At 39.7% G+C, this 115,060-nt stretch carries 121 protein-coding genes, 2 pseudogenes and 3 riboswitches (1 of these 126 cut by a window edge); of the genes and pseudogenes, 18 read left to right on the top strand and 105 right to left on the bottom strand.

The window, feature by feature from the left end; translation table 11 throughout:
* Positions 1-11: the beginning of a tRNA (guanosine(37)-N1)-methyltransferase TrmD gene (gene trmD / locus HT728_RS03315; protein ID WP_138029520.1), read on the bottom strand. Its footprint begins 709 nt before the window's first position; 11 of the gene's 720 nt are visible here — the first part of the coding sequence; its start codon is at positions 9-11; its stop codon lies off the left edge, out of view.
* Complete coding sequence (gene rimM, locus HT728_RS03310; RefSeq protein WP_001105892.1) at positions 1-519, bottom strand: ribosome maturation factor RimM; 519 nt, start codon at positions 517-519, stop codon at positions 1-3. Before rimM ends, trmD begins: the two co-directional genes overlap by 11 nt.
* Positions 520-761: 242 nt before the next feature.
* Positions 762-1,157: a hypothetical protein gene (locus tag HT728_RS03305; protein WP_240147165.1), complete on the bottom strand. Its 396-nt coding sequence runs from the start codon at positions 1,155-1,157 to the stop codon at positions 762-764.
* Between the two features lie 109 nt (positions 1,158-1,266).
* On the bottom strand, positions 1,267-1,506 hold the full coding sequence (gene kphA / locus HT728_RS03300; protein WP_000379617.1) for an RNA-binding protein KphA: 240 nt from the start codon (positions 1,504-1,506) through the stop codon (positions 1,267-1,269).
* A 19-nt stretch (positions 1,507-1,525) separates the two neighbouring features.
* Positions 1,526-1,798, bottom strand: coding sequence for a 30S ribosomal protein S16 (gene rpsP / locus HT728_RS03295; protein ID WP_000268760.1), 273 nt, complete (start codon positions 1,796-1,798; stop codon positions 1,526-1,528).
* Positions 1,799-2,598: 800 nt separating this feature from the next.
* On the opposite strand from rpsP, the gene HT728_RS03290 reads away from it, so the two are divergent.
* From HT728_RS03290 to HT728_RS03280, 3 genes are all read left to right on the top strand, one after another.
* The gene (locus HT728_RS03290) at positions 2,599-3,177 is read left to right on the top strand and encodes a DUF3796 domain-containing protein (protein WP_173217636.1); all 579 of its coding nucleotides are present in this window, start codon (positions 2,599-2,601) and stop codon (positions 3,175-3,177) included.
* 2 nt (positions 3,178-3,179) lie between these two features.
* Entirely contained in the window at positions 3,180-3,404 is a 225-nt protein-coding gene (locus HT728_RS03285; RefSeq protein ID WP_173217638.1) for a helix-turn-helix transcriptional regulator, read from the top strand.
* Positions 3,405-3,580: 176 nt separating this feature from the next.
* Positions 3,581-4,384 carry a peptidylprolyl isomerase gene (locus tag HT728_RS03280; protein WP_164226926.1) on the top strand — a complete coding sequence of 268 codons (804 nt, stop codon included), beginning with the start codon at positions 3,581-3,583 and terminating at the stop codon, positions 4,382-4,384.
* Positions 4,385-4,438: 54 nt separating this feature from the next.
* On the opposite strand, the gene HT728_RS03275 is transcribed toward HT728_RS03280, so the two are convergent.
* The 19 genes from HT728_RS03275 to HT728_RS03180 form a co-directional block, all read right to left on the bottom strand.
* Positions 4,439-5,980 carry an ABC-F family ATP-binding cassette domain-containing protein gene (locus HT728_RS03275; RefSeq protein WP_000025378.1) on the bottom strand — a complete coding sequence of 514 codons (1,542 nt, stop codon included), beginning with the start codon at positions 5,978-5,980 and terminating at the stop codon, positions 4,439-4,441.
* A gap of 115 nt (positions 5,981-6,095) precedes the next feature.
* Positions 6,096-6,569 (bottom strand): VanZ family protein, encoded by a 474-nt coding sequence (locus HT728_RS03270; RefSeq protein ID WP_173233762.1) that lies wholly within the window; start codon positions 6,567-6,569, stop codon positions 6,096-6,098.
* Positions 6,569-7,654 carry a 23S rRNA (adenine(2503)-C(2))-methyltransferase RlmN gene (gene rlmN / locus HT728_RS03265; protein WP_173233760.1) on the bottom strand — a complete coding sequence of 362 codons (1,086 nt, stop codon included), beginning with the start codon at positions 7,652-7,654 and terminating at the stop codon, positions 6,569-6,571. Before rlmN ends, HT728_RS03270 begins: the two co-directional genes overlap by 1 nt.
* Positions 7,655-7,674: 20 nt before the next feature.
* Positions 7,675-8,205 (bottom strand): YutD family protein, encoded by a 531-nt coding sequence (locus HT728_RS03260; RefSeq protein WP_173233757.1) that lies wholly within the window; start codon positions 8,203-8,205, stop codon positions 7,675-7,677.
* Positions 8,206-8,553: 348 nt separating this feature from the next.
* Positions 8,554-8,946 (bottom strand): transcriptional regulator, encoded by a 393-nt coding sequence (locus HT728_RS03255; protein WP_173233755.1) that lies wholly within the window; start codon positions 8,944-8,946, stop codon positions 8,554-8,556.
* 72 nt (positions 8,947-9,018) lie between these two features.
* The gene (locus HT728_RS03250; protein WP_173233753.1) at positions 9,019-9,525 is read right to left on the bottom strand and encodes a terminase small subunit; all 507 of its coding nucleotides are present in this window, start codon (positions 9,523-9,525) and stop codon (positions 9,019-9,021) included.
* 48 nt (positions 9,526-9,573) lie between these two features.
* Complete coding sequence (locus tag HT728_RS03245) at positions 9,574-9,774, bottom strand: hypothetical protein (RefSeq protein ID WP_023947511.1); 201 nt, start codon at positions 9,772-9,774, stop codon at positions 9,574-9,576.
* A gap of 3 nt (positions 9,775-9,777) precedes the next feature.
* On the bottom strand, positions 9,778-10,443 hold the full coding sequence (locus HT728_RS03240) for a hypothetical protein (RefSeq protein ID WP_173233751.1): 666 nt from the start codon (positions 10,441-10,443) through the stop codon (positions 9,778-9,780).
* Positions 10,444-10,545: 102 nt separating this feature from the next.
* Complete coding sequence (locus HT728_RS03235) at positions 10,546-10,815, bottom strand: hypothetical protein (protein ID WP_049512058.1); 270 nt, start codon at positions 10,813-10,815, stop codon at positions 10,546-10,548.
* A gap of 406 nt (positions 10,816-11,221) precedes the next feature.
* Complete coding sequence (locus HT728_RS03230; protein ID WP_173233748.1) at positions 11,222-12,676, bottom strand: virulence-associated E family protein; 1,455 nt, start codon at positions 12,674-12,676, stop codon at positions 11,222-11,224.
* A complete protein-coding gene (locus HT728_RS03225; RefSeq protein WP_173233746.1) occupies positions 12,669-13,184 on the bottom strand; it encodes a hypothetical protein in 516 nt (171 codons plus the stop codon). The genes HT728_RS03230 and HT728_RS03225 overlap by 8 nt, the downstream gene beginning before the upstream one ends.
* A complete protein-coding gene (locus HT728_RS03220; RefSeq protein ID WP_173233744.1) occupies positions 13,181-13,453 on the bottom strand; it encodes a hypothetical protein in 273 nt (90 codons plus the stop codon). The genes HT728_RS03225 and HT728_RS03220 overlap by 4 nt, the downstream gene beginning before the upstream one ends.
* A complete protein-coding gene (locus HT728_RS03215) occupies positions 13,446-13,787 on the bottom strand; it encodes a hypothetical protein (protein WP_000058832.1) in 342 nt (113 codons plus the stop codon). Before HT728_RS03215 ends, HT728_RS03220 begins: the two co-directional genes overlap by 8 nt.
* Entirely contained in the window at positions 13,768-14,061 is a 294-nt protein-coding gene (locus HT728_RS03210; protein ID WP_173233742.1) for a hypothetical protein, read from the bottom strand. Before HT728_RS03210 ends, HT728_RS03215 begins: the two co-directional genes overlap by 20 nt.
* Positions 14,062-14,371: 310 nt before the next feature.
* Positions 14,372-14,665: a hypothetical protein gene (locus HT728_RS03200; protein ID WP_173234113.1), complete on the bottom strand. Its 294-nt coding sequence runs from the start codon at positions 14,663-14,665 to the stop codon at positions 14,372-14,374.
* A gap of 183 nt (positions 14,666-14,848) precedes the next feature.
* Complete coding sequence (locus HT728_RS03195) at positions 14,849-14,998, bottom strand: hypothetical protein (RefSeq protein ID WP_173233740.1); 150 nt, start codon at positions 14,996-14,998, stop codon at positions 14,849-14,851.
* 3 nt (positions 14,999-15,001) lie between these two features.
* A complete protein-coding gene (locus tag HT728_RS03190) occupies positions 15,002-15,430 on the bottom strand; it encodes a hypothetical protein (protein WP_173233738.1) in 429 nt (142 codons plus the stop codon).
* 118 nt (positions 15,431-15,548) lie between these two features.
* The gene (locus HT728_RS03185; RefSeq protein ID WP_173233736.1) at positions 15,549-15,734 is read right to left on the bottom strand and encodes a hypothetical protein; all 186 of its coding nucleotides are present in this window, start codon (positions 15,732-15,734) and stop codon (positions 15,549-15,551) included.
* Between the two features lie 95 nt (positions 15,735-15,829).
* Positions 15,830-16,027, bottom strand: coding sequence for a helix-turn-helix transcriptional regulator (locus tag HT728_RS03180; RefSeq protein ID WP_049512034.1), 198 nt, complete (start codon positions 16,025-16,027; stop codon positions 15,830-15,832).
* Positions 16,028-16,248: 221 nt separating this feature from the next.
* Here HT728_RS03180 and HT728_RS10585 point away from each other — a divergent pair, with 221 nt between their 5' ends.
* The 5 genes from HT728_RS10585 to HT728_RS03160 all read left to right on the top strand — a co-directional run bounded on the left by HT728_RS10585 (position 16,249) and on the right by HT728_RS03160 (position 19,991).
* On the top strand, positions 16,249-16,887 hold the full coding sequence (locus tag HT728_RS10585; RefSeq protein WP_240148999.1) for a helix-turn-helix transcriptional regulator: 639 nt from the start codon (positions 16,249-16,251) through the stop codon (positions 16,885-16,887).
* Between the two features lie 56 nt (positions 16,888-16,943).
* The gene (locus HT728_RS03170; protein ID WP_173233635.1) at positions 16,944-17,150 is read left to right on the top strand and encodes a hypothetical protein; all 207 of its coding nucleotides are present in this window, start codon (positions 16,944-16,946) and stop codon (positions 17,148-17,150) included.
* 105 nt (positions 17,151-17,255) lie between these two features.
* The gene (locus HT728_RS10730; RefSeq protein WP_275690476.1) at positions 17,256-17,390 is read left to right on the top strand and encodes a hypothetical protein; all 135 of its coding nucleotides are present in this window, start codon (positions 17,256-17,258) and stop codon (positions 17,388-17,390) included.
* Positions 17,391-17,526: 136 nt separating this feature from the next.
* Entirely contained in the window at positions 17,527-18,420 is an 894-nt protein-coding gene (locus tag HT728_RS03165) for a type II toxin-antitoxin system PemK/MazF family toxin (RefSeq protein WP_045762569.1), read from the top strand.
* 404 nt (positions 18,421-18,824) lie between these two features.
* Positions 18,825-19,991 (top strand): site-specific integrase, encoded by a 1,167-nt coding sequence (locus tag HT728_RS03160; RefSeq protein WP_173233734.1) that lies wholly within the window; start codon positions 18,825-18,827, stop codon positions 19,989-19,991.
* Between the two features lie 184 nt (positions 19,992-20,175).
* On the opposite strand, the gene sodA is transcribed toward HT728_RS03160, so the two are convergent.
* From sodA to HT728_RS03055, 21 genes are all read right to left on the bottom strand, one after another.
* Positions 20,176-20,781: a superoxide dismutase SodA gene (gene sodA / locus HT728_RS03155; protein WP_173233732.1), complete on the bottom strand. Its 606-nt coding sequence runs from the start codon at positions 20,779-20,781 to the stop codon at positions 20,176-20,178.
* A gap of 369 nt (positions 20,782-21,150) precedes the next feature.
* Positions 21,151-22,188, bottom strand: a complete 1,038-nt coding sequence (gene holA / locus HT728_RS03150) for a DNA polymerase III subunit delta (RefSeq protein WP_173233730.1) — start codon at positions 22,186-22,188, stop codon at positions 21,151-21,153.
* Between the two features lie 33 nt (positions 22,189-22,221).
* Positions 22,222-23,157 (bottom strand): dihydroorotate oxidase, encoded by a 936-nt coding sequence (locus HT728_RS03145; RefSeq protein ID WP_173217648.1) that lies wholly within the window; start codon positions 23,155-23,157, stop codon positions 22,222-22,224.
* Between the two features lie 447 nt (positions 23,158-23,604).
* On the bottom strand, positions 23,605-24,795 hold the full coding sequence (gene metK, locus HT728_RS03140; RefSeq protein ID WP_173217650.1) for a methionine adenosyltransferase: 1,191 nt from the start codon (positions 24,793-24,795) through the stop codon (positions 23,605-23,607).
* 366 nt (positions 24,796-25,161) lie between these two features.
* Positions 25,162-26,505 carry a DEAD/DEAH box helicase gene (locus HT728_RS03135; protein WP_173233728.1) on the bottom strand — a complete coding sequence of 448 codons (1,344 nt, stop codon included), beginning with the start codon at positions 26,503-26,505 and terminating at the stop codon, positions 25,162-25,164.
* Between the two features lie 352 nt (positions 26,506-26,857).
* Positions 26,858-27,673 carry an endonuclease/exonuclease/phosphatase family protein gene (locus HT728_RS03130; RefSeq protein WP_173233726.1) on the bottom strand — a complete coding sequence of 272 codons (816 nt, stop codon included), beginning with the start codon at positions 27,671-27,673 and terminating at the stop codon, positions 26,858-26,860.
* A 51-nt stretch (positions 27,674-27,724) separates the two neighbouring features.
* Positions 27,725-29,905: a PTS transporter subunit IIBC gene (locus HT728_RS03125; protein ID WP_173233724.1), complete on the bottom strand. Its 2,181-nt coding sequence runs from the start codon at positions 29,903-29,905 to the stop codon at positions 27,725-27,727.
* A 419-nt stretch (positions 29,906-30,324) separates the two neighbouring features.
* Positions 30,325-31,251 (bottom strand): permease-like cell division protein FtsX, encoded by a 927-nt coding sequence (ftsX, locus tag HT728_RS03120; RefSeq protein ID WP_000625541.1) that lies wholly within the window; start codon positions 31,249-31,251, stop codon positions 30,325-30,327.
* On the bottom strand, positions 31,244-31,936 hold the full coding sequence (ftsE, locus tag HT728_RS03115; protein ID WP_000022265.1) for a cell division ATP-binding protein FtsE: 693 nt from the start codon (positions 31,934-31,936) through the stop codon (positions 31,244-31,246). Before ftsE ends, ftsX begins: the two co-directional genes overlap by 8 nt.
* A 17-nt stretch (positions 31,937-31,953) precedes the next feature.
* A protein-coding gene (gene prfB, locus HT728_RS03110) for a peptide chain release factor 2 (protein WP_112443476.1) occupies positions 31,954-33,049 on the bottom strand; the annotation gives its coding sequence in 2 pieces (ribosomal slippage) (positions 31,954-32,976 and positions 32,978-33,049; 1,095 coding nt in all).
* Between the two features lie 122 nt (positions 33,050-33,171).
* Positions 33,172-33,828 (bottom strand): CBS domain-containing protein, encoded by a 657-nt coding sequence (locus HT728_RS03105; protein WP_000268665.1) that lies wholly within the window; start codon positions 33,826-33,828, stop codon positions 33,172-33,174.
* A gap of 303 nt (positions 33,829-34,131) precedes the next feature.
* Positions 34,132-34,842, bottom strand: a complete 711-nt coding sequence (locus tag HT728_RS03100; protein ID WP_173233721.1) for an ABC transporter ATP-binding protein — start codon at positions 34,840-34,842, stop codon at positions 34,132-34,134.
* Positions 34,842-35,606, bottom strand: a complete 765-nt coding sequence (locus HT728_RS03095; protein ID WP_001185997.1) for an ABC transporter ATP-binding protein — start codon at positions 35,604-35,606, stop codon at positions 34,842-34,844. The genes HT728_RS03100 and HT728_RS03095 overlap by 1 nt, the downstream gene beginning before the upstream one ends.
* Positions 35,606-36,562: a branched-chain amino acid ABC transporter permease gene (locus HT728_RS03090; protein ID WP_000662286.1), complete on the bottom strand. Its 957-nt coding sequence runs from the start codon at positions 36,560-36,562 to the stop codon at positions 35,606-35,608. The genes HT728_RS03095 and HT728_RS03090 overlap by 1 nt, the downstream gene beginning before the upstream one ends.
* A gap of 3 nt (positions 36,563-36,565) precedes the next feature.
* The gene (locus HT728_RS03085) at positions 36,566-37,435 is read right to left on the bottom strand and encodes a branched-chain amino acid ABC transporter permease (protein WP_050142784.1); all 870 of its coding nucleotides are present in this window, start codon (positions 37,433-37,435) and stop codon (positions 36,566-36,568) included.
* A 116-nt stretch (positions 37,436-37,551) separates the two neighbouring features.
* Complete coding sequence (locus tag HT728_RS03080) at positions 37,552-38,712, bottom strand: ABC transporter substrate-binding protein (protein WP_173233719.1); 1,161 nt, start codon at positions 38,710-38,712, stop codon at positions 37,552-37,554.
* Between the two features lie 83 nt (positions 38,713-38,795).
* Complete coding sequence (locus HT728_RS03075) at positions 38,796-39,062, bottom strand: YlbG family protein (protein ID WP_050223575.1); 267 nt, start codon at positions 39,060-39,062, stop codon at positions 38,796-38,798.
* Between the two features lie 78 nt (positions 39,063-39,140).
* Positions 39,141-39,731: an ATP-dependent Clp protease proteolytic subunit ClpP gene (clpP, locus tag HT728_RS03070; protein WP_173233717.1), complete on the bottom strand. Its 591-nt coding sequence runs from the start codon at positions 39,729-39,731 to the stop codon at positions 39,141-39,143.
* Between the two features lie 173 nt (positions 39,732-39,904).
* Positions 39,905-40,534 (bottom strand): uracil phosphoribosyltransferase, encoded by a 630-nt coding sequence (upp, locus tag HT728_RS03065; RefSeq protein WP_173233715.1) that lies wholly within the window; start codon positions 40,532-40,534, stop codon positions 39,905-39,907.
* 88 nt (positions 40,535-40,622) lie between these two features.
* Complete coding sequence (locus HT728_RS03060) at positions 40,623-41,090, bottom strand: cytidine/deoxycytidylate deaminase family protein (RefSeq protein ID WP_000136976.1); 468 nt, start codon at positions 41,088-41,090, stop codon at positions 40,623-40,625.
* Positions 41,091-41,108: 18 nt separating this feature from the next.
* A complete protein-coding gene (locus tag HT728_RS03055; RefSeq protein WP_173233713.1) occupies positions 41,109-41,666 on the bottom strand; it encodes a TetR/AcrR family transcriptional regulator in 558 nt (185 codons plus the stop codon).
* Positions 41,667-41,790: 124 nt separating this feature from the next.
* Between HT728_RS03055 and HT728_RS03050 the strand changes: the two genes are divergently transcribed.
* Genes HT728_RS03050 through HT728_RS03040 form a run of 3 tightly spaced genes read left to right on the top strand, consistent with a single transcriptional unit; the run spans position 41,791 to position 44,436 of the window.
* A complete protein-coding gene (locus HT728_RS03050; RefSeq protein WP_173233711.1) occupies positions 41,791-42,636 on the top strand; it encodes a DegV family protein in 846 nt (281 codons plus the stop codon).
* A 57-nt stretch (positions 42,637-42,693) separates the two neighbouring features.
* Positions 42,694-43,866, top strand: a complete 1,173-nt coding sequence (locus tag HT728_RS03045) for an NAD(P)/FAD-dependent oxidoreductase (protein ID WP_173233709.1) — start codon at positions 42,694-42,696, stop codon at positions 43,864-43,866.
* Between the two features lie 48 nt (positions 43,867-43,914).
* Complete coding sequence (locus HT728_RS03040; RefSeq protein WP_173233707.1) at positions 43,915-44,436, top strand: DUF1697 domain-containing protein; 522 nt, start codon at positions 43,915-43,917, stop codon at positions 44,434-44,436.
* 41 nt (positions 44,437-44,477) lie between these two features.
* Here the strand turns inward: HT728_RS03040 and HT728_RS03035 are convergent, their stop codons facing one another.
* Complete coding sequence (locus HT728_RS03035; RefSeq protein ID WP_173233705.1) at positions 44,478-45,218, bottom strand: MerR family transcriptional regulator; 741 nt, start codon at positions 45,216-45,218, stop codon at positions 44,478-44,480.
* Positions 45,219-45,452: 234 nt separating this feature from the next.
* Between HT728_RS03035 and HT728_RS03030 the strand changes: the two genes are divergently transcribed.
* Positions 45,453-46,793 carry a sodium-dependent transporter gene (locus tag HT728_RS03030; RefSeq protein WP_173233703.1) on the top strand — a complete coding sequence of 447 codons (1,341 nt, stop codon included), beginning with the start codon at positions 45,453-45,455 and terminating at the stop codon, positions 46,791-46,793.
* A gap of 40 nt (positions 46,794-46,833) precedes the next feature.
* Here HT728_RS03030 and manA read toward each other — a convergent pair whose 3' ends face one another.
* The 8 genes from manA to HT728_RS02990 all read right to left on the bottom strand — a co-directional run bounded on the left by manA (position 46,834) and on the right by HT728_RS02990 (position 54,528).
* Positions 46,834-47,778 (bottom strand): mannose-6-phosphate isomerase, class I, encoded by a 945-nt coding sequence (gene manA, locus HT728_RS03025; protein ID WP_173233701.1) that lies wholly within the window; start codon positions 47,776-47,778, stop codon positions 46,834-46,836.
* Between the two features lie 258 nt (positions 47,779-48,036).
* On the bottom strand, positions 48,037-48,297 hold the full coding sequence (locus HT728_RS03020; protein ID WP_004261618.1) for a SemiSWEET family transporter: 261 nt from the start codon (positions 48,295-48,297) through the stop codon (positions 48,037-48,039).
* Positions 48,298-48,475: 178 nt separating this feature from the next.
* Positions 48,476-48,631, bottom strand: a complete 156-nt coding sequence (locus tag HT728_RS03015; protein WP_173233699.1) for a hypothetical protein — start codon at positions 48,629-48,631, stop codon at positions 48,476-48,478.
* Between the two features lie 282 nt (positions 48,632-48,913).
* Entirely contained in the window at positions 48,914-49,261 is a 348-nt protein-coding gene (locus tag HT728_RS03010) for a VOC family protein (RefSeq protein ID WP_173233697.1), read from the bottom strand.
* Positions 49,262-49,515: 254 nt separating this feature from the next.
* Complete coding sequence (gene spxB, locus HT728_RS03005; RefSeq protein WP_050390073.1) at positions 49,516-51,291, bottom strand: pyruvate oxidase; 1,776 nt, start codon at positions 51,289-51,291, stop codon at positions 49,516-49,518.
* Positions 51,292-51,497: 206 nt separating this feature from the next.
* Positions 51,498-53,741 (bottom strand): heavy metal translocating P-type ATPase, encoded by a 2,244-nt coding sequence (locus HT728_RS03000; protein WP_173233695.1) that lies wholly within the window; start codon positions 53,739-53,741, stop codon positions 51,498-51,500.
* Between the two features lie 9 nt (positions 53,742-53,750).
* The gene (locus HT728_RS02995) at positions 53,751-54,122 is read right to left on the bottom strand and encodes a cupredoxin domain-containing protein (RefSeq protein WP_000935061.1); all 372 of its coding nucleotides are present in this window, start codon (positions 54,120-54,122) and stop codon (positions 53,751-53,753) included.
* A gap of 10 nt (positions 54,123-54,132) precedes the next feature.
* A complete protein-coding gene (locus tag HT728_RS02990; RefSeq protein WP_001167204.1) occupies positions 54,133-54,528 on the bottom strand; it encodes a CopY/TcrY family copper transport repressor in 396 nt (131 codons plus the stop codon).
* Between the two features lie 184 nt (positions 54,529-54,712).
* Positions 54,713-54,811: riboswitch (TPP riboswitch) on the top strand.
* Between the two features lie 83 nt (positions 54,812-54,894).
* Here HT728_RS02990 and thiD point away from each other — a divergent pair.
* Positions 54,895-55,686: a bifunctional hydroxymethylpyrimidine kinase/phosphomethylpyrimidine kinase gene (thiD, locus tag HT728_RS02985; protein ID WP_112443463.1), complete on the top strand. Its 792-nt coding sequence runs from the start codon at positions 54,895-54,897 to the stop codon at positions 55,684-55,686.
* Between the two features lie 200 nt (positions 55,687-55,886).
* Here thiD and thiE (HT728_RS02980) read toward each other — a convergent pair whose 3' ends face one another.
* The 14 genes from thiE (HT728_RS02980) to pyrF form a co-directional block, all read right to left on the bottom strand.
* Complete coding sequence (gene thiE / locus HT728_RS02980; protein ID WP_173233693.1) at positions 55,887-56,519, bottom strand: thiamine phosphate synthase; 633 nt, start codon at positions 56,517-56,519, stop codon at positions 55,887-55,889.
* Entirely contained in the window at positions 56,512-57,315 is an 804-nt protein-coding gene (locus HT728_RS02975; RefSeq protein ID WP_173233691.1) for a hydroxyethylthiazole kinase, read from the bottom strand. Before HT728_RS02975 ends, thiE (HT728_RS02980) begins: the two co-directional genes overlap by 8 nt.
* Positions 57,315-57,839 (bottom strand): energy coupling factor transporter S component ThiW, encoded by a 525-nt coding sequence (thiW, locus tag HT728_RS02970; protein WP_033685230.1) that lies wholly within the window; start codon positions 57,837-57,839, stop codon positions 57,315-57,317. Before thiW ends, HT728_RS02975 begins: the two co-directional genes overlap by 1 nt.
* Positions 57,840-57,843: 4 nt before the next feature.
* Positions 57,844-58,536 (bottom strand): thiaminase II, encoded by a 693-nt coding sequence (tenA, locus tag HT728_RS02965; protein WP_173233689.1) that lies wholly within the window; start codon positions 58,534-58,536, stop codon positions 57,844-57,846.
* Positions 58,537-58,546: 10 nt separating this feature from the next.
* Positions 58,547-59,197: an energy-coupling factor transporter transmembrane component T gene (locus tag HT728_RS02960; protein WP_164226382.1), complete on the bottom strand. Its 651-nt coding sequence runs from the start codon at positions 59,195-59,197 to the stop codon at positions 58,547-58,549.
* Position 59,198: 1 nt separating this feature from the next.
* The gene (locus HT728_RS02955) at positions 59,199-60,584 is read right to left on the bottom strand and encodes an ABC transporter ATP-binding protein (RefSeq protein ID WP_173233687.1); all 1,386 of its coding nucleotides are present in this window, start codon (positions 60,582-60,584) and stop codon (positions 59,199-59,201) included.
* Entirely contained in the window at positions 60,585-61,145 is a 561-nt protein-coding gene (locus tag HT728_RS02950) for an ECF transporter S component (RefSeq protein WP_173233684.1), read from the bottom strand. It abuts the gene before it with no gap.
* Positions 61,146-61,407: 262 nt separating this feature from the next.
* A riboswitch (TPP riboswitch) is annotated at positions 61,408-61,496 on the bottom strand.
* A 209-nt stretch (positions 61,497-61,705) separates the two neighbouring features.
* Positions 61,706-62,335, bottom strand: a complete 630-nt coding sequence (gene thiE, locus HT728_RS02945) for a thiamine phosphate synthase (RefSeq protein WP_173233682.1) — start codon at positions 62,333-62,335, stop codon at positions 61,706-61,708.
* Between the two features lies 1 nt (position 62,336).
* Positions 62,337-63,119 carry a hydroxyethylthiazole kinase gene (thiM, locus tag HT728_RS02940; protein ID WP_171043530.1) on the bottom strand — a complete coding sequence of 261 codons (783 nt, stop codon included), beginning with the start codon at positions 63,117-63,119 and terminating at the stop codon, positions 62,337-62,339.
* Between the two features lie 129 nt (positions 63,120-63,248).
* A complete protein-coding gene (locus HT728_RS02935; protein WP_173233680.1) occupies positions 63,249-63,917 on the bottom strand; it encodes a TenA family protein in 669 nt (222 codons plus the stop codon).
* A gap of 216 nt (positions 63,918-64,133) precedes the next feature.
* Positions 64,134-64,222: riboswitch (TPP riboswitch) on the bottom strand.
* Positions 64,223-64,370: 148 nt separating this feature from the next.
* Entirely contained in the window at positions 64,371-65,507 is a 1,137-nt protein-coding gene (gene lctO / locus HT728_RS02930) for an L-lactate oxidase (protein ID WP_049531486.1), read from the bottom strand.
* A 622-nt stretch (positions 65,508-66,129) separates the two neighbouring features.
* A complete protein-coding gene (lysS, locus tag HT728_RS02925) occupies positions 66,130-67,620 on the bottom strand; it encodes a lysine--tRNA ligase (protein ID WP_050207953.1) in 1,491 nt (496 codons plus the stop codon).
* Between the two features lie 385 nt (positions 67,621-68,005).
* Positions 68,006-68,638 carry an orotate phosphoribosyltransferase gene (gene pyrE, locus HT728_RS02920; protein WP_023935748.1) on the bottom strand — a complete coding sequence of 211 codons (633 nt, stop codon included), beginning with the start codon at positions 68,636-68,638 and terminating at the stop codon, positions 68,006-68,008.
* 33 nt (positions 68,639-68,671) lie between these two features.
* On the bottom strand, positions 68,672-69,373 hold the full coding sequence (pyrF, locus tag HT728_RS02915) for an orotidine-5'-phosphate decarboxylase (protein ID WP_001206717.1): 702 nt from the start codon (positions 69,371-69,373) through the stop codon (positions 68,672-68,674).
* Between the two features lie 318 nt (positions 69,374-69,691).
* Here pyrF and HT728_RS10770 point away from each other — a divergent pair.
* Positions 69,692-69,916, top strand: a pseudogene (locus HT728_RS10770) (IS30 family transposase); the annotation flags it as partial.
* Positions 69,917-70,118: 202 nt separating this feature from the next.
* Here HT728_RS10770 and HT728_RS02905 read toward each other — a convergent pair.
* From HT728_RS02905 to typA, 12 genes are all read right to left on the bottom strand, one after another.
* Positions 70,119-70,832: an ABC transporter permease gene (locus HT728_RS02905; RefSeq protein WP_000919275.1), complete on the bottom strand. Its 714-nt coding sequence runs from the start codon at positions 70,830-70,832 to the stop codon at positions 70,119-70,121.
* The gene (locus HT728_RS02900; RefSeq protein WP_078836279.1) at positions 70,825-71,658 is read right to left on the bottom strand and encodes an ABC transporter ATP-binding protein; all 834 of its coding nucleotides are present in this window, start codon (positions 71,656-71,658) and stop codon (positions 70,825-70,827) included. Before HT728_RS02900 ends, HT728_RS02905 begins: the two co-directional genes overlap by 8 nt.
* Before the next feature lie 209 nt (positions 71,659-71,867).
* Complete coding sequence (locus HT728_RS02895) at positions 71,868-73,241, bottom strand: ThiF family adenylyltransferase (protein WP_188110183.1); 1,374 nt, start codon at positions 73,239-73,241, stop codon at positions 71,868-71,870.
* The gene (locus HT728_RS02885; RefSeq protein ID WP_001815388.1) at positions 73,225-74,022 is read right to left on the bottom strand and encodes a hypothetical protein; all 798 of its coding nucleotides are present in this window, start codon (positions 74,020-74,022) and stop codon (positions 73,225-73,227) included. The genes HT728_RS02895 and HT728_RS02885 overlap by 17 nt, the downstream gene beginning before the upstream one ends.
* Before the next feature lie 391 nt (positions 74,023-74,413).
* Complete coding sequence (locus HT728_RS10725; protein WP_001153671.1) at positions 74,414-74,536, bottom strand: hypothetical protein; 123 nt, start codon at positions 74,534-74,536, stop codon at positions 74,414-74,416.
* Positions 74,537-74,810: 274 nt separating this feature from the next.
* Positions 74,811-76,022: a cell division protein FtsQ/DivIB gene (locus tag HT728_RS02880; RefSeq protein WP_101514393.1), complete on the bottom strand. Its 1,212-nt coding sequence runs from the start codon at positions 76,020-76,022 to the stop codon at positions 74,811-74,813.
* Between the two features lie 9 nt (positions 76,023-76,031).
* Positions 76,032-77,090: a UDP-N-acetylglucosamine--N-acetylmuramyl-(pentapeptide) pyrophosphoryl-undecaprenol N-acetylglucosamine transferase gene (locus tag HT728_RS02875; RefSeq protein ID WP_101514392.1), complete on the bottom strand. Its 1,059-nt coding sequence runs from the start codon at positions 77,088-77,090 to the stop codon at positions 76,032-76,034.
* 1 nt (position 77,091) lies between these two features.
* Positions 77,092-78,444, bottom strand: a complete 1,353-nt coding sequence (gene murD / locus HT728_RS02870; protein ID WP_173233678.1) for a UDP-N-acetylmuramoyl-L-alanine--D-glutamate ligase — start codon at positions 78,442-78,444, stop codon at positions 77,092-77,094.
* Between the two features lie 209 nt (positions 78,445-78,653).
* Complete coding sequence (locus HT728_RS02865) at positions 78,654-79,295, bottom strand: ABC transporter ATP-binding protein (RefSeq protein WP_000571287.1); 642 nt, start codon at positions 79,293-79,295, stop codon at positions 78,654-78,656.
* 1 nt (position 79,296) lies between these two features.
* A complete protein-coding gene (locus tag HT728_RS02860) occupies positions 79,297-81,318 on the bottom strand; it encodes a bacteriocin-associated integral membrane family protein (protein WP_173233676.1) in 2,022 nt (673 codons plus the stop codon).
* Between the two features lie 490 nt (positions 81,319-81,808).
* On the bottom strand, positions 81,809-82,063 hold the full coding sequence (locus HT728_RS02855) for a DUF3165 family protein (protein WP_000262803.1): 255 nt from the start codon (positions 82,061-82,063) through the stop codon (positions 81,809-81,811).
* A 19-nt stretch (positions 82,064-82,082) separates the two neighbouring features.
* Complete coding sequence (typA, locus tag HT728_RS02850; protein ID WP_000164108.1) at positions 82,083-83,924, bottom strand: translational GTPase TypA; 1,842 nt, start codon at positions 83,922-83,924, stop codon at positions 82,083-82,085.
* A gap of 161 nt (positions 83,925-84,085) precedes the next feature.
* Here typA and HT728_RS02845 point away from each other — a divergent pair, with 161 nt between their 5' ends.
* Positions 84,086-84,811, top strand: a complete 726-nt coding sequence (locus tag HT728_RS02845; RefSeq protein WP_173233674.1) for a 16S rRNA pseudouridine(516) synthase — start codon at positions 84,086-84,088, stop codon at positions 84,809-84,811.
* 41 nt (positions 84,812-84,852) lie between these two features.
* On the opposite strand, the gene HT728_RS02840 is transcribed toward HT728_RS02845, so the two are convergent.
* The 3 genes from HT728_RS02840 to HT728_RS02830 form a co-directional block, all read right to left on the bottom strand.
* Positions 84,853-85,086, bottom strand: coding sequence for a hypothetical protein (locus tag HT728_RS02840; protein ID WP_001088017.1), 234 nt, complete (start codon positions 85,084-85,086; stop codon positions 84,853-84,855).
* A gap of 86 nt (positions 85,087-85,172) precedes the next feature.
* The gene (locus tag HT728_RS02835) at positions 85,173-85,553 is read right to left on the bottom strand and encodes a rhodanese-like domain-containing protein (RefSeq protein ID WP_000259256.1); all 381 of its coding nucleotides are present in this window, start codon (positions 85,551-85,553) and stop codon (positions 85,173-85,175) included.
* Positions 85,553-85,822 carry a YqgQ family protein gene (locus HT728_RS02830; RefSeq protein ID WP_033689072.1) on the bottom strand — a complete coding sequence of 90 codons (270 nt, stop codon included), beginning with the start codon at positions 85,820-85,822 and terminating at the stop codon, positions 85,553-85,555. Before HT728_RS02830 ends, HT728_RS02835 begins: the two co-directional genes overlap by 1 nt.
* 62 nt (positions 85,823-85,884) lie before the next feature.
* Between HT728_RS02830 and HT728_RS02825 the strand changes: the two genes are divergently transcribed.
* Positions 85,885-86,793, top strand: coding sequence for a LysR family transcriptional regulator (locus HT728_RS02825; protein WP_173233672.1), 909 nt, complete (start codon positions 85,885-85,887; stop codon positions 86,791-86,793).
* Positions 86,794-86,846: 53 nt separating this feature from the next.
* Here the strand turns inward: HT728_RS02825 and HT728_RS02820 are convergent, their stop codons facing one another.
* The 5 genes from HT728_RS02820 to miaA are packed head-to-tail and all read right to left on the bottom strand — an operon-like array spanning position 86,847 to position 91,298.
* Positions 86,847-87,602: an SDR family oxidoreductase gene (locus tag HT728_RS02820; RefSeq protein ID WP_173233670.1), complete on the bottom strand. Its 756-nt coding sequence runs from the start codon at positions 87,600-87,602 to the stop codon at positions 86,847-86,849.
* 20 nt (positions 87,603-87,622) lie between these two features.
* The gene (gene rnz, locus HT728_RS02815) at positions 87,623-88,552 is read right to left on the bottom strand and encodes a ribonuclease Z (protein WP_138700711.1); all 930 of its coding nucleotides are present in this window, start codon (positions 88,550-88,552) and stop codon (positions 87,623-87,625) included.
* A 14-nt stretch (positions 88,553-88,566) separates the two neighbouring features.
* A complete protein-coding gene (locus HT728_RS02810) occupies positions 88,567-89,190 on the bottom strand; it encodes a cystathionine beta-lyase (RefSeq protein WP_173233668.1) in 624 nt (207 codons plus the stop codon).
* Positions 89,183-90,421 (bottom strand): GTPase HflX, encoded by a 1,239-nt coding sequence (hflX, locus tag HT728_RS02805; RefSeq protein ID WP_173233666.1) that lies wholly within the window; start codon positions 90,419-90,421, stop codon positions 89,183-89,185. The genes HT728_RS02810 and hflX overlap by 8 nt, the downstream gene beginning before the upstream one ends.
* Positions 90,414-91,298 carry a tRNA (adenosine(37)-N6)-dimethylallyltransferase MiaA gene (gene miaA, locus HT728_RS02800; protein WP_173233664.1) on the bottom strand — a complete coding sequence of 295 codons (885 nt, stop codon included), beginning with the start codon at positions 91,296-91,298 and terminating at the stop codon, positions 90,414-90,416. The genes hflX and miaA overlap by 8 nt, the downstream gene beginning before the upstream one ends.
* Positions 91,299-91,418: 120 nt before the next feature.
* Between miaA and HT728_RS02795 the strand changes: the two genes are divergently transcribed.
* On the top strand, positions 91,419-91,589 hold the full coding sequence (locus tag HT728_RS02795) for a DUF3042 family protein (protein ID WP_001051780.1): 171 nt from the start codon (positions 91,419-91,421) through the stop codon (positions 91,587-91,589).
* Between the two features lie 155 nt (positions 91,590-91,744).
* On the opposite strand, the gene HT728_RS02790 is transcribed toward HT728_RS02795, so the two are convergent.
* The 17 genes and pseudogenes from HT728_RS02790 to HT728_RS02710 all read right to left on the bottom strand — a co-directional run bounded on the left by HT728_RS02790 (position 91,745) and on the right by HT728_RS02710 (position 114,458).
* Positions 91,745-92,584 carry a thymidylate synthase gene (locus HT728_RS02790; RefSeq protein ID WP_173233662.1) on the bottom strand — a complete coding sequence of 280 codons (840 nt, stop codon included), beginning with the start codon at positions 92,582-92,584 and terminating at the stop codon, positions 91,745-91,747.
* A gap of 97 nt (positions 92,585-92,681) precedes the next feature.
* A complete protein-coding gene (locus tag HT728_RS02785) occupies positions 92,682-93,641 on the bottom strand; it encodes an ROK family glucokinase (protein ID WP_173233660.1) in 960 nt (319 codons plus the stop codon).
* A gap of 116 nt (positions 93,642-93,757) precedes the next feature.
* Positions 93,758-94,444, bottom strand: a pseudogene (locus HT728_RS02780) (excalibur calcium-binding domain-containing protein); the annotation flags it as partial.
* Between the two features lie 49 nt (positions 94,445-94,493).
* On the bottom strand, positions 94,494-95,111 hold the full coding sequence (locus HT728_RS02775) for an alpha/beta hydrolase (protein WP_173233656.1): 618 nt from the start codon (positions 95,109-95,111) through the stop codon (positions 94,494-94,496).
* Positions 95,112-96,833 (bottom strand): aminodeoxychorismate synthase component I, encoded by a 1,722-nt coding sequence (gene pabB / locus HT728_RS02770; protein WP_173233654.1) that lies wholly within the window; start codon positions 96,831-96,833, stop codon positions 95,112-95,114.
* A 69-nt stretch (positions 96,834-96,902) separates the two neighbouring features.
* A complete protein-coding gene (locus HT728_RS02765; RefSeq protein WP_173213826.1) occupies positions 96,903-103,781 on the bottom strand; it encodes a ZmpA/ZmpB/ZmpC family metallo-endopeptidase in 6,879 nt (2,292 codons plus the stop codon).
* A 21-nt stretch (positions 103,782-103,802) separates the two neighbouring features.
* Complete coding sequence (locus HT728_RS02760) at positions 103,803-104,366, bottom strand: TIGR01440 family protein (protein WP_173233652.1); 564 nt, start codon at positions 104,364-104,366, stop codon at positions 103,803-103,805.
* Between the two features lie 115 nt (positions 104,367-104,481).
* Positions 104,482-106,173, bottom strand: coding sequence for a sensor histidine kinase (locus tag HT728_RS02755; protein WP_173213828.1), 1,692 nt, complete (start codon positions 106,171-106,173; stop codon positions 104,482-104,484).
* On the bottom strand, positions 106,170-106,907 hold the full coding sequence (locus HT728_RS02750) for a response regulator transcription factor (RefSeq protein ID WP_173213831.1): 738 nt from the start codon (positions 106,905-106,907) through the stop codon (positions 106,170-106,172). The genes HT728_RS02755 and HT728_RS02750 overlap by 4 nt, the downstream gene beginning before the upstream one ends.
* Before the next feature lie 70 nt (positions 106,908-106,977).
* Positions 106,978-108,090 (bottom strand): peptide-methionine (R)-S-oxide reductase MsrB, encoded by a 1,113-nt coding sequence (gene msrB, locus HT728_RS02745; RefSeq protein ID WP_173233650.1) that lies wholly within the window; start codon positions 108,088-108,090, stop codon positions 106,978-106,980.
* Between the two features lie 10 nt (positions 108,091-108,100).
* Positions 108,101-108,667: a redoxin family protein gene (locus tag HT728_RS02740; RefSeq protein WP_173233648.1), complete on the bottom strand. Its 567-nt coding sequence runs from the start codon at positions 108,665-108,667 to the stop codon at positions 108,101-108,103.
* A 20-nt stretch (positions 108,668-108,687) separates the two neighbouring features.
* Positions 108,688-109,398 (bottom strand): thiol-disulfide oxidoreductase-associated membrane protein CcdA2, encoded by a 711-nt coding sequence (ccdA2, locus tag HT728_RS02735; RefSeq protein ID WP_173217733.1) that lies wholly within the window; start codon positions 109,396-109,398, stop codon positions 108,688-108,690.
* Between the two features lie 209 nt (positions 109,399-109,607).
* The gene (locus HT728_RS02730; protein WP_173233645.1) at positions 109,608-110,468 is read right to left on the bottom strand and encodes a YihY/virulence factor BrkB family protein; all 861 of its coding nucleotides are present in this window, start codon (positions 110,466-110,468) and stop codon (positions 109,608-109,610) included.
* 179 nt (positions 110,469-110,647) lie between these two features.
* Entirely contained in the window at positions 110,648-112,702 is a 2,055-nt protein-coding gene (locus HT728_RS02725; protein WP_173233643.1) for a sodium:proton antiporter, read from the bottom strand.
* An 11-nt stretch (positions 112,703-112,713) separates the two neighbouring features.
* On the bottom strand, positions 112,714-112,968 hold the full coding sequence (locus HT728_RS02720) for a hypothetical protein (protein ID WP_000361085.1): 255 nt from the start codon (positions 112,966-112,968) through the stop codon (positions 112,714-112,716).
* Positions 112,961-113,518 carry a class I SAM-dependent methyltransferase gene (locus HT728_RS02715; RefSeq protein ID WP_173233641.1) on the bottom strand — a complete coding sequence of 186 codons (558 nt, stop codon included), beginning with the start codon at positions 113,516-113,518 and terminating at the stop codon, positions 112,961-112,963. Before HT728_RS02715 ends, HT728_RS02720 begins: the two co-directional genes overlap by 8 nt.
* The gene (locus tag HT728_RS02710; RefSeq protein ID WP_173233639.1) at positions 113,502-114,458 is read right to left on the bottom strand and encodes a TIGR01212 family radical SAM protein; all 957 of its coding nucleotides are present in this window, start codon (positions 114,456-114,458) and stop codon (positions 113,502-113,504) included. Before HT728_RS02710 ends, HT728_RS02715 begins: the two co-directional genes overlap by 17 nt.
* A 91-nt stretch (positions 114,459-114,549) precedes the next feature.
* Here HT728_RS02710 and HT728_RS02705 point away from each other — a divergent pair, with 91 nt between their 5' ends.
* The gene (locus tag HT728_RS02705) at positions 114,550-114,909 is read left to right on the top strand and encodes a DUF3397 domain-containing protein (RefSeq protein WP_173213848.1); all 360 of its coding nucleotides are present in this window, start codon (positions 114,550-114,552) and stop codon (positions 114,907-114,909) included.
* The last annotated feature ends 151 nt before the right edge of the window (positions 114,910-115,060 follow it).

Genomic DNA, 115,060 nt, shown 5'->3' with positions numbered 1-115,060 from the left:
TCAATCTTCATCGTCTAACCCTTCTAAGATTTCCACATCGACGCGGTTATTTGGAATATCAACATTGAGAACTACTGGTGGGATATAAGGCAAGAGCAAGTCACGTTTACCTTTTCGCTTGACCACCCAGACATCGTTGGCACCTGGTTGCAGGATTTCCTTGATGGTTCCAATCAAGTTATCACCCTCATAGACTTCCAAACCGATAATCTCGTGATAATAGAATTCACCATCATCTAAGTCATTCAAATCTTCCTCAGCGACCTTGAGACTGTATCCCTTGTACTTTTCAATCGCATTGATATGGTACATATCTTTGAATTTAATAATGTCAAAGTTCTTCTGTTTACGGTGGCTAGCAATGGTCACTGTTTGAACAAACTGATCTTTTTCATCAAACAAGGCCAGCTCAGCTCCTTTTTTAAACCGTTCTTCTGCAAAATCCGTCACAGACAAGACTCGCATCTCACCCTGCAACCCTTGAGTATTGACGATTTTCCCAACATTAAAGTAGTTCATCTTGTCTCCTGTACTCTATTTCTATCCTTTATTCTATCACGTTCCAAAGATTTTCTCAAGTTGGAGGAAGATACATAGAGGGGTCGCTATAGTCCAAAAAGTGCTAATAGTTTCCTCTTTAATATTAATTTATATTTGAAAGATGAGATATTCACATTCCCATTATACATATTACTATAAAATGTATACTCGCCAATTTCACCCTGACTTGTTTTCCATTTCATTCTTAAACTAGGCATATTCTATGGTAAATTTGTATGAATCAATAAGCATGTATAATTCTTTAAATTTTTAACTGTATGTAGTTTATCATTATCAACTAAACGATTACTTTTTGAATCATAGTTTAAAGAATAAAATTCTACTATTTCAATATCAATTTCTTTGGGATAAAAAATCAAATGGTTATAATGTTTATCATTTTCATCATGTTTAAACTCATATATATGATGAAATCTCGTATGTAAGGAATCAAATTCGATTGGTTTAATTACCTGAATTTCGATATTATTGATATAGGCCTTATTCTGAAAACTAATTTTTAAAATTACACCTATAAAAGTCGAAATCTGTAAAATTCGCAATAACCAATCAATGTACATTTCCCAATCTATGTTTAAAATACAATCAATGTTCATTCTTTTCCAGTCCCCCTTTAAAAAGCCTTCCAAATCACGTTAATGTTGGTACTTAATGGCTGCAATTTTACACTTCTCGCAAAAAAGCGAGACATTCGTCCCGCCCTTCTTATTTTTCGTCAATAACGATTCTTACTTTTTTGTCTTCAGTTGGGACAGAGTAGACAATCGTTCTTATCGCAGAAATAGTGCGACCCTTACGACCGATTACACGACCCACATCACTTTGATCAAGATCCAAATGATATTCCAAAAACTCTGGTGTATCTTCAATCTTGATAGTTAAGGCATCTGGTTGTGAAATCAAGGGTTTCACAATCGCAATAATGAGATTTTCAATCGTATCCATCTGTCAACCTACTTTAAACTTATTTTGAGAATTTAGAATCGTGGAATTTTTTCAATACACCTTCTTTTGAAAGGATGTTGCGAACTGTATCTGAAGGTTGAGCTCCATCAGCCAACCATGCAAGAACGCGGTCTTCTTTCAAAGTTACTTGGTTTTCAGCAACAAGTGGGTTGTAAGTTCCAACTGTTTCGATGAAACGTCCGTCACGTGGTGAACGTGAATCTGCTACGTTGATACGGTAGAAAGGTTTTTTCTTAGAACCCATACGAGTCAAACGGATTTTAACTGCCATTTTTAAAGTCTCTTTTCTTATTTTTTATTTCGGTGAAATAGCTGAGCTATTTAGCACATGTTCTATTATAGCAGATTTCTGGCAGGTGTCAAGAAAAAAACTTGACAGACTATAAAATTCTTAAACCATTTAGAAATTTGTTAGAAGTAGGAAATAAATGTTTGAAAGAAGCTAGCCGTGAATACTATTTTATACTCAATGAAAATCAAAGAGCAAACTAGGAAGCTAGCCGCAGGCTGTACTTAAGTACGGCAAGGCAAAGCTGACGTAGTTTGAATTTGATTTTCGAAGAGTATTAGAAATATTTTATAAAGACCATCAACTCAAACCCTTCATCTCACCTGAACGAGATTTGGATACTTGGCTCCTAAATCCCAATCCCGTTCCCAAAAGAAATATCAAGAATTTTAAGAATGATATCTATTAATTTAGAAAATATGAATTAATAGATTCTAAATAGGGGAATAATTTAGTTCTGTAAAAATTAACTTCTACACCTACAAAGCTTATTTTGACAGACTTTATAACAGTCTAAGAAAAAAATAGAGATTCATACAGTATCTAGATTTTCCAAAAATTCTTTATCATCAAATATTATTAACGAAACTATCCAAACCAAATCCGATGCATTGCTTCAAAGAATTCTTTAGTTGTTTGACTATCGAGGGCTTTTATTAAAAAATTTTTTCAAATAATTGCCACCTTGGCACATAAATTCTTGCTTTCTAAATTTAAATGTGATATATTTATAACATAAAATTTAAGTGTTATATATTTATAACATAAAAAAGGAGTCTATCATGAAAAAAAGTCAAAAAATGCGTGGCCTCATTGCAATGATTGCCGTAGCTCTCTTTATTGATTTTATTGTTTTATTTGGTTCTAATCTTAGTTGGGAACCCAAGTTAGTTATTACTGGTATTTCAGTGTTAGGTCAAATTATAGCTATTTGGAGCTGGCTACATAAGAGTCAGAAAGGTAAGGGAAAGATTATTTTTGACTTGTCTGCTAAGCTTTACACGATACTTGTGTTTGCAGCAAGCATTTTTTATACAGTAGGGATTTGGGTTGCGACCCCAAGCGTAAGTTCTGGTATTAAAGAATGGATTTTGGGAATTGGCCTCGTTATTGAAGTGATTGTATTTGTTTTTTTCTCTTTAAAAAATGTCAAGGAAACTCCGGACGAACGCTTTTATGCTAATTTAGCCAAGGCAGCTAGCTTGATGTTTGTTTTTATACTAGGCGCACTGATGATCCTAGCAGTTATCATTGGGTATATGGGGTCTCTCACTCTTTACATGGGACAGATATTTATTAGCATAGCTGCCTTGATTTGCATCTTTTCGGTTGTCTATCTTATCTTGGAACGTAGAGGATAAGCATGGCCAAAGAAAGCAATATTATTACTAATCTCAAATCTGTCCGTGAGTCCACAGGCATGACCCAGCAGGAGTTAGCCGACCGCATCGGCATACGACGCGAGACAATTCTGCACTTGGAAAATAACCGTTACAATCCTTCGCTGGAAATGGCTCTTAAAATTGCTCAAGTTTTTAATCTGAAAGTAGAAGAGCTCTTTGAACTCAGACAGAAAGAGGAAGCATAATTCTTTTCGAGACCTAGTATTAAGTTCATTGATTAATTAGGAATTGAAGCCAAAAGAAAAATCTCTAAGCAAGCGATTTTTCTTTTGGCTTTCTCTAAAACTACCTTGTCACTAATATTTGAAATCCCCTTCCTTTTAGGGTACAATGGTAGAAATGAATTTTTGAAAGGATCAGAATGAAAAAACTAGCAACCCTTCTTTTACTATCCACTGTAGCTCTAGCTGGATGTAGCAACATCCAACGTAGTTTGCGTGGTGATGACTATGTAGATTCTAGCTTGGCCGCTGAGGAAAGCTCCAAAGCAGCAGCCCAATCTACCAAGGAGTTAAACGATGCTTTAACAAACGAAAACGCCAATTTCCCACAACTATCTAAAGAAGTTGCTGAAGATGAAGCCGAAGTGATTCTCCACACAAGCCAAGGTGATATCCGCATTAAGCTCTTCCCTAAACTCGCTCCTCTAGCGGTTGAAAACTTCCTCACTCATGCCAAAGAAGGCTACTATAACGGTATTACCTTCCACCGTGTCATCGATGGCTTTATGGTCCAAACCGGAGATCCAAAAGGGGACGGTACAGGTGGTCAGTCCATCTGGCATGACAAGGATAAGACTAAAGATAAGGGAACTGGTTTCAAGAACGAGATTACTCCTTATCTCTATAACATCCGTGGTGCTCTTGCTATGGCTAATACTGGTCAACCAAACACCAATGGTAGCCAATTCTTCATCAACCAAAACTCTACTGATACCTCTGCTAAACTCCCTACAAGCAAGTATCCCAAGAAAATCATCGAAGCCTACAAAGAAGGTGGAAACCCTAGTTTAGATGGCAAACACCCAGTTTTTGGTCAAGTGATTGACGGTATGGATGTTGTGGATAAAATTGCTAAAGCCGAAAAAGATGAAAAAGACAAGCCAACGACTGCTATTACTATCGATAGTATCGAAGTAGTGAAAGACTACGATTTTAAATCATAAAAACCAAAAAATACAGTATCCATATTCGGTACTGTATTTCTTTTACTCTCATTCTTAAGTTAAATTATTAAAATCCCAGATTTGGTCCATCCAGCCTTCATAAAAGTCTGGTTCGTGGCAGACCATAAGAATAGATCCCTTATATTCTTTGAGAGCGCGTTTGAGTTCATCCTTGGCATCCACATCCAAGTGGTTGGTTGGCTCGTCCAGCACTAAAACGTTGTTTTCACGATTCATCAAGAGACAGAAACGAACCTTGGCTTGTTCCCCACCTGACAAGACCTGAATTTGACTTTCAATATGCTTGGTTGTCAAACCACAACGAGCAAGGGCTGCACGAACTTCTGCTTGGTTGAGAGCTGGAAAGGCATTCCAGACAGCTTCAAGAGGAGTTTGGCGATTACCGCCTTCTACTTCCTGTTCAAAGTAGCCAAGTTCTAGGTAGTCTCCACGTTCAACTTCTCCAGCGATTGGCGGGATAATTCCCAAGAGAGACTTCAAGAGAGTTGTTTTTCCGATACCATTTGCCCCGATAATAGCAACCTTTTGATTACGTTCAAAGGTAAGATTTAAAGGCTTGGTCAGAGGACGATCATAACCAATTTGCAAATCCTTAGCTTGGAAAATAAAGCGACCTGGTGTACGAGCTGGTTTAAAATCAAAGGATGGCTTTGGTTTCTCACTTTGCAGTTCGATAATATCCATCTTATCCAATTTCTTCTGACGAGACATGGCCATGTTTCGTGTTGCAACACGCGCTTTGTTTCGAGCCACGAAGTCCTTGAGATCCGCAATTTCTTTTTGCTGACGTTCGTAGGCAGCCTCTAGCTGAGATTTCTTCATAGCATAGACTTCTTGGAACTGGTAGTAGTCACCAGAATAACGCGTCAGCTGTTGATTTTCCACATGATAGACAATATTGATAACGTCATTTAGGAATGGAATGTCGTGTGAAATGAGGACAAAGGCATTCTCATAGTTTTGGAGATAGCGCTTAAGCCAGTCAATATGCTCAGCATCCAAATAGTTGGTCGGCTCATCCAAAAGTAATATATCAGGCTTTTCAAGGAGAAGTTTTGCCAAAAGCACCTTGGTTCTTTGCCCACCTGACAAAGAAGTTACATCTGTATCCATGCCAAAGTCCATGACACCAAGGGCACGCGCTACTTCGTCAATCTTAGCATCCAAGGTATAGAAATCACGACTCTCTAAACGGTCTTGAAGTTCTCCCACTTCTTCCATGAGAGCATCAACATCCGCTCCGTCTTCAGCCATTTCCATATAGAGGTCATTGATACGGGCTTCCGCTTTGAAAAGCTCATCAAAGGCTGTACGGAGAACATCACGTACCGACTGCCCTTCAGCAAGGACGGAGTGCTGATCCAAGTAACCAGCAGTCACATATTTGGACCACTCAACCTTCCCTTCATCTGGCAGCATTTTACCAGTCACGATACTCATAAAGGTTGATTTTCCTTCACCATTGGCACCGACCAGGCCGATATGTTCTCCTTTGAGAAGACGGAAGGACACATCTTCAAAAATTGCACGGTCACCAAAACCGTGACTCAGATTTTTAACTTCTAAAATACTCATTTTAATTCCTTATCTTGTTTTTATACTCTTCGAAAATCTCTTCAAACCACGTCAGCTTCACCTTGCCGTACTCAAGTACAGCCTGCGGCTAGCTTCCTAGTTTGCTCTTTGATTTTCATTGAGTATTATGTAATTGTTTATAGAGGAGCCAAGCCAGATAGCCACCCAAGATATTGGTCCACAAATCATCAACCTCAAAGACTCGATTAAAATCAAAGAAAAAATCCAAGACTAACTGCGTACACTCAATTCCAAAACTCACTAGAAAGCTAAAAAGAAGGATCTTTTTTGTTTTCCGCAAGTTTGGAAGGAGATAAAGGAGTTGGAAAACAAGAGGAAAAAGCAAGAAGACATTTAAAATGTTCTGCAAAAAAATCCAAATGACTTGTCCCAAACTAGTCACTTCACCCAGTTTCCAGAGAGAATTGAAAGGAGTCAAAAGAAAAACCAGGCGTCCAAGATGCTGAATACCTGGAGTTTCCACCCCCACGGGAGATTGTTCTTGAGGAGTAAAGCAAAAATAGACAATGCAAATGCTATAGAAAATGACTCCCCAGACCAAAATATGATTGTAACTCTTCTTCATCATTAAGGATTGACTGCTGCGACTGCTTTCTGGCGGTCACGTTTCATTGTATTGGAACGCAATTGTCCACAAGCTGCATCAATATCAGTACCATGCTCTTGACGAACCACACAGTTAACCCCTTTTTTCTTAAGCGTATCATAGAAGGCCAGGACGCGCTCTTTAGGACTACGGCTATATTGGTCATGCTCACTAACTGGGTTATAAGGAATCAAGTTTACATAAGACAATTTCTTGATATTCTTGAGCAATTCAGCCAATTCCAAGGCTTGTTCTACACCGTCATTGACTTCATTGAGCATGATATACTCAAAAGTCACACGACGATTAGTTGTCTCAATGTAATACTCAATGGCTGCGAAAAGTTTTTCAATCGGAAAGGCACGGTTAATCTTCATGATGCTTGAGCGCAATTCATTGTTCGGTGCATGAAGGGAAACGGCAAGATTGACCTGAACTCCTTCATTAGCAAAGTCACGAATTTTATGGGTCAAACCTGAGGTTGAAACCGTAATGTGACGAGCACCGATGGCCATTCCCTTGTCATCATTGATAGTACGAACGAAATTTAAGACATTGTTGTAGTTATCAAAAGGCTCACCGATACCCATGACAACGATATGGCTGACGCGTTCGTCCTGACCACGTTCATCAAAGTATTTCTGAACCAGCATGATTTGCGCTACGATTTCCCCATTATTAAGGTCACGTTGTTTCTTAATCAAACCAGAGGCACAGAAGGTACAACCAATATTACAGCCGACCTGAGTGGTCACACAGACAGATAAACCGTAGTGTTGACGCATAAGTACCGTCTCAATCAACATACCATCTGGCAATTCAAAAAGATATTTAACTGTCCCATCAGCAGACTCTTGCACAATACGTTGTTTCAAGGGATTGACCACAAACTGATCATTAAGCTTAGCAATCAAATCTTTTGACAGGTTGGTCATCTCTTCAAATGACTGGACACGTTTACGGTAGAGCCATTCCCAGATTTGATCTGCACGGAATTTCTTTTCTCCCTGCTCCAAAACCCATTCCTGCATGGTTTGACGTGTTAAACTATAAATTGACGGTTTCATTTCTACTCCTTATTCTCTACTCACTTCTGACGAATAACAAAATGACGTTGCCCCTTGTCCTCTTTCTGAGAATACTGGTCTTTCTGACGACGTCTATTTTTCTTATCTGCATTCGGCTTTCGTTTGGTTTGAGACGGCTTCTTTCCTTTTCTAGAAGGTGGTTCTTCTTCCTTCTTACGCATTTTCTTGTCAAATGATGCGCGCTTAGGTGCTTCATTTTCTAGAACAAAATAGGCACAACCATAACTACAATACTCTAAAAGATAGTCTTGTAAACGACTGATTTTTTCAAGATTTTCCTCTGTTCGGTCATCCTTGTAAAAACCTCGTAGGCGAAGCTGTTCGTTGCTCCAGTCTCCCACGATATAATCAAACTTGGTTAAGACTTCTGAAAAACGCTGATTAAAAGTCGTCACATCAAAGGCTTCCTTGATATTTTCCACCAAGGAAAAAGCGATCCCTTCCGTTTCGACCTTGTCCCCGTGTAAATGAAACTCAGGACCAGGAAACTTGTTATAGTTGTATAATTCAGGTGCAATTTCTTTTCGCATAGATATCCTTTTTCCACGATTACTTAATACTTTATTCTACCATAATTTCTAGCAGTTAGCACGTTTCTCATAAGAATAGAAACGATAAACTTTTAGTCTTCATTAAAATACCTAAAGCGTTTATACTATTAAATCTTAAAAAATAGCAGGTCTTTAGGACTTTTTAAAAGACTATAAAAGTTCTTAAAAAGTCCACAAAAAAGCCCTCAAAAAGGGCAATAAATGACGAGTTCAGCAGGCAAGAAACTAGCACGGTCAAACGTGCTTTTTTTATTGCTGATTGCTGATAGGTATATTATAACACGATAAAGACGATAGGGCAAAATATCCCATCAAGATGATATACACTTACCTATATACTTCCAGCTCTCCGTTCTGGTGGATTCTCGCAAAGTTTAAAACAGCTATCTGTTTATATCGGTGGTAGCTAGTGTATTTTGTCCCAGCAATTTCTAAACATTCGCTTACTGTTTTCTTTCTCATATAGCAATAATGGATAATGAAGTATTTTCTGGCTCGTTTGTTCTCTATACTGTTGATGTCGTGGGCGAATATTTCCAACCCCTCACGGATTGCCTTTTCATGCTCACCGCTCAAACTCCACTGATCAGGTAAGACAAGCTTCCAAGACTCTTCATCTATCCTAACTTGGTTTTCACTTCCTGCCATCCTCTGAAATCTCAGAAAGTAAGTCATCCGCTTTCTGACGTTCATCATCGTTTTAAACTTATCCAGCTCCATTAGTTCGCTCCCTTGTGATATAATATTATTGAGATTATAGCTGAGGCGGAGCGCCTTGGCTTTTTTCGTATTCTAAGGCTTTTCCTTTTGAATCTCATCTTCCCAGACTGATTCAACCATTGCGCTCATGGCCTCTATAAATTTATCATCCTTAACTGGAGTTTCTTGATGGATGTTACTCTTAATCACACTGATTTCTGCTCGCAACTTCTCGTCCAGCAACTCCAAATCACGAAAAGCGCTATTATTCATCCCATGCAAAGCAGAAAGAAAGGCATTAAAATTACTAGATCTCAATCCACTTTCGATAATTTCAGATTTAGCTTTATTTTTTAGCCATTCATACTCATTAAAAGCCTGTTCTCTTGACCATAAAGCACGGTTTGAAAACTCTTTTAATAACTCTCTGTACCTTGTATTAACCTTATACTCTTTCAGCAACTTACTAGCCCTTGAATCTATCGTACTATCAGTCATCTTTTGGGCGTTATAAGCCCCTTTATATGCTTTTCTTTGAGATAGTCCAGCCACTAGTCCTTGGACAAATTTTTCTTGTCTCTGCGTTAACTTATCTGTCACATTAGTTCACCTCCTTAAGCGACAAAAAGGGGAAAACTCCCCCTTGTCTTAAGCGTTATCTTGCTCAGCTTGTAATACTGATTCTTCTACGTTGTAGTCAATGATTGCACCAATAGCATCACCATCTTCAATGTATTTAAAATTATAACGCTCGTACTCTGGATGTGCTTGCTGGTGCTCCTCCATTAGTTTAAAGAGTTCTACAATCGTCGGTACTGGTTCAATTTTGTGTCTGATTTGTCTCTTCATCTTTTAAAAATGCCCTTTCGCGTCATTATAAGTACGACCAAAAACTTGTTTATAATTTTCTTCTAAGAATGGTTTTACTGGATATGTTGGTACATAATCAATCAGTCCACCAACTGGAGAAATTCTAGCCCCCCCTGTACTGAAAGTAAATTCTCTCTTACCTTTCCCCACTTTGTAAGCCATAGCATGGTAAAGAGTTCGGAGTTTATCTGAATCAGCAATAATTTCATTATCAATCTGATCAATCTCTTTCATCAAATCCACGGCTTTATCATAAAGCGCCTTATGTTTTTTGTCAACCGTTGAATCTAGTTCATCGATTTTTGCCTTAAAATCTTCAAGGTTCATCAATGCTTCATTGTGTAAGTCTTCCAGCTTTTTAGCGTTCTTTTTTAATTTACTTTCAGCAATCCATAAATTATCCTTGGCATTGCGTAGCTTGTCTTTATCTACTTCATCAACCGCCTCATCGTGTTCACGTCGGGCGGTCGCTTGGTCTTGGAGCAACTGTGTTTTTTCTCGTTCAGCCTCAGCAATCGCATTTTCGTTTTGCGTGATCAATGCGTTTACTTCCTTAGTGATTTTATCTAGTGCTTTATCCATTTTTTGGGCTAGTTCTTGGCGCTTTTGCGCTTGTTCAATGTTGTTTGTGTTTTGTGTTTCTGTCATCTTATTCTTTCCTTTTCTGTTGTTTTTATTAATTTTAGAGTGCCATATCCAATCCAGTCACGGGGTCTCTATTGTAGTTCATCTACTTACATCCTCTCTACTCTATTCCTCAACTTCTTCATCTATTGGATTTTCGCTATTCTTGAAAACCTCACAAATGCGTTTAAAGTTGATATCTAGATTGTTATCCTCCAAATACTCAGCGATAAGCGTTCCGTTTTCCTTATATCTTAGTTTAATAGCTGGCACTAGATAAGTACCTCTCATATATCCAAATAAAGCTAGCCCTGCTATTTGTGCGTCTTCTAGGTTTCCAAATTCATAAGTAAATGTATGTTTTGGTGCGGTTTCTGAAAATACTTTTAATGTCATGTTGTTTTTCCTCTTTCTGTTTTAAGGGTGTCACTAGTAATTACACCGTCGCAAGGGGGTCGGTACTATCTACCCCATTTTATTTTAGGTTTTGGGCAAAGTGTAGCCGTTTTTGAATATCTATTGGCTACGCATTCCGCCTTACAGCCCCAAGGGTTTTCGCCTTGTGTAGCCGTGTAGCCGTTTCATCTCAGAAAAAAATAATATATAACGCATTAGGTATTTAATTAACTATACTTTTATAAAATATATATTTTGGCTACATTTATATTAAAAAGTCAGTAATATCAAGGGTTTAGGGGTGTAGCCATTTTTTTCGTCTTGTCTACACCTCTTTGAAACCCTTACAGTATCAAAGGTTTTCAGTGTAGCCGTTTTTTTATCTTTTGGCTACACTGTCTACACTTTATTTTTTTATTTTAGCAAATCCGCGCTTGACGCTTTTACCAAACCTTAAAGATTCTCTATATTCCCAGCCTTCTTTGTTTTGCATGATTTTCTTTACCTTATTTTTATCTTTGGGATTAGGGGAATTGTTCAAATAAACCTCAGAAAAGAATAAATTAACTACCACCTTATCCCTTTCCACCAGTTCCCCATACTTTTCAGTATCAAGATGAATCTCTACGCCATTAGTGCCCATATGGTAGCCGTGGTTCATCATGTCATGAATATAGTAGTGTCTTGTACTGTCTGTTGTTGGGAATTGATACATATTTTTAGGGTAGGGAGTTTCTAAATAACGCTCAACATCCTCAAGGATTTCATCTACAAACTTGTAACGGCTTCTAACCTCGTTTACTAGCTTTTCTTGGTCGTCTGTCAAGGTCAAAGATTTATTAGACTTCCAAGCTACCACCATAGCACCCCAAAAGGCTCTACGGTCTTTTTCCGTCCACTTCCTGCCCTTATAAGCGGTGTCCTTGTAGACTTCTGCAACCAGAAAGCGCCTTTCTCCTGTCAGGTCATTTAAATAATCATGGTCATTGGTTGCCCTCACGATAATAAAACTCTTAGGCAATCGTCTGTCACTTGAAGCGTAAGGCGGTCTAAACTCTAGCTTGGTTTCTGTGATGAATTTCTTCAATTCTGAAAAACTAGCCTTTTTGCTGGCCACCATCTCATCATCAAATACACACCAGTTTCTTACCATTCTAGCCTTGTCATCTTTGTCTGTGAAGGTCTCAACGGTTGTAAAATACTTGTGAGTGAAAAGCCCCTCAAAAAATTGGGTCTTTCCTACTCCCTGCCTTCCAGTCAAGTCCAGCACAAAGTCAAACTTGATGGTAGGGTCAAACACCTTGGCAACCGCTCCACGGAAAAACAAGTCCATGATAATACGGTTATATCCATCATCCTTAATATTGAGATAATGCCTTAAAATATCAAAGGGATCACGCTGATTCACTAACTCTTTATACTCGCTTTCACAAGATTCCAGATAGTCTTTTAAGGGATTGTAGCTGTGTTCTCCAGCTACCACTTCCAAAATATCCGCTATGTCAGGCTTTTTATAGTCCATCTTGTACTTGGTAGCAATATAAGCCCTAATCTCTCTGATAATCAGGTCATCGATTGCACCGCTCAGGATTCTACCGTTTAGCTTCATTGGTCTAGTCACGTCAATTTCATAAGTAAAGACGTTGTATTGTATAGCCCCTTTTAGCTTGCTATCTCCATTCAAAATCTTCTTGAGATTGTCCAAGTTGACTGCAAAGCCATCGCCTCTTGCTTTCTTTGCCAAGTTCAGGCTATTATGTTCCTCATCGGTCTCCCTTGCTTGGGTCAAGTCCACCACTTCAGGCGGTACTTTCTGCTTATCTTCTTCAATGATTTTATCTACAATGTCATTGCTATTCAAAAGCCACCTCCTTATAGAATTTTGTCGCTACTTCTAGAAAGTAGCTTGCTAAGTCTTTCCGTTTAACGATTGCTGAAAACAAGTCCACTAATTGGCCAAAACTGTAACCATTCACAAATAGCAAGCGGACAAAAAGTGAAGTCTCATACCTGGTATAAATGCCATTACAAATCAGGTCAAAAACCCAGCCTTTTAACTCCACTCCAAGCCCCTGCCGTTGCTCTGTCAATTTGTTTACCTCTAAATCTTTCAGGATCGTCAGCAAGTCAGGACTGGCCAAACCTATTTCTAAATCTCTGGTTAGTTCCCAGCCCTCTACTTCCTCACTCTCGTCTTTAACTACCACATACAAGCCTTTGTAGTGAAAAGCCGTCAGCGCCTCGCCTATTGGCTCAAAGTAGATAAATTTGTAGTAATTCCCATTCTTCCAAACTTGGGTTGGGGTAGACTTGAGAAAGCCAAACAAAGGCAATTTGTCAGCGGATAAAATTAACTCCAGCACCCTCATTTATCCACCCCCAGAAACTTCCAGATGTCAGTCACTAAATAGTAAATCATTCTAGAACCATCGTCAGGAGGTTGATAGCGTCTTAAACCCTGCCTTTCCCACTTATTTAGCGTGCTGTCACTAATTTTCAATTCCTCTTTGAGTTCAACTCTATTTATAAGCTTGGTCAGTCTCTGCGGTGCTTTCTCATGCGCTTCAAGGTATCTTTCCACTACCTCCAGAATGCCATGAGTTAGGTCATGCTCACTTTCTCGGCTTAGGCTAAACATATCCGCCCACCTCCTTCAAGGTTTCTTTGTAGCTCTCTAAATCAGCATTTAAAAGGACAGTTAGGCGTTTCTGTTCTTCCTGTACTTGGTTATAGAATGCTTTTGCTCCGTCCAGTAACTCCTCTTTGTTAGCAGGGATAAAATATCCTCTAAATGTCCCGTGTCGAACCCCAACAATAGGAACGCTATGGCGCGTGATTAGACGGCTGATAATATCTTGCACGGTTCTTTCTGCTAGCTTAGTGATCAGGCTGATTTCTGCCCCTGTTATGGAGTTCTCAGCCCCTACCTTGATTAATCTTAATACTCGTTTGTCATTCTCTGATAGACTCATTCAGTTCCTCCTCTCCTTTGCTTTTATTCAAAAAGGTTATTTGTCCGCTCGCTACCCCTCGCAAAATATCTTTTTGAGTTTCTATGATGGTATCAAGGGTTTTCAAAATAGCTGTCTTAGTCTCTAAATCCAACGTTTGTTTTGTCAACAAGCCCATAGTTACAGCTAACTTTGTTGCATTGTCCATACACGTAGCTAGAAAAATATCTTTTGTAAAATAAGGTTCATCTGGTATTTTTTCACTATCAAGGTATATCTTCACTATGTAACTCATTTCATTCCTCCGTAAACTCTTACCCCTGCAAGCTGGATATATCTCCCATAATCAGGGTTTAAATCCTCGCTAGGTGTTTCTATCGTCTGTTGGTTTTCTCGCTCAAATTGGGCGCTTTTTTTGCGGTCTAGGTGGTTTATATAAAGCAGTCAGCCAATCAATACCACCATAGAGATTACCGCCTGTGTATTGGTCAAATCTAATTCATTCATGTCATGCCCTCGCTTTGTAATTCTTGATAAATTTCGCTTGTTTAGGTTGTTCCATATTCAGCAAGTCGTCTTCGGCTTGTGCCATTTCTTTAATATATTTAGTCATGGTATGCCTCCAGCTCTTTAGCGTCGTCATTGTTCAAAAGCAAAAAGGCTATTTCATTTAGACGATCGTATAGCTTTTCATTCTGGGCGTATGCTGTATCAGTGTATTTTTTAGCAAGCCATAAGAACGTGGTTGTATCTTTCTGTAGTGCAAACTCAAGCCCTTCAAGAGCTAGGTTATTCATTTCTAAAACATTCATGATGTCGGTTAATTCGTTCCCTAATTCTGATAGTTTCTTAGCCGATAATAGAACTTGTTGGCTTGATGTTGCTTTTTTTGTTGTCATGTTTTTTACCTCTTTTTCTATCTTTTTATACTTGCCACGATGGCTTTTTAATGCTTTTTTTCCTGTCACATGCCCCACGCTCAGAGTCGCCAAATTGAAAGCGTGAGAAAGTACCAGTTTAAAGAGTTGGCGCTCTATGCTTTTCAAAACCTTTTCTAATTGCTTGCCTGCACTTCGGTTTTCTTAGTTTTTCTTCATTTCGTTTACGGCTTTATCTGCTAGCCGTTGCCATTGTTTTCTAAAATCTTGTTCATCTATCCGCCCATGCAGAAAGTCGCTCAGGGCGTAAGTTGCACGGCTGTAAAATTGCCTTGCTCGTTCGTATGCTGTCATCTGTTAGCCCTCCATCATGTCATAAAGTAGGGCGTAGTGCTTATCTGGGATTCTGTCCAAGGCTTTCAAGCCATCGTGTTCTGCTTTTTGTCTTGTTTCCGCCTTGACTGTGCTATCAAAGGCGATAGAAAAAGCGTTTAGCATTGCCTTGTATCGGTCTACACTCTTCAAATAGCGCCCACGGCCTGACAATTCCTTGTCTTCAAGCTCCTCTTTTATCGAATTGTCCAAAAGTTCAAACTTGGTATAAACCCCTTTTTCTACTTTGAAGTCTATCCGTTTGCTTTGTCTCAAACTGTAAAGATTAGTTCTGCAACTCTCTAAATTGCGGTAGCCCAATATTCCAGCGATTTCTTCTAGGTTTTTGCCCTCTAATTCAGGTAATTTTTCAGCAATATCCTTGAATTTTACTACTTGATGTTTCTTTCCCATTGTTTACCTTGTCTTTCTATGCTATAATCAAGGTATAGAAAAAATATCTATATTCTTGATCCAGTCGCTTGCTTCTGTCGCCAAACGTTCAGCAAGTGACTTTTTTTTGTTGTCGTTTTTAATCTTCATGTCTAGGTTTTTTATAAATCAGTTGACGGCTTTCCACTAACTCAGCGATAAAAGCTAGGTTATTGGCTATATTTTCTATCAAGTCGTCAAGTACCTCTTTATTTTCAGGTAATGCCATAGCTTCCGCCACACTCACGGCATCATCTAGCCATGTTTTAAATTCTTTAAAGTTCATTTCTTTGCTCCTTTTTTGTTGTCAATTCCCAGTGGTAAAGCACCACATGAGAAATCTGTAAATGTATTGTAGTATTGCGATTGGGTCGCTCCTTTCTATTCTTTCGTATCTAGAAATTCATCCAGCGTAACTCCCAAGTAACTAGATACTTTTTTCAATGTATCAAGACTTGGATTCTTTGCACGTTCATAGTACAAAGCCGTTAAAGTGCTTTTTGATAGTCCTGTTTCTCTTGCAACATCTGCCACCTTCAAGCGCTTCTTTGCTAAAATAACACGCATATTATTTTTCAAATACCTTACCCCTTTCCATTATCTTTAAAATCGACCTCCAGTAGAATAGATTGAAAAGTGTTGCTCTGGAGATTGGTGTAATTTTTGTTCAACTCTAGTTGACAAACTCATTATATTGCAATCATTGTGCAATGTCAAGAGAATTATTAAAAATAATTGCACTTTTTTTGCACCCTTTGAAATTAATCGTGATATAATACATTTGAAAGGGGTTTATATAAATGAATAGATTGAAAGAACTAAGACAAGAAAAAAAGCTAACTCAGCAAGAGTTAGCGAATGAAATAGGGGTCACAAAACGAACTTATATATATTGGGAAAAAGGTGAGCGCCAAATAAAAACAGACAAAGCGAAACAACTAGCTGATTTTTTTGGCGTACCTGTTGGATACCTGCTAGGCTATAGTTCTATTCCTCCGCTCTTAGAAAACCAATTGTCCGAGGAGGAAAAAGAAGAGTTAAGAAAAAACCCGCAATTGGCAAATGAATTATCAGACTTGGCTTGGCAAAAGTATACAGTAAAAATGAACGCCATCGAAAATAAGAAACACAAACCTGCTAGTATTGCAGAAATACAGAACCGACTTAATAGCCGATACGGAACGAACGTTCATGGAGATTCTGCATTTCTCGCATTTTCAGTTGGTGCTGGGGATCACGATTATGAATTTCTACGTTGGTTTGATGGATTACTTGATATTGATTCGATTGACGGAACTAATACCGCTGATCTGCTTTATAAATACATTATCTTAGATGATGATAGCAAACGGATAATAACCGAACTTATTGAAAAATTACCACAAATAAAAGCTGATTCTATTCTAGTAACAAATCACAACGATGATGAAACAAATTAAACTAAAATTTTAATCTATTTGAGAAATTATCAGTATATATAAAAAGGAGATTATCCATGAAAAAACTACTAACCACATCAGCAATCCTGTTTACTACTACTCTTCTAGTAGCTTGCTCTAACAATCAATCTGCTACCAAAGATAGCTCGGAGCAACCAAAAATGGAGCAAACTAAAGCAAAGGACAAACCTGCTTCTAAAAAGGCTACTAGCTTAGACGATTTTAAAAAAGCACTAGAAAGCAATGGCTTCACTATCAAATAAGAAATCTCAAAAGAAGCTAGTCTTATTCAAGCCGAATCAGGAAAAGGATTCATCTTAGAAGATGATACTGCTGTAGAGGTTTACGAATATTACGATAAGAACCCAATGTTTGAAGAAGCTAAGAAAGAAAAAGAGTTGATTGGACACCCTGCTTATATCTACGGGAATTATGTTGTTTTAGTGCTTAATGCTACAGACTCAAAAGATAAAATTTTAGAGAGTTTCAAAGGATTTGAATAAACAAAAAAATCCCCACGCTCTCAAGTTTGGCCAGTCTGAGCGTGTATAGAGGGAAATAAAAAAAGCATCGTTAATGTGACAATGGTTAACGAAGATTTTTATAAATTAACTGGTAGTTAATGAGGAAGGAAAAACTATGGGAAGTAATAGAACAAACGAAGAAATAGCTGTTTACACTGCCACGATAATACAAGAACTAGAGGATTATCTTCATCTCCTCCAGAGAATGGACGATGAAGGGAATAAACGATCTGATAAAATAGCGCAGTGGATAGAAAATTGGGTAAAATACTTAAAGATAGAACAAGTTTTTAATCCGCGAAGTATTCAGGCTTTAAAAAGAGGAAGTATCGTTTATGCTGATTTTGGTTTCAATGTTGGTAGAGAATATGGAGGTCTTCATTATGCAATAGTTCTGAATAAAATAGATGCACGTTCAAACCATCTTCTTCATGTATTGCCTTTGACCTCTGTAAAAGAAACAACTGATATATCTAATTTGAAATATTTTCAACTTCCAATTGGCAACGAAGTGTTTCAATTACTATCAAATAAAGCTTTGAAAAAAGTTAGAGAGTTATCTGAATTGTATGATCGTTTTTCAAAAAAAGATGGTGAATTGCGCGAAAAAGTTGTAATGGTTGAATCGTTAATCGAAGATAATAAAAAAACTTTGGAAATACTTAAAAACTTATCGAGTTCTGATATAGACGATTCTTCTATTAAGCAAATACTAACCATCAATAAAAATATAGACTTCGCAAGTGATCAGGCGGAGAAAATACGACAGGAGGCAAAAGAAAATGCAATTTTACTTGCAGAACTTAATGAGAAACTGGAGTATGCTAATAAATTTATCCTAAAAACACAAAATATGAACAAAGATAGTATTGTTCTATTGAATCAGGTTACAACAATTAGTAAAATGAGACTCCGTGATCCAAAAAATAATAATTCAATTTTGAATGGTATTGTACTTTCCGATGATACTATGGACAAAATAGATGAGGCACTGAAAAATATTTTTTAAAATCCGAGTATTTTTATTGACTTTTCTTAAAATTAGGGTTAGAATAGAATCATAAGGTCGCTTGACGACAAAATATATGATACTGTCCCAGGAGGACAATTCTAGCCCTGCTCTTATGAGTAGGGCTTTTAGTTTATTAAAAATCCCTGGAACCTCATCCCTAATATTTTTCTTTTAGGGTAGCCGAAAAGTCCGATTATACCAACAAAGGCGCGTGGATTCTCGAGCTTCGTTCGAGCTTCAAGCCTATATAAGCCCCATATCCGCCTTGTTTCCAACTCTGGTATTTATTTACCGTCTGACTACTTAAAAACGAAAATAAGGGGGTTCTCGTAGCCCCTCACATGGTATAACTTCAAAATCTTTTCTAATTGCTTGCCTGCTGATGGAAAAGGAGTAAAACCATGAAAATTACAGAATACAAAAAGAAAGATGGATCAGTAGTTTATCGTTCCAGCATTTATCTGGGCATCGATACCGTAACGAGTAAGAAAGTCAAGACGACTATATCAGGGCGAACTAAAAGGGAACTCAATAGCAAGGCTATCCAAGCCAAATTAGAGTTTGAAAAAGGAGGCTCAACAGTATATAAGGCGGTTCAAATCAATACCTATGCCGAACTGGTGGAGAATTGGCTAGAAACGTACTGCCATACAGTCAAAAAGTCAACACTTACAATAACTAAGGTAAGAATTAATAACTATCTACTTCCTGCCTTTGGAGACTACAAACTGGACAAGCTAACGCCCCCAGTTATTCAAAAGCAAGTCAATCAATGGGCAAAAGATTACAATCAACTAGGCAAAGGCTACCAAGAATATACGCAACTTAACTCGCTAAATAAACGCATACTTAAATACGCCGTATCGTTGCAAGTTATCTCCTTTAATCCTGCCCGTGATATTATCGTCCCACGGCGTAAAGCAAAAGAAGGGCAAAAACTGAAATATCTTGATGATGAGAATTTGAAAAAGTTCTTAGCTTATCTGGAGCAGTTACCAAACACTTACAAAAATTTCTACGATACAGTGCTATATAAGACGCTTTTAGCTACTGGTTTGCGTATTCGTGAGTGTTTAGCCTTGAAATGGTCTGATATTGACTTACAAAACGGTACACTAGACGTAAATAAGACTCTAAACTGTGAAAAGGAAGTCACCACCCCTAAAACAAAATCAAGCGTAAGAGTGATTGACTTAGATACCAAAACGGTACTCATGCTTCGGCTTTACAAAAATAGACAATCGCAAGTGGGTAGAGAAATAGGCTTGACTTATGAAAAAGTATTCCCTAATTATTTCGATGAATATAGAGACGCTAGGACGCTTAGACATAGACTTGAGAAACATTTAAAACTTTCTAACTGCCCTCGTTTAACTTTCCACGCCTTCCGTCACACTCACGCTAGTATCTTACTCAACGCTGGCCTGCCTTACAAAGAAATACAAACAAGACTTGGTCATTCTCAAATTTCAATAACCATGGATACTTATAGCCACTTGTCCAAAGACAACAAGAAAAACGCTACTTCATTTTATGAAAAAGCCATTGAAAAATTAAAAAGTTCCTAAAAAGTCCACAAAAAGTTTAAAAACTCACTAGCTCAATTGTGAAATGTAGCTATATCAAAGGCTTTACACATCCTAATTGAAATTTAGCACGTTTCTCATAAAAATGAAAAAAGTCTGACGATTTTGTCAGACCAAAATAATATAACCTTAAAAAGAGAAGAACAATTCTTCCCTCCAACTATCATTATTTAGCTGCTACGTACAATTCATCTACTTTGTTCCAGTTGATCACTGAGAAGAAAGCTTTAATGTAGTCAGGACGCACGTTGCGGTATTTCACGTAGTAAGCATGTTCCCAAACGTCCAAGCCCAAGATTGGTTTTTTGCCTTCTGAGATTGGTGTGTCTTGGTTTGCTGTTGAAGTCACTTCAAGCTTCCCTTCTTTGTTGACAACCAACCATGCCCAGCCAGAACCAAAACGAGTTGTTGCTGCTGCAGTGAAGGCTGCTTGGAATTCTTCAAATGAACCAAATGTTGCATCGATTGCTGCTGCAAGTTCTACTGATGGAGCTGTTTTTTCAGGAGTCATCAATTCCCAGAAAAGAGCGTGGTTCAAGTGTCCACCACCATTGTTGATAAGCGCTTGACGGATATCAGCTGGGATAGATTCTACATCAGCAAGTAAAGCTTCAAGGTCTTCACCGATTTCAGGGTGTTTTTCAAGAGCTGCATTGGCATTGTTGACATAAGTTTGATGGTGTTTGTCATGGTGCAAGTGCATTGTTTCCGCATCAATGTATGGTTCCAAAGCGTCGTATGCATATGGAAGATCTGGTAAGATAATAGCCATCTGTAATACCTCTTTTTCTTTCTATATGAAAATGATAACGCAAACATTCACTTTTTTCAAGTTTTTTGCTTATAGATGAAGAAATCACTGAAATACTTTCTAATAATACTCTTCGAAAATCTCTTCAAACCGCGTCAACGTCGCCTTGCCGTAGATATGGTTACTGACTTCGTCAGTTTCATCCGCAACCTCAAAAACATGTTTTGAGCTGACTTCGTCAATCTTATCTACAACCTCAAAGCAGTGCTTTAAGCAACCTGCGGCTAGTTTCCTAGTTTGCTCTTTGATTTTCATTGAGTATAAAACAAGCAAATCAGCAAGAAACCCACGACAAGATAATGTTGACGCGGGTTATAGTTTCAAAAAATATCAATTGACCTGACTAGCAATCTGTAGGAGTACCTTTTCAAAAAGGAAACTCTTTTCATAAAGACCTGTCTTAATCTGATAGTCTGTCTCAATCAAATAAGAAATAGCTTGCTTCAAAAAGCTCAAGGAAAGTCCTCGCGCATCTCTCAACGCAAACTTGATTTGATAGGGATTAGGATTACGTCCGAGATAACTACCTAAACCACTTGCAATCTGCGATTCTGCTTGCCCAGACTCCGCCAAAATCTTCACCTGAGTAAAAGTCCGAAATTGTCCTAGCATAACGGCAATCAACTTAATTTCATCTTCCCCTTGCAAGGTCAAATCTCTAACCAAGTCACGCGCCTGGTCCATCTTTTTAGTCAGAATAAACTGAGTTAAATCAAAAATATTGTCCTGCAAGGTCTTGGGAATTGCGTTAACAATATCCTCTTCCTCGATAACAGAGTCTTCTTTATAGGACTGTAAAAAGAGGAGATTTTTCTGAATTTCACTAAATTGAAAACCCGACTTGATGAGGAGATTTTCAAAAGAATGATTGGTAAACTGCAGACCTTGTTTCTGACTCCACTTTTGGAAATACTGACGCAATTCTTGTTCTTTGGCTTCTACTGCATCAAAGACCTTGGCATCACGCTTCAGTAATTTAACCAACCGTCTTTTGCTATCCAGCTTTCCTTCCGCAAAGATTACCAACTTGGTTGTTGGCGAAGGATTGTCAAGGTATTCCTCAAACGACTTAAGTTCATCATCTGTTAAAAAGCGTTTCTTGCCTGTTGTCATATCGACAAAATGGTCTAATATCACGATTTTTTCATCGGCAAAGAAAGGAAGGCTGACCAACTCCAGTTCAACATCCTTGTAAACCACTTCTTTCATATCAAAGTAGGCAAAGTTGAGGTCAGCAGAATCATAGCCAATCTGTTTCAATACTTGACTCTTCATCACTTCAAACTGACCCTGGTCTATGCCTGTAAACAGGCTCAGGCTCGGTAAATTTGATAAAGTCAACTTCTGGCTTTCTTCAATGGCTAGCATCTTCTCTCCTTTCTTCTGATTTTTAGATTTAATTTAATCAATATAGCGCAATTTCCCACGGAAATCTTCTAGGCTCTCGTACCCTTTTTCCACCATGATAGCTTTTAGTTCATTGGTAATGCGGTCAAAAGCACCAACTCCTTCTTTGTGAAGGGTGGTTCCCACCTGCACCATACTGGCTCCACAGAGGATATGTTCAAAGGCATCTCGACCAGTCAGAACGCCACCTGTTCCGATAATTTGGATTTGAGGATTTAAGCGTTGGTAGAAAGCATGAACATTGGCTAGAGCAGTCGGTTTGATGTACTCTCCCCCAATCCCACCGAAACCATTTTTAGGACGAATAACGACAGACTCATCTTCTATATAAAGGCCGTTTCCGATAGAGTTGACGCAGTTGACAAACTTGAGAGGATACTTGTTGAAAATAGCTGCCGCTTGGTCAAAGTGAACAATATCAAAATATGGTGGCAATTTAATTCCAAGAGGTTTGGTGAAGTAGGCAAACACCTCTGCCAAAATCCGGTCTGTTGTCTCAAAATCATAGGCAATCTGAGGTTTACCTGGAACATTTGGGCAGGAGAGATTTAGCTCAGTCAGACCACGAAACTCACTCTCTTGGACTTTTTTCAAGATAGTATGGGTTTCCTCTGGAGACATGCCAACTAGAGATAAAAAGAAAGTTCTGTTTGACTCTTTTTCCTGCAAGTCCAAAAGATAGTCCAAATAATAGTCTAAGCCCTTATTCGGCAAGCCCATAGAGTTGATAGAACCAAGTGGGACATCTTGATAGCGTGGCTCAGGATTTCCCTGACGAAATTCCAAGGTCGCTGTCTTAGTGACAAAGGTTCCTGCCGCTGAGTTTTTAACTCCTTCTAACTCCTCTATCGTCATACAAGCCACACCTGCTGCATTCATCAAGCAATTGTCAAACTCAAAACCAGCAATTTGTGATTTTGTTGATACCATGATTCTAATCCTCCAGATTCCTTTTATTGCTAATATTATACCACAGTTTTAATTCTAGGTTTACTAGATTCTATGGTTCTATCTATTTATTCGGAAAAGAAAGTCTAGTGCAGAAGTCATGCTATGGAAACAGCTAGTGTATTGGAAGTTTGAACAAGGCTTGGGTAACAGACTTTTGAATGAAGTCCAAGCAACAAGGAGAAATCTCAACCATGAGTCCATTCCATGACTCTGTTGCTATAGAAAACCTTGCAATAGTCAAGTGATAACGAATAAAACTTTGGATTGAAATATCCCCATGATTATCTATTACAAGGAGAAATCTCAACCTTTATCATTTTTAAAGAAATACATGTAAATCTCTACTTTCGCAAAATGGATTTTCAGAACAGTATCCCAGTATAGTTAAAAACTATAAAAAAGAGAGGAAGTTCCCCTCTTAAGATTTTATTTGACTGCTTCTTTTAAAGCATCTACCTTGTCCAAACGTTCCCATGGAAGATCAATATCTGTACGTCCCATGTGTCCATAAGCTGCTGTTTGACGGTAAATTGGACGCTTAAGTTCCAGCATTTGGATAATTCCTGCAGGGCGAAGGTCAAAGATTTGACGCGCTGCTTTTTCAAGCTTGCTTTCAGCTACTGTTCCTGTACCGAAGGTATCGATACGAACAGAAACAGGCTGGGCAACACCGATAGCATAGGCCAATTGCACTTCTGCCTTCTTAGCAAGACCTGCTGCAACGATATTCTTGGCAATATAACGAGCCGCATAAGAAGCTGAACGGTCCACCTTAGTCGCATCTTTACCAGAGAAGGCACCACCACCGTGACGAGAGTAGCCACCATAGGTATCCACGATAATCTTACGACCAGTCAAGCCTGAGTCTCCTTGAGGTCCACCGATTACAAAGCGACCAGTTGGGTTGATGAAGAATTTGGTTTGCTCATCCAAGTAAGAGGCTGGAATAACCTCTTTGATAACCTTGTTAATGACATCATTGTGAATTTGTTCGTTGCTGACTTCTGGATCGTGCTGAGTTGAAATAACAACTGTGTCCACACGTACTGGACGGTCATTTTCATCATACTCAACTGTAACTTGTGATTTAGCATCTGGGCGAAGATAGCTAATTTCCCCATACTTACGAAGTTCTGCCAGACGACGAACCAACTTATGACTGAGTGAAATTGGCAATGGCATGAGCTCTTCTGTTTCATCCACTGCAAATCCAAACATAAGCCCTTGGTCTCCAGCACCAATCAAATCAAGTGGATCTTGGTCTGCATTTCCACGAACCTCCAAGGCTTCGTTAACACCTTGAGCAATATCAGGTGATTGCTCAACAAGTGACGGATGGACTCCCACTGTCTCAGCAGAAAAACCATATTCTGTATTGGTGTAGCCAATCTCTGCAATGGTATCACGAACCACACGGTTAATATCCACATAGGCATTTGTAGAAATTTCACCAAAAACGTGGACGGAACCAGTATATACAGCTGTCTCAGCAGCAACGTGCGCTTCTGGATCCTCTGCTAAAATAGCATCCAAAATCGCATCTGAAATTTGGTCTGCAATCTTATCTGGATGCCCCTCAGATACAGACTCAGACGTGAATAATTTACGTTCTGACATAAAAATGTCCCCCCTTAAAAATAGTGTTATAGAGTTACAAAGTACTGATAGAAATCCCTATCATCCACGAGTTGCGACTCGAAAGAAATAAAAACGACACTTTTTTATTTCTGAAGCTAGTAAGGCGCATAGGGTGACCACCCTATAGCGACAACCGTAGAATGACGAACGACTTTGGAGCCGTCATTCTTTGCGAGTTGCGACTCGAAAGAAAAAATAGAAATTTCTACCATCTTATCGGGACTATATAACTTTACCATTATACCATTTTTAAACGCAATTTGCAGTCTATAATGTAGTGTTTCTGTATAGATAGTTCGTTCTCATAAAGCAAAAAGTTGGAGCTCAGTACTCCAACAATTGCTATTAAAATGTTTGACGTTTTGCTTTACGCTCTGCACGACCGCGAGCGCGATTTTCAGCGCGCTTGTTTTTCCGACGTTTTTCATCAACCGCCCATTGAATCTTCTTCTTATAACCTGGTTTGACTTTTTTCTTTTTCTTTTTAACCAAACCAATCATTTCAATATCAAGTTTATCTTGTTTTTTCTCACGGTTGGCACGACGGTCACGGTCATAAGTATCTTGAAATTCTCCGTCTTTGACCATCTTAGGAGTAAACTTGATTCCCAATTTCTCCAACTCACGGATATCCGAGTCATCACTTGGCTGGTAAAGGGTAATAGCTGTACCTGGTAGGCCATTGCGTCCGGTACGACCAACACGGTGGACAAAGAAGGACAAATCTTGCGGAATGGCATCATTGATAACATGGCTGACACCTTCAATATCAATTCCACGCGCCGCCAAATCTGTTGCGACAATGTACTCAAAATCCAAATTTTTAACCTGGTTCATGATACGTTTACGCTCACGAGGGGCAATATCCCCATGGATTTTCGCAACCTTCAAGCCTTGAGCAGTCAAATATGAATGCAATTCATCAGCACGTGTCTTAGTGTTAACAAAAATCATTGCCAAATACGGTTGCATCAACTGAGTTAACTGGTAAATTTGAGCATTCTTATCTCGGCCCTTGGTCGAAATCAACCAATTATCAATAGTGTCAGAAATGACCGTTTTGGTCTTGATTTTCTCCATAACTGGATTTGACAAGTATTTTTTCAAGAATGGTTGCAATTTTTGTGGAATAGTCGCTGAGAAGACCATGAATTGCAGGTCTTTTGGAAGGTTTCCAGCAATTTTATCAACAGTTTCTAAGAATCCCATATCCAAGGTCATATCTGCCTCATCGACCACAAAGGTCTTAGCCTTGTGAATAGCTAGGTTACCAGACTTAACTAAGTCATAAATACGGCCAGGCGTTCCGATAACAATATGAGGCTGATTACTTGCCAATTTGTCAATTTGGCGAGCCTTATCTGTCCCTCCTACATAATTAACCACACGAACTTCCACTTCTGAGTGGGCTGCAATCTGACGAGCTGCTTGGTAAATTTGAGTAGCTAATTCACGGCTCGGTGCAGTAATGACTGCTTGAACACTATCGCTGATTTCATCTAATTGCTGGAAAATCGGCAATAGGAAAGTGTGAGTCTTACCCGAACCTGTTTTTGATTCTCCTACTAGGTCACGACCTGCCAAAACAATGGGAATCAACTTATCTTGCACCTCTGTTGGAGTTGTAAATTTTAACTCCTCCAAGGCTTCTCTAATATAATTTTTAAATTGAAATTTCGTAAATGACATACTATCCTCGATTCTATCTATCTTATCAATTATACCACATTTTATTCCATTTCAGTAGTCTCACTTATTTATACTCAATGAAAATCAAAGAGCAAACTAGGAAGCTAGCCGCAGGCTGTACTTGAGTACGGCAAGGTGAAGCTGACGTGGTTTGAATTTGATTTTCGAAGAGTATTAGGCTATTTCCAGTAGCTTTTCTAATCAGAAAAAGGCTGGAATTTTATAATCCCAACCTCTTTTCATACTCAATGAAAATCAAAGAGCAAACTAGGAAACTAGCCTCAGGCTGTACTTGAGTACGGCAAGGCGACGTTGACGTGGTTTGAATTTGATTTTCGAAGAGTATCAGTTATTATTTCCAGTTTAAAATAGCACTCAAGCCATAGTGATCACTGACTTGCGGACTATTGTTACCATCAAATACAACATGTAAATTTTCTACCTCTAACTCTTTGGTAGTAAAAACATAGTCGATTCGAAGGGGTTCAGTGTTCCCTTTCCATCCATCTATTTCTGGTGGAACAGTATAGCTACCACTTTTCTCTTGACTAACTTCAAAAGCGTCTTGTAAGCCCAATGGACTAGCTAAAATAGCTTGGTAGCCTTCCTTACCGGCTGGGTTGTTGAAATCTCCAGCTAGCAAAAGTGGCTTATTCAATTCTTTCAAGACAGCTTCAAATCGTGCCCATTCTTCTTGGAAACCTTTATCCCACCAAGAAAGGTGGACACTTGCAACTGCAAGCTCCTTACCATCGACTACAGTTTCAGCCAAGGCAACACGGCGAGTATGATAGTCTGTTGGATCATCCACATCTGAAACCAAAATTTCTCTGGCTTCAATAGGTGTTTTAGACAAGATAGCCACACCTTCATGGTAGCGGTCATAACCGATATGATTATAAGCCCAAGTCCAGTAGTAATTTTTCCCTTGCTCAGACAACTTTTCAACCAAGAGTCTAACATAGTGATCTTGATGAATTGGCTCAGCTGCTGGCAAAGCTTGATAAAAATTATTGACTTCCACCTCTGGAGATGTGATCTCCTGATTGATTTCTTGGAAACAAATCAAATCATAGTCTTTTTCAAGAATATCCTCAAGCAAAATCTGGAATTTTTCCTCTGCTTCTTTCTCCATCCAACTGTGAGTATTGAGTGTTAAAAATTTCATGCTTTTCTCCCAAAATAAGAGGTTGGAATACAGCTTCCAACCTCAAGTATATTACAATTCTACTTTAGCAACTGCTGTTTTAGCTGCAAGAGAACCTGTTTTTTCTAATTTAACTGATTTAATTGCATCACCATTTGTGAAGACAACTACTGTTGAAGTTTCACGTCCTGCTGCACGGATAGCATCCAAGTCAGCTGTGACAAGGAGATCACCTGCTGCAACTTTTTGTCCTTCAGCAACATGAACTGTAAATGGTTTACCTTCAAGACTTACTGTGTCCAAACCAATGTGAACCAATACTTCAAGACCTGCTTCCGTCACAATACCAAGAGCATGTTTTGTTGGGAAGATGCTTGATACAGTACCTGAAACTGGAGATACAATGTTTCCATTTGCAGGTTCTACTGCAAATCCATCACCCATCATTTTTTGAGCAAATACTGGATCTTTTACTTGTTCCAAAGCAACAACTTGACCGTCTGCTACTGAGTAAACTTCCTCAGTAAGACCTTTAAAGTGAACAGTGTTTTGTTGTGCTTCAGTCATTTGGCTTGGAAGAGTTTCAGGAATAATTTCACCTGAATCAAGGATATCTTGGATATCAGATTTCAATACGTCAGCTTTTGGTCCGTAGATAGCTTGAACCCCTTGCCCTTTCATGACAAGACCCATAGCTCCTTCTGCTTTCCATTGCTCTGCATTTCCTACTTTATCTGCATCTTTAACAGTTACACGAAGACGAGTCATACATGCGTCAACATCAACGATGTTTGCACGTCCACCAAGAAGGTTGATAATGTTTACAGCTTGAGAGCCTGCTGCAACTTTCACTTCGCTGCTAGATTCTTCTGAACCTTCAGCAGTTTCGTAGTTTCCGTTACGCCCTGGAGTTGCGTAGTTGAATTTTTGAATCATAAAGTTTGCGATAAAGTACATGATTACGGCAAAGAGAACAGTTACCCAAACGAAGTTAATGATATCCATACCGATACCAGCACTGATTGCAATAGGTGTACGAGTCAAGAACTCGATTGAACCGAATGAGTGCATACGTAGGTTTACAACGTCAGCCATAGCGAAGGCAGCACCTTGAACAAGTGAGTAAACAAGATACATAGGTGTTGCGACGAACATGAACATGTATTCGATTGGTTCAGTAACCCCTGTCAAGAATGTTGCAAGAGCTGTCGCAATCATCATACCTTTATATTGATGTTTCTTATCAGCATCGACATTACGGTAAATAGCCACGATCACACCCATCAAGATACCGAATGAACCGATCATTTGTCCAACTTTGAAACGAGCTGGGTGAACAGTATCTAACAATTGTTGGTAGTGACTTGCATCTGTACCTTTAAGGTTAACAAGGTCTGTTACCCATGCAAGCCACAGTGGATCTTGACCAAATACTTGGCTACCTTTTGCTGCACCAGTTAAGACTTCATAAGTACCACCAAGAGCTGTGTAGTTCATTGGGATAGTCAACATGTGGTGAAGACCAAATGGCAAGAGCAAACGTTCCAATGTACCATACAAGAATGGTGCAAGGATTGGAGCAGTTTCTTGTGAGTTGGCAATCCAGATACCAAAGCTATTGATACCAGTTTGCACAAGTGGCCAGAAAGCAGCAAGTACAATTGCAGCAATTATTGAACGAAGAATAACTACAAATGGTACAAAACGTTTTCCGTTAAAGAATGAAAGTGCATCAGGAAGCTTACGGAAGTTATAGTATTTATTGTAAGCAGTTGCCCCAATAAAACCAGAAATAATCCCTACGAAGACACCCATGTTAAGTGCTGGGGCTTCCATTACACTAATGAAGTAATCAGCAACTTTGATTGATCCACCAAAGAGTGTTGTTACCATAGCTTCTGGATTTTTCAACATATCGCCTGATACACCAAAGATTGTACCAGTGATACGATTGATTAGGATAAAGGCAAGACCTGCCGCAAACGCACCACCAGCACGTTCCTTAGCCCAGCTTCCTCCAATAGCGAGGGCGAACAAGATATGAAGGTTAACGATAACTCCCCAACCGATTTGCTCTAGTACACCACCAGTAATAACGAGTGGTGCAAAGGTTGGGTTAATCATCACGATAGACTTACCGATTGAAATCATCAAACCAGCAGCCGGCATAACCGCGATAACCACCATCAAAGCCTTACCGAATTTTTGCCAAAATTCGAAAGACAAGACATTTTTGAATGTATCTTTCATCATTCAAATCTCCTTTATTTTTATTTAGGCAAACGTTTTACGAAAACGTTTGCACCTTTTATGATTTAATTATACCACTTTAATTTTTTTTGTAAAGGCTTTTACAAAAAAAATTACACTTTTTTCAAAAAAATTTCTAGTGCCAAATTTCAAGTTCAAATTAGCCATCAAAAAGTCTTCTCTGGGGAACTTCTTTATACTCTTCGAAAATCTCTTCAAACCACGTCAGCGTCGTCTTACCGTATATATGTGACTGACTTCGTCAGTCTTATCTACAAACCTCAAAACAGTATTTTGAGCATCCTGTGGCGAGCTACCTAGTTTGCTCTTTGATTTTCATTGAGTATTAGAAGTCCCTTTTCTAAAATTTTTGTAGCAAAAAAGGAGATTTTACAACCTCCTCATAAAAGTAATTATTTTACCTAAATCTTCAAAAATCTGCGCATGGAAATTCCTGAGCCCAGTGAACCAATGAAAATTCCAATCACAAATAGTAGGGCAATCATCAAAGGACTAAATAAATCTGGACTAATCATGGATAGATTTTGCCCTACCAACGATTTGTTGACAGATTGGTAAACCATTTGATAAACAATAAAGACCAAAACAGATGGTGCGATAGCTCCCAATAAACCGATAAAGGCTCCTTCTAACAAGAACGGTCCACGGATATAACTGTTTTTAGCTCCGACCAAGCGCATGATTTGAATTTCGCGACTGCGGGAAATAATGGTAATACGAATGGTATTTGAAATCAAGAAAACTGCGACAAAAATTAACAAGGCAGCAATCCCTAGTCCCCAAACACGGATAAATGAAGCTAACTTGAAGAGTCTTTCTGTATTGGCACCGCCATCTTGAACCTCAGAGACACCTTCAATTTTTTTAGCATCTTCGGCTATAGTTTTTACATCATTTGGAGTGTTTGCCTCTACAATATAGGCATCATAGAGAGGATTGGCATCTCCTTCAAAGATTTTCCAGTTATCTCCCATTGTCTCGGTTAATTTTTCATATTGTTCTTCTTTACTTGAAAAGGTAACACTCTTAACAGTAGACATGTTCTTCAAAGAATCATATACCTTGTGGTAGTCATTATTTGTAACAGTTTGACCTTCTTTTTCAATTGTCTGACTGTTATCTTCCACATCCTTTCGGATATAAACTACTACACGGACATTATTTTCAATATCTGTAGCTAGTTTCGCTGTATTGAAAATAACAGAAGCAAATATTGCCACCAAGGTCAAAGTAATCATGACTGAACTGACAGCAGCTACTGTCATCCAACCATTTCGTTTCAAACTTTTTAAGGCTTCAAATAAATGGCGAAAAAATCTACTAATCATCGTATCCATACTCTCCTTTTGATTCGTCACGAACGACACGGCCATTTTCAATGGCAATGACACGGTGGCGCAAGGTATTTACAATCTGGCTATTATGAGTCGCCATCAAAATAGTTGTCCCTTGTAGGTTAATCCGTTCCAAGAGATTCATAATTTCCCATGAATTATCCGGGTCCAGGTTTCCTGTTGGTTCATCGGCTATCAATACTTTGGGATTATTTACAATGGCACGTGCAATCGCAATCCGCTGTTGCTCTCCACCTGAGAGCTCATTTGGGAAAGAACGAACCTTATGCTTCAACCCAACCAAGTCTAAAACTTCCATCACTCGTTTTTTGATATTACGGCGATTTTCCCCAATTACTTCCATAGCGTAAGCAATATTTTCATAGACCGTTTTCTTTGGCAAGAGTTTATAATCCTGGAAGACAACCCCAACACTACGACGTAGAAGCGGGACGTCTTTCTTTTTGATCTTAACCAGATTAAAACCAGCAACTGATAGGCTTCCTTTATCGATTTTTACTTCACGATATAGAGAACGAATGAAGGTTGACTTCCCTGCTCCTGAAGGTCCTACAATGTAAGCAAATTCTCCCGGTTGAACGCTGACCGAAACACCGCGTAGGGCAGTCGTTCCGTTGTCGTATTTTTTGACGACATCTCTCATTTCAATAATTGACATGTGAGTTCCTTTCTATCTTAACTAATTCGCCACTTGAGATAGGCATCGATAAAACCATCTAGGTCCCCATCCATAACCTTATCTACCTGAGCAACCTCAAAGCTAGTTCGGTGATCTTTTACCATAGTATAAGGTGTGAAGACATAAGAACGGATTTGGCTTCCCCATGTGATCTCCTTTTTCTCACCCTTGAGAGAATCTACCTCCGCAGCCTTCTTCTCTTGCTCCATTTGATAGAGCTTAGCCTGCAACATCTTCATGGCACGATCTCTATTTCCATACTGGGTCCGATCCACTGTTGACTGGACAACAATTCCAGTTGGAATGTGGGTCAGACGCACACCTGTTGAAACCTTGTTGACGTTTTGTCCACCGGCACCACCTGAACGGAAGGTATCCATCTTGATATCATCTTCACGGATTTCCACTTCAATAGTATCATCCAATTCTGGCATCACTTCTACAGATGTGAAAGAGGTATGGCGACGTTTAGCAGAGTCAAACGGCGAAATTCGCACCAAACGGTGAACTCCCATTTCTGACTTGAGAAGACCATAGGCATTAGGCCCTTCAAATGATAAGGTCACCGACTTAATACCAGCCTCATCACCTGCTTGATAATCCAATACTTCTACTTTAAAACCTTTAGCATTACCATAACGAGTATACATACGCAGCAACATATCGCCCCAGTCCTGCGCCTCAGTACCACCAGATCCTGGATGAATTTCCAAGATGGCATTGTTGTGGTCATAAGGTTCTGACAAGAGAAGCGTCATCTCGTAGCTGGTCATCATCTTATCAAGTTCTGATAACTGTTCGACCAGTTCATCATGCACTGAATCGTCTTCTGCTAAAAAGTCCAATAAAATTTCGACTTCATCCTGCAACTCTTCCATTTTGTGGAAAGTGTTATAGGTGTTTTTTAATTCATTTAATTCTTGCGACGTTTTTTGGGCCGCGATATTATCGTTCCAAAAATCAGGTTCTGTCATCTTGTTTTCCAAGATGGCAATCTCTTCCTCTAGACCTTCTAGGTCAAAGAGACCCCCTGAAAGAAGCTAATTTTTCACGATTTGCGTCAATTTTCTGACGGATTACTGAAATGTCCATAAATACTCCTTTTTTACATCATTTCATTATAGCATATTTTATCATTTCTTTCCATCTTTTGCTATAATCCCTTTTTTATGAAAAAAGAACCTATGAAAAAAGAAGCCTTTGGGCTTCCCTTCTTACAAGACTTTTGCTGAAGTGCGAGTGATTTCTTCCACTTGAATACCATTTGCTTCAAATTTTTCTTTCAAGGCTGGTAAATCAATTGATCCATCGATTTGCACTTCGATAATGACCTTACCATCCTTACGCGGAATATTGACTGTATGGGAGATATTCAAATTTTCTTCAACGATTAGAGAAACAATCTTACCAAGGACACCGACTTCATCTTCTGTAACAAAGCGCACACGAATTCCTTCTTCACCATAACCAGCAATTTCAAGAAAGGCTTGGAAAACGTCACGGTCCGTAATAACTCCGTATACTTGATGATTATCTACGACAGGAAGAATACCAATCTTGTTTTTCAACATCAAATAAGTTGCATCCTCTAGACTCGCATAGCCTGAAACAGTGACAACATCGCGAATCATGACATCTTTTACTTTTGTCTTATTTAGAAGATAATTCATCTCATAGATAGAAAGACTGGTTGCTTTTGATGGACTAGCTTGCGCAATGGTTCCCTCAGTTACCAAACCAACCAATTGATCATTTTCGATAACAGGCAAGCGGTGCAACCCTTGCTCTCTCATCAAATCTGCTGCATGAGATACTGTTGTATCTGGACTAATATACACTACCTTGCGGGTCATAAAATCTTTAACTGCCATGAGACTTCTCCTTTTCTATTCTTATCCCTATTATACAATCTTTTTGTAAATCTATCAAACGCTTACATTTCTTTTTCAAAATTCAGAAAAGTATGAATAAGCTAGCAAAAAGAGCTCTGAAAGCGAGCTCTGTGAATGAAGGTAAGAAACGTTTCATTCCATTTTTTCAATTATTAGAAATTCATCTTTCAAAGTAGATGCAGATTTGTTTGCAATCTAAATATGCCGACTAAAACAATCCACTGGATAAGATAATTGCTTCGCAATCTTCATCCACCGACTAAAAAGGTCCCCCAGACCTTTTTAGCCACCCAGATATGCTTTTCTGACTTCTTCTGATGAGGCGAGTTCTTTTCCTGTTCCTGATAGGACAATTTTTCCTGTTTCCAATACATATCCTCGGTCAGAGATTGCGAGTGCTTTATTGGCATTTTGTTCAATCAAGAGGACAGTTGTTCCTTGTTTCTGGATATCTTGAATGATATCAAAAATCTCTTGGATAAAGATTGGGGCAAGTCCCATTGATGGTTCATCTAAAAGAAGAAGTTTTGGCGTTGACATAAGAGCGCGTCCCATGGCAAGCATTTGTTGTTCTCCTCCTGAAAGAGTGGCTGCGTCCTGGTTCTTGCGTTCTTCAAGACGTGGGAAACGTGAGAAAACCTTCTTCAAGTTAGCTTGATTTTCTTCACGGTTTTTCTTTAAGAAAGCTCCCATTTCAAGATTTTCCATAACAGTCAAGCCAGGAAAGACGTGGCGTCCTTCTGGTACTTGTGAAAGACCACCTGCCACGATTTTTTGAGCTGGCATTTTTTGGATTTCTTGACCTAAAAATTCAATCCTTCCTGAACTTGGTCGAACCAAACCAGACAAGGTACGGAGAATGGTTGTTTTACCAGCACCATTGGCACCGATAAGGGAAACAACCTCTCCTTCATTCACTTCAAAGCTTACATCACGGACTGCTTGGATCATGCCGTAATGCACAGAAAGATTATCAACTTTTAACATAGACATTAGGCTTCACCTCCTAGATAAGCTTCGATAACGCGTTTATTGGTCTTAATTTCGTCAGGAGTTCCTTGTGCAATCAAACGGCCATATTCAAGTACGTAGATACGTTCTGTTACTTCCATGACCAGATTCATATCGTGTTCAATCAGCATGATTGTAATCTTAAATTCATCTTTGATGCGACGAATTAACTCAGTCAATTCCGCTGTTTCCTGTGGATTCATACCTGCTGCTGGTTCATCTAAGAAGAGAATTTTAGGTTCCGTAGCGAGGGCACGAACAATTTCCAAACGACGTTGTTGTCCGTAGGCAAGGTTTTTAGCGAGAGTTTCTGCATCACCATCTAAATCAAAGATTTTAAGCAATTCCAAGGCTTTAGCCTTTAATTCTTTTTCACTCTTGTAAAAAGCTGGTAAGCGCAAGAAACTAGCAAAAACATGTTGTTTGTGATGGTTGCCAAAAGCAATCAAAACATTATCTAAAACTGTTAAATCTTTAAAGAGACGGATATTTTGGAAAGTACGTCCAAGTCCCAAAGAGGCAATCTTATAAGGTGATTTCCCATTCAAAAGGTGACCATCTAGGGTTACTGTTCCCTCGCTTGGTTCATAAACACCCGTCAAGAGGTTGAAAAGGGTGGTTTTCCCAGCTCCATTTGGACCGATTAGTCCAACCAGTTCCCCTTCGTTCAATTCAAGAGTCACATCTCCAACAGCTGTTAAACCGCCAAAATGTTTGGTTAACTGTTTTACTTCAAGTAATGCCATTAGTTTTGTTCCTCCTTTTTAGATTTTTTAAAGAAACGTGATAGGCTCAATTCCCATGTTCCAAGAAGTCCACCTGGTCTGAAAATCATTACCAATACCAAGGCCAAAGCGTAGATAATCATACGCACGCTAGCAACATCTTGGAGAAGCATATTCAAAATTCCCAGAACAATAGCTGAAACAATGGCACCTGTAATGGAACCAAGTCCACCAAAGACAACAATGATCAAAACGTTGATTGAGTTGATGAAAGTGTAATCTTTCGGTACAACAGATCCAATAAATCCTGCCTGAAGTGACCCTGCAATACTTGCAGTAATAGCACCAAAGACAAAGGCGATGATTTTAATTTTAGTCGTATTAACCCCAACTGACTCAGCAGCGATTTCATCCTCACGAACAGAGAGGGTTGAACGACCAATTGGACTACGCAAAAAGTTCAAGGTTGCAATGGTTGTAATCACGACAAAGAAGTAAACCATTTGCCAAGTTGTAAAGTTTGGAATTCCCAAGATACCTGCTGCACCATTTGTAAGGCTTCCACCATTGATGATAAAGATACGGATAATTTCAGAAACACCAAGAGTCGCTACCGCAAGATAGTCCCCCTTCAAGCGTAAGGTTGGAATTCCGACAAGCAAGGCAACTGCCCCAGAAAGCAAAGCACCTATCAGCATAGCTCCAAAGAAGGCACCGTAGGTTGGTGATTTAGAACCAATAATAGCTGCTGCATAGGCACCAATCGCCATGAAACCAGCATGCCCAAGTGAAAATTGTCCTGAAAAACCAACGATTAAGTTGAGACCAACAGCCAGAATAATATTAATTCCGATTTGTTGTAAAATCTGTACATAGAATAGATTGAGTACTCCGACTGAAACCAGTACACTAATCAAGCCATAGCCAGCTAACAAAAGGAGTAACCATAGAATATTAACTTTTAAATTTTCTTTCATCGCTTACACCTTCTCTTTCACATTTTTACCAAGGATACCAGCTGGTCGGACAATCAAAATCAACAACAAGATTCCATAAACAATGGCATCACGGAAGTCTGACATCCCAAAGGCTGTCGCAAAGGTTTCCAATAGACCAATCACAAAACCACCAAGAGCCGCACCAGGAATGATTCCGATACCACCAAGTACTGCGGCAACGAAAGACTTAAGACCTGGAGTAACTCCCATCAAAGGCTCAAGAGAGTTATAATAGAGTGCAATCAGAACACCAGCCGCACCCGCAAGAGCAGAACCCAAAGCAAAGGTAAAGCTGATAGTACGGTTTACATTGATCCCCATCAATTGCGCCGCATCGCTATCTACGGATACTGCACGCATGGCTTTCCCCATCTTAGTCTTTTGGACAATGACTTGTAACAAAATCATCAAAATCAAGGAAATGGCCAAAATCATTAACTGCACATTTGTTAAGCTAATTGGTCCCAAATCATAGCGAACTGTTTGAATTGCTTGAGGGAAGGCACGAGTATTGGCACCAACCAGATAGACCATGCCATACTCCAATAGGAAAGAAACCCCAATAGCTGTAATCAAAACAGCAATACGAGTAGAGTGACGCAAAGGTCGGTAAGCAAGAAACTCAATCACGACACCAAGCATGGCTGTCGCTAGCATAGCTACAATAAGCGCTACAAAGAAATTCATTTGGAAAGAATTGATCAAGAAATAACCGATAAAGGCTCCCATCATATAAATATCACCATGGGCGAAGTTGATGAGCTTGATAATTCCGTAAACCATGGTATATCCTAGGGCTAACAGCGCGTAAACACTACCTAGAATCAAACCATTTACTAGTTGTTGGAGCATAAGATTCACTCTTTCTATTTATAATTTCGAGGGTTTTCCCTCACCTTTTGATAGGTTCTTAAACATCGAAACAGGGAGTGAGTCCGAGGCTCATTCCCTATTTCAACATTTTTCTATTATGGTTTTACAACTTCTGCTGCTTCAACCTTACCATTGTTCATGGTCATCATGTAAGCAGTTTTGACTGTGTTGTGGTCTGCATCGAAGCTTGTTTGACCAGTTACACCTTCAAAATCTTTTGTTTTAGCAAGATTATCCTTGATTTCACCTGAGTTTTTAGCACCTTTTGCTGCGTTTGCTACAAGGTGAACTGAGTCATAAGCCAAGGCTGCAAATGTTGAAGGCTCTTCATTGTACTTAGCACGGTATGCGTCAAGGAAGGCTTTTGCTTTAGCTGAAACTTCTACAGTAGTTGAGAAGCCTGAGATAAAGTAAATGTTTGATGCTTTTTCAGCAGTTGCTTGTTGTACAAACTCTTCACCGTTGAATCCATCACCACCAACGATTGGTTTGTCAATTCCTATACCACGCGCTTGGTTTACAATTTTACCAGCTTCAGTGTAGTAACCAGGAACGATGATAGCATCAAAATCTTTCCCTTTCATTTTTGTAAGGGCTGCTTGGAAGTCTGTGTCACCTGCTACGAAAGTTTCATCTGCAACAATTTCACCTTTGTAAGATTCGCGGAAAGATTTAGCAATCCCTTTAGCATAGTCGCTGGCATTGTCAGTGTAAAGAACGACTTTCTTAGCTTGCAATTTATCAGTAACATAGTTTGCAATAATTTTTCCTTGGAAGCTATCTTGGAATGTTCCGATAAAGAGGTAATCTTGACCTTTAGTCAATCCATCTTGAGTCGCACTTGGTGAGATCAATGGAACACCTGCTTTTGTAGCGTTCGCTACCGCAGCTGCAGTTGCACCAGATGTCGCAGGTCCTACGATTGCTGATACTTTAGATTGGGTTACAAGGTTAGTTGTAACTGAAGCCGCCTCAGCTGTTTCAGACTTGTTATCTTTATCAACTACTTCGATTTGTTTTCCATCGATACCACCTGCAGCATTGATTTCATCAACAGCGAGTTGGGCACCTTTTTGTTCAGATGTTCCGTAGGCTGCTACGGCACCAGTTTCCTCGAAGTTAAATCCGATTTTGATTGTCTTTTCCTCTACTGAGTTACCAGCAGTGTTGACTGCTCCAGACTTCACTTCTCCACAGGCTGCAAGAAGTGCTACACTTGCAAGCGCCACAAAGGATAGGGCAAATTTTTTCTTCATCTTTTTTGTCTCCTTATTTCTTAAATAGTCTGTTAAGAATATACCGAATTATCAGAAAATTGTCAACACTTTTCTTTAAATTTTTATCTGATAACGTTTTCTTCTCGGTAAAGGTTGCCCACAAAGGGTGTTTCCAGTTCTTGGATATGACAAACTCTGACTTTTTTGATAAACTTTTCCTTGCTCAAGCGCCCGACCAATTGCTCCACTTCTTGAGTTGGAACATAAAGCTGTAAGTAACGATGTTTCTTGGAATGATAGGTAATATCTCCATAATCCTGCAGTTTTTTGGCATCACGATTATAGTAAAGATAGATAATCAAGCCAGATCGATTGACTTTTTCAAACATGATAAATCCTCTTTCTAAGAAATCTCTCCCTATTATACCAAAAAAAGCAAACCCAGTCGAGTTTGCCTTCTATCAACATTAGTTCAATGAATTGTTGGCCATGATTTCATCAATAAAGCCATATTCAAGTGTTTCTTGAGCACTCATCCAGTTATCGCGTTCTGCATCTGCGTGGACTTTCTCGATTGACTGACTTGAATTTTCAGCCAAGATTTTTTCCAAGGTGTTACGAGTTTTAAGCAAGTGTTCTGCAGCAATCGCCATATCGGTTTGTTGAGTACCACCACCTGTACCACCCATTGGTTGGTGAATCATGTATTCAGCATTTGGAAGCATGAAACGCTTGCCTTTTGCCCCACTTGATGCAATGACCGTCCCCATAGATGCAGCCATTCCCATAACGATGGTTTGGACATCTGCCTTGATAAAGTTCATGGTATCAACGATTGCCAAACCAGCTGATACAGAACCACCAGGTGTATTGACATAAAGGTAAATATCTTTTGTACTATCTTGGGCATCTAAGAAAAGCAATTGGGCAATAACAGAGTTGGCCATGTTGTCTTCAACTGGACCTGTCAGCATAATGATGCGGTCTTTGAGAAGACGTGAGTAAATATCGTAGGAACGTTCTCCACGACTTGTTTGTTCAATAACGACAGGAATCATTCATTTCTCCTTTTGAGTTTTATTTTTGTTGGTCAAATGACTGAAGATAAGACTATTATAATATATTGGTCAAAAAAGGTCAAATTTTTGCTCTGTTTTCATTAGACAGAAACAAAAATCCAACCCCCTTTCATGACAGGAAATTCTTTTCCAAGTCAGTCTTCTTTTCGATCTTATTTCGTACCGAACAAGCGGTCCCCAGCATCTCCAAGACCTGGAACGATATAACCGTGTTCGTTCAAGCGTTCATCCAAGGCTGCTGTAAAGATTTCTACATCTGGATGAACTTCTTGAAGGGCTTTTACACCTTCTGGAGCAGATACAAGGCAGACAAATTTGATATTTGATGCGCCACGTTTTTTAAGTGAGTCAACGGCCAAGATTGCTGAACCACCTGTTGCCAACATTGGGTCTACGACAAAAATTTGACGTTGGTCAATGTCCTCAGGCAATTTCACCAAGTATTCAACTGGTTGAAGTGTTTCTTCATCACGGTACATACCGATGTGGCCAACTTTAGCAGCTGGAACCAAGCTCAAGAGACCATCAACCATCCCGATACCTGCACGCAAGATTGGAACAATGGCCAATTTCTTACCTGCCAATTGTTTTTGAACTGTTTTTGTAATTGGTGTTTCGATTTCTACATCTTCTAGTGGAAGATCACGAAGTACTTCATACCCCATCAACATTGCAATCTCATCTACTAGCTCACGAAAAGCTTTTGTAGAAGTATCTGTACGACGCAAGATTGACAATTTGTGTTGAATCAGCGGGTGATTAATAACTTCAATTTTTCCCATTTTTGGAATTCCTTCTTTCAATTTATTCTTCTCATTATACCAAAAAACGGTTTAAAAATCTTTCTAAACCATTTATTTTTGATAATTTTTACATTAAATCTGCCTCTTTAAGAGCTGTCTGTACTGTCTCAAGTGGTAAATGAGTCAATTCTGTTCCCTTTTCTTGATAAAGGTATTGGGCATAGTCGTCCATTCGGTACTGGTTGATATAAACCACGCGCTTGCAACCAACCTGCAATAATTGTTTGGTACAGTTGAGACAAGGAAAATGGGTCACATAGGCTGTAAAGCCTTTGGGAACACCACGCTCAGCACCTTGAAGGATAGCATTGACCTCAGCGTGAAGGGTGCGAACACAGTGGCCTTCGATGACCAGACATTCGTGGTCAATACAATGCTCAGTCCCTGACACCGAGCCATTGTAACCAGTGGAAATAACCTTATTATCTTTTACCAGAATCGCGCCCACTTTGGCACGTTTACAAGTGGAACGATTGGCAATTAGTAGGGCTTGGGCTGCAAAATACTCATCCCAGGCCAGTCTTTTTTCAGTCATCTCTTTTCTCCTATTTCTCTATTTTTTAAAAAATGGTAAACCTAAATCTGCAATCTTTTCAGCTGGTACCTTCATGCCATCCTTGATCCATTTTAAAAGGACTGAGACGATGGCTGAGCTCCAGAAGGAATGAAGATAAGAGCTGACACCTTTTGATTTCCCATGGTATTTTTCTAGAAATTCCTGCATGGCTTGGACAAAGATTTTTTCTAGATGGTAATCCAAGGCCAATTGAATCACTCTAACTTCCTTTCTGGCCTCCCGGAAAAGGTGAACCCAAACCAAATAAAGGTCTGTCTTTAAATCATAATGATGCAACTGTTCCATAATATTATGGACAGTTCGTTTAAAGACGCTTTCTAAAATCTCCTCTTTGGAATCATAATTGCGATAAAAGGCCGCACGCGAAACGCCTGCACGTTTGACCAATTCAGAAATACTAATCTTGGTCAAGTCCTTTTTTTCCAAGAGCTGTAAGAGGGCTGTTTCGATGGCTTCTCTAGTTAATAAATTGGATTCTTGATTTGATTTTCTGAGATTTTCAAGAGACTTTTCAGAGATTCTACGTTCAGACATAACATTTTCTTTCTACTTGTCACAACAGACGGATGAGGCTTTTGTTTCAAGGGTTTTCATGATATAATTGTAAAAAAAGACAGAACCTTTGTCAATGTATAACTGACAAAGATGGAGAATTTCTATGACTTGGAAGATTATTGCTGACTCTGGTTGTGATTATCGTCAACTGGAAACACCAGCTATTGACACGACCTTTGTGAGTGTTCCCTTAACCATTCAAGTAGCTGATCAGGTCTTTGTTGATGATGCCAGTCTTGACATTGACCAAATGATGGAAACCATGTATGCAACTGCAGAAGCTTCAAAATCAGCTTGTCCAAGCCCAGATGATTATTTGCGAGCATTTGAAGGAGCCAAAAACATTTTCCTAGTAACCATCACAGGTACTCTTTCTGGTAGTCACAATAGTGCTCAACTGGCTAAGAATATTTATCTGGAAGACCATCCTGACACTAAGATTCATGTGATTGATAGTTTGTCTGCTGGTGGGGAAGTTGACTTGCTCGTAGAAAAATTAAATGACTTGATTGACCAGGGACTATCTTTTGAAGAAGTGGTTGAAGCTATCACTGCCTATCAAGAAAGAACCAAGTTGCTCTTTGTCCTAGCCAAAGTCGATAACTTAGTGAAGAACGGCCGTTTGAGCAAGCTTATCGGTACGGTCGTTGGCCTTCTAAATATCCGTATGGTCGGAGAAGCTAGTGAAACTGGAACCCTTGAATTGCTACAAAAAGCAAGAGGAGCAAAGAAAGCGATTCAGGCAGCCTATGAAGAGTTAGTAAAAGCAGGATATACTGGTGGCCGTATCGTCATGGCCCAACGTAATAACGAGAAATGTTGTCAACAGCTCTCAGAGCGAATTCGCGAAACCTTCCCACAGGCGGATATTAAAATTCTCCCGACATCTGGTCTCTGCAGTTTCTATGCAGAAGATGGCGGTTTGTTGATGGGATATGAAATCAACTAAGATCATTAGCAACAAGAGATGTCGAGCATCTCTTGTTTTTTGTGGTACAATAGATCTATGAAACATTTTGATACTATTGTCATCGGTGGAGGGCCTGCGGGCATGATGGCTACCATTTCCAGTAGCTTTTATGGTCAGAAAACTCTTCTCATCGAAAAAAATCGGAAACTCGGAAAAAAATTAGCTGGTACTGGTGGTGGTCGTTGCAATGTAACCAACAATGGTAGTTTGGATGACCTGCTAGCTGGAATTCCTGGAAATGGACGCTTTTTATACAGTGTCTTCTCCCAGTTTGATAACCATGATATCATTAACTTTTTTACGGAAAATGGGGTTAAACTTAAAGTCGAGGACCACGGACGCGTCTTTCCTGCTAGTGACAAATCTCGAACCATTATCGAGGCCTTAGAAAAGAAAATCACTGAGCTAGGTGGTCAAGTTGCTACTCAAACAGAAATTGTTTCGGTTAAAAAAATCGGCGACCAGTTTGTCCTTAAGTCAGCTAACCAAGTCTTCACTTGTGAGAAACTCATTGTCACAACAGGTGGTAAATCCTATCCTTCTACTGGTTCAACTGGTTTTGGTCACGAGATTGCCCGCCATTTCAAACATACCATTACCGAACTTGAAGCCGCTGAAAGTCCTTTGTTGACAGATTTTCCACACAAGGCCTTGCAGGGAATTTCATTGGATGATGTGACCCTAAATTATGGCAAGCATGTTATCACTCACGATCTGCTCTTTACCCACTTTGGTTTGTCTGGCCCTGCTGCTCTGCGTATGTCCAGTTTTGTCAAGGGTGGGGAGGTTCTCTCGCTAGATGTTTTGCCTCAACTTTCTGAAAAGGACTTGGCGGTATTCCTAGAAGAAAATCGAGAAAAAGCTCTAAAAAATGCCTTAAAAACTTTGCTTCCAGAACGCTTGGCAGAATTTTTTGTACAAGGCTATCCAGAAAAAGTCAAACAGCTTACTGAAAAGGAACGAGAGCAACTTGTCCAGTCCATTAAAGGACTTAAAATTCCTGTAACTGGTAAAATGTCCCTCGCCAAGTCCTTTGTCACCAAAGGTGGCGTCAGTCTTAAGGAAATCAACCCTAAAACTCTGGAAAGTAAGCTGGTACCTGGCCTCCACTTTGCTGGCGAGGTCATGGATATCAACGCCCACACAGGTGGCTTTAACATCACTTCTGCCCTCTGTACTGGCTGGGTTGCGGGATCAAATCTAATCTAAATATACATTACTCAATGGAACAATCTACCCCAAAAGAAAGGAAGCCCTTTGGAACATATTATCTTGTTAAGGGGAGTTACTCCTAATGGAAAAAATGCTATCCCTAAAATGTCTTATCTAGTAGATATCTTGACAGAAGCTGGTTTTCAACAAGTTCGAACCTATATTCAAAGTGGAAATATTATTCTTGAAAGTAACTTAGCTCTCGAAGAAATACGAGAACAGGTTCATACTCTAATAAAGGAAAAGATTGGAGCCAATCTCAAAATAATCATTAAGAATAAGGATGATTTTGAAAACATTGTCCAAGAAAACCCGTTTGAAGAACACTATCTTTATGACCGTATACACGTGATTTTTTATCAAGAATCTATTCAAAGTCTCCCTTTGGAAAAATTGAAAATTGATTACGGTGAAGAAGAAATTTGTATCGGTAACCATTGTCTTTACCTCTATCTCCCTAGAACTGCAAAACAAAAGAAACTCCATACCAACTATCTTGAAAAGCTTTTTAATGTAGATTTGACCATGCGAAAACTAAATGTAGTAGAAAAATTATTAAGCAAGTAGTGCTTGAATTTAGTAAAAATCGGAAGATCACTCCTCCGATTTTATTTTGTCTGAGTTTGGACATAGTGAGCAATGACATCTGATGTGTACTGGGCTGTTCCAGGTCCAAATTTGTCAATGTTTTCCTTAAATTCTGGGTTATAGACGTAGCCTTTTCCAATATAACCAAAGACCTCGATAGAGCAGTCAAATCCATAAGTACGGATGGCTTGCAAGAGTTTGTCTGCTTCTTCTTGGTTTTCAGACGCTGTTATCGGTAGACCAGCTTGAAGATTTTGTGCCAAGGCTTGAAAAACTTGGTTGAAGGCAGTAGTAGCCTCGTCTTCGTGACCTTTCTGGCGCTCCAGCGCTTGATCCATGACTTCTTGTCCATATTTCTCTACCGCCTCTTGGTGGTATTTTTGATGGTCTTGGTAGTTAAATCCAGTGAATTTTTCCTCAATGCTCATTTCTCTTTCTCCTTTTTGTTCTTGAATGGTTTTCTGCAAGGTTGAAATCAAGGTATCCAGATGTTCCCTTTCTTGAGTCAAATAGTCCAACTGCCTAGTCAAATGAGGCAATAAATCTGTCCTTTCTTCCTTTAATAGCTCTGCTATTTTTTCTAAAGAAAAGCCTAGATATTTGTAGTAAAGAATGACCTGAAGTCGCTCCAAATCCTCCTGACTGTAGGTTCGATAGCCGTTTCCCGACTTTAAAGGAACTAAGAGTCCTATCTTATCGTAGTGGTGCAGGGTCTTGACAGAGACTCCCGAAAGCTGCGCAGCTTCTTTTATATGGTACATGATTTCCTCCTTACAATGATAGTATAACCCCTCCCCTTAGGTCAGAGTCAAGCGTTTTTGCGAATTTTTTTACTTTATCATAACATGAAAATGGTTTTCTTGACAGACCTTAGAAAACATGATAGGATAGTCAAGTCTATCAATCAAAAGAAACGCTCATTTTGAGTACTTATGAGGCTAGTTGCCAAGGGCAGTAGCTTTTTCTTTTGTAACACTAATTTTAGGAGTTTAACTATGTCTGAAAAATCGCAATGGGGTTCTAAATTGGGCTTTATCCTAGCATCTGCTGGTTCAGCCATCGGACTTGGTGCCGTTTGGAAATTCCCCTATATGACTGCTGCTAATGGCGGAGGAGGCTTTTTACTGGTCTTTCTCATCTCCACTATTCTAATAGGTTTCCCCCTTTTGCTTGCAGAATTTGCCCTCGGCCGAAGCGCTGGTGTCTCAGCAATCAAAACCTTTGGAAAACTAGGCAAGAATAGCAAGTACAACTTCATCGGTTGGATTGGTGCCTTTGCCCTCTTTATCCTCTTATCGTTTTACAGTGTTATTGGGGGATGGATTCTGGTTTATCTAGGCATTGAGTTTGGAAAATTGTTCCAACTTGGTGGAACGGGTGATTATGCTCAGTTATTTACTTCAATCATTTCAAATCCAGCCATTGCCCTAGGAGCTCAAGCAGCCTTTATCCTGTTGAATATCTTTATTGTATCACGTGGTGTTCAGAAAGGGATTGAAAGAGCATCCAAGATTATGATGCCCCTGCTCTTTATCATCTTTGTTATCATCATCGGGCGCTCTCTCAGTTTGCCAAATGCCATGGAAGGCGTTCTTTACTTCCTCAAACCAGACTTTTCAAAACTGACTAGTGCTGGTCTCCTCTATGCTCTGGGACAATCGTTCTTCGCCCTCTCACTAGGGGTTACAGCCATGCTGACCTACGCTTCCTACTTGGACAAGAAAACCAATCTTGTCCAATCAGGGATTTCCATTGTAGCCATGAATATCTCAGTATCCATCATGGCAGGTCTAGCCATTTTCCCAGCCATGTCAGCCTTCAATATCCAGTCTGAAGGGGGACCAAGCTTGCTCTTTATCGTCCTGCCTCAACTCTTTGACAAGATGCCTTTTGGAACCATTTTCTACATCCTCTTCCTCTTGCTCTTCCTCTTTGCGACAGTCACTTCTTCTGTCGTTATGCTGGAAATCAATGTGGGTAATATCACCAATCAGGACAACAGCAAGCGTGCCAAATGGAGTGTGATTTTGGGAATCTTGACCTTTGTCTTTGGAATTCCTTCGGCCCTATCCTATGGAGTTATGGCGGATGTTCACATCTTTGGGAAGACCTTCTTTGACGCTATGGACTTCTTGGTTTCCAATCTCCTTATGCCATTTGGAGCTCTCTGCCTTTCACTCTTTACTGGCTACATCTTTAAGAAGACACTTGCTATGGAGGAACTCCATCTCGATGAAAGAGCATGGAAACAGGGACTGTTCCAAGTATGGCTCTTCCTTCTTCGTTTCGTCATTCCAATTATCATCATCGTGGTTTTTATCGCCCAATTTATGTAATCAAAAAGGACTTGAGTAGTGAACTCAGGCCCTTTCTTTTTTATGGATGGCTAACAATCAATTCCAGACCTTGCCCTTCTAAGGTCCAAACTTCAACATCACTTGGTAGGATAAAGTGGCTGCCTTTTTGGATTGGATAGTTTTTTCCGTCAACAGTCAGTTGACCTTGACCAGCTAAGACACTCAATAAGCTGTAGTCAGCTGTCTTTTCGAAGTCAACTTCTCCAGTAATTTCCCACTTGTAAACTGCAAAGAAATCATTGGATACAAGGAGAGTGGAACGCAAATCATCAGCTTTGACAGTCACAGGACGGCTATTTGCTGGCTCACCAATGTTCAAGACATCAATGGATTTTTCAAGGTGAAGTTCACGCAAGTTGCCCTTGTCGTCCTTGCGGTCAAAGTCATAGACGCGATAGGTGGTGTCACTAGATTGTTGGGTTTCAAGAATCAAGATACCTGCACCGATAGCATGCATGGTCCCACTTGGCACATAGAAGAAATCTCCAGCCTTAACAGGGACTTTTGTTAATAGACCATCCCAGTTTTTAGCTTCGATTTGCTGACGGAGTTCTTCTTTTGACTTGGCATTGTGACCGTAGATAATCTCTGAACCTTCATCCGCAGCGATGATGTACCAGCATTCTGTTTTCCCGAGTTCGCCCTCATGCTCGAGTCCGTAAGCATTGTCTGGGTGAACTTGGACACTGAGCCAGTCGTTGGCATCGAGAATTTTGGTCAACAGTGGAAATACAGGTTCTGGACGGTTGCCAAACAATTCACGGTGTTCCGCATACAAAGTAGCCAGGTTTGTGCCCTCGAAACGACCATTGGCAACTTTAGAGACGCCATTTGGATGGGCTGAGATAGCCCAGTATTCTCCGATTTTTTCACTTGGAATGTCGTAGCCAAACTCATCACGTAGCTTGGTACCACCCCAGATTTTTTCTTGCATAACTGATTGTAAAAATAATGGTTCTGACATCTTGGTCTCCTGTCTGATTTTTCTCCCCTCATTATAGCAAAAAAAGAGTTCGAATTGAACTCTTTTTAACATCTTATAAAGTAGGGAGAAGATTTTATAAAAATAGTAACGATATACTTTCTTCTTTGATAGAGACGAACATAAAAAACTCTCGTAAAGCTAGCTGTAACTGGACTTTTTCCCTCAACTCTCATTCAAAAATTACTTTAATGAAACATTTATTTTCATAAAAGAAAAAATCTGAAAGCAGTCTTCTTTTTAAATCAAAGCTGTGATAGCCGTTACTAAACCAAAAACGATACCTGGTGCATTAGCAGCTGCAAGTGGAATATCTCTTTCCTTCTTGAAAAGACCATAGTAAACCCAGAGACTACAGTTGATAGCTGCGACTAGGGGTTGAATGAAGTTGCCTTTTTGACCGGCAAGATTATTCATGATTTGTGGGAAATATGACACATACATCATAACAGACATAAATGTCGCTGCCCAGCCCAACACTTTCATTTGTTTTTCAGACATTTTCAAAACCTCTTTTATTCTTTTATACTTTCTATTTTATAATTTAATACAAAAACAAGCAAGAATTTAAGACTTTTATTATAAAAATGTAAACTATCACAGTCTTGTAATAAGAAACAGACCGGATTGCTCCGATCTGTTTGATCCATAAAATGTAAAAATGAATAGCTATTGTCAATCAATGGATGGACTGATTGATTGTCAGTAAGCCGTGGTTAATGATTGCTGCAATATCTTCAAGACCATGCAAAATAAAACTTCCTATAATCAGTCCTATAATAACTGAACAGATAATCATGGTCACACAGATTAGATAAATATCCTTTTTTTGCATCTCTTTCCTCCTACTATCTATTCATGGAGATATTTCAATCCCAAGTTCCAATGAAATAAGAAAATCCACTTACTACTGCTGTTTAATCATATTTCTCCTTTCCATATCAGTTTCATTTTCTACTGTTATATTTTTATTATAAGATTTTAGGAAAGCGCTGTCAACTATTTATATGCAATTTCTTTATATTAAAAAGACCGGATTGCTCCGATCTTTCAATAGTTCATATTCTCACATTCTGTTTTAAGAATAATTAAGGTTATCTTCAAATAACTAAGCCCCTTATTTCATACGATAAAAATCAATCACTAGACCAGCAGGACCTTTAACTAATAAGGACTCTGTTCCCCAATCGGTTACAGTTGGACCGTTTAAAACCTGGATACCAAGCTCGTTCAACCGTTTGTAGTTCTGGTCTACATCCTCAACCTCGATATGAAGAATGATTCCTGACTGAAAATCTTCCAAAGGAATCAAATGATTTTGTGACAACATCAGACAGTGACTGCCAATCGTAAACTGAGCAAAACCATCATCAGCATAATCGGACTTTTTATCCAAAATACGCTCCAAGTCAGCACAAACTTGAGGAACATCTGAAACGATAATATCTAATTGATTTAAATTCATTTACTATCCTCCATAAAAAGACCGGATTTCTCCGATCTTTTCAAGTTCTGCTCTATGAAAATCAAAGAATAAACAAGGTGAAACCAAGTTTGATGGCAAATATTTGCTCATCAAACTACGAAAAATCCTTTGGGACTTTTTCTAGGCTCCACACTAGATTCCATCATTGAAATTTATGGTTTCAATGATGGAATCGTCGGCAGTAAGCTAATAAAGAAGTCTATAAATTTATCTTTGATTTTCGACGAGAGGAATTATTTAATTGCGCGTGATTGCAATCCTTCTTCTTCCAAGAAGAGACGGAATGGTACGAGTTCTTCTGCTTCGTATTTTTCCTTGAAGGCTTTGATAGCTTCTTCTGAGTGAAGTTTTGGATCCAATTCAAGTACTTCTACTGGAAGTGGACGGTGTGGAGTGATGCGAGCATCGATCACAACAGTTTTACCTTCTTTGTTCAATTTAACAGCTTCTGCGACAACTGCATCGATGTCTTCGATACGGTCAACTGTAAATCCTACAGCACCTTGCGCTTCAGCGATTTTCGCATAGTCAGCATTAGAGAAGTCACAACCAAACAAGTGTTTGTTTGTGTCTTCGTATTTGTCCTTGATGAAGGCATATTTACCATTTGAGAAGACAACGTTGATAACTGGAAGGTCGTATTGAACGTTTGTGATAACGTCTGGGTAGCACATGTTGAATGCACCGTCACCCATGATGTTCCATACTTGGCGATCTGGATTGTCTTTCTTAGCAGCGATACCACCAGGAAGGGCAATACCCATTGTCGCAAAGAGTGGAGATGTACGCCACATGTTCTTAGGTGTCATGTGAAGGTGACGAGTAGATGTTTGAGTAGTGTCACCTACGTCGATTGAGTAGATAGCGTCTTGATCAGCATGTTTGTTGATTGCATTGTAAACTTGATACAATTGCAATTCACCCTCAGTTTTACCTTCGAGTTTGTTCATGTAATCACGCCAGTTTTGGTTGTTCTTAACGTTTGCACGCCACCATGGAGTAGATTCAACTGGGTTCACTTTGTCAAGGATAGCTTTGGCTGCTTGGCCTGCATCACCAAGGATTGAAGCGTCAAGGGCGTGACGTTTACCAAGTTTGTAAGGGTCAATATCGACTTGGATGAATTTTTCAGTGTTCTTGAATGCTTCGTAAACTTCAGCAAATGGGAAGTTTGAACCAAGGAAAAGAACTGTGTCTGCTTCAAAGACCACTTCGTTGGCTGGTTTCCAACCAACACGGTAAGCAGAACCTGTCAAACCTTCATAGTTCCATTCGAAAGCTTCAAAGTTTTTACCAGTTGTGATGATTGGTGCTTTGATTTTACGTGACAATTCAGTAATCACTTCACCAGCTTTAACACCACCGTAACCAGCATAGATAACTGGACGTTCAGCATTGTTCAAGATTTCAACAGCTTTGTCGATTTCAACTTCGTTCAAAGCAGGAGCGATAAATGAACGCTCGTATGAACCTGATCCATAGTATGAGTTTTCGTCGATTTCTTGGAAACCGAAGTTTACTGGGATTTCAACAACAGCTGGACCTTTTTTAGAAACTGCAGCACGGCAAGCTTCGTCGATTACTTTTGGCAATTGCTCAGCGTAAGCTACACGTTTGTTGTAAACAGCGATACCGTTGTACATTGGGTTTTGGTTCAATTCTTGGAAAGCATCCATGTTGAGTTCGTTAACTGGACGTGATCCAAGGATTGCTAGGAATGGAGTGTTATCCATAGCTGCATCGTAAACACCGTTAATCAAGTGAGTCGCACCTGGACCACCTGAACCAACTGCAACCCCGATTGAGCCACCGAATTTAGCTTGCATAACCGCTGCAAGAGCACCTGTTTCTTCGTGGCGAACTTGCAAGAAGCGGATATCTTTTTCTTCAGCCAAAGCGTCCATCAATGAGCTGAGTGTTCCTGATGGGATACCGTAGATTGTGTCTACGCCCCATGTTTTCAATACGTTAAGCATTGCTGCAGATGCAGTAATTTTCCCTTGAGTCATAGTGATAACTCTCCTTCAATTTTTTTAGACTTGGAGAATACGATTACATAGAATTGGAAACGTTCTCCAAACTTTTACTATTCCACTGTATCATATTTATGCTGACTTTTCTAAAAATCTGCTCAAAACTCTCTATTCTCTATTCTAATACAGTTTTGAAAATGCTGCCATTCCTGTTTTATAACAAAGAAATCTAGTCATTACTTTTAGTCTATTTTACTAAAGTTTAAGAGAAGGGAACTGGTCAGAACGGATACAGAACTAAAGGCCATGGCTAGACCTGCCAATTCTGGATTGAGAGCCAGTCCAACACCTGAAAAGATTCCTGCTGCAATCGGAATTCCGACAACATTGTAGATAAAAGCCCAGAAAAGATTGAGCAGAATTCGATGAAAGGTTTTCTTACTCATGTCAAAGGCACGAACCACTCCTAAGAGGTTATTGGTTGTCAACACCAAATCCGCTGACTCGATGGCGATATCTGTTCCAGCTCCCATGGCAATCCCCACATCCGCTACACTGAGGGCAGGAGCGTCATTGATACCGTCACCAACAAAGGCTACTTTTCCAGTCGCTTGTAGTTTATGGATTTCATGGGCTTTTTCTTCTGGTAATACACCTGCAATGACCTCTTCGATTCCGATCTGATCCGCAATAGCACGCGCCACACCTGCATTGTCTCCTGTCAGCATGACTGTTTTAAGACCACGTTTTTTCAACTGACTGATGGCTAGCTTGGCATTTTCCTTGGGAATATCTTGCAGAGCAAGCAAGCCTTTGATTTCATTGTCCACAGCCAAGAACACAACTGTCTTAGCTTCTTTTTCCAGTTCTTCTAGTTTTTCCTGATAAGTGCTTGAAATGTTCAGACCATCCAGCATTTTAGCATTTCCAAGCAGAACTTGTTTTCCATTGATTTGCCCTGAGACACCTTTTCCGTGCAAGGCTTGGAAATTTTCCACAGTATGAAGCTCAAGTCCAATTTCAGTCGCTCGCTGGACAATGGCCTCAGCCAGTGGGTGTTGAGAAGCTTCTTCCAAGGAAGCTGCCAATCCAAGCACTTCTACTTCGTCGCCGATGATATCTGTTACCACAGGCTTCCCTTCCGTCAAAGTCCCAGTCTTATCAAAGACAATCGTTTGAACTTTCTGGATTTCCTGTAGAACCATTCCATTTTTGAGAAGAACTCCCATCTTGGCACTGCGTCCTGTCCCTACCATAAGGGCTGTCGGTGTTGCCAGTCCCAAGGCACAAGGACAGGCGATAATCAAAACCGCCACCCCATAGAGAAGAGAAGACACAAAACTCGCTCCAAGCACGACTACACTATCCCTGAGCAAGACGAACCAAACCCAAAAGGTCACGATTCCTAAAATGACAACTGCTGGGACAAAAATGCCTGAAATTTTATCCGTCAAGTCCTGAATCGGCGCACGACTTGTCTGAGCTTTCTTCACAAAATCGACAATCTGAGCCAAAACAGTTTCTGAACCAACTTTTTCTGCTCTAAAAACAAGTGTTCCGCTATTATTGATGGTTGAGCCAATGACAGTATCTCCAACTGTCTTGTCCACAGGCAGACTCTCACCTGTCACCATAGACTCATCAATACTGGACACACCTTCGACTACAACCCCATCAACCGCAATCTTTTCACCGGGACGCACTCGAATCAGGTCACCTACCTTGACTTGTTCCAAAGGAACTTGAACATAGTGATCCTCACGCAAGACTTCTGCAGTTTTAGCCTGCAAGTCCAGTAATTTCTCCACAGCTTGGGACGTATTTTTCCGCATTTTCTCCTCAAAAACGGCTCCCATAAGAACGAAGAAGAAGATAAAGGCAGCACTTTCAAAGTAAACGGGGAGACCAGCGAAGAGGGCAACTAAGCTATAGAAATAGGCCACTAGGGTTCCAAGAGCAACCAAGGTATCCATGTTGGCATTGTGCTTTTTAAAACTAGCCCAAGCACTTTGGATATAAGGACCACCTGCTACTAGCATAATCGGTGTTGTCGCTAAAAAGCTTCCCCAACGCATGACTTGATGACTAATTCCTCCTGTCGACATCCCAATCATGAGAATCACAAGAGGCACAGTAAAGATACTAGTAATCCAAAAACGCTGTAAAAGTGATAGAGATTTTCGAGTCTTCTCAACCACGGTATAACTCCCCTTTTGCATCTTCATGCCACAAGAAAATTCATGTTGACCTATTTCTTGAGGGGTAAAACGAATTGTTTTCTCTTCGTCTACGCCGATTGGTTCCAAGATGTCTTCTTCTTCAAACAGAATTTCCTTATAACAGTTTGAAGGTGTCACACGGTGAAAGGTGATCTCAGCAGGAACTCCTTTTTGCAGTTGAATGTGGGCTGGATGGTAGCCTTTGTCTGCCGTGATACGGATTTTTTGAACACCATTTTCAAGACTTGCTTTTACAATTTCAGTCATATCATTCTCCTATTCTACAATCATCTTACCGTGCATCATATTCATGCCACAAGAGAAACCATACTCTCCAGCCTGCTCAGGCGTGATTTCCACTACATACTCTTCCCCCATAGGCAGGTCCGCATGTACACCAAAATCTGGAAAAACAATTTGGTCCAGACAGGGTGAAGGGTCCTTACGGTCAAAGACAATGCGGGCTGGCACTGATTTCTTGAGGATAATCAACTCAGGCGTATAGCCCCCCATGACCTCCACTCGAATCTCTTGGTAGCCGTTTTTTTGCTGGGCCTTTTGTCCAGATTTTTCAGGCTTTTTGAAAAACCAAAACAAGATAAACGCGATAAGGGCAATACAAATAATGGTTACAATACTATTTAACATGACGTCTCCTTTACATACAATTACATTTTACTTCTGTTACAGCGCTTGATTTCTTCTCTGAAATCACAGCTTCCAAGTCTTCTAAGTCAGCCTGAGTAAAATCACATTCAGCAATCAAATCAGCCAACAAGTTCTTAATCCTACGGGAACAAACTTTATCTTTAATATCTTGGACAAGCAAGTCTCGACTTTGGTCCAAAGTTAAAAGGGCTGAATAGACAAAGGACTTGCCTTCTTTTTTCCGAGTCAGGCACTCTTTCTCAACCAAACGAGCCAAAAGAGTTTGAATGGTTGACTTGGACCAGTCGAACCGCTCCGCCAGAACCCTGATCAAATCCGTACTGGTCTGCTCTCCTTGCATCCAAATAATCTTCATGACCTGCCATTCTGCATCTGAAATCTGCATAATCACACCTCCTAAATCTACATTTGTCGATTACAGTTATTAGTATACTCTCAAAATCTACATTTGTCAATTATAAAATCAATCTTTTCTTTGAAAAATAGAATTTTAATCATTTGAAAAACGATTTGCAGTCAAATATTACTATATAAACAATAAAAATATGCTATACTAAAGAAAAAAAGAAAACAACCACTAGGGGTGCGTAAAGCTGAGATTAACGACTGTTAGATCCCTTTGACTCAATCTAGGTAATGCTAGCTGATGGAAGTGGAAATGATAATGGGGACTAGCAGTCTTCTATTGCCTTCCTGAAACAGATTAGCTTGTTCTTAAGAATACAAACTTCAGTTGGTTGGGAGGTTTTAGATGACTTATTTACCCGTTGCTCTGACCATTGCAGGGACTGACCCTAGTGGTGGTGCTGGCATTATGGCTGATTTAAAGTCGTTCCAAGCGAGAGATGTCTATGGAATGGCCGTTGTGACTAGCCTTGTTGCTCAAAATACCAGAGGCGTTCAATTGATTGAGCACGTTTCTCCTCAAATGTTGAAAGCCCAATTGGACAGTGTCTTTTCGGATATTCCACCTCAGGCTGTAAAAACTGGAATGTTGGCAACTACTGAAATCATGGAAATCATCCAACCCTATCTTAAAAAACTGGATTGTCCCTATGTCCTTGATCCTGTTATGGTTGCTACAAGTGGAGATGCCTTGATCGACTCAGTTGCTAGAGACTATCTCAAAACAAACTTACTACCTCTAGCAACGATTATTACGCCAAATCTTCCTGAGGCAGAAGAGATTGTTGGTTTTTCAATCCATGATCCTGAAGACATGCAGCGTGCTGGTCGCCTGATTTTAAAAGAATTTGGTCCTCAGTCTGTAGTCATCAAAGGTGGTCATCTCGAAGGCGGTGCCAAAGACTTCCTCTTTACCAAGGATGAGCAATTTGTCTGGGAAAGTCCAAGAATTCAAACCTGTCACACCCATGGTACTGGATGTACCTTTGCTGCAGTGATTACGGCTGAACTAGCCAAGGGAAAAAGCCTTTATCAGGCAGTTGATAAGGCCAAGGCCTTTATCACAAAAGCTATTCAAGACGCTCCTCAACTTGGTCATGGTTCTGGCCCAGTCAACCATACAACTTTTAAAGATTAAGAAAAAAACTCTCTAGTTCCCACTTTAAGGGAATTAGAGAGTTTTTATACTCTTCGAAAATCTCTTCAAACTACGTCAGCTTCCATCTGCAACCTCAAAATACTGTTTTGAGCTGACTTCGTCAGTCTTATCTAAAACCTCAAGGCAGGGCTTTGAGCAACCTGAGGCTAACTTCCTCTTTGATTTTCATTGAGTATTAGTTAGGAAATAATGTCATGCAACTTTGTTAAAAAGGCTTGCGTTTTTGCCTCAATATCTTCTGCCTGCATCAAATCACGCACTACAGCTACTCCAACTATGCCAGTGCCCATAAGCTGGTCAATGTTCTCTGAAGTCAAGCCGCCAATAGCAACTACTGGAATGGCAACCGTTTGGCAAATTGTTTTCAAGGTCGATATCAGAGTGATGGGCGCATTTTCCTTGGTGGTGGTTGGGAAAATGGCTCCTGTCCCCAAGTAATCTGCACCTGATTTCTCCGCTTCCAGAGCTCTTTTTATTGTTTTAGCGGTGACACCAAGGATTTTTTCAGGACCCAAGACTTGTCGGGCAACCGAAACGGGTAATTCATCGTCTCCGATATGCAGACCTGCTGCATCAACCGCAAGACAAACATCCAACCGATCATCGATTATCAAGGGTACCTGATAGCCATCTGTTATTTCCTTGACTTGTTTTGCCAGTTGATAATATTGTTTGGTTGTGAGATTTTTTTCTCGCAATTGGACTATGGTAACCCCTGAACGGCAAGCCGTCTCAACCTTTTCAAGAAAGCTTTCCACAGAATCTTGGTAGCGATTGGTTACCAGATATAGTCTAAGTGCTTCTCTATTCATAAATATCTCCTTTGATGGCATCTAGCCAGTTTTCATCTCTTCTTAGAAGCGAAAGCTGATTGAGTACTTGGTAACGAAATTCTTCCAATCCCATTCCTTGAACAACTATTCTCTCAGCAGCAATATTGAGATAAGAGACTGCTAGGCAAGAAGCTTCAAAACCAGTCTTTCCTTGGCTGAGAAAAACGGCTGTTAAGGCTCCAACCAAATCTCCTGTCCCTGTTATCCAGTCTAATTCTGCACAGCCATTCTCCAATACAGCAACTTGATTCTTCGAAACGATGAGATCCTTGGGGCCAGTAACTAAGAATGACATACCAGGATAAAGCTGACACCAGTCTTTCAAGACTTGAAGTAAATCCTCAGTTTCTTGGTCTTTAGCACTCGCATCGACCCCAACGCCGTGGTGTTTTAAGCCAACAAGACTTCGAATTTCTGACATATTTCCTTTAAGGACCGTAGGGCTATTGTCTAAAAGGTCTTTAACTAAGCTCTTACGAATGACTGAAGCTGTTACGCCAACCGCATCTACTACCATTGGGAGACAAACTTGAGCTGCATAAGAAGCTGCCATACGGATTGCTTTTTCCTTCTCAGCTGACAAATGCCCCAAATTGATGAAGAGTGCCTGGCTTTGCTTAGTAAAATCAAGAACCTCACGGGAATCATCTGCCATAACTGGTTTACATCCCAAAGCCAAAATCCCATTTGCTAGCATCTCACAAGAAATCTCATTGGTAATACAGTGAATTAGGGAAGTCGTTTCCAGAGGAAAAGGATTTGTCAATGCCTGCATCAGTCTATCCTTTCACCAAAGAAATATCCTTGCACTTTTTTAAAGAATTCCTGCTTGATTAAAAATCGAAAGGCAATAAAGGAAATCGCTGTACCAATCAAGGTTGCTCCGAAAAATCGAGGAGTATAGATAAACCAGCTAAGCTTTGCAGCTGATCCTGTAAAGAGTACCATAACAGGATAGGAAACAATAGAACCAATAATACCTGTTCCCAAAATTTCTCCCAAGGCAGAAAAATAAAATTTTCGACCATACTTATAAAAGAGACCTGCAAGGAGGGCTCCAAAAGTCGCTCCTGTGAGAGCTAAAGGAGGAATCCCTTGAGTCGTCATACGGATAAAGGCTGTGACTGTAGCCATGGCCAAGGCATAAACAGGTCCCATCATGATTCCTGCTAGAATATTGACTACACTGGACATCGGTGCCATTCCCTCAATCCGAAAGATAGGCGTAAGGACTACATCAAGGGCAATCATCATGGATAAAATGGTTAATTTGTGAACTTGTAATTGGTGCTTTCTCATGTTTCTATTCTTCTCCTGTTTCTAAAGACTGTAAATCGCTCTTCCATGTCTGGTGTTGGTAAGCCATTTCCCAAAACTTAGCTTCCATGTGAACACTGATGTGGAAGGCATCTAACATTTTTTGCTTGTCTGTATCATCACTTTCGCGATAGAGCTGATTGACCAATGCTCCCTCCTCTCTGATCTGCTGCTCTAACTCATCCGTAATATAAGTTTCAATCCATTGTTGGTAGAGAGGATTTGGTGATGGTTTAAGATTAAGTGATTTGCCTATATCATGATATAGCCAAGGACAAGGCAGCAAGCTCGCAAAAGCAATGCCCAAGTTTGGCTCTGCAAATTGCCGATAAATATGAGAAATGTAATGATAACAGGTTGGAGCGATTGGATGTTGCTCCATTTCCTGATCGCTGATTTCCAATTCCTTGAAAAATTGTTGGCGGATAAATAACTCACCCTCCACTAGACTCTGAGCATTTTGTTTCAAGAGTCTTTTCATCTCTTGGTTTGAAGTCTTATCAGCCAAGAGGTGATAGGCTTCTGAGAAGGCCTTCAGATAGTAGGCATCCTGAATCAGGTAATAGCGGAAAATGGCAGGGTCTAAATTTCCCTCTTGTAACTGTAATACAAAGGGGTGATGAAAGGAAGCCTGCCAAGCTTCCTTTGATAATTCCATCGCAATATCTGTAAATTCCATAATAACTCCTTTATAAAAATAGACTGGTTTGAAGCAATAAAAAGAACAGCAGGTAGATGAATAGTGTCCTTTGAGGAATATAAAAAGTCCGATAGCGATCCTCCACCTGTGCATGTTCGTCATATCCATGCGCCGACAGGGCTCTCAGGTAAAGATGGCGCCACCTAAAGACTGTCATCAGAACCTTGCTGTAAATCAAGGGCGACCAAAAATGCAGTTCTTGACCACGTAATAGGCAAGCTTCTTTTAGGGACTTGATTTCTTGCTGAATGAGGGGGAAGGAATTGAATACCACAATCAAGGCATAAGCCCAAGACCGTGATAGCCCCTTTTGAGCCAAGTATAAAAGAAGCTCTTTTAGGGAAATAGAGGAAACAAAGACAAGACCAATACAAACGGTAACAAAGGCCCTCGTTCCAAGTATGACTGCCTGCGAAGCATCTCCATGTAACTGAACTGCCCAGTAGTTGGCAAAGGATGGCAAAATGGCAAGCAGAATCATCCAAGCCAATACTTTAAATCTACGGTAATAGAGCATAAAGAGAATACAAAATGCAACTACCGAGAGATTAAGAGCAATCGAAGGAATGAAAGATGTTTCCAAGGATAAAATCAGCAAAAAGAGACTGATAATCGGTGTCTGGGTTGCTACTTTGACCATACTATCTCACCTCCCCTTGGGTATTGCTACTCTGAGATGTGAGTGGTTTGGTAATTGTCACTGCTTTCACATGACTGAGACCCTGACTAGTCATCTCAATCCAATAATCAACCACAGAGATCAAGGGATCCAAACGATGGCTAATGATCAGAAAACTTCTTCCTTGATTTCTCTCCTCCACAATCCACTGACAAAAATAATGACAAGCTCTATCATCCAAACCTGCAAAAGGTTCATCTAGTAAAATCACAGAAGCCTTGCTGGTCAAGATGGTCAAGAGCTGAAGAATCTTTTGCTGACCACCACTTAATTGATAGGGACTCTTATCAAGTTCCTTCTCCAGATCAAAATATCGTAAGGCTTGAAGAATACGCTGATTTCTTTCAGAATCAGGTCCATCTAATTGAAGTTCCTCTCGCAGACTGGATCGAATAAACTGCTTCTCAGCTTCCTGAACCACACCCGTCAGGTCATGATACAAACTCTTTTTCTTTTTCAGAACTGTCCCCTTCCAGGTAATGCGCCCCTTATACTTTTGAAATTGAAGAATGGAGCGAAAGAGGGTTGATTTCCCGACACCATTATCACCCAAGATACAGGAAATTCCTTGGTAGAATGTGAAATCTGCAATCGAAAAGAGGGGGCGATTATTCAGCTCACAAGTTGTTTTGTCCATATGGAATAGTTCTGGGCTAGAAGCAACCTCCTTTGAAGCAACCTGTGTCATTTCAGAGGTAGGGATTTGAAACACTTCCCTTAGTTGACCATCTCTTAGCTCCACCATATGGTCAATATAGGCTTCATAGTCCGTTAAATCATGGTCGCACAAAATAACTGTCTTCCCATCAGAGACCAACTCTTTTAGAATCTCCAATATCTCTATCCTACTCTTGCGGTCAATGGAAGCGAAAGGCTCATCCAAGAGATAGACCCTAGGATTCATAGCAAAGAGAACAGCCAAGGCAGCCTTTTGCTTTTCTCCACCTGATAAGTGATGGATGGGACGGTGCAAGATCTTCTCACAGCGACATTGTCGAACCACCTCTGCTATTTTTGAATCAATTTCCTGAAGGTGATAGCCGATATTCTCCAAGGTAAAAATCAGCTCCTCAAACAAGCTCTCCATGGTAAATTGATGATTAGGATTTTGAAAGAGAATACCAACCGTCTGGACACGTTCGATGATAGAAAGCTGACTGACCTCGCTCCCATTTATCAGTACTTGACCGCTATAGGGAAGAGAACTAACTTGGGCAATCATTTGAAAGAGACTCGATTTTCCAGAACCACTGCTCCCAACCAACAAGGTAAAAGCTTGCTCATGAAAAGTAAAATCAATCGGTTCCGAAAAAATTGGGGACTGAATCTCCCGTAATTCCAGACCCATCTATGCTTTTCCTCCAGCTGCAAACTGATGATAAAGTTTGACAATGGCACGAACCAAGATGGTACAGAAAAAAAAGACGGAAATAAAACGTACCACTAGCAAGGAAAGTACAAAAGGCACTGAAAAGGCGTAGTAACCTAACTTAATGTATTCATAGACAAAGCTAACAAGCGTAATCCCAATACTATTGGCAGTTAGAGAGAGCCAACTTTCATAGCGATTCTTGGTTACGATAAAACCAAGTTCACTTCCCAAACCTTGAACCAAGCCAGACAAAAGGGCACCTAGCCCGAATTGGCTACCATAAAGGACTTCAGCAAGCGCAGCTAGCACTTCTCCAATCGTTGCACTTCCGACTCTCGGAACAAAGATGGCAGCAATGGGCGCAGCCATACACCAGAGTCCAAAAAGGATTTCATTGGCAAAAGCCTGTAAACCAAGAGGTGTTAAGAGTAGGCTGAGAATATTATACACATATCCTGAACCAACGAAAACCCCACCAAAAAAGATAGACAAGAAAGCAAGCAAAATAACATCTTTTAACTGCCATTTTTTCAACATAAAAAACTCCTTTTTAAAGAAAAGTGGGGTGCTCAAGGTGAGCTGCCAAAAGGCTTATACTCTTCGAAAATCAAATTCAAACCACGTCAACGTCGCCTTGCCGTACTCAAGTACAGCCTGCGGCCAGTTTCCTAGTTTGCTCTTTGATTTTCATTGAGTATTAACGTCCAGACTATCCTCTTTTAATAAACAAAAAAACTCCAATTACAAACGAGAATTAGAGTTCAGCTTACAAGATTAGACCGTTCTTTTCGACATACGAAAAAAACTTTTCACATTTCCCTTCGCCAGTATTAACTGTATCAGGTTCAATGGGTATCATCTCAGCCTAAAGCACCCCAAATGTCTTTATTATTTAATTATATAACTATTATAACAAATGATTTATTACAATTCAAGAAATTGAACTGGAAATACATCCTTGCACTCACAAAGATAGCAGATCTTTCTTTTGTAAAAAACAAATGACTTGTTTGATGGATTAGCCATTTGAGCTGAATTTGGACATAGCTTTTTAGAAAAGGGAAACTTCCACTTACTTAGAATCCAAGGATAGATACCTATTGTTCACTCATTTCTCGAACAGTTTTTTCTATATTTTTTGCATACGATATTGCTGAAATGATTGAAACACCGTCAACATTGGTCTTCATAATGTCTTTAATATGTTGCGTCTGTATCCCACCAATTGCAACTAAGGGCATTTGTGGCAATAGTTTTCTCATCAATTTAAGACCTTCATAACCTATAGCGCCACCAGCATCATCTTTTGACTGGGTATCAAATACAGGACCAACACCAACATAATCTACATATTCAACTTTTGACTGTTGAAATTCTTTCTCGTTCTTTATAGAAAGACCAATTATTTTATCTGGCATCAATTTTCTAATTTCATCAACACCAATATCATCTTGACCTACATGTACGCCATCAGCGTCAATTTTCATTGCCAAATCGATATCATCATTAACGATAAATGGAACATTATATTTTTTACAAAGATCCTGTAGTTTAATTGCTAATTCGACTTTTTCTTTACCTTCCAGGGCTCCCTCCCCTTTTTCACGAAATTGAAATAAGGTTATACCACCTTTTAAGGCTTCCTCAACAACTCTATATAGATCTTTACCTTGGCAAGTAGTCGTTCCACAAATAAAATATAGTTTTAATAATTCTTTATGAAACATTTTACTTCACTCTTTTGAATTCCTTTACATCTTCATCTGTAATCTCATATAAGGCATTTATAAATTCAACTTTAAATGTCCCAGGAAGATGCCCATTGGGGCGTTTTTCTGCCATTTCTCCAGCGATATTGTAAACCAACATTGCTGTTTCTAATGATTTCAATTCTTGACCTTTTTCAAGTCCGATAAAGCTTGCTATTACAGCACCTAATAAGCATCCTGTCCCAATAACTTTTGGCATCATGGCACTACCATTATGAATCGTTACCACTTCTCCATTAACAGCAATCGCATCAACTTCTCCAGTCACTACTATTGGAATATGAAACTTAGCGTTGGCTGCTAGAGCAATCTCATCAATATTATCCACACCAGCACTATCTACTCCTTTAGATGCCACATTTATACCTACTAAAGAAGCAATCTCTCCAGCATTCCCCCTAATCGCAGCTAGTTTGTAATTGTTGATTAAATCATCTGCTACTTTTTTTCTATATTCTCCTGCTCCACAGGCTACAGGATCTAAAACTGCTGGGACATTATATTTCTCGGCAATTTTCAGAGCAGCTTGGTATAATTTCCAATTATCATCCGTTAAAGTCCCAATGTTAATCAATAATCCTCCAGCATATTTTAATAGATCTTCTAAGTCTGCTGGGTACTCGCTCATAGCTGGTGAGGCACCCAGTGCTACTAATCCATTTGCTGTGAAATTTTTTACTACATCATTGGTTATGCAAATGACCAAAGGTGCTTTTTCTTTTAATAATTTTAAACTTGTCATATTGAAATCCTTCCTTTTCACTTTATACGATATACTGATTTCGATTTATCTCTATCTTTTGTTAAGAAATTTTTTTCATTTACATTGAATGATTTACCTCATCAAATTTGTAAATATCCTAAACTTTCTCTAGGCGTCATAACCAATATCAAAAAAGGCTAATTCTAAAGCGACCGCTTGATTCCAGCGTTGCTGAAGTTCTGTCAAATCTTCTCGACCTTTTCCGACACGATTGAGTTCGTCAACCAGAAATTGAACCCACTCTGCAAAGAAAGGAGCTCTGTGGAGATTGATCCATTCCGAATGAATATAGGCTTCAGGTAGAGCCAAATCTTTAGAACCCCAGTCTAAATAGAGACCTTCTGCAATGACCAGCATGACCAAAAGATGAGCATAGTCTGATGAAGTCACTGCCGAATACATCAGATCCTGAAAGGCTTTTGTTACAGGGTGCAAAGTCACTTCCAGATAATCATTCTCAGATACTTTTAACTCTTTGAAAGCCTTTTGGAAATAACCGTCTTCATCTGCTTCAAGAAAGCCTAGTTGCTTGGCAAAACGAAGCTTGGATTCAATCTGGTCTGCGTGGGCTACGCAGGCACCCAGCATGGATAAGAAGGCATCAAAGAAGTGATAATCTTGAATTAGGTAGTCTTTTAAGACCTTATTCTTAATTGTCCCTGCAAAAAGTTCCTTGACAAAACGATGATTGATTGCAGCCTGCCAATCCTTCTGACTATTTTTTAATAATTCTCCAACAGTCAAACCTGGCTCAAATGCATAAACCTGTGTTTCCATATTTATTTTTTCCTCTCTTTACTCCTTAGTAATCAATAAAACACCAAGAGATACCAAGTAAAATCCTAATTCCACTTGATCCTTTTAAAGAACATTGAGGGCATTTGCAGAGAGCTACCTAAACAAACCTATCCAGTTTATATAAACAAAAAAACTCCAATTACAATCAAGAATTAGAGTTGACTTACAAGATTAGATCGTTCATTTCGCCATACGAAAAAACGTTTCACATTTCCCTTCGCCAGTCTTAACTGTATCAGGTTCAATGGGTATCATCTCAGCTTAAAGCACCCCAAATGTCTCTATTATTTAATTACTGCACCAGTATAGCAAAAAATGAAAGCTCTAGCAAGATATTTGACCGAAAAATATCTTTATATAGTTTTTGATAGCGATTTATTCTTCCAATACACGAAGAAAAACCTCCACATTCAGTGGAGGCAATCTCTTTTATCAATACAATTTTAAGTCACGAGGGTCAACTGGGAAAGTTGGGTTGTATGGGTTGTGACGGAGTTTGAAGTGTTTAACATCTTCAATGGTCTGAGTTCCAGACAACTGCATAACTGTCTTCAATTCCGCATTCAAGTGTTCAAAGACTTGACGCACACCAACACTACCGCCTAGAGCCAAGCCATAGATAACCGGGCGACCAATAGCTACCAAGTCTGCTCCTGAAGCCAAGGCTTTAAAGACATGTTGACCACGACGAACACCAGAGTCAAAGACAATTGGCACACGTTTATCAACTGCTTCTGCTACTTCTTGAAGTGAGTCAAAGGCAGCTGGTCCACCGTCGATTTGGCGTCCACCGTGGTTGGTTACCCAGATACCAGATGCTCCCGCAGCAAGCGAACGTTCAACGTCCTCACGGCATTGTGGTCCCTTGACATACACAGGAAGTCCTGAGTATTCAGCGATAAATTCTACATCGCGTGGAGACAAGCGTTGTTTAGCTGATTTGTAAACAAAGTCCATTGATTTACCAGCACCTTCTGGCAGGTATTCTTCAACAATCGGCATGCCAACTGGGAAGACAAAGCCATTACGCTTATCCACCTCACGATTGCCCCCTACAGTAGCATCTGCTGTCAAGACAATCGCTTTATAACCTTCAGCCTTCACACGATCCATGATGTGGCGGTTAATGCCATCATCTTTACTAAAGTAAAATTGGAACCAATGAGGTGTCCCTTGAAGGGCTTCAGAAATCTCTGGAAGGTCAACAGTAGAGTAAGAACTGGTTGTATAAAGAGAACCGAACTCATGCACACCACGCGCAGTCGCCACTTCACCCTGTTCATTCGCTAATTTATGAGCCGCAACAGGCGCCATAATGATTGGTGAAGACAATTTTTCGCCTGCAAACTCAATCTCTGTACTTGGATTTTCTACATTGCAAAGTGTATGAGGAACGATGAGTTTGTGGTTAAAGGCGCGGATATTCTCTCTTAAAGTGAAAGTATCTTCCGCCCCACTAGCGATATAACCAAAGGCTGCTTTAGGGATCACTTGTTGCGCCATTGGCTCCAAATCATAGGTATTGATGAAATCTACATGACCTTCTGCATTGCTTGTTTTGTATGACATAAACTGTCCTCCTTGATTAAGTAAGCGTTTGCTTTTTGCTATACATCTATAATAACTCTTTTTTCAATCATTTTCAAGAGTTTTGCTTAAAAACCATCTTATTTTTTCATACAATATACTATCCTTACTTTCCTTAAACTCTAAACTTTAGTCGATATTAAGTGAATCGTTGAGATCTTTTGCTACCAGGCATTTGAACTACTTTTTTATTTGCTGATTCTATCTACTAATGCTATAAAAAACAAGTGAATAAGACACCAGAACATCCTCTAATAGGGCCTAGGGACTTATATCAATCCCATATATACTGTTTAAGCAAGATACTATCCTAGTTGACGCTAACTTCCTATCCTACTTATTAATTTTTATTTATAGTGAATCTGAACAAATCAATTGGAGAATCCAAGTCAATTTCTAGTACTTTTTGAAAAGTTTCAGCATACTATCGTAAAATGAAATAAAACATGCGCAAATTGATTAGGGAATTTAAACCAATTTCTAACAATGTCTTAGAAGTCAAAGTGTACTATTTCAACTTCAATACACTATACTTCATTTTCTCCTTAAATTCAGTCTCTTTTTTCATCAAAAAATCCCCTGGCAAGTACCAGAGGATAAGAGCTTATTTCATTGTTGGGAAGAGCAATACATCACGGATAGTAGTTGTATCCGTGAGGAGCATGCAGAGACGGTCGATACCGATTCCCAAACCACCTGTTGGTGGCATACCATATTCAAGGGCTTCGATGTAGTCGTAGTCGATACCTGTCGCTTCATCGTCACCAAGTTCTTTAGCTTTAGCTTGGGCTTCAAAACGGCTAAGCTGATCGATTGGGTCGTTGAGCTCAGTAAAGGCATTACCGTACTCCTTAGTCATGATGAAGAGCTCGAAACGGTCAGTAAAGCGTTGGTCTTCAGGATTTTTCTTAGCCAGTGGAGATACAGCTACTGGATGTCCATAGACAAAGGTTGGTTGGATTAAAGTTTCTTCAACAAACTCTTCAAAAAAGGCATTGATGATGTGACCAACCTCAGTATAGTGTTTCTCAACAGGAACTTTTTTCTCAGCAGCGATAGCTTTAGCTTCTTCCAAAGTCATGTCTTGCCAGAAATCGACACCAGTAATTTCTTTGATAGCATCCACCATGTGAACACGTTTAAATGGTTCGTTGATTTTTATTTCAGTTCCTTGGTAGTTGACTGGACCGTCGCCCTTAACTGATTTAGCAGCATGTTGGATAATGCCTTCCGTCAAATCCATGATATCTTGGAAGTCAGCATAAGCTTGGTAGACTTCGATAGAAGTAAACTCAGGGTTGTGAGTAGCATCCATTCCTTCGTTACGGAAGATACGGCCAATTTCATAGACGCGTTCCATACCACCCACGATAAGGCGTTTCAAGTGAAGCTCAGTCGCGATACGAAGCACCATGTCAATGTTTTGGGCATTGTGGTGGGTGATAAATGGACGGGCAGAGGCACCACCAGCTTCGTTGTGAAGAACAGGTGTTTCCACTTCAAGGAAACCTTTTTGGTCAAGGTAACGACGGATTTCAGAGATGATTTTTGAACGAGTGACAAAGCGTTCAAAGCTTTCACGGTTAGAAATCAAGTCAAGGTAACGTTTACGGTAAATTGTTTCAACGTCTGTCAAACCATGGAATTTCTCTGGTAGAGGACGAAGAGCCTTAGACAAGTGTGTGATGTGAGTAGCCTTGATAGAGAGTTCTCCCATATCTGTACGCATCACTTCGCCTTCGACACCAAGGAAGTCACCAAGGTCTGCTTTTTTGAAGATTTCGTAGTTTTCTTCACCGACAGCATCCTTACGAACGTAGATCTGGATTTGGCCTTCGCGGTCTTGAAGGTGGGCAAAACCTACTTTACCTTTACCACGTTTGGTTACCAAGCGTCCTGCGATAGTAGCTGTTTCGTTTTTATCATGTAATTGTTCTTTATCAAGGTCAGCAAATTTATCTTTTAATTCTTGTGAATTTGCAGTGCGTTCAAAGCGTTTTCCAAAGGGATCGATTCCTTGTTCACGGAGCGCAGCCATTTTTTCACGGCGAACGATCTGCTGGTCATTTAGTTCTTCCATATGTTCTGTTGACATGGGATCCTCCTAGATTTACTCAAAATTGAATACGATGAGTCATTTTTTGCGATACTCCCATTTTATCATAAATAAGCAAGAAATTCACGGATAATCTTTCAAAACTAAAAAGAACTTGACGCTAAGATTACTGAGCCAAATCACTGAAAAGACTGGGATAAGCAAGAAATTCCAAAATATCAGAAAAGGGATCTGACAATATTTATGGATTATACTTTAACCCTTGTAACTTTCATGACGTGTGCTACTTTTTATATAAGAGCAAGCCAAGCAAATCTAAAACTGAAACAATTGACGTAAAAAACATTAACAACTTGAATCTTGTCATTCATACACCTGATATGACAGAATAGTATAATTTTTAACCTTTTAGTCTTTTGATTTTTTACACCTCTTGCCAATTCTCTTGGTCTTCCTTAAAGCGTTTTAGAAGGTCGAGTCCTTCTGGCGTGATATAGCCTTCTTCTTGGGCTAGGTGGATGAGTTCACTGTAGTTAGAAAGCGTCACCAATTTCACACCAGCATCTGCAAAGTTCTTATCTGCTTTTGGCAATTGGTAACTAAAAATCGCTACAACTCCAAGTACATCTGCTCCTTCGCGTTTAGCTGCTACTACGGCTTCAAGAACAGAACCACCCGTTGAAATAAGGTCTTCAACCACTACCATTTTTTGACCTTGAGCTACGCGACCTTCGATTTGGTTACCAGCTCCGTGGTCTTTTGGTTTGCTACGGATGTAGGCAAATGGCAGGTTCATCTTGTCAGCAATGATGGCTCCGTGAGGAATCCCTGCTGTTGCAGTTCCTGCAATGACTTCTACCTCAGGAAAGGCTTCTTTGATAGCTTCCACAAAGCCATTTTCAATTAGGGTACGAGTTTCTGGATAGGATAGTGTCACACGATTATCAGTGTAAATCGGTGACTTGATACCAGATGCCCAAGTGAAGGGTTCCTCTGGTTTGAGGTAAACGGCTTGGATTTTCAAGAGGTGGCTAGCGATATCTTTGGCAAGTGTCATGGTCTTCTCCTTTTATTTTTCTAAGCTAGTTCTTTAATTCCAGTCCTGTGTCCATTCATCCTTGATGGCATGATAAGCTGCAACAGGATCCTCAGCTTGGGTAATGGGACGTCCCACTACGATATAGTCACTGCCGATTTGATAGGCATCAGCAGGTGTCATGACTCGTTTTTGATCTCCAACTGCAACACCAGCTGGACGAATCCCTGGTGTCAGACAGATAAAATCTGGATTGGTAGCCTGCTTGATGACTTGTACTTCCTGAGCCGAGCAAACAACACCATCCAAGCCAGCTTCAGCTGTCTTCTTGGCATAGTGAATCACAGACTCTTGCAGACTGGTTTGGATATTTTGAAACTCCTGCATCTGAGCTTCTGACGTTGATGTGAGCTGAGTTACAGCGATCAATTTGGCTTGACTCCCAAGACCTTCACGCGCCGCCTTCATCATCTCTACACCACCAGCCGCATGGACATTAGTCATATCGACACCAAGCTGAGACAAGACCTTCATGGCTGACTTGACTGTATTGGGAATGTCATGAAGTTTGAGATCCAAAAAGACACTATGACCCAAACCTTTTAAGTAGGACACAATCTCAGGCCCCGCTGCGTAATAAAGCTCCATCCCTACCTTGAGATAAAGGCTTTCTTCTGCTGGGAAAAGAGCTAAAAATTCCTTGACCGCCTCAAAACTAGGAAAATCAAGAGCAATGATTGGACGATGTTCTCGCATAGGTTTCTCCTTTTACCTTTACTAGTGAGAGAGTCTGGCCAACAGAAGCCACGAAAAAAGGAACCTGCCAACAGCAAGGTTCCACGAAAAATGGGTAGTCTCCACCCTTTCACCGTCTAACCTTAGCTGCCTCTCTGGACTGCTTTAAAGGTTTTTTACTATTCTATTATTTCTACTAGCACTTGTCAAGTAAAAACAGCTAAATCCATGTTGACTGCTATTGAACACCTCACAAGACTCTTTCCAAAAGAATAGTTAAAGACTTTCACTTCGGACAGAGAAAAAGAGTTTGCTTGTTACCCTTTAATTGAACAAATGGGAATTCTGTTTTATTTTGCGGATGCCTATTCATCTTGGCAAAGGGGAAGTAATGAGAATGCGAATGGACTTCTTCGTGAGTATTTTCTTAAACCGATTTGGCAACAATTACCGAAAAAATCCTTAATGATGCTTTGCTAGCTTATTAATCACCGTCCCCAAAAATACTTGGATTACAAGACAGGTTTTGAAGCACTTTTTGAAGCACTTATAGAGGAGATTTAAAAATGTTGCATTTTTTATTGCAATTTATCAGTTATCTTATCACCCAAAACTTCTGCAATTAGTATGAGCACTATTGTTATTTTTCTTTTTTCGTACACTCAAATCAAAATATAGCAATAAGACTATTCTGTAGAATTGCTGTCAAAAAGATCAGTTCATTTTTTCCTTCCCACTTGTGTTTATAATCATTAAAATAACTCAATTAAGAAATTTTCTTTTTCCTAATAGTTATCGTAATTAAAGTTAATAGAAGAACAATCCAAATAAGTAGTGTTAGATTAGGAATTAGAGTTTTATTCCATGAAAATTCCTCCCATTTTGTGAAAAACTTAGTAAATAGTCCCATAAAACTATAATCTGTTATCTTCGCAACTGTCTTATCCAAACCAGATAGCATCGGTAAGAAAGCAACTAAAATCATAGCAGGAAGACTGATAACCTGAGCTACTACTTGGCTCTTCGCGGTTAAACCTATCAATAAATAGAATAAAATGATGGATAAAGAGGTTAGAAGAACGATTGTAATATAATTAAAAGTATGTACAATTGTAACTCCTAAAATAAGAGGAGTAGTTCCCATAATCACAAAAGTTAGCAAAAAAGGAAGAAACATAGTTGATAAAATGTATTCGGAGCCTTTAACACCACTCAACAGAAGAGTTTGTAAATTGTACTTTTCTTTTTCTTCAGACAAGATAATAGTTATAGGACTTCCAACAGCCAAAGCCAAAGAAAAAGGTAAACACATCATCAAAAGAACTAATGCCTGTTGATCGTTGACCTTCCCCTGTGTTTCCATAAGATATTTATAAAAATATGTGAAAGCAAAAGGCACTAAAACTTGCAATAAAATACTCTTATTGGAAAGGATGATTTGACAACGCAACCATACCAAAGCCAGAAACCGTTTAAGCATTTAGCTTTCCTCCTGTTAATGTGATAAAAATATCTTCTAAAGTAGGCTCACATGAATGAATTGAAAAAATATTTTCCAGATCAGCCTGAGATACCTGTTCTAGTGATGTAAAATCAAAAGTTATCTGATTCCCATTATAATCTGTAACCTTAATCTTTTTATCTTTATTATATCTTTGAATGAGTTCAGAAGGAGCTCCTTGCTCAACTAATTTCCCTTTATTTAATAAGGCAACATAATCACATAAAAGAGTTGCTTCATTCATATCATGAGTCGTTAGAAAAATCGTTGTCCCTGCTGTTTTCAATTCTAAAATTAACTCATGAATTGTTCGAGAAGTTGTGGGATCTAGACCTGAGGTCGGTTCATCCAGAAAGAGTACAGCGGGTTTGTTGATAAGAGCTCGTGCTAAAAGCATTCGTTGCCTCATTCCAGTGGATAATTTTCCTGCTACCATCTTGCGACTATCATATAATCCTACTCGCTTTAACAAATTATCAACACGTGATTTACTAATATTATAAAATTTACTATAAAAAAGAAGATTGTTATACAGAGACATTTTCTCATAAAATCCACTTGTATCGCTAACCAATCCAATTCTCTTTAATTCACCGCTTGTTAAATTTTGAGATTTTTGTCCCAAAATAATAGATTGTCCTTTATCGGCAAGGAGCTGCCCAGTCAGAATATTAATCGTTGTGGTCTTTCCAGAACCAGATGGTCCTAAAAATCCAAAAATCTGACCTTCTTTAACAGTGAAACTTATATCATTTAAAGCTATTTTATCACCAAAACTTCTTGATAAATGGCTAACTTCAATCATACTCATTGCCCCTCCTTTATATTCTACATTTTTACTTAACATCTATTTACTTAGCTTTATCAAATAAACGTCTTAAAAAAAACAATAACATTAAGCATATAACCGTTAGCAAGATTGTTTCAATATTATTGATAATATGATACATTCTCAAGCAGTATAAAATAATTATATATATGCAAATGCTCATTATACCTATTTTTTTAAACATACTAAGCCTCCTTGCTAAATAATAAAGTTATATAATAACTAAGACACACTATACCTAACATAATAAATATCCACAGCATTAAAAATATTATCATACTAATAAAAATATCCACTGGTAACTGAATAAATGTTCTAAAATTAACAAGCAAAAATAAAATCTCAAACGATGAAAAAAGCCATACTATATTTTCCAATGATGTTTGAATATTTTTATTGTAGTAAGCATAATATATAGCAAAAATAATACCCAAGAACAATACTATTAATTGTGTTTCTATAACAGTGAACTGCCCAATAACAGATAAAAAAGCTACTCCTCCTGATAATAAGCAAAAACAAACTGAACGAATAAATGTTTTCGCTCTAATATTGTTATCTTTCACTTTATTATTTTTTTTACAAATTGGACATTCTCCGTTTTCCAGAACATATTTTTCTTGACTTAGAGCATGATTTCTCATATTATAAACGTAAGCGTTATCTATTAGGATTTCATTATAACATCCCAGAAATATTTTAATTATTAAATTAGTCATTATCCCTCCCAAAATAGCAGGCATCTCTGGTGTAGTCGGCCACTTTGTCTTATCAGATAAAGTGTACTTATTTATATCTTTGTTTATATTCCGACAAGCAAAGCAAGAACCGATGGTAGGGATATATATATTATCAATAATAAGATAGCATCCATTAAACCCTCCTGATATGTAGGATATCTTATGCGATACAGCAAATTGATTGACAATTTTTATAATATCAATGGGCGTATCAATTGCTTTAACGATAAAATCTATACTCCCATATTCCGCAACAATGTTTTCTAATTCTTCTACTGAAGAAACTTTAATAGAAATAGGTACTACCTGAACATCTGAATTATACTTGTGTATTTTTTGAGAAAGAACATTAATCTTCTCCTTACCAACATCCGACTCTGTATAAAGAATTTGCCTATTTAAATTTGATGGTTCTATTATATCGTAATCAGCGACAATAAGTTTCCTCACTCCATACATACTTAGACTTAGAGATATATAACATCCTAAGGCTCCGGCTCCTAATACTAATACTGTTTTATTCTGTATTTTATTATACTCTTCATTATAAAATAACGAATAGTAACCTTTAGTTCTAGAATATCTACTATCAATATCTATCTCATCCGAAATTAAAATTTGTTCATTTAATAGTTCAAATGTTAGTTTACTACCTAATACTTCTTCTATCTCTAATAGTTCCTTACAACTATTAAATAGATCGTTGATAAATTCTTGCGAAATTTGAGGTTCTATAGCTATTTCCCGCATACTCCGACCACGCAAATACATTATACCTTCTTTTTTATAAGCAAAAACATAACTATTTACGTAGAACATATTTCGTCCTTCCTCTCATATATAATATAGAAAGCAGTATAGAAACAACTACCCCTCCTATACTACGAACAATAATATTAGGTGTCAAAAATTGTAATAGTTGACTCAAAGGGAAATAAATAATAACAAATGCTATTAAAAGTTGAACTATATATTGAAAATTCAAGTTATTATTGTTAGAATTCAAGTATCTTAAAATAATACCACTATCATACTGAAAAAAAGGAATTGAATTAATAAAAATCATACCTAAGTTAATGATAAAAAATAAGAGTCCAAGCAATTTATACGATGTGAACAATAAAACAAGTAAACCTGTAAGTGATAAAATCGAATTTGAAGCAATTCCTGCTAACATAATTTTCAAAAATTGTTTTTTATTTTTTAGGAATTGCACCCCACTTAAATCTACAAAAAAAGCCAAATTAAACAAAAGTAGCATTATTCCACAATTTGGGATCTCAATTTGATAATTATTAGCAATTATTGCATGACTAAATTCATGTATCGTTGCAGATATAATAACAACAAGCAACCAAAATAAAAGAATGTTTAGCGTTATTGGAAAGTTTTGGAAATTAGTCAAAATATCCGCCCTATAAATATACATAATAAAACATTGCAAAATAAGAGCCAATGGGAAAATACCAAATAGGATTTTTTCAAAATTCTTATTAAATCTTTTATAGTTTAATTTTTCAGATAATGTTATATTAAAGTCCCAAGATATTTTAAAAATATTTATCTTTTTTCGTGATTTCATAGAATCTATAAGTCCCATTTTACTAAGAACAATATAAAATCTTAAATAATATTTCTTCCCTACTAACACTAATAAGTCCGATATGGTAAATTCTTGACCTATTAGTTGCTCTAACCATTTTTTTCCTGTTTCCCAACTAATACATGTTTCTTACTGGATGGTATATATAGATGATACTGTCCCTCATAAGGAGTAGGTAATATCTTAATCTTATCAACAATTCTCATAACAAACCTAACCTTTAATAAATAAAAGAGGGGCTAAGTAAAACATACTCTAGTCCCTCAGTCCGCAATCAATAAAATAATGACTAATTCTATTAATCTCTTGCTGCAAGACTAATACGGAAAATTCAAATGACTGTCTAAAATGAAATTGAAAAAGCTTGATATTAGTAAGTGAACAAACTTCAACAACCAGCAAGAGCAAGGATTGCTAAACCAAATCCGATACCTGTTGCAAGTCCAGCTGAAAAATCACTAACTGGTACTGAAATTTCTTCAATTTCCTCAAATAAAAAGTTATCTTGCATGATTATCACTCCCTATCTTTTTAACAACAGGCTACTCCAATTAAGAGAACTACCCCAGTTCCAAGTAAAACTCCCCCCAAAATTCACCATCTGTAGGGGCTACGATTTCTTCAATTTCTTCAAATAAGAATACTTCATCTGACATATGTGTTACCTTCTTCATAAAATTTTTTTGTAATCGATTACATTGTAAATATAACATAAAGAAAAACAGATGTCAAATATTAAACGTAAAAACATGGCAACTAAAGAGCTATAGGAGAAAAGGTAAAACCTAGCGACGCGATGAGCGCTGGGTCGTTTGGTTTCGATTGCTCTCTTCCTCTTGTTTTTTCTGTTCTTCTTCTAAACGTTTACGTTCCTCTTCCTGCCTTTTCTCAGCTTCTTCGGCCTCTTTTTTAGCTTTTTCTTCTGCTTCCATAATCAATTTATCCGCTACAGTGTAGCTGTAGACTCCAGCTTCCATATCGACCATACTTGGTTCTGACAATTGAGGCTTAATCTTACTGTAATAAGGCAGTTTCTTACTCATTTCAGATAGAGGAACCAAGACTTCGTCCGAATCATTCATGGTCAATCGAATTAAATCGGAAGTGACCTTGCTGGGAGCTAGTTCCACCTTTTGGATAGCCGCCTTGAGTTCTGGGCTAATTTGAGCAAGTTCTGACGTAAAGGTTTTGATTTGTTCACTATCATTAAAGAGAACTGATATATAAGTTTCTGGTAGACTGACCAAACTCACAGCACTGGTCTCAAGCTGACCACTGGAAAGAATAGGATAATGATTTTCACCAGAAATATAGTAGGCAACAATATCATATTCCTTAACCTTGATAGTAAACTTGGTTGGAAATTGATAAACAAGCTGAGCTGATTCAACCCAATAGTTAGACTTAATCTGCTCTTCATATTTTGCCCTGTCTAGCAGAAGGTTAATCGTATAATCCGAATCCTGAATGCCTGAAGCCTGTCGGATATCATCAGCCGTAGTGTGCATCGTTCCCTCAACACGGATATCCTTCATGGTCGCATAAGGACTGAGTAGGTAGGCAGAGATAATCAATAAAAGCAGACTTGGAAATAAAATCGTTAGAGCTCGCAAGATATGGAGGCCAGGAATCTTTACTTTGGTTGGTTTTTCCTTTTTAGCAAGATTTTTATCCTGTTCCTCCTTCTCTTTAGACCCTGATTCTTCTATCTCTTCTTCCTCTTTATCAGTCTCTAAGGATTCTACTTTTTCTTCAGACTCTTCCTTAGCTGATTCTGGGTCCTTTGCATTAGATTCACTCTTCTGGTTCTCAGTTTCATCTGACTCTTCGGATTTTGAAGCCATTCGAGCTTGTCTTTCCTTTTCCTTCTCCTCAGCTAGGACCGCCTCTTCCTCAGCCTTCTTTTTTAGATATTCTTGGTTTCGTTTCTGCCATTCTGATAACTCTTTCAATTCTTCGAGGATTTCTTTGCCCTCATTTTTCTTATCTTTTGACATTTACTTTCCTTATGATAAATCTTTTTTCAACAATTGATAAAAATCTGCTAGAGATTTCAATTCCTTAGAAGCTTTCATCTTGACTTGGTAATCTTCCTTGTGGCTTAGTAAGTGAGAAAGCTTCTCTTCCAAACTATCCAAGGTCAAATCGCTTTCTTGAAGCTCTTCTGCATAGCCTTTTTTTACAAAGTAAGCTGCATTTTCAATCTGGTCGCCACGACTTGCTTCACGACCAAGTGGCACAATAACATGTAATTTTGCCATGGCCAAGAGCTCAAAAATCGTATTGGCGCCACCTCGTGTCACAACAATATCAGCCAATTCCATCAAGGGTTGATAGAGATCAGTCACATAGTCAACACGAAAAAGATTTTGGCTCAATTCGTTCAGGCTAGAATCTCCAGTTAGGTTGATAATATTGTAGCGTTCTGTCAGTTCTTTCTTATGGTCTGTCACCAATTGGTTAAAGACACGAGCGCCTGCAGAACCACCGACAAACAATACAGTTGGCAATTGGGGATTAAAGTGGGTTTGGATATCCACCAATTCATCGGGTTCTGGATTTTTTTGATCTGAAACCTTTGTCACCGCTCCCACATGCTCAACCTTAGACAAACTCGAAGCTTGCTCAAAGGTTGAATACATCTTAGTCGCAAATTTATAAGCGATTTTATTGGCCAAGCCCATAGACAGGTCAGATTCGTGAATAAAGACAGGAACTCCTGAAACACGCGCTGCGATAACTGGCGGCACAGAGACAAATCCTCCCTTTGAAAAAAGGGCCTGTGGACGAAGTCGCAACATGATAAAGAGCGATTGGACAATTCCCCAGCCAACTTTAAAGACGTCCATCATATTTTGCCAAGAGAAATAGCGACGCAATTTTCCAGTCGCAATGGAATGGAAGGTAACATCCAAACCGGACTTGAGGATTTCTTGGTGTTCGATACCACGCTTGTCTCCGATATAGTGGACTTCCCATCCATCTTCGATGAACTTGGGCATTAACAAAAGGTTGAGGGTAACGTGTCCAACCGTCCCCCCACCTGTAAAGACAATTTTTTTCATATTATTCCTTTAACTCCGCTACTGTGTCGATAAAGAGGTCGCCACGTACTTCAAAGTTAGCATACATATCCCAGCTGGCATTGGCAGGACTGAGAAGGACTACATCTCCTTGAGTTGCAAGTTCATAGGCCTTGCGGGTCGCATCTGCAATATCAGTCGCATCCACATATTCCACACCAGCCTTGTCTGCTGCCCGTTTGACACGTTCTGCAGACTGACCCAGGATGACCATCTTCTTGAGTCCAGTAATATCTGGAACCAGTTCGTCAAACTCATTGCCACGGTCCAAACCACCTGCAATCAAGATGACCTTGCTGTTGTCAAATCCTGACAAGGCTTTTTGAGTAGCCAAGATATTGGTTGACTTGCTATCATTATAGAATTTGACACCCTTGATTTCATCCACAAATTGGAGACGGTGTTTGACACCACCAAAGGCTGAAAGAGTTTCTTTGATGGTTTGGTTATCCACACCACGAAGCTTGGCTACAGCAATGGTCGCAAGGGCATTTTCTACATTGTGGCTACCTGGAACTCCGATTTCATTCGCTGCCATGACCACTTCTCCACGGAAGTAGAGCTGACCATCTTCCAAATAAGCTCCATCAACCTTTTCCAGTGTTGAAAATGGTACAACAGTAGCCTGTGTTTTGCTAGCCAATTCTTTTGTCAAGTCTTGGTTAAAGTTCAAGACAAGGAAATCAGCCGCTGTCATCTTGTTCTGGATATTCCACTTGGCTGCTACATATTCCTCAAAAGAACCGTGGTAGTCGATATGAGTTGGCATGAGGTTGGTAATAACCGCAATCTCAGGATGGAATTTTTGAACGCCCATGAGTTGGAAAGAAGAAAGTTCCATAACAAGAGTGTCCTTATTTGTCGCAGTTTGAGCCACTTGACTGGCTGGATAGCCGATATTTCCTGATAAAAGACCATGTTGCCCAGCAGCAGTCAAAACTTCCCCAATCATAGTCGTTGTGGTTGTTTTACCATTTGAACCAGTAATACCAACAATCGGTGCTTCTGAAATCAAGTAAGCCAATTCCACCTCAGTCAAGACTGGAATTCCCTTGGTCAATGCCTTTTCAATCATGGGATTGCTGTAGGGGATACCTGGATTTTTCACCATAAGGGCAAACTCTTCATCCAAAAGTTCCAAAGGATGGCCACCTGTAATGACCTTGATCCCTTCTTCCAGCAAACTTTGGGCAGCTGGATTGTCCTCGAAAGGCTTCCCATCATTTACTGTCACAATGGCACCTAGCTTGTCCAATAAACGAGCTGCCGATTCACCAGACTTGGCCAAACCTAAAACAAGGACTTTCTTATTTTTAAATTGATCTATTACTTTCATGTCTCAAACTCCATTTCTACTCTTACTATTTTACCATTTTTATGGAAATAAAAAAGCCACAAAGTGTGTTTGTGACTCTTTCTTCTAACTGATACTCTTCGAAAATCAAATTCAAACCACGTCAGCTTCGCCTTGCCGTACTCAAGTACAGCCTGCGGCTAGCTTCCTAGTTTGCTTTTTGATTTTCATTGAGTATGAATCTTACCATATCATCTATGTGATAAATCGGTAACTCGAATGACTTGGTCCACTTGCTCCCAAATCAGAGGATTGTGGGTCGCAATAATAATGGTTCGATTCGGATTTTTTAAAGATTCTAGGATAGAAAGTAATTCCTCAGAGTTTTTGGGGTCTAGTGAAGCGGTTGGTTCATCTGCGAGAATCAAAGGTGGATCCTTTAAAATTATCTTCGCTAGTGCAACACGTTGTGCTTCTCCTCCTGATAATTCAAAGATAGGTTGCTTTAAATCTAAATAAGAGAGGTTAACACGGTTTAGAGCTTGTTTCATCAAAGACATTTTCTCTTTTTCTTTCAACTTTTTACCAACTAAACCCAGATTGAGATTCTCTTTGACGGTTTGGCTTTCAATTAAGCCAAAATCTTGAAATAAGTATCCCAAGTAATCTCTAAAGAAAACAGAAGGCTTGATGTCCTTAAGAGAAGTACCATCATAGATGATTTGCCCTTTGTCATATGGCTCTAATCGTCCAATCATATTCAAGAGTGTTGTCTTACCACAGCCACTTGTACCAATTAAGGCATAAATTTTCCCACCTTCAAAATGAAGATTCGTATCTGAAAATAGCTGACGGCTTCCAAATTTTTTAGATATATTCTTTAGTTCAATCATCCTATTTTCCTTTCATAATTGTCATAGAAACACGAGATTCTTTATGAGCTTGACGGTAAAGCGTCAAAACTGCACTAGCTAGAAAGACTAATAAAGTGAGCAAGCCAATCACCAAGTCTCGACTGCTTAAAATAAAGAAACTAGCACCAAATACAAAACTGGCAAATTGGCTAACCATATACTGAGCATGTGTTTCAAAAAATCGTAAACCTGAAATTCGTTTAATCAAGATATCTCGACGGAATTGCTCGAAATATAGAAGATTGACAGAATAAAAGAGTAACAAGGAACTAGCTATCCCCACAATAGCTCCTAAGATTAAAGTTGCTGTTTCAGTTTGAACTTCATTATAACGAGTTAGATAAACACTTCTTCCTTCTTTAAGATAGGATACTTGCTCATAAATTCCAGCTTTCTTCAAGAGTTCTAGCCCACTCTCATATCCTTTGATAAAGAGTTGTTTTCCAGCATTGATAGACCAAACAGATTTTGAAATGAAACTATCACCTGTAGATGTTGGAGTAAATACAACTAAAATCGGGTCGGTTAAGTACTGGATGGATACTGGACTTTCACCGTTATTATAAATAAATCGCTTTTCTCCAGTTGGAAGATAGCTAACAATCGCTCTCATTTCATACTCTAAAGGAGCACTTGCCTCCTCACTTGATTGCCCGTAATAGTTCAAACTTTCTTCAAAAGCTTTCTTAAGTTCTGCTTCCTGTGAACGAAGAGATTCTGGTAGTAAGAGTCCAAATTCTCCTTTTTGAAGATGGACTAACTTCTGTTTGGTCTCAGCATCTACCACGACCTTTTCCTTGTCCAAATAACTTGGGCTGACATAGAGAACATTAGCATCTGGACTATAGGTATCCAGTGTCTCTCCCTGTTCATTTTTTCCTTGAGGATTTGCAAAATGAATGAGATTATCTTTTACAAATAGAGCCTGTTCTTCTTCGATTGCTTCCTTGGCAAAGGCATACCACTTATTCTGATTTTCTGTATCTTTTACTCTATCACCTAAGCCAAAGAAAATCTGGTAATAGTCTGCTCTGTCCTGCCATGCTTGTTTTGAAATTTCAAGTTCTTTCAATCGTTGGTAAGACGTCAAACCTGTCTTAACAGCGTATCCCACTGTAAAGACAGCAACCAACTGACACAATAGGGTTAAAATCATCAGGCGTTTAAGGGGTAATCTCCCTTTAATAACAGGAACTAATGCTTTGTAACTCAAACTCATTAGATAAAGAAGCATTAGTAAAATTGAAATACCCAATAAAAACAACAGATAGAAACTAATCCCAAAACCATAGGTGGCTAACAAGATAGGATAAAACAAACCTTGACTAAAAAGAACGACTCCCCCACCTAGGAAGGAAAGGAGGGCTGATAGAAGGAGCCACTTAATATCAGTAGATAAAGAATGCCCCATAATGAATAAGAGAGTCTGACCAGAAAAGAGTTTTATACCTGCTGCTCTCATTTCCTTAATCCGAGTGATAATCACTAAAGCAAAGAAAGATAAGCTAAATATTGCTAAACTAATTAAAATAAGTGGATTTAGTAATATTCGAAAAGCAAGAGTATAGGGAGGTGTCTTTCGGTCAGCAATTGCTTTATAACCCAAATCTCCTAATTTATCGGCAAGCTTTTCTTTCGTCAAGGAGCCTGACAAAAGGAGATAACTATTTAGCGGATCACTACGTTCACGACTTTCTTGGCTAGCTTCTTGGAATTCTTTTGGTAAAGTTCCCTGACCATAAGTTGCATAAGTAAAGTGAGTCGTCCCATCCTTACTCGGCTCTACAATTCTTCTAGCTATTAAACTCTGTTCTGAGTTTGCAAAATTCTCCAATTCCTGTTCAAATACCTCACGCGTCGACTCCTGAGTATCCTTTTTGACACGAAGTAAGGTGACGGAATCATAGCTTGCATATAAATATTGTGGCGCACGTAAGACAATAATCCAAGCAAGGAAGAAGCTGAGAAAAAAAGTTGATAGTAATATGAATAATTTCTTCATAGTAGACTCCTTGTATAAGAGAATAACCCTATAGAAAAAGATTTTATCTTTTATAAATTCTTAGAATTATTTTCCTAGTTTAATCAATCACACCCTGAACAACAAGACAACAATACTCTTCAAAAATCTCTTCAAACCACGTCAACGTCGCCTTGGATTATATATGTGACTGACTTNNTTGAGCAACCTGCGGCTAGTTTCCTAGTTTGCTCTTTGATTTTCATTGAGTATAAATTTAATCCTTTCTTATTTTGAAATCGGTTTCTTATACCGTAAATATATCACTTTCTATATAATCTGTCAATATATTTTGCTAAAATATCATTAGTAATAGAATTTTACAGTTCCCTTAAAAATAGATGTCATTAACGAATTTTATTCAAGTTTTTCCCATTCATATTATCCAAGCAAAAGAGGTGATGTTATAGTAAAAAAACAATTCAAACTATTGTAAAATTCCTACCAAAAAAAGAGAGCCGAAACTCTCTTTTTATCTTCTTTTACTTTTTTTGACTGGCATGAGTGTGATGTCTCTCACACTAAAGTAAGCTAGGATTAACATGGCTATTGCTAGGAATATTTCTGTTGGTAATTGAAAAATTTTCAGAAAAGATAGAGCCAACAAAACCAAAAGTGCCACTAAAATACATACCATAGCGACGATATTGACTGTCCCTTTAATGCTTTCTGGTGTCGCAAATACATAGAGTAGGAGCAGTAAAATCCCTAGGACTAAATAGACCATCTTTCTCTCTTTCTAGCTCTTATTCAGCTGATTTTTTCTTCTTGTTAGCTTTCTCACGCTCTGCTTTGTTAAGGATTTGTTTACGCAAACGGATAGACTCAGGCGTTACTTCCATGTACTCGTCGTCGTTCAAGAACTCAAGAGATTCTTCAAGGGTCAAGATACGAGGTGTCTTGATAACAGCTGTTTGGTCCTTAGTAGCTGAACGAACGTTGGTCATTTGTTTCGCCTTAGTGATGTTAACTGTCAAGTCGTTCTCACGAGAGTTTTCACCGATGATCATTCCTTCATAAACCTCAGTACCTGGGTTGACAAAGATCGTACCACGTTCTTCGATAGACATGATTGAGTAAGTTGTAGCCTTACCAGCATCGATAGAAACAAGGGCACCACGGTGACGACCACCAATTTCCCCTGGAATCAATGGCAAGTATTGGTCGAAGGTATGGTTCATGATACCGTAACCACGAGTCATTGACAAGAACTCAGTTGAGTAACCGATCAACCCACGCGCTGGAACAAGGAAGACCAACCGAGTTTGACCGTTACCAGTTGAAATCATATCCAACATTTCACCCTTACGTTCAGAAAGGCTTTGGATAACAGATCCTTGGTATTCTTCTGGAGTGTCGATTTGAACACGTTCAAATGGTTCGCATTTGACACCGTCGATTTCTTTTACGATAACTTCTGGACGAGATACTTGAAGTTCATATCCCTCACGACGCATTGTTTCGATAAGGATTGACAAGTGCAATTCTCCACGTCCTGAAACAGTCCATTTATCTGGTGAATCAGTTGGGTCAACACGAAGGGAAACGTCTGTTTGCAATTCTGCCTGCAAGCGTTCTTCCACCTTACGAGAAGTTACCCATTTACCTTCTTTACCAGCAAATGGTGAGTTGTTGACCAAGAAAGTCATTTGAAGAGTTGGCTCATCGATGTGTAGGATTGGAAGAGCTTCGATTGCGTCTGTCGGAGTAATGGTTTCGCCGACAAAGATGTCTTCCATACCTGAAACGGCAATCAAGTCACCCGCTTTAGCTTCTTGAATTTCACGACGTTCCAAACCAAAGAAACCGAAGAGTTTTGTAACACGGAAGTTTTTAGTTGTACCGTCAAGTTTAGAAAGGGTAACTTGGTCCCCAACCTTAACAGTACCACGGAAGACACGACCGATACCGATACGTCCAACGAAGTCATTGTAGTCCAAAAGTGATACTTGGAACTGCAAAGGCTCATCTGAGTTGTCTACTGGAGCTGGAATATGGTCGATAATCGTGTCAAAGATTGGTGCCATAGTAGCTTCTTGGTCAGCTGGATCATCTGACAATGAAGAAGTTCCGTTGATCGCTGAAGCATAAACCACTGGGAAATCAAGCTGGTCGTCATCTGCACCAAGCTCGATGAAAAGTTCCAAGACTTCGTCCACTACTTCAGCTGGACGAGCTGATGGTTTATCGATTTTGTTAACAACCACGATTGGGACAAGATCTTGTTCCAAGGCTTTTTTCAATACAAAACGAGTCTGTGGCATTGTTCCTTCGTAGGCATCTACGACCAAGACAACACCGTCAACCATTTTCATGATACGCTCAACTTCTCCACCGAAGTCCGCGTGTCCTGGTGTGTCCATGATGTTAATACGAGTTCCGTTGTAGGCAACGGCTGTATTTTTAGCAAGGATGGTAATTCCACGCTCTTTCTCGATATCGTTTGAGTCCATAGCACGCTCAGCCAATTCAGTACGTGCATCAAGCGTTTCTGATTGTTTCAACAATTCGTCAACGAGGGTTGTTTTACCGTGGTCAACGTGGGCGATAATCGCAATGTTACGGATATCTTCTCTTAATTTTGTCATGATTTCCTCTATAGTATTCAAAATTTATTTTCTAACTGAACGATTATACCATATTTTCAAGTAAATAACATAACTCAAGCAAGTGTAAATGTTTTCACTCTGCTTTTCTTTTCACGTCAAGTCTTTTCAAAGCAAACAACTTATGATAAGATAGGCACAGTATGCGTTTAGATAATTTATTAGCCCAAGAAAAAATCAGTCGAAAGGCCATGAAGCAAGCCTTACTTAAAGGGGATATTCTCGTCGATGGTTGCCCAGCCCGCTCCCTAGCCCAAAATATCGATACAGGACTACAAGAACTCCTTTTTCAGGACCGAATCATTCAAGGATATGAACACACCTACCTCATGCTTCATAAACCTGCCGGTGTCGTGACAGCCAATAAAGACAAGGAACTCCCAACCGTTATGGATCTCCTTCCAACTGACATCCAGTCTGATAAACTCTATGCCGTCGGTCGACTGGACCGAGATACGACTGGTCTCCTCCTCGTGACCGATAACGGTCCCTTGGGCTTTCAGCTCCTCCATCCCCAATATCATGTCGATAAAACTTATCAGGTTGAGGTTAATGGACTTCTGACACCTGACCATATCCAAGCCTTTCAAAAGGGAATTGTCTTTTTAGATGGTACTGTCTGTAAACCCGCAAAACTAGAGATTCTATCTGCAAGTCCCTCCCTCAGTCAAGCCTCTATCACCATTTCAGAAGGAAAATTTCATCAAATCAAGAAAATGTTCCTCTCGGTTGGTGTTAAGGTGACTAGCCTCAAGAGAAGCCAATTTGGGGACTTTACATTGAACCCAGATTTAGCAGAAGGTAACTACCTCCCTTTGAACCAAAAAGAGTTACAAATCATTAAAAACTATTTAGAGATGAGTCGATAAAATAAAAAAAGCTTTAAATTTAAAGCTTTTTTGTTTTTTGCTTATCTAAAAACTACTGCGATTGTTAGAATCCAGTTAAGAACAGAAACTACAAGTCCTACGATGTTGAGAATTTTTTCTGTTTTATAGTCCAGTCCAGATTCTTTTTGGTATGAAAAAGCCAAAACCAATCCTATGATCCCCAAAATCAGACTCACTATTGGAGAAAGCAAACCAAGGACGATAGATAAGATACCTAAAATAAGTGAAGGTTTTTTCTTTTCTTGTGAATTCATATTATAAAATCTCCTTAAAATTAATATAAATGATGATACCATAAAATGCTAGCTTTATCTATCATTCGACAGATTTTTACAGAATGTTAGCTAGTCTTCACTTTCCCTTTCCAAGAATCCAAACCATAAGAAAGGATATAAATCTCAGAAAAACCTTGTTTTTTCAAGTAAAGGGCTGCATTTGTGACACGTTGCGCACGTTGGTTTTCGTAAAGAAGGACAGGTTTATCCTTACGAAGGGCTGCAAGACTAGTCTTCAACTGACTTGAAGGAATATTGCGGGCACCAAGGATATGTTTTCTGTGGAATTCTGCTGGGTCGCGCAAATCAATCAATTGACCTGTACGAATCAAGGCTTCAAATTCCTCATTATCCACAATTTTAGCCGCACGGCGAATACGAAGATAGTTAAAGCCCATCCACGCCAACATTGCCAGTATAAGTGCCCACAAAATCCAAGTAACCATTAGTTCTTTTCTCCATTTTTCTCAATATAATCCAATTCTACCTTGTGCTCTCTGCGAAGAACCGCTTCCGCTTCCAGATAATCCAGTTTGTCCATCAGCCCTGCATCGTAAATCCGAGAGAGTTCCAACTTCATCAGTTCAATATCATATAAGCGTTTTCCCATATAAACAATAATACCAAATCGTTTGAGGAATTGCTGCACATCATAGAATGTTTTCATAAGACTCATTCTAGCAAATTTTTGTGTTTTTTTCAAGAAGAGACTCACACAATACCTTGATTTTCCTATCTTCCTTGGCGATTCTGACGCAAGTGTGGTACAATAAAAACATGAGAATTCAACAATTACATTATATTATCAAAATCGTCGAAACTGGCTCCATGAATGAGGCAGCCAAGCAACTCTTTATCACTCAGCCGAGTCTTTCCAATGCTGTGAGAGATTTGGAAAATGAAATGGGTATTGAAATCTTTATCCGCAATCCCAAGGGCATTACCCTGACCCGTGATGGAATGGAGTTTCTCTCTTATGCCCGTCAGGTTGTCGAGCAAACTCAGCTTCTGGAGGAACGCTATAAAAATCCTGTCGCCCACCGTGAACTCTTTAGCGTTTCGTCTCAACACTATGCCTTTGTGGTCAATGCCTTTGTATCGCTACTCAAGAAAAGCGATATGGAAAAATACGAACTCTTCCTTCGTGAAACTCGTACTTGGGAAATTATCGATGACGTCAAGAACTTCCGTAGTGAGGTCGGTGTCCTATTTTTGAACAGCTACAACCGTGATGTTTTAACCAAGATGCTGGATGACAATCAGCTGCTGGCTCACCATCTCTTCACAGCACAACCGCATATCTTTGTCAGCAAGACCAATCCTCTGGCAAAGAAAGACAAGGTCAAACTATCTGATTTGGAAAACTTCCCTTATCTCAGCTATGACCAAGGGACGCACAACTCCTTCTACTTTTCAGAAGAGATTCTTTCCCAAGAACACCACAAGAAATCCATCGTAGTCAGCGACCGTGCTACCCTCTTTAATCTCTTGATTGGTTTGGATGGATATACCATTGCAACAGGGATTTTGAACAGCAACCTCAACGGAGACAATATCGTTTCTATCCCACTGGATATTGATGACCCAATTGAACTGGTCTATATCCAGCATGAGAAAACCAGCCTATCTAAGATGGGCGAACGCTTTATCGACTATCTACTAGAAGAAGTCCAGTTTGATAGTTGAGAAATCATAAGAACCAATATGTAGGCTAGCAACAACCTGCATATTGGTTCTTTTTACTTATAATTAAAAGTTTCCCCTGCCAACTTATCAGCTAGCTTGGGAAAGAGAGTATAAAACTTATGGGCTAGATTCAACAAAACAGGAAGATTGAGTTCTCGTTTGTTTTTTCCTATAATCTTGACAATCTTTTTAGCCACTGCATCTGGTTTCAACAGGAAGCGTTCAACCGACTTGAGATAGGTGCCATCTGGGTCGGCCTGGTCAAAAAATCCTGTTCGGATTGGTCCTGGATTGACTGTCGTCACATAGACTCCATAGGGTATGAGTTCGAGGCGTAAGGCATTTGAAAAACCAATAGCCGCAAACTTGGTTGCTGAGTAGAGACTGGACTTGCCAGTAGCGATTAAACCTGCCATGCTGACGATATTGATGATATGACCTTTTCGGCTTTCCTTCATACGAGCTGCAAGGCGACGAGACAGATTCATCAGGGCAAAGGTATTAACCTCGAACATCTGGTGAATATCTTGGTCAGAAATCTGGTCAAATTCCTCAAAAATCCCGTAACCAGCGTTGTTAATCAAGACATCAATCTTGCCATAGCGGAGATAGAGATCAGTTACCAGAGATTCTAAAGCTGAGTCATCGGTAATGTCTATTTCAATCAATTCTGCATGGGGATGGTCTCCGTAGAGTTGGGCTAATTTTTCCTTATTTCTACCAAGCAAGATGAGCTGGTCATCTGGCAGGAGTTTGACCATTTCTTGAGCTAGACCACCGCTAGCTCCGGTAATGAGAATAGTAGGCATACTTATCCTTTCTGTGACTGCTAGATTTCCACTTCTTCCAAATCCTTGACCACATGGACGTTTTCAAAAATCGTTGCCGCATCTTTCTTGAGCTTGCTGATATCTTTTGATAGAAAGCGAGCACTGATATGGTTGAGCAATAGTCGTTTGGCACCTGCTTCTACCGCTACTTGTGCAGCTTGCATGTTAGTAGAATGACCATGATTACGAGCAATTATTTCATCGCCCTTGCCATAAGTGGACTCATGAACTAGGACGTCGGCATTGACAGCCAGACGCACACTAGCATCCGTTTTTCGAGTGTCTCCTAAAATAGTGATAATCTTACCCGGACGGGGAGCTGAGATATAGTCAGCTGCCTTGATTTCAGTCCCATCTTCGAGAACAACGTCCTGACCGTTTTTAATTTTTCCAAAAAGTGGGCCAAATGGGACACCTGCCGCCTTGAGCTTTTCAGCATCCAGCGTTCCTTCCAAGTCCTTTTGAATGACACGATAGCCAACACAGAAAATAGTATGATCCAACTCCTCTGCATACACCGTGAATTTATCGGTCTCAAGGATTTTACCTAGAGAATCTTGGTCAAACTCATGAAAATGAATACGGTAAGGCAGGCGCGAACCTGACACACGAAGACTGGTTAAGACAAAGGACTTGATCCCTTGCGGTCCATAGATTTCCAAATCTGTCTGCTCTTCATTGGCCTGAAAGGCACGGCTAGATAGGAAACCTGGCAAGCCAAAGATGTGGTCTCCATGTAGGTGGGTAATAAAGATTTTGCTGACCTTACGTGGTCGAATTGTGGTTTCCAGAATGCGATTTTGCGTTCCTTCTCCACAGTCAAAGAGCCAGACTTCGTTAATCTCGTCCAAGAGTTTCAGGGCGAGACTTGAAACGTTGCGGGCTTTAGAGGGCTGACCAGCCCCCGTTCCTAAAAATTGAATATCCATTCGATACTTTCTAATTAATCAATATATAACATGGCTGTGCGGTTTTCCGATCGGAAATAGCGCTTGCCAGAAAAAGCAGTAGCTTCTTGCAGTAAATCCTCTTGGCTGTAGCCTTTGAGACGCTTACAACCATCAGCCAAGCTTTCTAAATCTGTCAAAGCTGTGAGATTTTCCACACTAACAACTTCCTCATCTCCGACAGGCTTCATGTAAATCTTTCCAGACTCTTCAAATACTAGTTGATGGGGGAAAATTTGCGCAATTTCAAAAAGCAAGTCTTCTGAAATAACCTCTTCATTTTCAGAGAAAATCTGACCAAGACCCTCACTCTCATAACAAAAACCAAAGGATTTACCAGACAAATTAAGTCGAATAAAAGGCTTATTTTCTAGAGTGAAACTAGGTTCAGCATTGTAAAGATTCAGTTCCTGACTGAGTTCCGCAAAATAATCCGTCGCTGCTTGAGGACTCTTTTTTTGATATAGTTCTGCAAAGTAAGCATTGACTACACTTGGCAGAGGTGTAATAAGTGTTAACTGCTCCTGCTCTGTTCTACCAGCTAGAAGCTGATCCAGATAGACCTTATCCAGACTTGTATAGCCCCCATATTTTAGAGCTAAGGTTTTGATATCAGTCATAAAATTCTTCTAACCTCCATTTATTTTTCTCAGAAATGTAGCCTGTAATCACTTCGCCGTCCTCCTGATAATCACGTTCTTCAAGAATCGCAACACTTTCTAAATCATGAATCTTGTAGGACTTGGAAAAAGGCACGCGCAGGGTAAAGACTTCAAAAATATCCTTGATTTTCTCTAAAAACAAAGCCTGCAAATTCTCACGACTATCCTCAGACTTGGCAGAAATGAGGGCATAAGGCGTTTGGGTAGGCGTGAAATCCTCCACCAAATCCGCTTTATTATAAAGGGTCAAGCGAGGAATGTCCTCCATGTCCAGGTCTTTCATGATGGACAGGACTGTTTTTTCATGTTCCTCGTGGTAAGGATTGCTGGCATCGATAACATGAACTAGAAGATCCACATGCTTGCTTTCTTCCAAGGTTGACTTAAAACTGGATACCAACTCTGTCGGCAAATCTTGGATAAAGCCCACAGTATCAGTTAAGGTAACCTGAAGATTACCTCCCAAATGGATACTCTTTGTCGTCGCATCCAGGGTCGCAAACAGCTCGTCTGCTTCATACTGGGTCTTAGCGGTCAAGGTATTCATGATGGTTGATTTCCCAGCATTGGTGTAACCAATCAAACCAATCTTAAAGGTGCTGGACTCCAAACGTTTTTCTCTGACTGTGGCCCGATTTTTCTCAACCACCTTGAGCTGGCGCTCAATGTCTGTGATTTGATTGCGAACACTACGACGATTCAGTTCGAGCTGGCTTTCACCAGGACCACGGGAACCAATTCCCCCTGCCTGACGGCTGAGCATGATCCCCTGACCAACCAAGCGAGGCAAAAGATACTTGAGCTGGGCTAGGTGGACTTGGAGCTTCCCTTCATGGCTTCGAGCTCGCATGGCAAAGATATCCAAAATCAACTGCATACGGTCAATGACCTTGACACCCAGAACTTCCTCTAAATTGACATTCTGCCTTGGAGTCAAGCGGTTATTGACGATGACAGTAGTAATTTCTTCGGCATCCACCATGAGGGCAATCTCTTCTAACTTACCAGAGCCAACAAAAGTCTTGGAGTCATACTTTTCACGTTTTTGTCTGTAGCTATCTACAACGACTGCACCAGCTGTCTTGGCTAGACTGGCCAATTCTTCCATAGAGAGGTCAAAATTGTCCATGCCCTGCAATTCCACACCGATAAGCAGGACGCGTTCCTCTTTTTTCTCCGTTTCAATCATCTAAAAACTCCTCTATCTGGCTTAAAATGCGGTCTTGCACACCAGATTCTCCGATCTGATAAAAAGTCACCTGCATGCGATTACGGAACCAGGTCAACTGACGCTTGGCAAAACGACGGGTCGCCTGTTTGAGACTCTCACTGGCTTCTTCCAAGGTCTGCTCTCCACGGAAATAAGGAAAGAGTTCCTTGTAGCCAATGCCCTTAGCAGCCTGCACATCCGGGTGATGATCAAAAAGCCACTTGGCCTCATCCAAAAGCCCAGCCTCAAACATCAAATCCACTCGATGATTGATACGTTCATAAAGTTGACTACGTTCATCATCCAAGCAGATAATCAATGGTTCATACAAGGTCTCTTGATTTTCCAAATCCTGACCAAAATGGGCAATTTCCAAGGCACGCATCGCACGACGACGATTAAACTGGGGAATTTCAAGGCCTGCTTGCTCTACCAAATGGGCTAATCCCTCATCCGTATAAGGCTCCAAGCTAGCCCGATAGGCCAAAATCTCCTCATGGGGAGTCTCCCCACCCAGGTGATAACCTTCTAACAAGCTCTGGATATAAAGTCCAGTCCCACCGGCGATAATTGCTAGCTTGCCACGGCTGTGAATATCCTCAATAGCCATCTTAGCTTCTGAAACAAAATCAAAAGCCGAGTAAGACTCGGTTACCTCTCTAACATCAATCAAATGATGAGGAACAGCTGCCTGCTCTTCTGGACTAGCCTTAGCCGTCCCAATATCAAGTCCTCGATAGACTTGCTGGCTATCTCCACTAACCACTTCGCCATTAAAACGCTTGGCCACTTCAATGGCTAGAGCCGTCTTTCCAACTGCAGTCGGTCCAACAATCACAATTATTTTTGTTTTCATCTTTTTTCCTTGAAAAATTCCTATTTTTTCGTTACTATTATTATAACACAAAAAGGTCAGTCAGAAAAATGTGACCTCTTGAGGAGGCTGGCTGATTGAGAATATAAAGGAGGAAGACTCATGGCTAAAGGATTCGCTAAAGGTCTTGTAACAGGTGTCGCAGGAACTGTCGCTGCCGTTGCAGGTGCAGTATACGCATTTAAAAAGAAAGTAATCGAACCAGAAGAGCAAAAAGCAGCTTTCATCGAAGAAAACCGTAAAAAAGCAGCTCGCCGCCGCGTATCACGTTAAGAAACAAAAGAAGTTGAGATTTATTTTCTCAACTTCTTTTTTCTATTCTTCTATACTGTGCAAACTAGGAAGCTAGCCACAGGTTGCTCAAAGTACTGCTTTGAGGTTGTAGATGAAGCGACGCTGACGTGGTTTGAAGAGATTTTCGAAGAATATTAAATAGCTAGGTCAAACTTCAACTGTGGCTTGACAGGGTCATAATCCACCAACTCAAAATCTTCTGCTTTAATATCAAAGAAATTGGTCTTATCTGGCACATTTAAAACCAAACGAGGTTGGCAGTTTGACGGCTCACGACGAAGCAATTCCTGAGCTTGTTCAAGTTGATTGTCATAGATATGAAGGTTGTTGATAAAGTAAAAGAATTTCCCAACCTTCCAACCAAAATGCTTGGCAATCATCATTTGAAGAGCCACATACTGCATAGCATTGATGTGGTGGGCCACTAGCATATCATTCGAACGCTGGGTCAAGGTCGCATCCAGATAGATTTCCCCATCTACACGGCGGACATCAAACATGGTCTGAAAGGCGCATGGGAGGAGGCCATCTGTTTCTTCGAAAGCTTGGTAATCCCAGAGCGAAATAATATTGCGGCGGTTCCAAGGGTTGGCTTCCAACTGCTTGAGAAGCTTATTGATGATGTCGTGTTTCTTAACGACCGCCCCGTAACGTTCACCAATAGTTCCTGTATCTCCCACTTCCCAGTCATTCCAGTAGTGAACATTGTACTTGTCATTAAGCACACCTAGGCTATTTGATTGGTCTTGGTAAATCCAGAGCACTTCCTTGATGGCGGATTTGATGGCAATAGGACGCAAGGTTGTGATGGGGAATTCCCCCTTGGCCAAGTCATACTCTGCAAATGCACCCGTTACATACTTGGAGTTGGCAACAGTCCCATCCTTGTACTTAGGACGAGCCTGCTCTGAGAAAACACCGTCTTTGAGGATTCGTTCAATATTTTCTTTAAAAATCGTATCTGCTTTTGTCATTTCGTTTCACCTCATTCATTGTCCTAACTAGTATAGCATAAAAAAGAAAAGAGGAACATTACTAACTCTAGGTTAGCATTTTTCCTCTTTTATTATTTTATTGCAATACAAGTGATGCTGCTCCGATAACTCCAGCGTCATTTCCTAGAGTTGCAAGAGCTAATTTAGTGGATGTGCGTACTTGTGGGAAACTATTTTCGTCGTAAACTTTTTGAACACCTTGTAGAAGGAATTCTCCCGCAGCTGATACTCCACCACCAATTACGATTGTTGATGGGTTGAGGATTGAACCGATGTTGGCACAAGCGATTCCCAAGTAACGTGAGAAGTTACGGTAAACGATCAAAGCAAGGTCGTCTCCTTCTTTTGCCAAATCAAAGACAGTCTTAGCGGTTACTTCTTCTCCATTATCAATCAAGCGTTTCAAGGCTGCATCGCCTTCGTATTCATCGGCATAGCGACGAGTCAAGTTGACAATCCCTGTTGCTGAAGCAACTGTCTCAAGGCAACCTTTCTTACCGCAAGTACATACGATTGGTTGGTCAAAGTCAACAGTGATGTGGCCAAGCTCACCTGCTGCACCAGCCACACCGTGAAGCAATTTGCCTTCAGCGACGATACCGCCACCAACACCTGTACCAAGTGTCATAAAGACAACGTCTGGTTGGTTATCACCAGCACCCATCCAGCGCTCACCAAGAGCCGCTACGTTGGCATCATTATCGATGAAGAATGGAATACCCAAGGCTTTTTCAATCTTTTCTTTAATTGGTTGAAGGGTTTTCCAGTTGAGGTTGTAGGCACCAATAACAGTTCCTTTTTCACGGTCAACCACACCTGGTGATCCCATTCCAATACCTTGGAAGTCCGCTGCTACCAATCCAAGCAAGTCCAAACGATGTTGAATAGACTCAATCATATCATCAACGATATGACTTCCCTCATCCAAAATATTAGTCTTGATAGACCATTTTTCTTGGATTTCTCCTGCTGTTGTTAAGATTGCAAATTTGATAGAAGTTCCACCAAGGTCAATCCCAATAATCTTTTGACTCATCATATTCTCCTTTTTCATTATGAATTAATTGAAAATGCTTACAGCACTAGTATAACAAAATTCATTTACTTATGCAAAGGTTTGCATTAACTTTCTAAATTTTATCTGATTTATGGTTTCCAGAGACCTGAGGCATCTACATAGTAGCGGCCTCCATCAACTCGCTCATTCTTAGCCATTTTACCATCTGATTTCAAATAGTAATTTCCTTGCCATGCATTCTTTGCATAAGATCCATCTGATTTCAAATAATACCAAGCTTGGTAAGAAGAATCATAAACCCACTCACCTTGTGCCATTTTACCGTTTGATTTAAGGTAGTAAGCTCCTTGCCATGCATTTTTTGCATAAGATCCATCTGATTTCAAGTAATACCAAGCTTGATAAGAATCATCATAAATCCATTCGCTCTGGGCCATTTTCCCGTCTGCTTTCAGGTAATAGCTTCCCTCCCAAGCGTTTTTCACTGGGTTTCCATTTTCATCAAAGTAATACCAAGCACCATCCTGCTTAACCCAGCCACTTGCTGTGGATGAAGTTGTATCAGTTTGAGTTGTAGCCGCTTGTTTTGCTTTAAAGGCACCCTTAGGGGCATTTTTCAATTCACAAGCCACACCATCATGATCGCGGTCTAACTTGGCAGAATACCCAGGTTCTCCCTCGTGAATATCTGCGTATCCATTCGCCCAAGCTTCTTTACAACTAGAAAAATGAATGTTTTCTTCTGCTAACACAGGTTGTGAAAACAAGGCTAAAACTGGCAAGCTAGCCAGACTCATTTTTAAAAATAGACGTTTAGTCATTTCCTTCTCCTCTAACGATGTTATCGATTTCACTATTATTTTATCAAACTTATTTCAGCAATTCAAGGAAACTTCTGGTATTTTCTACAAACTCCTTTGGTTTTTCCTTATTCAAGACATGAGGGCCGTCTGGGATAATCTGAAATTGGGATTCTGATATTAGTTTATGAAGACTTCTCATAGAACTAAGATTCGGTTTATCTTTGCTGCCACAAATTAGTAAGGTTGGATAGGGGCAAATCCCTGCTATATCCGTTAAATCAAGTGTCTTCAACTCTTTGGAAATACCTATTATAAAAGTCTTGTCTGCCCCCTGTTTTTCAAATACTTTTTGGGGAAGTAGTTTAAAAATCAGCAACTGAAGATAGAATAGGATATTCTCTGCTAATTTAAGCGGGCATCCTGATAGAATCAATGCTCGAAGATTTGGTAAATCGTAACTGGAAAGTTCTAGTGCCAGGGCAGCACCTAAAGACAATCCAATCAAAACAAAAGGTTCTGTCTCTTGAGCTAGGTGTTGATAAACTCGCTCCTTGGCTTGTTGATAGTTGCTAACTCCAGAAGGAAACAACTCGATAGCCTCAGAAGGATAATCTATCAGTAGATTCTGAACTTCTTTCCAAGACTCTGCTGACTGCCCTAAACCGTGTAAAAATACCAGTTTCATCTAGTTCTCCTCTAGGCTTAATTCATACAAACCTCTCACTGCATTACAGCCGTAAATAGCTTCTGCTTGGGCTAAATCTGCCAAGGTCAAGACTTTCTCTTCTACCTGTCCTGTTTCCAGCAAATGCTGACGGTAAATTCCTGGCAAGATTCCAAGTCGGATAGGCGGTGTGTAGAGTTTCCCAGCAATTTTCAAAACCAGATTTCCGATAGAGGTTTCAAGCAGTTCTCCTGACTTATTGTAGTAAATGATCTCTTGCTCCCCTAAACTCAAGTATGGTCTATGAGTCGTTTTAAAGTGGGTAAAAGCTTGCTGCAAATTGGCTTCTTGCAGACAAAGTTGGGCATGGCAGAAGGTTGGACTGAGAGGTTCCAATACTTGACGATCGACTTCTATCTCTCCAGACTTGCTAAGGCTAATTCGCAAGCGGTAGTCTTGATCAATGTCACAATCCTGACACTCTTCCTCTATCTTTTGTTTCAAGTTTTCTGAATCAAATGGAAAGGCAAAATACCGACTAGCTTTTCTCAGTCTTTCCAGATGTTGTTCTTCAAACAGCAGTTGTTTTTGGCTGATTTTTCCAGTTGTAATTATTTGGAAAAGAGCTTGTTTCCGATAAAGCACAGCAGCCTTTTGATGAACCTCACGATATTCAGATTCCCAAGTGCTATCCCATGTAATACCTCCGCCAACTCCATAGATGGCTTGACCTTTGTGAAGTTGAATAGTACGGATAGCAACATTAAAAATCCGTCGTCCATTTGGAAGCAAGAGACCAATCGTTCCACAGTAGACTCCGCGCGGTTGTGGCTCCAAGTCCTTGATAATCTCCATAGTCGCAATTTTCGGTGCGCCCGTTATGGATCCACAAGGAAAGAGAGAGCGAAAAATTTCAACAAGGTCCACATCCTCTCGCAATTGACTCTTGATGGTCGAAGTCATCTGCCAAACCGTTGAATACTGTTCTACTTGGCAAAGACGCTCCACGTGCTCACTCCCCACCTCAGAAATACGATTCATATCGTTGCGCAAGAGGTCCACAATCATCATGTTTTCAGAGCGATTTTTGGGATCCTGCTCCAGCCAACTAGCCTGTTCAAGATCTTCTTGGTCAGTTACCCCACGCTGAGTCGTTCCCTTCATTGGGCGCGTTGTCAACTCGCGGTCATTCTGCTCAAAAAAGAGCTCTGGACTCATGGAAATCACTGCCATCTCGTCATGTTCCACATAGGCATTGTAGCCCGCCTCCTGCTCTACCACCATACGATTGTAGATAGCAAAAGGATTGGCAGACAACTCCTGCTTGAGTTGGACAGTGTAGTTGACCTGATAGGTGTCTCCCTGCCGCAAATGATAGTGAATCTGGGCAATCGCCTTTTCATAGTCTGTTGCAGACGTTACTTCCTGCCAATTTGAAGGCAAATCAACCTCATCATAAATCAGAGGAATAGGGGATGTTTCTACCCTATCATGAACGGTAAAATATAGCAGATACTCTGCCAGTAAAGGAGCTTTATGAACTGCTAATTTCTCCTCAAAAGCAGGTGCAGCCTCATAGCTGACATAACCCACCACATAGTAGCCCTGCTCTTGGTAGCTTTCCACTTGTGCCAGCAAGGCTGTTACTTCCGCTAAATCTCTCGTTTTTAACTCTTTGATAGGCTGGGTAAAGATGTATCTCTCCCCCAAAGCCCTAAAATCAATCACTGTTTTTCTATGCATAGCTTAAGTATAGCATAAAAAGGCAGATACAGACAAAGCTGATCTACCTTTTTACGATTTTATTCATCCCTATGCTTGTGGTGCAGTAAATAGATCACCAGAGAAACCGTCTGTGTTTTTAAGTAATGCTTTGTACACTTTAGCTTTAAGATTTACAGTATTTGTATATTTGTCTTTAATTTTAGGGTCATTTAACTCCTGTAAATCTTTAGTCACAGCTGCATTGAATAATGCTTGTAGTCTACTATATGAAGAGATGTTTTCACCGTCAATATTAATTTCTGTGAATCCTCTTTGAGCTTTTGTAAGAACTTCCTCATACCAAGTTTTTTTCCAGTCTTCAAGAGTTTTAAATTTACCACCAGAAACTTTATCAATAATAAATTTATCACTTAGAGTTTGACTTGCTTTATTGGCTTCGGATTTATATTTATTAGAAACATATCCGATGAATCCATTTTCGTATCCGAAATATCCCCACATACGAAATGCATTATGTTTAAATGATGCAGCCCCAGGAGCACCATCACTGGTATTACCACCATAGATACCAGTCATCATATTTATATTCACATAAGCAGTTCTAAAATCAGATGGATCGTATGTGTTATTTCCAGGAGCACCATGTTTGGTAATGAAATTATTATCAATTAAATCATTAATGTTATTTAATTGAAGTGCTTTCTCAGTGTCATTTAAATCGCGAATTTTGTCAAACTGGTGAGGTTGTCCGTCCTTACGCATTTGTTTATCCATTTTCTTGAACCAGCTATCATTGTTACCTTGTAATTTTGGTAAGACAGCTTCAGCTTCAAGAGAATCTAACATCATCAGAGCTTCATTATAGTTCTTCATATATTTATCAATAGCTTCTCGTGATTGAAGCTTATTAGGGTTATAGTTGTACCATTGATTACCATCATTTGAACGTTCAAATGCCATATTTAATCCAAGTGCGCCGTATTCACCTTGGTGTCCATGTTCTGCTGGGGACTGTAACATGCCTTGAGCAAAGGCTTCTAAGAATGTTCCTTCACGATGCGTGTATCCTCCATAGTAAGCTACGCGGTCATTTATATGAGTAGTCTCATGCGTAAATGCAGACGCACCATATTCACTAATCATATCAGACATAACAAATACAACTTTAGCTCGAGTATCATTCTTGTCATCATAATATGTAGCATATGCCCCAGCAACAGCTCCATTAGGACCGTAATGCTCACCGACAGGACCATAAAGCTCACGAGTAGGTGGATAAATGCCTGTTCCATCTTCGAACTTACCATATTTATCCATCCATTGCCCCCATTTATGACCCCAAACTTGGTAACCTTCCCATACTGGAGTTACAATATCTTTGACAAGCTTATTTTTTACCGCATCTGTTGCTAAACGATACCAGAAATCAAGATAGTTAATTTGTCTGTCTGCAGCCAAATTAATATTATCCTTCCACTTATCCAGTGTGGTATTGTATTTATTAGCAGTCCCAAATGATATAGTATTGTAGGTCGATATCAAGAATGCTTGGGTTTGTTTAAGGTTAAGGAGCGGTAAAATCATCTTTTGATGGTATCCGCGAGATAAATTGTCAAAAGCACGATACTTAGCAGTTTTAATAGCCTCTTCACGTGACTGACGTTCTGCTACATAAACCTTACCTTCAGTGGAGTGAATAAACCAATCATTCAAATTTGTGTCGGCTGTCAATAACTTCATATTATATCGTAAGAAGTCAATAAGATTTCCAGACACCGTGTTCTTAGCCAATACCTCTCTAAATGCATCATGTGTACGATGACCTTTTAAAGTATTTTCTTTTGAACCAATTTCAATCAGTCTATCTAAGACATCTACATTTTTACCATAAAAATCTGGTTTAAACATCATTAAGTCTTTAATGGTTTTACCATCAAAATTGATACCATAATATCGATTTAGGTAAGCAAGACCTAACATAATTTTTGCGCTATTGTCTTGAACTTTCTTAACAAGAGCTCTTTGAGTTGCGTCTGATATGTTTAATTGATGATCTTCTGATTCCACAAGATGTTTGACAATCGTATCCATATTAGACTTCAATTCTTGGAAATGTTCCTCAAAATAGAAGTCACGAATATATCCATTTTGGCGTTGCTCTGTGTTTGCACTCTTATCTTTACTGTCATTACGTCTATCCAAGATCGAACGGACACCCGCAGACTGAAGTTCTACTGAAGTCAAGGCTTCCTTAACCTTAGTCATCAGATCACTACGATCTTTAACAACCATGTTTGGTGTGTAAACAATATTTTGACCGACTATATTATATTCTTTCACTTGAGCTACTCCAGAATCAGAATTGACTGCCACGGACATTTCTTCCTTTATACCATCAGCGTAGTGAATCATAATCTTATCAATATCAGATAAATCTGTAACAAATTGACCATTCTTCATACCTGTAACAGATAATACTTCTTTCTTCACAAGATTTGAATCTTGCTCTAACTTATTACCCTGATTTACAATCCAGTCTTTGTTATAAAATGGTTGAAGTTTAGCAATATTTCTATAAGCTTGGTCATATTCTGATTTGTAGTTTTGAATCAGTTTATATTCTTTATCTTTAGTTTCAATATTGTTTAATCTATTTGTTTGAAGTTCTTCACTCTCAAACAAATTTGCAGTAATGCCATAACCAGCTACACGTTTATCAGCATCTTCTTTGGAAATTTCTTTCAAATTATGGGATAAAGTATATGACTTACTACCGACACTAACTCCTAAAACACTATAGTTGTTTTTAATATATGGAAATGCAAAATCACTGTCATTAATATCTGGAGAACCATATAATATTTCACCTTTTACTACCTTAGCGTAACTCACATTGTCATCAGCATTTCCCCAAGGCCAGTTTTTACTGATTAAACCTCCAGCTTCAACAGGGTTTGATAAATTAATCACACCTTTCATAACTGACTTACGTAATTTTGTAAATCTATCACGTCCAGCACCATTTATTCTATGTTCCATGACGGCAACAATTCCACCAACACGTACACGATTACCTGTAAGATTAGCATCGACATAAGCTCTATCAATAATACCTTCGTACATACGGCCTGCAATACCTCCCATATAGGAGTTAGCACCATTACCAGTTGTATGGATATTACCTATAAAAGCTATATTTTCAAGTCTTGAAGCATGCTCTATCCAGTTCACAAATCCAGCCACATGATTACGACCTGTAATATTACCCGTTACTTTAACATCTTTAATAAGAGACTGGTCACCTTGCATTTTATGACTGATGACAGAAACATGATCTTCTGACGGAAGATTGATATTCACATTTTCAAAATTAATATTTTGCACTTTACCATTATCAATTAAATGAAATAAAGGCTTTTTCAAATTATAAATAGCATAGTGCTTATCGCCATCACTAGAGAGCGTACCCTTAAAATTACCTGTTACATATGATTTACTACTAACATCTAGATACTGTGCATCTAAACTTTTTCCTAATTTAAACTCACCGTTAGGATTTTTCTGCATAGCATCTACTAAATCTTTGAAGTTATAGTAAACGTTATTTTGCGATGCTTTGGGTTTCTCTATGTAATAAGTGTACGTTTGACTCAAGCTATTATTTGAATCACGTTGGATTAAATCAGGAGCTGAAGCAGTAACTTTAAATAGGGATGTCTCCTCCTCAGTTACTTCCTCTATATTAGTAATGGCAAGCCTTGTTACTTTATTATGATTAGTGGTAATTTTTAGATAATATGACGTTAGATTTTCTGGAACAGTTTCTAGAAGGCTACTATCTGTTTCATTTCCATTCTCATCCACTTTCATCAATCTTGTTTCTTTAATATCTTTAATCTCAACTTTTTTAAGGTCTAGTTGGATTGGTTGATTATCTAAGATTTCTGTTACATCACCGTTACCTCTATCGTAAACCATAGTTGTAGATAGAGTGTATTCTTTGTAATACTCTAGGTTTTTAAATGCTGCGTCTATAGTTTCATTATTTACATCATCGCCTGTAAGCTCTACAGTGCTAACAACTGTTTCTCCTTTTTTCAGAGTAGCTGTAATTGATTTAATTTTTGTTTTATTTTGGTTTTCTAGAGAATACTTAGCAATTGCTTCACGTTCTAATACTTTCTTATCAGTGTTTACAAATTTTAATACTGGTTTTTCAGTCAATGGAACTAAGTTTTTGATAGCTTCTTGTAATCTTCTAGTAGCATCATCTACTTTACTTTGAGTGGCAGCTTCATCTGAATTTACAGGGTTTGCTGCTACAAGGGCATCTTCTAAAGCTTTCCATGTTTGAGTAGTGTATTCTTCTTTATGTTTGCTGTTAGCTGTGTTAATAGCATTTTGCAATGCAGTCTTATCGACGGCAAGAGCATTTATAGCGGCTTGAAGAGCTTTAGTAGCCGCATCTATTTCACTTTGTTTAGGAAGTGGAGTAGTTTGATCGTTGATTTCTTTGGCTTTGATTTCGGCTTGTTTGAAGTTGTTCCAAGTTTTTGGACTGTAGTCAGTTTCTTGTTTTTGATTAGCAACTGTTATTTGCTCTTGTAATTTTGTTTTATCAACATTAAGTGCATCAATAGCGGCTTTCAAGTTCTTAGCGGCTTCATCGATTTGAGTTTGAGTAGCAGTAGCGTTATCTTCTACGGCTTGAGCAGTTTTTTTCGCTTCTTCTAATGCAGACCAAGTCGCAGGACTATGATCAGCTTCTGTCTTAGAGTTAGCATCAGCAAGTTGTTTTTCCAGTTCAGTCTTATCAGTTTTTAATGCATCAATAGCAGCTTTAAGTTTTTTAGCAGTTTCATCGATTTGAACTTGAGTAGCTTTGTCGTTGTATTTTACAGTTTGAGCGTCAGTTTTCGCTTCTTCCAAAGCGTTCCAAGATGTAGCACTGTAGTCAGTTTGAGTTTTTTCGTTTGCAAGGTGAAGTTGTTTTTCAAGTTCGGTCTTATCTGTGGTTAAACCAGCGACAGCAGCTTTAAGTTTTTCATAAACATGATCAACTTCGCTTTGCTTAGTAGCTGGGGTGTTTGTAACTTTTTCAGCTTCAGCTAATACATCTTGAAGGTTTGCCCAAGATGCATCACTGTAGTGCTCTTTAGTTTTTGATTTTGCGTCAGCGATAGTTTTGTTTAACTCAGTTTTATCGACACTTAGAGCATCGATAGCCGTTTTAAGTTTATCTGTCTCGCTATTTACCTCAGGCTGTTTTACAGACTCTGAAGCATAGACACCTTTTGCAGTTTCTAAAACAGGAGTCAATGCACCATAACTTGCTGTAGAATAATCAGTAGGAGAAACTGAACTAGCTTTATCAATTTGATTCTTTAACTCACTTTTATCAACTGGTTCTTTAGTACCAATACCTTTTATTTCATCTACTGGCTTGGTTGTTATTGTATCCTCTAATACTTTACTAGACTGTTTTCCATCAATAGTAGTGACTTCAGTTAAAATAGTGCGTTCACCTGCCACACCTTCTCGAATAACTTTTGTTTCTCCCTTAGTGAGATTCTCATCGTCTTGCTCAATTGTCTTAAAAGGCACAGACTCTTTAGTTACTATAACTTCAGGCTTAATCTCTATTACATTTAGCACACCTTCTTCAGGAGTTGTTTTATGTTCTACTTTTGGTGTTTCGTCCTGATGTTCTACAGTTTCTTCAGCCTTGGTATCTGGAGTTGACTCTTCTTGTTTCGGTGTTTCTTCCGCAGTCTTCTCTTCTTTAGAAGCTTCTGGTTGCTTTTCTGGCTCGACTGGTGCTATTGGTGCCGTTTCGTCTTCTCTTGGTACAACTGGTTCACCTACTTGTTCAACTTTTGATTCCTCAGCTGGTTCCGTTTGTTTTTCTACAGCAGGCGTTTCAACTTTTGGTTCTTCAACAGGTTGATTAGCAGCCTCATCTTTTGTTTTTACTACTTCTGGCTGTTTATCTTCTTGTTTCGGTGTCTCTTCCGATACCTTATCCTCTTTAGGATCTTCTTGTTGTGATGAATCTTTTGGTATCCTTGGTTGCTCCGGTTGTGTAGGTTGCACGGGTTGTTCTGGGACTTTTGCTTGTTCTACTGGTGGTTCAACTTTTGGCTCCTCAGCTTGTTTATCTGATGGTTGACTTTCTGGCTTGACTGGTGCTTGTTCATCTATTTTTGAATCAACTGCTCCACTTACTTCTTCAACTGGAGCTGATTCTGCTGAAGCTTCTTTCCCCTCTTCTGCTTTAGGAAGGGTGTCGTCAGTAGGTTTTACCTCCGATTTTGGTTCTTCCTTTGGACTTTCTTCTGTTTTAGGTGCTTCTTCTTTTGGAGCTTCCTCTGTCTCTACTGCTTGGTTTTTTGGCTTAGCTTGCTCCTGATTTGTTGTTACTTGGGGATTCTCAACTTCGACCACAGTCACCTCTCCAGGTTTAGCTGAGGCTTCTTCTAAAACAGTGTCCAAGCCAAGCGTTTTGAGGATGTCGCCTGATAGATAACCAACATAGCGATAGCCCTCCATTTCAACAACACCCTCTCGACTAGCCGGTGCTAGGGTCGCAACTGGGTCTACAGCCCCTGCACTAGGAAGAACTACCAATCCCATAGCTCCAACTAAAAAGACGCTGGCAATTTTCTTTCTCTTGTAGATTAAAAGCAAGCTCCCAACAGTCAGCAAACCAAAAGCTGTCAAAACAGATGCTTCTGTCCCTGTTTGTGGCAGCTGGTCTTTTTGATACACCAAACCATATACAACTTCATTTCCATCAGGTTTTCCTGTCTTGATTAAATCTTTAGCTTCTTGTGAAATAACCTCTTTATCTACATAGTGATAGGTAGCTGCATCCACTACAGAAGGAGCCATCAAAAGGCTTCCAAGAAATACAGAACCTACAACTCCCTTAATCTTACGAATTGAAAAACGGTCTTTTTTAAACACTTTCATCTCCTTTATTCATTCTCACGACTTTCTAATAGAATCTTGCGGATAGTGCGCACGCGCACCTCCGATTAATTTTGGACGACTAGCCAGCGCCGTTACATGTGCATGACCAATCTCTCTCAAAAGAGGGCGAATCGGAACCTGAACATGCTTGACATGCATGCCAATTGCAGTGTCTCCGATATCCAATCCAGCATGAGCCTTGATAAATTCAACCTCAACTGGATCTTGCATAAACTTAAAGGCTGCCAACTGACCCGAACCTCCTGCATGGAGAGTAGGAAAGACACTGACGATTTCCAGACCAAACTGCTCTGCCACCTGACGTTCAACGACGAGAGCTCGATTAACATGTTCACAACCTTGAACGGCTAAATGGATACCTCTACTACCTAGAATACCCAAGATAGTCTCCACTATCAGCTCACCAATCTCTTGACTGGATTCTTTCCCAATCTGACCACCTATCACCTCACTAGAAGATAGACCTAAAACAAAAAGGGCCCCCTGCTTCAAATTGGCCTTTTCTAAAACATCTTCTACTATCTGACGTGTTTCTCTTTGAATCTGTGTCTCGTTCATCTCTGTCACCTCTTTTGTCACTCTTCTATCATACCGTTTTTTCTTATTTTTAGCAAGATAGACAACCTAGAAAGCTTGCCCAATTACGCATAAAACTCCCAGAATTGACTGGGAGTTAGCTAGTTTCTATTCTATTTATGTATATTTCCACTTTCGTCCCTTTTTGGGGCCTAGAATCAATCTTCATCTGGTAATTGTCTCCAAAATGAAGTTTGAGTCGCTGATCAACATTTTGCAGACCAACTCCCCCACGTTTGAGTTGACTTTGACTACTATCACCAGCATCTTGGAAGCCAACGCCATCATCCTCAATGCGGATGACCAAGCCCGAATCCTGTTTCTGGACAGAAACTCTAATATGTCCCTGACCTTCCTTCTCCTTGATGCCATGGTACAGAGCATTTTCCACCAAAGGTTGTAACACCAGTTTAGGCAAGACTAGATTATCAAAGGCAGGATTTTCAGCAATCTCATATTCCAGCTTATCTCCGTAACGTTGTTTCTGGATAAAGAGATATTGGCGGACATGATTGATTTCATCAGACAGGCAAATCAAATCTTTACCCTGATTGAGTGCCAAGCGGAAATAGGTTGCCAAAGACTTAGTCACCTGAACCACTCTCTGACTATCCTGAAATTCAGCCATCCAGATGATGGTGTCCAAGGTGTTGTAGAGAAAATGCGGATTAATCTGGCTGGACAGGGCTTGAAGTTGGTACTGACGGGTTGTTTCTTCTTGGCTACGAACATCTGCCATCAGCTGATCAACCTGATCCAACATAGCATTGAACTGGCGAGACACTTCTCTCAGTTCATGGGCACCAGTTTCCTTGGCACGCAGATTCTGATTACCAGAAGCAATCTCCAGCATGGTTTCTCTCAAGTCATTCAGAGGAGCAATCCAGCGTTTGAGACTAAGCCACACCAAGCAGAGACAGGCAAGAAGAGATGTGAAACTGGCTCCAAGCAAGGTCCACATGAGTTGACTCCTAACCTTGTCTAACTTCTCCAACGAGGACACACCAAGCACCGTCCAATCAGTTCCTGCAATCTTTTCCTGACTGACGTAGGATTTGTGGCCAGGAGTATAGCCCTGACCCGTCTCGATGTAGGGTTTCATAGCCTCCATTTCGCTAGACGAACTATAAACTGTGTGTTGAGGATGATAAACAAATTCATGGTTTTCATTGATGATAAAGGCAAAACCCTGCTGACCCAACTGGAGCTGCTTGAGATAGGCTTCCAGAGTTTCATAAGAAATATCCAAACGAAGTACACCCAGATTGGCTCCCTTTGCATCAACAAGTTCCTGAGTGATAGAAATAACCCACTGACTATCCGACTTACGAGCTGGTGTCAAAACAGGCTTAGCTCCCTGATGAATGGCCTTTTGGTACCAATCCTCAGCCATCATATCAGAGGAAGTTTTCATCTGCACACTGTCATCTGTAGAAATGACCTGACCGGATTTGGTTACCAGCACAACAGTTTTCAAGTCCTGATCTGCCTTTAAGATGGTCAAAAACAGATTTCGAATTCCCTTGACCTTGTCTTGACTGGGATTCTCAGCATAGGCTAGGACATCCGCCTGCTGGGTCAAACTGGTCGAGGTGGTTTCTAATTTTTTGATATAAGACTGGATAAAGTGGCTAGTCTGACTGATAGTCGTTTGGCTATTACCTTCAATGGTAGCCTCAATGGCTGAAGAACTAGATTGATAGTAGAACGTACCAACCAGAACTAGGAGAATGAGAAAGACCAAAAAGATGGAAATAACCATTCTAACTAGGAGAGAAGAACGCTTCATCGACCTTCTCCCTTCTTAAACTGACGAGGTGTCACACCCGCAATCTGTTTAAAACGTTGGGTAAAGTAATTCATATCTTCAAAACCAACTTTTTCAGCTATCTCATAAATCTTTAAATCCGTTGTTAAGAGCAAGAGCTTAGCTTGTTTGACACGTTCTCGCACCAGGTAATCCTGAAAAGGTAGACCCAACTCTTTCTTAATCAAAGAGCTCAGATAAGTCGGGCTAAAGCCCAAGTCACTGGCCAAAGCCTTTAAACTAAACTGGCTGTCATCTAGATGAGACTGAATTTTCTGGGCCAAGTTTCCTTCAAACTTATCAGTCAATAAATCTTGTAACTGCTCTTCTTTCTCTTCCTTATCCAACTTTTGCTTGATTTTCCCCAACATTTCCTCAATATCCTGACGAGAAAAGGGCTTGAGCAAGTAGTCATCTACACCTAGTTTGACAGCAGACAAGGCATAATCAAAATCATCGTAACCTGTCAAAAAAACTAGGTGAACCTGAGGATAGGTTTCTCGGACCAGACTGGCCAACTGAATGCCATTTAGTTGAGGCATGTTGATATCGGTCAAAATGATATCCGGCACCTGCTTTTGAATCAATTCCCAAGCCTGTCTTCCATTTTCAGCCTGACCGATGATTTCCATATCGTAGGCTGCTACATCGACCAGCTTGGTCAAGCCTTGTCTTACCAGATACTCATCTTCTACGATTAAGATTGTGTAGGTCATGCTTCTCTCCTTTGTCACTTACTAGTATCAGTATAGCAAAATTCTCCTCTAACTGCTTAGGAAAGACTTCTTAATCAACATAATCTAATAAATAAGCGTAGCCTTTTTCTTCCATTTGATCTTTAGGAATAAAGCGGATAGAGAGACTATTGATACAGTAGCGCAAGCCCCCCTTGTCCTGTGGTCCATCCGTAAAGACATGGCCAAGGTGAGAATCTCCAACTCGGCTCCGCACTTCCATGCGCGTCATATTGTAAGACTTATCTTCCTTATAGGTAGCAACATCTGGGCTGATGGGCTGGGTGAAACTAGGCCAACCACAACCAGACTCAAACTTGTCCTTTGATGAAAAGAGAGGTTCGCCAGTTGCCACATCCACATAGATACCAGATTCAAATTTATCCCAGTAGCGGTTTGAAAAAGCTCGCTCTGTTTGATTTTTCTGGGTAACTGCATACTCCTCAGGTGACAGGGTCTTTTTCAATTCTTCATCACTTGGTTTGGGATATTTGCTGGCATCAATGACTGGATAGGCAGCCTGATTGACATTGATATGGCAGTAGCCATTTGGATTTTTCTTGAGATAGTCTTGGTGGTAATCCTCTGCCACTACAAAATTCTTCAAGGTTTCCTTTTCAACTGCCAGAGGTTGATCGTATTTCTTAGCAACTTCATCAAAGACTTGGTTGATTACCTCTAAATCCTTGTCATCTGTGTAATAAACACCAGTACGATACTGAGTCCCTACATCATTTCCTTGTTTATTTTTGCTGGTTGGATTGATAATGCGGAAATAATGAAGCAGGATTTCCTTGAGGGAAATTTGATTGGCATCATAGGTAACATGAACAGTCTCCGCATGACCTGTTTGGTTAATCAATTCGTACTTGGTTGTTTCCCCTCTACCATTTGCATAGCCTGATACGGCATCTGTCACTCCGGGAACGCGGGAGAAGTATTCCTCCACTCCCCAGAAACAACCTCCAGCTAGATAAATTTCGTGCAAGTCTGCGTCTTTACTAACTTCTGTTTTTTTCACTGTTTTTCCTCCTTGGCTAACTGCCGCTTTCTCAATTTGCGAGGCATCTGTCTGTCCTGCATTTCGCATCAATAGAAAATAGAAACCGGTTATGGCTAGGAAAAATACTCCTAGCAACAAGATGATTTTTAACTTATCATTCATAGAACACCTCCTAGGCCAATTCCTTCAAAGTTTGCAAAATCGCATCTTTTTCCATAAAACCTGGTTGCGTTTTGACCAGCTTTCCTTCCTTGTCTATAAAGGCTTGAGTTGGGTAAGAACGGACACCATAACTTTCCAAAAGTTTGCCTGATGGGTCAACTAGGACTGGGAAATTTTTATAATCCAAGCCCTTATACCAATTCTTAAAGTCCGCTTCAGATTGCTCTCCCTTGTGTCCTGGTGACACTACTGTCAAGACAACATAGTCATATCCAGCTTCTTTAGCGATTTCGTCCGTATCTGGAAGGCTAGCTAAACAGATGGAACACCAAGAAGCCCAGAATTTAAGATAGACTTTCTTTCCCTTATAATCAGACAAGCGGTAGGTCTTGCCATCTACTCCAGTTAGCTCAAAATCAGCCACCTCTTTCCCTTTAGCCGTGCTTGTTTTACTAGCTGTCTGCTCCATCTTCATCTCATCTTTCATTTGGTGTTCACTGGTCATGGACTTGCCTGAACAAGCCGTCAAACAAAGGAGCGAACCTGCTCCAAGAACACATGTTTGCCATTTTTTCATACTGATATTCCTTTCCATTTTTATTCAAATAATTGACTTAAAATTGAAGCATTTCCAAACAGAACCAAGATTCCCATCAGGATAATGAGAAACCCACCCACTTTTTTGAGGATTCCGAGATAAGGATGGAGTTTTCGGAAATGTTTCAAAACATAGCTAGAGGCCAGAGCTAGAACCAAAAATGGTAGCGCCAAACCCAGCGTATACACCAACATGAGACCAGCTCCCTGCCAAGCACCTGAGCCACCTGAAGCCGCCAAGGCTAAAACAGACCCCAGAACCGGCCCCACACAAGGTGTCCAAGCAAAACTAAAGGTCAAACCCAGCAAAAATGCCTGACTATAGCCCTTACCATGTTGCCCCTGTCTTTGCAGTTGTAACCTCTTTTCCTTATAAAGCCCCTTAAAGTGTAGAATCTCCATCTGGTGCAAGCCTAAGAGAATGATAACCGCACCCGTCACATATTGGAACCAAGAAGCATAAAGCAAATCGCCTAAAAAACCAGCTCCATAGCCCAACAAAATAAAGATAAAGGAAATCCCCGCTATAAAGGCCAGCGTTCGCAATAAACTAGTAACTGAGATTGAAAATTTGTTGCTAGAAGCCTGAGCACCATCCTTATCATCTAGTAACACCCCTGCATAAACTGGTAACAAGGGTAAGATACAAGGAGAAAAGAAGGATAGAATCCCTGCCAAAAAGACACTTAGAAAAAAGAAAATATGACCCATAAAGTTCCTCCTATCATTTTATTGATAGGTTTATTATACTCCTTCCATTTTCGAAAAAACAGGGACAATGATAGGGAAAAATAGGAATTTAATCAGATGATTTAGAAATCTTAGACAAAAACTATACAAAAACTACCAAAGCACAAAAGCGCATAGTATCAAGGTTCTATAAAGCCTCGATACTATGCGTTTTTGTAATAGATAAATAGTTAGTCTTTTCTAAAGCTCGGATCTTTCAAACTCTGTATACTGGCATTGATCACCGCGCCTAGGATAACAATTTTAGCAATCAAGATAAACCAAAACATCATAACAACAAGAAGAACGGAACCTAAAATTCGGACATCCACCAAATGATGGACATAGTAATTGAGATAACTAGAGAACAGAGTTAGTAAACCTAAAATCACTAAGAGGACAAAGGCACTGCCTGGTAGGGTATAGCTAATTTTCCTGTCAGATAGATTGGGAAGAAAATAATAAAGCATGACCAAGATAGCAAAGAGGAGAGCGTAAGTCAGAGGACCTGCCAAACCTTGTAAAGCCTGATAGATAATGCCATCTTTTGTCCAATAATGAGCAAGTAAATCCAAAATCATCTGCCCAAATAAGCTCAAAAACAAGGCAAAAGCAAAGAGGAGCTGCAAACCAAAACTGACTAGGAGACTTACCATCTGATGGGAAATAAGTCCACGACTCTTTTCGACGCCATAAGCCTTGTTAAAAGCTTTTTGCAAGAAATTCATAGATTTTGAAAAACTCCATAACGCCGACAAGACAGAAAAACTCAATAAACCTGTTGAAGGTTGCGTCAAGACTTCTCTGGCTATTTTTTCCACACCTTCATAGAGGCTTGGGGGCAGGACGTCTTTCACAAAGCCCAGAAATTCTCCCACAGGAATCTGAAAATAAGGCAGGATATTGACCACCACCAAAAGCAGGGGGAAAATCGAAATCAACCAATAGTAGGCTACTGCAACACTGGTCAACTCACTATCTGATGCTTGATAATAATGTAAAAAGGCTTTTAATAGAGGCTTATCTATCAGCACTTTCCACCACTTTTTCATGTCACACTCCTTCACTTATAATCTTATACTCAATGAAAATCAAAGAGCAAACTAGGAAGCTAGCCGCAGGTTGCTCAAAGCCCTGCTTTGAGGTTGTAGATGAAACTGACGAAGTCAGTAACCATACCTACGGTAAGGCGACGCTGACGTGGTTTGAAGAGATTTTCGAAGAGTATTAACTAATTTCTTCTTACCAATTCCACCATATCATAAGGCAGGGTATTGGCCGCTTCCTTCAGAGAATAGTTCTCTAAGTTATTGACATTTTGTCGTAATTTCTTGGCATACTTGGTCGTAATCAATCGTTTCTCTTCATATTCAAAAATCAACTTGCGCTCCAAATAATAGCCCCTCAGCATCTCATCAATATTATTAGGTTTGATACGTGTAATAACCCGTTCGACAAAGGCACCACTGCTGATAATAGCTGTTTCACGAAGACGAGACTCCTGCATAAAACTAATCAAAGAGCGTCTATATACTCCCTTCAGGTTTTCCAAACTTTCAATAATCATCTCTGTATTGGCAAGATAGAGCTCTGCAATTTGGTCATAATCAAGAGCACGGAGACGGCTTTTCTCCTTGTCCTTCCAGCTACGGAAGGTCTTTCCGAGAGTAAAAACTTCATGAAGGAGAAAACGTAAAATCCGCAAAGAAACAAGGAAATAATAGGTCAATCGTGATGCAAATTTACGATTGATGCCTCGTTCTATATTTTTCAGATAACGTTGGTAAACTCGGTAAGCACGATTGCTAATGTTTCCCTCTTCATAGGCCTGTTCCAATCCATCACTTTCAATACTAAGAATCAAGAGTTTCAAAGCAGCCCAGTCTTCTTGAGCTCCCTTATTTTCTTGACTCAGGATGAGATTTTCAATACGTCCATGGTAATTGTCAATGGCTGCATAGAGAGGAAGCTTATTTCTGGTATCTTCCAACTCTTTTTCCAACTCTAGCGTTACTTCATTCAAAATGGCGATATGCATGAGATAATCCTTGCTTTCCTCCTGTTCATCAGAAAGATGAGGCAAGACCACGAGGCCTGTTAAAAAGCTGACAAGCGTCACACCTGCAACAAGGAAAAGCAAGAGAGGATACTCCTGCTCTAAATTACTTGGTATCAGAAGAATCGTAGCAATCGACACCGTTCCCTTGACACCTGAGAAGGTCAAGAGAAGCATGTCCTTCATATACTTATTTAGCTTTTTCTTGAGACGTCTAGTCCTATAGGCATAATAGCCATAGATCATGACAAAACGAATAGCAAAGAGGACAAAGGTCAGGGCGACAAGAGATCCCAATAAAAGTAAGGGATTATAGATTGGATTGGTTAAGATAGGCTCTGCTATCATTTCCAGCTCCATCCCTAAAATCATAAAGACAGAACCGTTGAGCATAAAGTTGACTGTGTGCCAGACCGTCTCGGTCACCGTATCCACTTGGGCTTCGAGGAGCGTAATTTTCTTAAAACGGCTTGCCTTTAAAATCCCAGCAACTACGACGGCAATAATCCCTGAAACATGGACTTCTTCTGCCAGGAAGAAGGTCACCAGAGGCAAACTCAATTCTAATAAAAGCTCACTAGCAATATCCGTTGCGCGCACACTTAGCAAGAAGCTATGGAGGAAACGGTTGGTCATGGCTGTTAAAAATCCAATTAAAAAACCACCTAGGATTGAAAAGATGAGCGAACTACTAGCTTGCCCAAGAGAAAAAGCTCCAGTTGTCCAAGCTGTCAAAGCTACCTGAAAAGCCACCAAACCAGAAGCATCATTCAAGAGTCCTTCACCTTTAAGAATATTGGACACGCGCTTAGGAAAGCTAAAGCGCTCAGAAAGAGAGGCAAAGGCAACCAAGTCCGTAGGGCCAAGGGCCGCCCCAACAGCCAAACAAGCTGCCAAAGGAAGGCTGAACCAAAGAAGGTGGGCCAAGCCACCCAAACTCAGAGTCGAGATAAAAATCACTGGAAATATGAGATAGATAATAATTCGCCAGTGTTTTAAAATAGCTGTAATATCCGCTTCTTCGGACTCTCGGAAAAGCAAGGGCCCGATAACCAGTGCCAAAAACAACTCCGTATTGAGGTGAAAGTCGGTATTGGGTAAAAAGAGACCAATCACAATTCCCAAAAGAATTTGCACCAAAGGGAGAGGCAAAAAGGGCAGGAGCTTATTGGTTGTACTTGAAACAATCAAGACCAGTAAAAACAGGATGAGGTAAATCAGTAATTCCACGCACGTCCTCCTTAATCTTTTTTACAACAGGATTCAAAAATCTCCTTCTGCTCTTTGATTTTTTGGTCAATCTTGGAACAATCCTTGTGCTCAATTTTTCTCTGGCACCGTTCCATTTCAAGAGCAACTAATTTTTTCTTGATTTTAAGCATTTTTTTGCTCATATGCGCTTGGTCTAGCACTCCCACTGCTCGTTCGTGGTGGGTTGATTCAACAAAATTCTGGCGCATGGCATCCAGCTTTTCACGTAGGTATTGTTTATCCATGTCTATATCTCTCTAATTTTTCAATCATTACTAAAAATGGTGGGTTGTTGACTTGGTTTAAAGTTCGGTAAATGGCAGCTGTGTACTCTTGTTGGTTCAACTGGCTAACAAAATCCAAGACAGCATCCCTCTCTAGGTCGCCTCCTTCATGACCGTAGTAGATCATGATAGCAATTCGTCCACCTTTGACAAGCAAATGACACAGCTTTTCTAAGGCTTCAATAGTCGTCTGAGGTTTGGTAATGACTGACTTATCAGCTGATGGCAAATAGCCTAGATTAAAAATCCCTGCCTTGGCTTCTGTCACAAACTGGTCCAGTATCTCATGGCCTTGCAAGATTAACTGGGCATTTGTCATTCCAGCCTGGTCCAAACGCTCTTGGGTCTTTTCCAAGGCTTGTTCCTGAATATCAAAAGCATAAACTTGCTTAACTAGCTTGGCTAGAAAAAGCGTGTCGTGACCATTTCCCATGGTCGCGTCCACTACGATATCGTCCTGAGTCACTACCTCAGCCAAAAAATCATGTGCCATCTCAAGTGGTCTTTTCATTTTCAAACTCCTGTTTTACAGCCTTGCATCCTTGAACGCTTCCACGACGTCGCATCTCCATCTCAATGCTGTTGAGGACTTCCCATTTATTGAGGCTCCACATAGGGCCAATCAGCATATCTCTAGGTGCATCTCCTGTGATTCGATGGATGACAATATGTTTGGGAATGATTTCCAATTGGTCGCAGATGACCTTGACATATTCGTCCTGACTCATCAACTGTAAGCGTCCTTCGTGGTAATCTCGTTGCATACGAGTATTTGTCATAAGATGGAGCAAATGAAGTTTAATCCCTTGAATATCGTTATCGGTGACACAACGGCGGACATTTTCAATCATCATCTCATGGGTTTCACCAGGCAATCCATTGATCAAATGAGAAACAATCTCAATCTTAGGATACTTTCTCAAACGCTTGACCGTTTCCACGTACAACTCATAGGAGTGGGCACGGTTAATCAGGTCAGAGGTTGTTTCATAAGTGGTCTGCAAGCCCAATTCAACCGTCACATGCATGCGCTCCGATAACTCAGCCAAATATTCGATGGTTTCGTCTGGTAAACAGTCTGGGCGCGTTCCGATATTGATTCCTACTACACCTGGCTCATTGATAGCCTGCTCATAGCGCTCTCGGATGACTTCCACCTTTTCATGGGTATTGGTAAAATTTTGAAAATAAACCAGATACTTCTGCACATCCGCCCACTTACGGTGCATAAAGTCAATTTCCTTATAAAATTGCTCACGGATAGGCGCGTCCGGTGCTACAATAGCATCTCCAGAACCTGAAACCGTACAAAAAGTACAGCCTCCATGAGCCACAGTCCCATCACGATTGGGACAGTCAAACCCCGCATCAATAGGGACTTTAAAGGTCTTTTCTCCAAATAGTTTTCGATAATAATCATTCAAAGTATTATAAGATTTCATAACTTTCATTATAACAAAAATCACCCACAATCTCAAAAGCCTGACTTTCCTATAAATTCCTCTGTTTCTCGTTTCCATTAGCCATTTTTTATGATACAATATGGATATGATTTTAATGAAATTAGCATCTATTTTATTATTGATACTGACCTTAGTAGTCTGCATTATCATAACCAAACTTTTTAGATTAAAAAAACTAGGACGAAACTTTGCGGATTTGGCTTTTCCAGTCTTGGTATTTGAATATTACCTGATCACAGCTAAAACCTTTACCCATAATTTCCTCCCTAGACTGGGCCTAGCCCTCTCAGTCCTAGCCATTATTCTCGTCTTTTTCTTCCTTTTTAAAAAACGCAGCTTTTACTATCCTAAATTCATCAAATTCTTCTGGCGTGCAGGATTCTTATTAACCCTTTTCATGTATATCGAGATGATTGTTGAATTGATGGCTCAGAAATAAAAAACTAAATCGAAAACACCTCAATCAAACTGAAATACAGTGATTGAAGTGTTTTTCTTTATATCTTTTTTAATAATTCTTATACTCAATAAAAATCAAAAAGCAAACTAGGAGGCTAGCCGCAGGTTGCTAAAAGCACTGCTTTTAGGTT

The organism is Streptococcus sp. 544, from assembly GCF_013277385.1.
Lineage (GTDB): Bacteria > Bacillota > Bacilli > Lactobacillales > Streptococcaceae > Streptococcus > Streptococcus mitis_BA.
Note: the sequence above shows the minus strand (reverse complement) of the source record. Positions and strands in the feature narration are given on the sequence as shown.

What these genes read in the sequence shown, in the direction of transcription:
- HT728_RS02740 (WP_173233648.1), bottom strand. Translation starts at nt 108,667, where the DNA reads ATGAAAAAATGGCAAACATGTGTTCTTGGAGCAGGTTCGCTCCTTTGT.
- metK (WP_173217650.1), bottom strand. Translation starts at nt 24,795, where the DNA reads ATGTCAGAACGTAAATTATTCACGTCTGAGTCTGTATCTGAGGGGCAT.
- HT728_RS02715 (WP_173233641.1), bottom strand. Translation starts at nt 113,518, where the DNA reads ATGAAAAGACCACTTGAGATGGCACATGATTTTTTGGCTGAGGTAGTG.
- clpP (WP_173233717.1), bottom strand. Translation starts at nt 39,731, where the DNA reads ATGATTCCTGTCGTTATTGAACAAACAAGTCGTGGAGAACGTTCCTAC.
- HT728_RS03010 (WP_173233697.1), bottom strand. Translation starts at nt 49,261, where the DNA reads ATGAATTTAAATCAATTAGATATTATCGTTTCAGATGTTCCTCAAGTT.
- HT728_RS03090 (WP_000662286.1), bottom strand. Translation starts at nt 36,562, where the DNA reads ATGAAAGAAAATTTAAAAGTTAATATTCTATGGTTACTCCTTTTGTTA.
- HT728_RS03210 (WP_173233742.1), bottom strand. Translation starts at nt 14,061, where the DNA reads ATGAGTTACATAGTGAAGATATACCTTGATAGTGAAAAAATACCAGAT.
- HT728_RS03015 (WP_173233699.1), bottom strand. Translation starts at nt 48,631, where the DNA reads ATGCAAAAAAAGGATATTTATCTAATCTGTGTGACCATGATTATCTGT.
- HT728_RS03235 (WP_049512058.1), bottom strand. Translation starts at nt 10,815, where the DNA reads ATGACATTAAAAGTATTTTCAGAAACCGCACCAAAACATACATTTACT.
- kphA (WP_000379617.1), bottom strand. Translation starts at nt 1,506, where the DNA reads ATGGATACGATTGAAAATCTCATTATTGCGATTGTGAAACCCTTGATT.
- rimM (WP_001105892.1), bottom strand. Translation starts at nt 519, where the DNA reads ATGAACTACTTTAATGTTGGGAAAATCGTCAATACTCAAGGGTTGCAG.
- HT728_RS02705 (WP_173213848.1), top strand. Translation starts at nt 114,550, where the DNA reads ATGGATATGATTTTAATGAAATTAGCATCTATTTTATTATTGATACTG.
- thiE (WP_173233682.1), bottom strand. Translation starts at nt 62,335, where the DNA reads ATGTTTCATAAAGAATTATTAAAACTATATTTTATTTGTGGAACGACT.
- HT728_RS02785 (WP_173233660.1), bottom strand. Translation starts at nt 93,641, where the DNA reads ATGAGTCAAAAGATTATTGGGATTGACCTTGGTGGAACTTCTATCAAA.
- HT728_RS03290 (WP_173217636.1), top strand. Translation starts at nt 2,599, where the DNA reads ATGAAAAAAAGTCAAAAAATGCGTGGCCTCATTGCAATGATTGCCGTA.
- HT728_RS02790 (WP_173233662.1), bottom strand. Translation starts at nt 92,584, where the DNA reads ATGACAAAAGCAGATACGATTTTTAAAGAAAATATTGAACGAATCCTC.
- HT728_RS03195 (WP_173233740.1), bottom strand. Translation starts at nt 14,998, where the DNA reads ATGACAGCATACGAACGAGCAAGGCAATTTTACAGCCGTGCAACTTAC.
- HT728_RS02720 (WP_000361085.1), bottom strand. Translation starts at nt 112,968, where the DNA reads ATGGATAAACAATACCTACGTGAAAAGCTGGATGCCATGCGCCAGAAT.
- pyrF (WP_001206717.1), bottom strand. Translation starts at nt 69,373, where the DNA reads ATGCGAGAACATCGTCCAATCATTGCTCTTGATTTTCCTAGTTTTGAG.
- thiM (WP_171043530.1), bottom strand. Translation starts at nt 63,119, where the DNA reads ATGACAAGTTTAAAATTATTAAAAGAAAAAGCACCTTTGGTCATTTGC.
- HT728_RS03165 (WP_045762569.1), top strand. Translation starts at nt 17,527, where the DNA reads ATGGGAAGTAATAGAACAAACGAAGAAATAGCTGTTTACACTGCCACG.
- ftsE (WP_000022265.1), bottom strand. Translation starts at nt 31,936, where the DNA reads ATGTCAATTATTGAAATGAGAGATGTCGTCAAAAAATACGACAACGGA.
- HT728_RS03170 (WP_173233635.1), top strand. Translation starts at nt 16,944, where the DNA reads ATGAAAAAACTACTAACCACATCAGCAATCCTGTTTACTACTACTCTT.
- rlmN (WP_173233760.1), bottom strand. Translation starts at nt 7,654, where the DNA reads ATGAAACCGTCAATTTATAGTTTAACACGTCAAACCATGCAGGAATGG.
- HT728_RS02875 (WP_101514392.1), bottom strand. Translation starts at nt 77,090, where the DNA reads ATGAAAAAAATTGTCTTTACAGGTGGGGGGACGGTTGGACACGTTACC.
- HT728_RS03045 (WP_173233709.1), top strand. Translation starts at nt 42,694, where the DNA reads ATGAAACATTTTGATACTATTGTCATCGGTGGAGGGCCTGCGGGCATG.
- HT728_RS03000 (WP_173233695.1), bottom strand. Translation starts at nt 53,741, where the DNA reads ATGACTGAAATTGTAAAAGCAAGTCTTGAAAATGGTGTTCAAAAAATC.
- HT728_RS02955 (WP_173233687.1), bottom strand. Translation starts at nt 60,584, where the DNA reads ATGGGTCTGGAATTACGGGAGATTCAGTCCCCAATTTTTTCGGAACCG.
- HT728_RS03035 (WP_173233705.1), bottom strand. Translation starts at nt 45,218, where the DNA reads ATGTACCATATAAAAGAAGCTGCGCAGCTTTCGGGAGTCTCTGTCAAG.
- HT728_RS02895 (WP_188110183.1), bottom strand. Translation starts at nt 73,241, where the DNA reads ATGTTCTACGTAAATAGTTATGTTTTTGCTTATAAAAAAGAAGGTATA.
- msrB (WP_173233650.1), bottom strand. Translation starts at nt 108,090, where the DNA reads ATGAATGATAAGTTAAAAATCATCTTGTTGCTAGGAGTATTTTTCCTA.
- HT728_RS03105 (WP_000268665.1), bottom strand. Translation starts at nt 33,828, where the DNA reads ATGGCAGTTAAAGATTTTATGACCCGCAAGGTAGTGTATATTAGTCCA.
- HT728_RS03075 (WP_050223575.1), bottom strand. Translation starts at nt 39,062, where the DNA reads ATGTTTGAAAAAGTCAATCGATCTGGCTTGATTATCTATCTTTACTAT.
- HT728_RS02950 (WP_173233684.1), bottom strand. Translation starts at nt 61,145, where the DNA reads ATGTTGAAAAAATGGCAGTTAAAAGATGTTATTTTGCTTGCTTTCTTG.
- HT728_RS03185 (WP_173233736.1), bottom strand. Translation starts at nt 15,734, where the DNA reads ATGAACTTTAAAGAATTTAAAACATGGCTAGATGATGCCGTGAGTGTG.
- HT728_RS02775 (WP_173233656.1), bottom strand. Translation starts at nt 95,111, where the DNA reads ATGAAACTGGTATTTTTACACGGTTTAGGGCAGTCAGCAGAGTCTTGG.
- HT728_RS03225 (WP_173233746.1), bottom strand. Translation starts at nt 13,184, where the DNA reads ATGAGGGTGCTGGAGTTAATTTTATCCGCTGACAAATTGCCTTTGTTT.
- manA (WP_173233701.1), bottom strand. Translation starts at nt 47,778, where the DNA reads ATGTCAGAACCATTATTTTTACAATCAGTTATGCAAGAAAAAATCTGG.
- thiE (WP_173233693.1), bottom strand. Translation starts at nt 56,519, where the DNA reads ATGAATAGAGAAGCACTTAGACTATATCTGGTAACCAATCGCTACCAA.
- hflX (WP_173233666.1), bottom strand. Translation starts at nt 90,421, where the DNA reads ATGATTGAAACGGAGAAAAAAGAGGAACGCGTCCTGCTTATCGGTGTG.
- HT728_RS03125 (WP_173233724.1), bottom strand. Translation starts at nt 29,905, where the DNA reads ATGATGAAAGATACATTCAAAAATGTCTTGTCTTTCGAATTTTGGCAA.
- HT728_RS03270 (WP_173233762.1), bottom strand. Translation starts at nt 6,569, where the DNA reads ATGATGAAGAAGAGTTACAATCATATTTTGGTCTGGGGAGTCATTTTC.
- HT728_RS02990 (WP_001167204.1), bottom strand. Translation starts at nt 54,528, where the DNA reads ATGCAGATTTCAGATGCAGAATGGCAGGTCATGAAGATTATTTGGATG.
- HT728_RS02840 (WP_001088017.1), bottom strand. Translation starts at nt 85,086, where the DNA reads ATGAATTCACAAGAAAAGAAAAAACCTTCACTTATTTTAGGTATCTTA.
- HT728_RS03275 (WP_000025378.1), bottom strand. Translation starts at nt 5,980, where the DNA reads ATGAGTATTTTAGAAGTTAAAAATCTGAGTCACGGTTTTGGTGACCGT.
- HT728_RS02900 (WP_078836279.1), bottom strand. Translation starts at nt 71,658, where the DNA reads ATGATTGAAGTTAGCCATTTATCAAGAAGTTTTGGTGATAAAATAGCT.
- typA (WP_000164108.1), bottom strand. Translation starts at nt 83,924, where the DNA reads ATGACAAAATTAAGAGAAGATATCCGTAACATTGCGATTATCGCCCAC.
- HT728_RS03130 (WP_173233726.1), bottom strand. Translation starts at nt 27,673, where the DNA reads ATGAAATTTTTAACACTCAATACTCACAGTTGGATGGAGAAAGAAGCA.
- sodA (WP_173233732.1), bottom strand. Translation starts at nt 20,781, where the DNA reads ATGGCTATTATCTTACCAGATCTTCCATATGCATACGACGCTTTGGAA.
- HT728_RS03215 (WP_000058832.1), bottom strand. Translation starts at nt 13,787, where the DNA reads ATGAGTCTATCAGAGAATGACAAACGAGTATTAAGATTAATCAAGGTA.
- HT728_RS03200 (WP_173234113.1), bottom strand. Translation starts at nt 14,665, where the DNA reads ATGACAACAAAAAAAGCAACATCAAGCCAACAAGTTCTATTATCGGCT.
- HT728_RS03280 (WP_164226926.1), top strand. Translation starts at nt 3,581, where the DNA reads ATGAAAAAACTAGCAACCCTTCTTTTACTATCCACTGTAGCTCTAGCT.
- HT728_RS03255 (WP_173233755.1), bottom strand. Translation starts at nt 8,946, where the DNA reads ATGGAGCTGGATAAGTTTAAAACGATGATGAACGTCAGAAAGCGGATG.
- lctO (WP_049531486.1), bottom strand. Translation starts at nt 65,507, where the DNA reads ATGTCATACAAAACAAGCAATGCAGAAGGTCATGTAGATTTCATCAAT.
- thiW (WP_033685230.1), bottom strand. Translation starts at nt 57,839, where the DNA reads ATGAGAAAGCACCAATTACAAGTTCACAAATTAACCATTTTATCCATG.
- HT728_RS02960 (WP_164226382.1), bottom strand. Translation starts at nt 59,197, where the DNA reads ATGGTCAAAGTAGCAACCCAGACACCGATTATCAGTCTCTTTTTGCTG.
- HT728_RS03100 (WP_173233721.1), bottom strand. Translation starts at nt 34,842, where the DNA reads ATGTCTATGTTAAAAGTTGATAATCTTTCTGTGCATTACGGCATGATC.
- HT728_RS02750 (WP_173213831.1), bottom strand. Translation starts at nt 106,907, where the DNA reads ATGACCTACACAATCTTAATCGTAGAAGATGAGTATCTGGTAAGACAA.
- HT728_RS02795 (WP_001051780.1), top strand. Translation starts at nt 91,419, where the DNA reads ATGGCTAAAGGATTCGCTAAAGGTCTTGTAACAGGTGTCGCAGGAACT.
- HT728_RS03160 (WP_173233734.1), top strand. Translation starts at nt 18,825, where the DNA reads ATGAAAATTACAGAATACAAAAAGAAAGATGGATCAGTAGTTTATCGT.
- tenA (WP_173233689.1), bottom strand. Translation starts at nt 58,536, where the DNA reads ATGGAATTTACAGATATTGCGATGGAATTATCAAAGGAAGCTTGGCAG.
- thiD (WP_112443463.1), top strand. Translation starts at nt 54,895, where the DNA reads ATGACTTATTTACCCGTTGCTCTGACCATTGCAGGGACTGACCCTAGT.
- HT728_RS02755 (WP_173213828.1), bottom strand. Translation starts at nt 106,173, where the DNA reads ATGAAGCGTTCTTCTCTCCTAGTTAGAATGGTTATTTCCATCTTTTTG.
- HT728_RS03245 (WP_023947511.1), bottom strand. Translation starts at nt 9,774, where the DNA reads ATGAAGAGACAAATCAGACACAAAATTGAACCAGTACCGACGATTGTA.
- HT728_RS02880 (WP_101514393.1), bottom strand. Translation starts at nt 76,022, where the DNA reads ATGTCAAAAGATAAGAAAAATGAGGGCAAAGAAATCCTCGAAGAATTG.
- HT728_RS02975 (WP_173233691.1), bottom strand. Translation starts at nt 57,315, where the DNA reads ATGCAGGCATTGACAAATCCTTTTCCTCTGGAAACGACTTCCCTAATT.
- HT728_RS10730 (WP_275690476.1), top strand. Translation starts at nt 17,256, where the DNA reads ATGTTTGAAGAAGCTAAGAAAGAAAAAGAGTTGATTGGACACCCTGCT.
- HT728_RS02760 (WP_173233652.1), bottom strand. Translation starts at nt 104,366, where the DNA reads ATGAACGAGACACAGATTCAAAGAGAAACACGTCAGATAGTAGAAGAT.
- HT728_RS02845 (WP_173233674.1), top strand. Translation starts at nt 84,086, where the DNA reads ATGCGTTTAGATAATTTATTAGCCCAAGAAAAAATCAGTCGAAAGGCC.
- holA (WP_173233730.1), bottom strand. Translation starts at nt 22,188, where the DNA reads ATGCTAGCCATTGAAGAAAGCCAGAAGTTGACTTTATCAAATTTACCG.
- HT728_RS02835 (WP_000259256.1), bottom strand. Translation starts at nt 85,553, where the DNA reads ATGGTTACTTGGATTTTGTGGGCACTTATACTGGCAATGTTGGCGTGG.
- HT728_RS03145 (WP_173217648.1), bottom strand. Translation starts at nt 23,157, where the DNA reads ATGGTATCAACAAAATCACAAATTGCTGGTTTTGAGTTTGACAATTGC.
- HT728_RS02885 (WP_001815388.1), bottom strand. Translation starts at nt 74,022, where the DNA reads ATGGGACTTATAGATTCTATGAAATCACGAAAAAAGATAAATATTTTT.
- HT728_RS02905 (WP_000919275.1), bottom strand. Translation starts at nt 70,832, where the DNA reads ATGCTTAAACGGTTTCTGGCTTTGGTATGGTTGCGTTGTCAAATCATC.
- HT728_RS02820 (WP_173233670.1), bottom strand. Translation starts at nt 87,602, where the DNA reads ATGCCTACTATTCTCATTACCGGAGCTAGCGGTGGTCTAGCTCAAGAA.
- spxB (WP_050390073.1), bottom strand. Translation starts at nt 51,291, where the DNA reads ATGACTCAAGGGAAAATTACTGCATCTGCAGCAATGCTTAACGTATTG.
- HT728_RS02865 (WP_000571287.1), bottom strand. Translation starts at nt 79,295, where the DNA reads ATGATTGAACTAAAGAATATATCTAAAAAATTTGGAAGCCGTCAGCTA.
- HT728_RS03240 (WP_173233751.1), bottom strand. Translation starts at nt 10,443, where the DNA reads ATGACAGAAACACAAAACACAAACAACATTGAACAAGCGCAAAAGCGC.
- HT728_RS02730 (WP_173233645.1), bottom strand. Translation starts at nt 110,468, where the DNA reads ATGAAAAAGTGGTGGAAAGTGCTGATAGATAAGCCTCTATTAAAAGCC.
- HT728_RS03095 (WP_001185997.1), bottom strand. Translation starts at nt 35,606, where the DNA reads ATGGCATTACTTGAAGTAAAACAGTTAACCAAACATTTTGGCGGTTTA.
- HT728_RS03030 (WP_173233703.1), top strand. Translation starts at nt 45,453, where the DNA reads ATGTCTGAAAAATCGCAATGGGGTTCTAAATTGGGCTTTATCCTAGCA.
- HT728_RS02860 (WP_173233676.1), bottom strand. Translation starts at nt 81,318, where the DNA reads ATGAAGAAATTATTCATATTACTATCAACTTTTTTTCTCAGCTTCTTC.
- HT728_RS02935 (WP_173233680.1), bottom strand. Translation starts at nt 63,917, where the DNA reads ATGGAAACACAGGTTTATGCATTTGAGCCAGGTTTGACTGTTGGAGAA.
- ftsX (WP_000625541.1), bottom strand. Translation starts at nt 31,251, where the DNA reads ATGATTAGTAGATTTTTTCGCCATTTATTTGAAGCCTTAAAAAGTTTG.
- upp (WP_173233715.1), bottom strand. Translation starts at nt 40,534, where the DNA reads ATGGGAAAAATTGAAGTTATTAATCACCCGCTGATTCAACACAAATTG.
- HT728_RS02825 (WP_173233672.1), top strand. Translation starts at nt 85,885, where the DNA reads ATGAGAATTCAACAATTACATTATATTATCAAAATCGTCGAAACTGGC.
- HT728_RS03135 (WP_173233728.1), bottom strand. Translation starts at nt 26,505, where the DNA reads ATGTCATTTACGAAATTTCAATTTAAAAATTATATTAGAGAAGCCTTG.
- rnz (WP_138700711.1), bottom strand. Translation starts at nt 88,552, where the DNA reads ATGGATATTCAATTTTTAGGAACGGGGGCTGGTCAGCCCTCTAAAGCC.
- HT728_RS10725 (WP_001153671.1), bottom strand. Translation starts at nt 74,536, where the DNA reads ATGCAAGATAACTTTTTATTTGAGGAAATTGAAGAAATTTCAGTACCA.
- HT728_RS02995 (WP_000935061.1), bottom strand. Translation starts at nt 54,122, where the DNA reads ATGTTAAATAGTATTGTAACCATTATTTGTATTGCCCTTATCGCGTTT.
- pabB (WP_173233654.1), bottom strand. Translation starts at nt 96,833, where the DNA reads ATGCATAGAAAAACAGTGATTGATTTTAGGGCTTTGGGGGAGAGATAC.
- HT728_RS03260 (WP_173233757.1), bottom strand. Translation starts at nt 8,205, where the DNA reads ATGCGAAAAGAAATTGCACCTGAATTATACAACTATAACAAGTTTCCT.
- HT728_RS03305 (WP_240147165.1), bottom strand. Translation starts at nt 1,157, where the DNA reads ATGAACATTGATTGTATTTTAAACATAGATTGGGAAATGTACATTGAT.
- HT728_RS02710 (WP_173233639.1), bottom strand. Translation starts at nt 114,458, where the DNA reads ATGAAAGTTATGAAATCTTATAATACTTTGAATGATTATTATCGAAAA.
- murD (WP_173233678.1), bottom strand. Translation starts at nt 78,444, where the DNA reads ATGAAAGTAATAGATCAATTTAAAAATAAGAAAGTCCTTGTTTTAGGT.
- HT728_RS03085 (WP_050142784.1), bottom strand. Translation starts at nt 37,435, where the DNA reads ATGCTCCAACAACTAGTAAATGGTTTGATTCTAGGTAGTGTTTACGCG.
- HT728_RS02855 (WP_000262803.1), bottom strand. Translation starts at nt 82,063, where the DNA reads ATGGTCTATTTAGTCCTAGGGATTTTACTGCTCCTACTCTATGTATTT.
- ccdA2 (WP_173217733.1), bottom strand. Translation starts at nt 109,398, where the DNA reads ATGGGTCATATTTTCTTTTTTCTAAGTGTCTTTTTGGCAGGGATTCTA.
- HT728_RS03190 (WP_173233738.1), bottom strand. Translation starts at nt 15,430, where the DNA reads ATGGGAAAGAAACATCAAGTAGTAAAATTCAAGGATATTGCTGAAAAA.
- HT728_RS03050 (WP_173233711.1), top strand. Translation starts at nt 41,791, where the DNA reads ATGACTTGGAAGATTATTGCTGACTCTGGTTGTGATTATCGTCAACTG.
- lysS (WP_050207953.1), bottom strand. Translation starts at nt 67,620, where the DNA reads ATGTCAACAGAACATATGGAAGAACTAAATGACCAGCAGATCGTTCGC.
- rpsP (WP_000268760.1), bottom strand. Translation starts at nt 1,798, where the DNA reads ATGGCAGTTAAAATCCGTTTGACTCGTATGGGTTCTAAGAAAAAACCT.
- HT728_RS03080 (WP_173233719.1), bottom strand. Translation starts at nt 38,712, where the DNA reads ATGAAGAAAAAATTTGCCCTATCCTTTGTGGCGCTTGCAAGTGTAGCA.
- HT728_RS03285 (WP_173217638.1), top strand. Translation starts at nt 3,180, where the DNA reads ATGGCCAAAGAAAGCAATATTATTACTAATCTCAAATCTGTCCGTGAG.
- HT728_RS03020 (WP_004261618.1), bottom strand. Translation starts at nt 48,297, where the DNA reads ATGTCTGAAAAACAAATGAAAGTGTTGGGCTGGGCAGCGACATTTATG.
- HT728_RS03220 (WP_173233744.1), bottom strand. Translation starts at nt 13,453, where the DNA reads ATGTTTAGCCTAAGCCGAGAAAGTGAGCATGACCTAACTCATGGCATT.
- HT728_RS03055 (WP_173233713.1), bottom strand. Translation starts at nt 41,666, where the DNA reads ATGTCTGAACGTAGAATCTCTGAAAAGTCTCTTGAAAATCTCAGAAAA.
- miaA (WP_173233664.1), bottom strand. Translation starts at nt 91,298, where the DNA reads ATGAAAACAAAAATAATTGTGATTGTTGGACCGACTGCAGTTGGAAAG.
- HT728_RS03060 (WP_000136976.1), bottom strand. Translation starts at nt 41,090, where the DNA reads ATGACTGAAAAAAGACTGGCCTGGGATGAGTATTTTGCAGCCCAAGCC.
- HT728_RS10585 (WP_240148999.1), top strand. Translation starts at nt 16,249, where the DNA reads ATGAATAGATTGAAAGAACTAAGACAAGAAAAAAAGCTAACTCAGCAA.
- pyrE (WP_023935748.1), bottom strand. Translation starts at nt 68,638, where the DNA reads ATGACACTTGCCAAAGATATCGCTAGCCACCTCTTGAAAATCCAAGCC.
- HT728_RS02810 (WP_173233668.1), bottom strand. Translation starts at nt 89,190, where the DNA reads ATGACTGATATCAAAACCTTAGCTCTAAAATATGGGGGCTATACAAGT.